Annotated in this window: 119 protein-coding genes and 1 pseudogene (2 of these 120 cut by a window edge); 70 read left to right on the top strand and 50 right to left on the bottom strand. The window is 64.5% G+C overall.

Going from position 1 to position 110,722, the window contains the following annotated elements; translation table 11 throughout:
- From argB to rplL, 8 genes are all read left to right on the top strand, one after another.
- Positions 1-335, top strand: the final stretch of a protein-coding gene (argB, locus tag GRI68_RS12995) for an acetylglutamate kinase (RefSeq protein ID WP_160617670.1). 556 nt of this gene lie to the left of the window's left edge; only the last 335 of its 891 coding nucleotides appear in the window; the start codon falls outside the window, past its left edge; its stop codon occupies positions 333-335.
- 6 nt (positions 336-341) lie between these two features.
- Positions 342-884, top strand: a complete 543-nt coding sequence (locus tag GRI68_RS12990; RefSeq protein WP_160617669.1) for a hypothetical protein — start codon at positions 342-344, stop codon at positions 882-884.
- 96 nt (positions 885-980) lie between these two features.
- Positions 981-1,268 (top strand): YggT family protein, encoded by a 288-nt coding sequence (locus GRI68_RS12985; RefSeq protein WP_160617668.1) that lies wholly within the window; start codon positions 981-983, stop codon positions 1,266-1,268.
- Positions 1,269-1,282: 14 nt separating this feature from the next.
- Positions 1,283-2,176 (top strand): bifunctional methylenetetrahydrofolate dehydrogenase/methenyltetrahydrofolate cyclohydrolase FolD, encoded by an 894-nt coding sequence (folD, locus tag GRI68_RS12980; RefSeq protein ID WP_160617667.1) that lies wholly within the window; start codon positions 1,283-1,285, stop codon positions 2,174-2,176.
- Positions 2,173-2,985 carry a Cif family virulence factor gene (locus GRI68_RS12975; protein WP_160617666.1) on the top strand — a complete coding sequence of 271 codons (813 nt, stop codon included), beginning with the start codon at positions 2,173-2,175 and terminating at the stop codon, positions 2,983-2,985. Before folD ends, GRI68_RS12975 begins: the two co-directional genes overlap by 4 nt.
- Positions 2,982-3,605: a MarC family protein gene (locus GRI68_RS12970; RefSeq protein ID WP_160617665.1), complete on the top strand. Its 624-nt coding sequence runs from the start codon at positions 2,982-2,984 to the stop codon at positions 3,603-3,605. Before GRI68_RS12975 ends, GRI68_RS12970 begins: the two co-directional genes overlap by 4 nt.
- Before the next feature lie 285 nt (positions 3,606-3,890).
- Complete coding sequence (rplJ, locus tag GRI68_RS12965; protein WP_160617664.1) at positions 3,891-4,406, top strand: 50S ribosomal protein L10; 516 nt, start codon at positions 3,891-3,893, stop codon at positions 4,404-4,406.
- A gap of 70 nt (positions 4,407-4,476) precedes the next feature.
- Positions 4,477-4,851 carry a 50S ribosomal protein L7/L12 gene (gene rplL, locus GRI68_RS12960; protein ID WP_160617663.1) on the top strand — a complete coding sequence of 125 codons (375 nt, stop codon included), beginning with the start codon at positions 4,477-4,479 and terminating at the stop codon, positions 4,849-4,851.
- Positions 4,852-4,925: 74 nt separating this feature from the next.
- On the opposite strand, the gene GRI68_RS12955 is transcribed toward rplL, so the two are convergent.
- Entirely contained in the window at positions 4,926-6,665 is a 1,740-nt protein-coding gene (locus tag GRI68_RS12955) for a cation:proton antiporter domain-containing protein (protein WP_234028808.1), read from the bottom strand.
- Between the two features lie 217 nt (positions 6,666-6,882).
- Here GRI68_RS12955 and GRI68_RS12950 point away from each other — a divergent pair, with 217 nt between their 5' ends.
- Positions 6,883-8,283 (top strand): MATE family efflux transporter, encoded by a 1,401-nt coding sequence (locus tag GRI68_RS12950; protein ID WP_407643355.1) that lies wholly within the window; start codon positions 6,883-6,885, stop codon positions 8,281-8,283.
- Between the two features lie 22 nt (positions 8,284-8,305).
- On the opposite strand, the gene GRI68_RS12945 is transcribed toward GRI68_RS12950, so the two are convergent.
- Positions 8,306-9,139 carry a mechanosensitive ion channel family protein gene (locus tag GRI68_RS12945; protein ID WP_325063811.1) on the bottom strand — a complete coding sequence of 278 codons (834 nt, stop codon included), beginning with the start codon at positions 9,137-9,139 and terminating at the stop codon, positions 8,306-8,308.
- A gap of 239 nt (positions 9,140-9,378) precedes the next feature.
- Between GRI68_RS12945 and groES the strand changes: the two genes are divergently transcribed.
- The 4 genes from groES (at position 9,379) to GRI68_RS12925 (ending at position 12,973) form a co-directional block, all read left to right on the top strand.
- A complete protein-coding gene (gene groES / locus GRI68_RS12940) occupies positions 9,379-9,666 on the top strand; it encodes a co-chaperone GroES (RefSeq protein WP_160617660.1) in 288 nt (95 codons plus the stop codon).
- Between the two features lie 50 nt (positions 9,667-9,716).
- Positions 9,717-11,360: a chaperonin GroEL gene (gene groL / locus GRI68_RS12935; RefSeq protein ID WP_160617659.1), complete on the top strand. Its 1,644-nt coding sequence runs from the start codon at positions 9,717-9,719 to the stop codon at positions 11,358-11,360.
- Positions 11,361-11,517: 157 nt separating this feature from the next.
- A complete protein-coding gene (locus GRI68_RS12930; protein ID WP_160617658.1) occupies positions 11,518-12,498 on the top strand; it encodes a serine hydrolase in 981 nt (326 codons plus the stop codon).
- 67 nt (positions 12,499-12,565) lie between these two features.
- A complete protein-coding gene (locus GRI68_RS12925; RefSeq protein ID WP_160617657.1) occupies positions 12,566-12,973 on the top strand; it encodes a baeRF12 domain-containing protein in 408 nt (135 codons plus the stop codon).
- Between the two features lie 89 nt (positions 12,974-13,062).
- Here the strand turns inward: GRI68_RS12925 and GRI68_RS12920 are convergent, their stop codons facing one another.
- A complete protein-coding gene (locus GRI68_RS12920) occupies positions 13,063-13,311 on the bottom strand; it encodes a hypothetical protein (RefSeq protein ID WP_160617656.1) in 249 nt (82 codons plus the stop codon).
- A gap of 278 nt (positions 13,312-13,589) precedes the next feature.
- Between GRI68_RS12920 and polA the strand changes: the two genes are divergently transcribed.
- The 4 genes and pseudogenes from polA (at position 13,590) to GRI68_RS13815 (ending at position 18,616) form a co-directional block, all read left to right on the top strand.
- The gene (gene polA, locus GRI68_RS12915; protein ID WP_160617655.1) at positions 13,590-16,397 is read left to right on the top strand and encodes a DNA polymerase I; all 2,808 of its coding nucleotides are present in this window, start codon (positions 13,590-13,592) and stop codon (positions 16,395-16,397) included.
- Between the two features lie 64 nt (positions 16,398-16,461).
- A complete protein-coding gene (locus GRI68_RS12910) occupies positions 16,462-17,550 on the top strand; it encodes a mechanosensitive ion channel family protein (protein WP_234028807.1) in 1,089 nt (362 codons plus the stop codon).
- Between the two features lie 21 nt (positions 17,551-17,571).
- Positions 17,572-18,072 (top strand): annotated as a pseudogene (locus GRI68_RS14040) (tetratricopeptide repeat protein); the annotation flags it as partial.
- 25 nt (positions 18,073-18,097) lie between these two features.
- Positions 18,098-18,616: a hypothetical protein gene (locus GRI68_RS13815; RefSeq protein WP_234028806.1), complete on the top strand. Its 519-nt coding sequence runs from the start codon at positions 18,098-18,100 to the stop codon at positions 18,614-18,616.
- 3 nt (positions 18,617-18,619) lie between these two features.
- On the opposite strand, the gene GRI68_RS12895 is transcribed toward GRI68_RS13815, so the two are convergent.
- Positions 18,620-20,956 carry a CDC48 family AAA ATPase gene (locus tag GRI68_RS12895; RefSeq protein WP_160617652.1) on the bottom strand — a complete coding sequence of 779 codons (2,337 nt, stop codon included), beginning with the start codon at positions 20,954-20,956 and terminating at the stop codon, positions 18,620-18,622.
- A 317-nt stretch (positions 20,957-21,273) separates the two neighbouring features.
- On the opposite strand from GRI68_RS12895, the gene GRI68_RS12890 reads away from it, so the two are divergent.
- From GRI68_RS12890 to GRI68_RS12865, 6 genes are all read left to right on the top strand, one after another.
- Positions 21,274-21,981 carry a CoA transferase subunit A gene (locus tag GRI68_RS12890; RefSeq protein WP_160617651.1) on the top strand — a complete coding sequence of 236 codons (708 nt, stop codon included), beginning with the start codon at positions 21,274-21,276 and terminating at the stop codon, positions 21,979-21,981.
- Positions 21,978-22,778, top strand: a complete 801-nt coding sequence (locus GRI68_RS12885; protein ID WP_160617650.1) for a hypothetical protein — start codon at positions 21,978-21,980, stop codon at positions 22,776-22,778. Before GRI68_RS12890 ends, GRI68_RS12885 begins: the two co-directional genes overlap by 4 nt.
- An 88-nt stretch (positions 22,779-22,866) precedes the next feature.
- On the top strand, positions 22,867-23,511 hold the full coding sequence (locus tag GRI68_RS12880; protein ID WP_160617649.1) for a CoA transferase subunit B: 645 nt from the start codon (positions 22,867-22,869) through the stop codon (positions 23,509-23,511).
- 9 nt (positions 23,512-23,520) lie between these two features.
- Positions 23,521-24,663 (top strand): CaiB/BaiF CoA transferase family protein, encoded by a 1,143-nt coding sequence (locus tag GRI68_RS12875; RefSeq protein ID WP_160617648.1) that lies wholly within the window; start codon positions 23,521-23,523, stop codon positions 24,661-24,663.
- An 81-nt stretch (positions 24,664-24,744) separates the two neighbouring features.
- On the top strand, positions 24,745-25,293 hold the full coding sequence (locus GRI68_RS12870) for a GbsR/MarR family transcriptional regulator (protein ID WP_407643354.1): 549 nt from the start codon (positions 24,745-24,747) through the stop codon (positions 25,291-25,293).
- A gap of 80 nt (positions 25,294-25,373) precedes the next feature.
- Positions 25,374-25,745, top strand: coding sequence for a hypothetical protein (locus GRI68_RS12865; protein WP_234028805.1), 372 nt, complete (start codon positions 25,374-25,376; stop codon positions 25,743-25,745).
- Positions 25,746-25,815: 70 nt separating this feature from the next.
- Here the strand turns inward: GRI68_RS12865 and metK are convergent, their stop codons facing one another.
- From metK to hisS, 6 genes are all read right to left on the bottom strand, one after another.
- On the bottom strand, positions 25,816-27,048 hold the full coding sequence (gene metK, locus GRI68_RS12860) for a methionine adenosyltransferase (RefSeq protein ID WP_160617646.1): 1,233 nt from the start codon (positions 27,046-27,048) through the stop codon (positions 25,816-25,818).
- Between the two features lie 39 nt (positions 27,049-27,087).
- Positions 27,088-28,695, bottom strand: a complete 1,608-nt coding sequence (gene lnt / locus GRI68_RS12855; RefSeq protein WP_160617645.1) for an apolipoprotein N-acyltransferase — start codon at positions 28,693-28,695, stop codon at positions 27,088-27,090.
- A gap of 9 nt (positions 28,696-28,704) precedes the next feature.
- Positions 28,705-29,403 carry a DUF4167 domain-containing protein gene (locus tag GRI68_RS12850; RefSeq protein WP_234028804.1) on the bottom strand — a complete coding sequence of 233 codons (699 nt, stop codon included), beginning with the start codon at positions 29,401-29,403 and terminating at the stop codon, positions 28,705-28,707.
- A 210-nt stretch (positions 29,404-29,613) separates the two neighbouring features.
- The gene (gene prmC / locus GRI68_RS12845; RefSeq protein WP_160617643.1) at positions 29,614-30,444 is read right to left on the bottom strand and encodes a peptide chain release factor N(5)-glutamine methyltransferase; all 831 of its coding nucleotides are present in this window, start codon (positions 30,442-30,444) and stop codon (positions 29,614-29,616) included.
- A complete protein-coding gene (gene prfA / locus GRI68_RS12840) occupies positions 30,441-31,508 on the bottom strand; it encodes a peptide chain release factor 1 (protein WP_160617642.1) in 1,068 nt (355 codons plus the stop codon). Before prfA ends, prmC begins: the two co-directional genes overlap by 4 nt.
- Before the next feature lie 112 nt (positions 31,509-31,620).
- Positions 31,621-32,862: a histidine--tRNA ligase gene (gene hisS, locus GRI68_RS12835; protein WP_160617641.1), complete on the bottom strand. Its 1,242-nt coding sequence runs from the start codon at positions 32,860-32,862 to the stop codon at positions 31,621-31,623.
- Positions 32,863-32,964: 102 nt separating this feature from the next.
- Here hisS and GRI68_RS12830 point away from each other — a divergent pair, with 102 nt between their 5' ends.
- From GRI68_RS12830 to GRI68_RS12820, 3 genes are all read left to right on the top strand, one after another.
- On the top strand, positions 32,965-34,917 hold the full coding sequence (locus tag GRI68_RS12830) for a M61 family metallopeptidase (RefSeq protein ID WP_160617640.1): 1,953 nt from the start codon (positions 32,965-32,967) through the stop codon (positions 34,915-34,917).
- On the top strand, positions 34,917-35,444 hold the full coding sequence (gene ppa / locus GRI68_RS12825; RefSeq protein WP_160617639.1) for an inorganic diphosphatase: 528 nt from the start codon (positions 34,917-34,919) through the stop codon (positions 35,442-35,444). Before GRI68_RS12830 ends, ppa begins: the two co-directional genes overlap by 1 nt.
- A gap of 235 nt (positions 35,445-35,679) precedes the next feature.
- The gene (locus tag GRI68_RS12820) at positions 35,680-35,943 is read left to right on the top strand and encodes a hypothetical protein (RefSeq protein WP_160617638.1); all 264 of its coding nucleotides are present in this window, start codon (positions 35,680-35,682) and stop codon (positions 35,941-35,943) included.
- Between the two features lie 43 nt (positions 35,944-35,986).
- Here the strand turns inward: GRI68_RS12820 and GRI68_RS12815 are convergent, their stop codons facing one another.
- Positions 35,987-37,348, bottom strand: a complete 1,362-nt coding sequence (locus GRI68_RS12815) for a mechanosensitive ion channel family protein (protein WP_234028803.1) — start codon at positions 37,346-37,348, stop codon at positions 35,987-35,989.
- Positions 37,349-37,380: 32 nt separating this feature from the next.
- Complete coding sequence (locus GRI68_RS12810) at positions 37,381-37,758, bottom strand: hypothetical protein (protein ID WP_160617637.1); 378 nt, start codon at positions 37,756-37,758, stop codon at positions 37,381-37,383.
- A gap of 209 nt (positions 37,759-37,967) precedes the next feature.
- On the opposite strand from GRI68_RS12810, the gene lptB reads away from it, so the two are divergent.
- Positions 37,968-38,744 (top strand): LPS export ABC transporter ATP-binding protein, encoded by a 777-nt coding sequence (gene lptB, locus GRI68_RS12805; RefSeq protein WP_160617636.1) that lies wholly within the window; start codon positions 37,968-37,970, stop codon positions 38,742-38,744.
- Positions 38,745-38,751: 7 nt separating this feature from the next.
- A complete protein-coding gene (rpoN, locus tag GRI68_RS12800; protein WP_160617635.1) occupies positions 38,752-40,197 on the top strand; it encodes an RNA polymerase factor sigma-54 in 1,446 nt (481 codons plus the stop codon).
- A 3-nt stretch (positions 40,198-40,200) separates the two neighbouring features.
- Here rpoN and GRI68_RS13920 read toward each other — a convergent pair whose 3' ends face one another.
- Together GRI68_RS13920 and GRI68_RS12795 are read right to left on the bottom strand one after the other, a co-directional pair.
- Positions 40,201-40,329 (bottom strand): hypothetical protein, encoded by a 129-nt coding sequence (locus GRI68_RS13920; protein ID WP_267902108.1) that lies wholly within the window; start codon positions 40,327-40,329, stop codon positions 40,201-40,203.
- Between the two features lie 136 nt (positions 40,330-40,465).
- Positions 40,466-41,074 carry an HNH endonuclease gene (locus GRI68_RS12795; RefSeq protein WP_160617634.1) on the bottom strand — a complete coding sequence of 203 codons (609 nt, stop codon included), beginning with the start codon at positions 41,072-41,074 and terminating at the stop codon, positions 40,466-40,468.
- A gap of 109 nt (positions 41,075-41,183) precedes the next feature.
- Between GRI68_RS12795 and gluQRS the strand changes: the two genes are divergently transcribed.
- The 5 genes from gluQRS to GRI68_RS12770 are packed head-to-tail and all read left to right on the top strand — an operon-like array spanning position 41,184 to position 44,175.
- Positions 41,184-42,053 carry a tRNA glutamyl-Q(34) synthetase GluQRS gene (gluQRS, locus tag GRI68_RS12790; RefSeq protein WP_160617633.1) on the top strand — a complete coding sequence of 290 codons (870 nt, stop codon included), beginning with the start codon at positions 41,184-41,186 and terminating at the stop codon, positions 42,051-42,053.
- Positions 42,050-42,277: an HIG1 domain-containing protein gene (locus tag GRI68_RS12785; protein WP_160617632.1), complete on the top strand. Its 228-nt coding sequence runs from the start codon at positions 42,050-42,052 to the stop codon at positions 42,275-42,277. The genes gluQRS and GRI68_RS12785 overlap by 4 nt, the downstream gene beginning before the upstream one ends.
- Before the next feature lie 20 nt (positions 42,278-42,297).
- Positions 42,298-42,873 carry a cob(I)yrinic acid a,c-diamide adenosyltransferase gene (locus tag GRI68_RS12780; protein WP_160617631.1) on the top strand — a complete coding sequence of 192 codons (576 nt, stop codon included), beginning with the start codon at positions 42,298-42,300 and terminating at the stop codon, positions 42,871-42,873.
- A gap of 34 nt (positions 42,874-42,907) precedes the next feature.
- A complete protein-coding gene (locus GRI68_RS12775; RefSeq protein ID WP_160617630.1) occupies positions 42,908-43,777 on the top strand; it encodes a 3-hydroxyacyl-CoA dehydrogenase NAD-binding domain-containing protein in 870 nt (289 codons plus the stop codon).
- 47 nt (positions 43,778-43,824) lie between these two features.
- Positions 43,825-44,175: a hypothetical protein gene (locus GRI68_RS12770; protein WP_160617629.1), complete on the top strand. Its 351-nt coding sequence runs from the start codon at positions 43,825-43,827 to the stop codon at positions 44,173-44,175.
- Positions 44,176-44,196: 21 nt separating this feature from the next.
- On the opposite strand, the gene GRI68_RS12765 is transcribed toward GRI68_RS12770, so the two are convergent.
- Together GRI68_RS12765 and mutS are read right to left on the bottom strand one after the other, a co-directional pair.
- The gene (locus GRI68_RS12765; protein WP_160617628.1) at positions 44,197-44,610 is read right to left on the bottom strand and encodes a YidH family protein; all 414 of its coding nucleotides are present in this window, start codon (positions 44,608-44,610) and stop codon (positions 44,197-44,199) included.
- Between the two features lie 46 nt (positions 44,611-44,656).
- Complete coding sequence (gene mutS / locus GRI68_RS12760; protein WP_456107183.1) at positions 44,657-47,287, bottom strand: DNA mismatch repair protein MutS; 2,631 nt, start codon at positions 47,285-47,287, stop codon at positions 44,657-44,659.
- A gap of 116 nt (positions 47,288-47,403) precedes the next feature.
- On the opposite strand from mutS, the gene GRI68_RS12755 reads away from it, so the two are divergent.
- Positions 47,404-49,677, top strand: a complete 2,274-nt coding sequence (locus tag GRI68_RS12755) for an NADP-dependent malic enzyme (protein ID WP_199799764.1) — start codon at positions 47,404-47,406, stop codon at positions 49,675-49,677.
- An 87-nt stretch (positions 49,678-49,764) separates the two neighbouring features.
- On the opposite strand, the gene GRI68_RS12750 is transcribed toward GRI68_RS12755, so the two are convergent.
- Both GRI68_RS12750 and GRI68_RS12745 read right to left on the bottom strand, forming a co-directional pair.
- The gene (locus tag GRI68_RS12750) at positions 49,765-50,460 is read right to left on the bottom strand and encodes an SDR family NAD(P)-dependent oxidoreductase (RefSeq protein ID WP_160617627.1); all 696 of its coding nucleotides are present in this window, start codon (positions 50,458-50,460) and stop codon (positions 49,765-49,767) included.
- 5 nt (positions 50,461-50,465) lie between these two features.
- Positions 50,466-51,836 (bottom strand): NAD-dependent succinate-semialdehyde dehydrogenase, encoded by a 1,371-nt coding sequence (locus tag GRI68_RS12745; RefSeq protein ID WP_160617626.1) that lies wholly within the window; start codon positions 51,834-51,836, stop codon positions 50,466-50,468.
- A 179-nt stretch (positions 51,837-52,015) separates the two neighbouring features.
- On the opposite strand from GRI68_RS12745, the gene GRI68_RS12740 reads away from it, so the two are divergent.
- Both GRI68_RS12740 and GRI68_RS12735 read left to right on the top strand, forming a co-directional pair.
- The gene (locus GRI68_RS12740) at positions 52,016-52,615 is read left to right on the top strand and encodes an outer membrane protein (RefSeq protein WP_160617625.1); all 600 of its coding nucleotides are present in this window, start codon (positions 52,016-52,018) and stop codon (positions 52,613-52,615) included.
- A gap of 117 nt (positions 52,616-52,732) precedes the next feature.
- Positions 52,733-53,002 (top strand): hypothetical protein, encoded by a 270-nt coding sequence (locus tag GRI68_RS12735; RefSeq protein WP_160617624.1) that lies wholly within the window; start codon positions 52,733-52,735, stop codon positions 53,000-53,002.
- Between the two features lie 9 nt (positions 53,003-53,011).
- On the opposite strand, the gene trmB is transcribed toward GRI68_RS12735, so the two are convergent.
- Together trmB and ctrA are read right to left on the bottom strand one after the other, a co-directional pair.
- Positions 53,012-53,719 carry a tRNA (guanine(46)-N(7))-methyltransferase TrmB gene (gene trmB / locus GRI68_RS12730; RefSeq protein WP_160617623.1) on the bottom strand — a complete coding sequence of 236 codons (708 nt, stop codon included), beginning with the start codon at positions 53,717-53,719 and terminating at the stop codon, positions 53,012-53,014.
- 107 nt (positions 53,720-53,826) lie between these two features.
- Positions 53,827-54,528 carry a response regulator transcription factor CtrA gene (ctrA, locus tag GRI68_RS12725; protein WP_160617622.1) on the bottom strand — a complete coding sequence of 234 codons (702 nt, stop codon included), beginning with the start codon at positions 54,526-54,528 and terminating at the stop codon, positions 53,827-53,829.
- A 505-nt stretch (positions 54,529-55,033) separates the two neighbouring features.
- Here ctrA and GRI68_RS12720 point away from each other — a divergent pair.
- Complete coding sequence (locus tag GRI68_RS12720; RefSeq protein WP_160617621.1) at positions 55,034-55,753, top strand: chorismate mutase; 720 nt, start codon at positions 55,034-55,036, stop codon at positions 55,751-55,753.
- The gene (locus GRI68_RS12715) at positions 55,753-56,310 is read left to right on the top strand and encodes a prephenate dehydratase domain-containing protein (RefSeq protein WP_160617620.1); all 558 of its coding nucleotides are present in this window, start codon (positions 55,753-55,755) and stop codon (positions 56,308-56,310) included. Before GRI68_RS12720 ends, GRI68_RS12715 begins: the two co-directional genes overlap by 1 nt.
- On the opposite strand, the gene GRI68_RS12710 is transcribed toward GRI68_RS12715, so the two are convergent.
- From GRI68_RS12710 to dksA, 5 genes are all read right to left on the bottom strand, one after another.
- Positions 56,307-57,095 carry a tryptophan 2,3-dioxygenase gene (locus GRI68_RS12710; protein WP_160617619.1) on the bottom strand — a complete coding sequence of 263 codons (789 nt, stop codon included), beginning with the start codon at positions 57,093-57,095 and terminating at the stop codon, positions 56,307-56,309. The genes GRI68_RS12715 and GRI68_RS12710 overlap by 4 nt on opposite strands.
- A gap of 33 nt (positions 57,096-57,128) precedes the next feature.
- Positions 57,129-57,542: a DUF4112 domain-containing protein gene (locus GRI68_RS12705; protein WP_234028802.1), complete on the bottom strand. Its 414-nt coding sequence runs from the start codon at positions 57,540-57,542 to the stop codon at positions 57,129-57,131.
- Between the two features lie 5 nt (positions 57,543-57,547).
- Positions 57,548-59,005 (bottom strand): ABC transporter substrate-binding protein, encoded by a 1,458-nt coding sequence (locus tag GRI68_RS12700; RefSeq protein ID WP_160617618.1) that lies wholly within the window; start codon positions 59,003-59,005, stop codon positions 57,548-57,550.
- Between the two features lie 48 nt (positions 59,006-59,053).
- Entirely contained in the window at positions 59,054-59,416 is a 363-nt protein-coding gene (locus GRI68_RS12695) for a PilZ domain-containing protein (protein WP_325063810.1), read from the bottom strand.
- Between the two features lie 170 nt (positions 59,417-59,586).
- Positions 59,587-60,045: an RNA polymerase-binding protein DksA gene (gene dksA, locus GRI68_RS12690; RefSeq protein ID WP_160617617.1), complete on the bottom strand. Its 459-nt coding sequence runs from the start codon at positions 60,043-60,045 to the stop codon at positions 59,587-59,589.
- 287 nt (positions 60,046-60,332) lie between these two features.
- Between dksA and GRI68_RS12685 the strand changes: the two genes are divergently transcribed.
- A complete protein-coding gene (locus GRI68_RS12685; RefSeq protein ID WP_234028801.1) occupies positions 60,333-60,671 on the top strand; it encodes an SEL1-like repeat protein in 339 nt (112 codons plus the stop codon).
- 3 nt (positions 60,672-60,674) lie between these two features.
- Here the strand turns inward: GRI68_RS12685 and GRI68_RS12680 are convergent, their stop codons facing one another.
- The 5 genes from GRI68_RS12680 to GRI68_RS12660 are packed head-to-tail and all read right to left on the bottom strand — an operon-like array spanning position 60,675 to position 63,929.
- A complete protein-coding gene (locus tag GRI68_RS12680) occupies positions 60,675-61,811 on the bottom strand; it encodes a GNAT family N-acetyltransferase (protein ID WP_160617616.1) in 1,137 nt (378 codons plus the stop codon).
- Complete coding sequence (locus tag GRI68_RS12675) at positions 61,798-62,538, bottom strand: glycerophosphodiester phosphodiesterase family protein (protein WP_160617615.1); 741 nt, start codon at positions 62,536-62,538, stop codon at positions 61,798-61,800. The genes GRI68_RS12680 and GRI68_RS12675 overlap by 14 nt, the downstream gene beginning before the upstream one ends.
- A gap of 7 nt (positions 62,539-62,545) precedes the next feature.
- Positions 62,546-63,007, bottom strand: a complete 462-nt coding sequence (locus tag GRI68_RS12670) for a RidA family protein (protein ID WP_160617614.1) — start codon at positions 63,005-63,007, stop codon at positions 62,546-62,548.
- Between the two features lie 11 nt (positions 63,008-63,018).
- Positions 63,019-63,654 (bottom strand): HAD family hydrolase, encoded by a 636-nt coding sequence (locus GRI68_RS12665; RefSeq protein ID WP_160617613.1) that lies wholly within the window; start codon positions 63,652-63,654, stop codon positions 63,019-63,021.
- Positions 63,651-63,929, bottom strand: a complete 279-nt coding sequence (locus tag GRI68_RS12660; RefSeq protein ID WP_199799763.1) for a DUF3572 family protein — start codon at positions 63,927-63,929, stop codon at positions 63,651-63,653. The genes GRI68_RS12665 and GRI68_RS12660 overlap by 4 nt, the downstream gene beginning before the upstream one ends.
- A gap of 98 nt (positions 63,930-64,027) precedes the next feature.
- On the opposite strand from GRI68_RS12660, the gene GRI68_RS12655 reads away from it, so the two are divergent.
- The 4 genes from GRI68_RS12655 to GRI68_RS12640 all read left to right on the top strand — a co-directional run bounded on the left by GRI68_RS12655 (position 64,028) and on the right by GRI68_RS12640 (position 67,057).
- Entirely contained in the window at positions 64,028-64,393 is a 366-nt protein-coding gene (locus tag GRI68_RS12655) for a response regulator (protein WP_160617612.1), read from the top strand.
- 207 nt (positions 64,394-64,600) lie between these two features.
- Positions 64,601-64,843 (top strand): acyl carrier protein, encoded by a 243-nt coding sequence (locus GRI68_RS12650; RefSeq protein WP_160617611.1) that lies wholly within the window; start codon positions 64,601-64,603, stop codon positions 64,841-64,843.
- Between the two features lie 20 nt (positions 64,844-64,863).
- A complete protein-coding gene (gene spt / locus GRI68_RS12645) occupies positions 64,864-66,114 on the top strand; it encodes a serine palmitoyltransferase (protein ID WP_160617610.1) in 1,251 nt (416 codons plus the stop codon).
- An 85-nt stretch (positions 66,115-66,199) separates the two neighbouring features.
- Positions 66,200-67,057, top strand: coding sequence for an AraC family transcriptional regulator (locus GRI68_RS12640; RefSeq protein WP_160617609.1), 858 nt, complete (start codon positions 66,200-66,202; stop codon positions 67,055-67,057).
- Between the two features lie 24 nt (positions 67,058-67,081).
- Here the strand turns inward: GRI68_RS12640 and GRI68_RS12635 are convergent, their stop codons facing one another.
- Positions 67,082-67,936, bottom strand: a complete 855-nt coding sequence (locus GRI68_RS12635; RefSeq protein WP_160617608.1) for a sterol desaturase family protein — start codon at positions 67,934-67,936, stop codon at positions 67,082-67,084.
- A 68-nt stretch (positions 67,937-68,004) separates the two neighbouring features.
- Between GRI68_RS12635 and GRI68_RS12630 the strand changes: the two genes are divergently transcribed.
- Positions 68,005-68,691 carry a Crp/Fnr family transcriptional regulator gene (locus GRI68_RS12630; RefSeq protein ID WP_160617607.1) on the top strand — a complete coding sequence of 229 codons (687 nt, stop codon included), beginning with the start codon at positions 68,005-68,007 and terminating at the stop codon, positions 68,689-68,691.
- An 83-nt stretch (positions 68,692-68,774) separates the two neighbouring features.
- Entirely contained in the window at positions 68,775-69,203 is a 429-nt protein-coding gene (locus GRI68_RS12625) for an OsmC family protein (RefSeq protein ID WP_160617606.1), read from the top strand.
- Positions 69,204-69,239: 36 nt separating this feature from the next.
- Here the strand turns inward: GRI68_RS12625 and GRI68_RS12620 are convergent, their stop codons facing one another.
- The gene (locus GRI68_RS12620) at positions 69,240-69,911 is read right to left on the bottom strand and encodes a YqaA family protein (protein WP_234028800.1); all 672 of its coding nucleotides are present in this window, start codon (positions 69,909-69,911) and stop codon (positions 69,240-69,242) included.
- Positions 69,912-70,169: 258 nt separating this feature from the next.
- Between GRI68_RS12620 and GRI68_RS12615 the strand changes: the two genes are divergently transcribed.
- Both GRI68_RS12615 and GRI68_RS12610 read left to right on the top strand, forming a co-directional pair.
- Entirely contained in the window at positions 70,170-70,886 is a 717-nt protein-coding gene (locus GRI68_RS12615) for a hypothetical protein (protein ID WP_160617605.1), read from the top strand.
- The gene (locus GRI68_RS12610) at positions 70,873-72,387 is read left to right on the top strand and encodes a DNA-packaging protein (RefSeq protein WP_160617604.1); all 1,515 of its coding nucleotides are present in this window, start codon (positions 70,873-70,875) and stop codon (positions 72,385-72,387) included. The genes GRI68_RS12615 and GRI68_RS12610 overlap by 14 nt, the downstream gene beginning before the upstream one ends.
- Before the next feature lie 48 nt (positions 72,388-72,435).
- Here GRI68_RS12610 and GRI68_RS12605 read toward each other — a convergent pair whose 3' ends face one another.
- Positions 72,436-72,750 (bottom strand): GIY-YIG nuclease family protein, encoded by a 315-nt coding sequence (locus GRI68_RS12605; protein ID WP_160617603.1) that lies wholly within the window; start codon positions 72,748-72,750, stop codon positions 72,436-72,438.
- 125 nt (positions 72,751-72,875) lie between these two features.
- Here GRI68_RS12605 and GRI68_RS12600 point away from each other — a divergent pair, with 125 nt between their 5' ends.
- From GRI68_RS12600 to GRI68_RS12515, 18 genes are all read left to right on the top strand, one after another.
- Positions 72,876-74,039 (top strand): phage portal protein, encoded by a 1,164-nt coding sequence (locus GRI68_RS12600; RefSeq protein WP_160617602.1) that lies wholly within the window; start codon positions 72,876-72,878, stop codon positions 74,037-74,039.
- Entirely contained in the window at positions 74,029-74,337 is a 309-nt protein-coding gene (locus GRI68_RS12595; protein ID WP_160617984.1) for a DUF6127 family protein, read from the top strand. Before GRI68_RS12600 ends, GRI68_RS12595 begins: the two co-directional genes overlap by 11 nt.
- Complete coding sequence (locus tag GRI68_RS12590) at positions 74,334-74,747, top strand: HK97 family phage prohead protease (protein WP_160617601.1); 414 nt, start codon at positions 74,334-74,336, stop codon at positions 74,745-74,747. The genes GRI68_RS12595 and GRI68_RS12590 overlap by 4 nt, the downstream gene beginning before the upstream one ends.
- 72 nt (positions 74,748-74,819) lie before the next feature.
- Positions 74,820-75,980 (top strand): phage major capsid protein, encoded by a 1,161-nt coding sequence (locus GRI68_RS12585; protein WP_160617600.1) that lies wholly within the window; start codon positions 74,820-74,822, stop codon positions 75,978-75,980.
- Positions 75,981-76,281: 301 nt separating this feature from the next.
- Positions 76,282-76,836, top strand: coding sequence for a head-tail connector protein (locus GRI68_RS12580; protein ID WP_160617599.1), 555 nt, complete (start codon positions 76,282-76,284; stop codon positions 76,834-76,836).
- Complete coding sequence (locus GRI68_RS12575) at positions 76,833-76,979, top strand: hypothetical protein (protein WP_160617598.1); 147 nt, start codon at positions 76,833-76,835, stop codon at positions 76,977-76,979. Before GRI68_RS12580 ends, GRI68_RS12575 begins: the two co-directional genes overlap by 4 nt.
- A complete protein-coding gene (gene gp17, locus GRI68_RS12570) occupies positions 76,979-77,371 on the top strand; it encodes a tail completion protein gp17 (protein WP_160617597.1) in 393 nt (130 codons plus the stop codon). Before GRI68_RS12575 ends, gp17 begins: the two co-directional genes overlap by 1 nt.
- A gap of 273 nt (positions 77,372-77,644) precedes the next feature.
- Positions 77,645-78,052, top strand: coding sequence for a phage major tail protein, TP901-1 family (locus GRI68_RS12565; RefSeq protein WP_160617596.1), 408 nt, complete (start codon positions 77,645-77,647; stop codon positions 78,050-78,052).
- A complete protein-coding gene (locus GRI68_RS12560) occupies positions 78,052-78,357 on the top strand; it encodes a gene transfer agent family protein (protein WP_160617595.1) in 306 nt (101 codons plus the stop codon). Before GRI68_RS12565 ends, GRI68_RS12560 begins: the two co-directional genes overlap by 1 nt.
- Positions 78,357-78,662, top strand: coding sequence for a phage tail assembly chaperone (locus tag GRI68_RS12555; protein ID WP_160617594.1), 306 nt, complete (start codon positions 78,357-78,359; stop codon positions 78,660-78,662). The genes GRI68_RS12560 and GRI68_RS12555 overlap by 1 nt, the downstream gene beginning before the upstream one ends.
- Positions 78,655-79,233, top strand: coding sequence for a tail tape measure protein (locus tag GRI68_RS12550; RefSeq protein ID WP_160617593.1), 579 nt, complete (start codon positions 78,655-78,657; stop codon positions 79,231-79,233). Before GRI68_RS12555 ends, GRI68_RS12550 begins: the two co-directional genes overlap by 8 nt.
- Positions 79,234-79,505: 272 nt before the next feature.
- Positions 79,506-81,833 (top strand): DUF2460 domain-containing protein, encoded by a 2,328-nt coding sequence (locus tag GRI68_RS12545; RefSeq protein WP_160617592.1) that lies wholly within the window; start codon positions 79,506-79,508, stop codon positions 81,831-81,833.
- Positions 81,830-82,648 carry a DUF2163 domain-containing protein gene (locus GRI68_RS12540; protein WP_160617591.1) on the top strand — a complete coding sequence of 273 codons (819 nt, stop codon included), beginning with the start codon at positions 81,830-81,832 and terminating at the stop codon, positions 82,646-82,648. Before GRI68_RS12545 ends, GRI68_RS12540 begins: the two co-directional genes overlap by 4 nt.
- Positions 82,645-83,055 carry a peptidoglycan endopeptidase gene (locus GRI68_RS12535; RefSeq protein ID WP_160617590.1) on the top strand — a complete coding sequence of 137 codons (411 nt, stop codon included), beginning with the start codon at positions 82,645-82,647 and terminating at the stop codon, positions 83,053-83,055. Before GRI68_RS12540 ends, GRI68_RS12535 begins: the two co-directional genes overlap by 4 nt.
- Positions 83,056-83,085: 30 nt before the next feature.
- Positions 83,086-85,260 carry a phage tail protein gene (locus tag GRI68_RS12530; protein WP_160617589.1) on the top strand — a complete coding sequence of 725 codons (2,175 nt, stop codon included), beginning with the start codon at positions 83,086-83,088 and terminating at the stop codon, positions 85,258-85,260.
- A gap of 59 nt (positions 85,261-85,319) precedes the next feature.
- The gene (locus GRI68_RS12525; RefSeq protein WP_160617588.1) at positions 85,320-85,778 is read left to right on the top strand and encodes a DUF2793 domain-containing protein; all 459 of its coding nucleotides are present in this window, start codon (positions 85,320-85,322) and stop codon (positions 85,776-85,778) included.
- A 188-nt stretch (positions 85,779-85,966) separates the two neighbouring features.
- On the top strand, positions 85,967-87,115 hold the full coding sequence (locus GRI68_RS12520; protein ID WP_160617587.1) for an OmpA family protein: 1,149 nt from the start codon (positions 85,967-85,969) through the stop codon (positions 87,113-87,115).
- 118 nt (positions 87,116-87,233) lie between these two features.
- Positions 87,234-87,764, top strand: coding sequence for a superoxide dismutase family protein (locus tag GRI68_RS12515; protein ID WP_160617586.1), 531 nt, complete (start codon positions 87,234-87,236; stop codon positions 87,762-87,764).
- Between the two features lie 27 nt (positions 87,765-87,791).
- Here the strand turns inward: GRI68_RS12515 and GRI68_RS12510 are convergent, their stop codons facing one another.
- From GRI68_RS12510 to GRI68_RS13980, 6 genes are all read right to left on the bottom strand, one after another.
- Positions 87,792-89,408, bottom strand: coding sequence for an MFS transporter (locus tag GRI68_RS12510; RefSeq protein WP_160617983.1), 1,617 nt, complete (start codon positions 89,406-89,408; stop codon positions 87,792-87,794).
- Positions 89,409-89,460: 52 nt separating this feature from the next.
- On the bottom strand, positions 89,461-90,159 hold the full coding sequence (queC, locus tag GRI68_RS12505) for a 7-cyano-7-deazaguanine synthase QueC (protein ID WP_160617585.1): 699 nt from the start codon (positions 90,157-90,159) through the stop codon (positions 89,461-89,463).
- 36 nt (positions 90,160-90,195) lie between these two features.
- Positions 90,196-91,104, bottom strand: coding sequence for an Hsp33 family molecular chaperone HslO (gene hslO / locus GRI68_RS12500; protein ID WP_160617584.1), 909 nt, complete (start codon positions 91,102-91,104; stop codon positions 90,196-90,198).
- Positions 91,105-91,120: 16 nt separating this feature from the next.
- Positions 91,121-92,077, bottom strand: a complete 957-nt coding sequence (gene argF, locus GRI68_RS12495; RefSeq protein WP_199799762.1) for an ornithine carbamoyltransferase — start codon at positions 92,075-92,077, stop codon at positions 91,121-91,123.
- A complete protein-coding gene (locus GRI68_RS12490) occupies positions 92,077-93,264 on the bottom strand; it encodes an aspartate aminotransferase family protein (RefSeq protein WP_160617583.1) in 1,188 nt (395 codons plus the stop codon). Before GRI68_RS12490 ends, argF begins: the two co-directional genes overlap by 1 nt.
- Positions 93,265-93,382: 118 nt before the next feature.
- A complete protein-coding gene (locus GRI68_RS13980) occupies positions 93,383-94,210 on the bottom strand; it encodes a cold-shock protein (protein ID WP_160617582.1) in 828 nt (275 codons plus the stop codon).
- Positions 94,211-94,496: 286 nt separating this feature from the next.
- Between GRI68_RS13980 and GRI68_RS12480 the strand changes: the two genes are divergently transcribed.
- Positions 94,497-94,919, top strand: coding sequence for a TIGR01244 family sulfur transferase (locus GRI68_RS12480; RefSeq protein WP_160617581.1), 423 nt, complete (start codon positions 94,497-94,499; stop codon positions 94,917-94,919).
- Here the strand turns inward: GRI68_RS12480 and GRI68_RS12475 are convergent, their stop codons facing one another.
- Positions 94,920-96,311: an amidohydrolase gene (locus tag GRI68_RS12475; RefSeq protein ID WP_234028799.1), complete on the bottom strand. Its 1,392-nt coding sequence runs from the start codon at positions 96,309-96,311 to the stop codon at positions 94,920-94,922.
- Here GRI68_RS12475 and GRI68_RS12470 point away from each other — a divergent pair.
- The 3 genes from GRI68_RS12470 to GRI68_RS12460 are packed head-to-tail and all read left to right on the top strand — an operon-like array spanning position 96,310 to position 99,395.
- Positions 96,310-96,837: a hypothetical protein gene (locus GRI68_RS12470; RefSeq protein WP_234028798.1), complete on the top strand. Its 528-nt coding sequence runs from the start codon at positions 96,310-96,312 to the stop codon at positions 96,835-96,837. The two genes, GRI68_RS12475 and GRI68_RS12470, sit on opposite strands and share 2 nt — an antisense overlap.
- A gap of 11 nt (positions 96,838-96,848) precedes the next feature.
- A complete protein-coding gene (locus tag GRI68_RS12465) occupies positions 96,849-97,772 on the top strand; it encodes a sterol desaturase family protein (protein ID WP_160617578.1) in 924 nt (307 codons plus the stop codon).
- A 36-nt stretch (positions 97,773-97,808) separates the two neighbouring features.
- Positions 97,809-99,395, top strand: coding sequence for a GMC family oxidoreductase (locus GRI68_RS12460; RefSeq protein WP_160617577.1), 1,587 nt, complete (start codon positions 97,809-97,811; stop codon positions 99,393-99,395).
- A 28-nt stretch (positions 99,396-99,423) separates the two neighbouring features.
- Here GRI68_RS12460 and GRI68_RS12455 read toward each other — a convergent pair whose 3' ends face one another.
- From GRI68_RS12455 to GRI68_RS12445, 3 genes are all read right to left on the bottom strand, one after another.
- A complete protein-coding gene (locus GRI68_RS12455; RefSeq protein WP_160617576.1) occupies positions 99,424-100,119 on the bottom strand; it encodes an endonuclease/exonuclease/phosphatase family protein in 696 nt (231 codons plus the stop codon).
- A 34-nt stretch (positions 100,120-100,153) separates the two neighbouring features.
- The gene (locus tag GRI68_RS12450; RefSeq protein ID WP_160617575.1) at positions 100,154-101,674 is read right to left on the bottom strand and encodes a peptide chain release factor 3; all 1,521 of its coding nucleotides are present in this window, start codon (positions 101,672-101,674) and stop codon (positions 100,154-100,156) included.
- Positions 101,675-101,737: 63 nt separating this feature from the next.
- Positions 101,738-102,349 (bottom strand): TetR/AcrR family transcriptional regulator, encoded by a 612-nt coding sequence (locus GRI68_RS12445; protein WP_160617574.1) that lies wholly within the window; start codon positions 102,347-102,349, stop codon positions 101,738-101,740.
- A gap of 114 nt (positions 102,350-102,463) precedes the next feature.
- On the opposite strand from GRI68_RS12445, the gene GRI68_RS12440 reads away from it, so the two are divergent.
- Complete coding sequence (locus GRI68_RS12440) at positions 102,464-104,839, top strand: TonB-dependent receptor (RefSeq protein ID WP_160617573.1); 2,376 nt, start codon at positions 102,464-102,466, stop codon at positions 104,837-104,839.
- 73 nt (positions 104,840-104,912) lie between these two features.
- Here the strand turns inward: GRI68_RS12440 and GRI68_RS12435 are convergent, their stop codons facing one another.
- The 7 genes from GRI68_RS12435 to GRI68_RS12405 form a co-directional block, all read right to left on the bottom strand.
- Positions 104,913-105,662 carry an SDR family NAD(P)-dependent oxidoreductase gene (locus GRI68_RS12435; protein WP_160617572.1) on the bottom strand — a complete coding sequence of 250 codons (750 nt, stop codon included), beginning with the start codon at positions 105,660-105,662 and terminating at the stop codon, positions 104,913-104,915.
- Positions 105,659-108,058, bottom strand: a complete 2,400-nt coding sequence (pheT, locus tag GRI68_RS12430) for a phenylalanine--tRNA ligase subunit beta (RefSeq protein ID WP_160617571.1) — start codon at positions 108,056-108,058, stop codon at positions 105,659-105,661. The genes GRI68_RS12435 and pheT overlap by 4 nt, the downstream gene beginning before the upstream one ends.
- A complete protein-coding gene (gene pheS, locus GRI68_RS12425; protein WP_160617570.1) occupies positions 108,055-109,152 on the bottom strand; it encodes a phenylalanine--tRNA ligase subunit alpha in 1,098 nt (365 codons plus the stop codon). Before pheS ends, pheT begins: the two co-directional genes overlap by 4 nt.
- 79 nt (positions 109,153-109,231) lie before the next feature.
- A complete protein-coding gene (gene rplT, locus GRI68_RS12420; protein ID WP_160617569.1) occupies positions 109,232-109,591 on the bottom strand; it encodes a 50S ribosomal protein L20 in 360 nt (119 codons plus the stop codon).
- A 53-nt stretch (positions 109,592-109,644) separates the two neighbouring features.
- Positions 109,645-109,848, bottom strand: coding sequence for a 50S ribosomal protein L35 (rpmI, locus tag GRI68_RS12415; RefSeq protein WP_160617568.1), 204 nt, complete (start codon positions 109,846-109,848; stop codon positions 109,645-109,647).
- A 119-nt stretch (positions 109,849-109,967) separates the two neighbouring features.
- Positions 109,968-110,711 (bottom strand): SDR family oxidoreductase, encoded by a 744-nt coding sequence (locus GRI68_RS12410; protein WP_160617567.1) that lies wholly within the window; start codon positions 110,709-110,711, stop codon positions 109,968-109,970.
- A gap of 1 nt (position 110,712) precedes the next feature.
- Positions 110,713-110,722, bottom strand: the final stretch of a protein-coding gene (locus GRI68_RS12405; protein ID WP_160617566.1) for an SDR family NAD(P)-dependent oxidoreductase. The gene runs 755 nt beyond the window's last position; the window shows 10 of its 765 coding nt (coding positions 756-765); the start codon falls outside the window, past its right edge; the stop codon is at positions 110,713-110,715.

The following is a 110,722-nucleotide window of genomic DNA, read 5'->3' as shown; positions in this document are numbered from 1 at the left end:
CCGATGGCAAGACCTACAATATCAACGCCGATACGATGGCCGGTGCGATCGCCGGAGCGCTCGGAGCGGCGCGACTGCTGCTGTTGACCGATGTCGCGGGCGTGCAGGACAAATCGGGCACGCTGATCCCCGAGCTCTCGGCGGATGACATCGCGCGGCTCACCGAAGACGGTACGATTTCCGGCGGAATGATCCCGAAGCTCGAAACCTGCGTTTCCGCAGTAGAGGCCGGATGCGAGGCGGCGGTCGTGCTTGACGGGCGGGTGCAGCATGCCATGTTGCTCGAGTTCTTTACCGAGACCGGCGTCGGAACACTTGTCCGCGCCGAACGCTAGGCGGCCATGAAACAGCTTCATCTCGTCGCTCCCGTCCTCCTACTGGCTGCTTGTTCGCAGGCGCAGGACGAGGCCGACACTGTTTCGACCGACGATGCCACTGCGGCCGCTCAGCTCGCCGAAACACCCACGCCCGGCTCATCGGGACGCACCGCTGAAACAACCCCCTCGGGCAAGCTGACCGCAGAACAGGCCAAGGGCGAAATGGGTGCGCGCAAGCTCTTGTTCGATTTCGGGGCGGCGATGAAGAGCCGCGATTTCGATCGCGCGTATCGCATGTTCGGCGAGAATGGACCTATGAGCGGCCAGACCGCGGCTCGGTGGAGCAAGCCTTACGCCGACTATAGCGATATCGCCGTCGAATTCGCCGATGGGCGGGTCGAAGGTGCAGCAGGTTCGCTCTACTATCAGGTTCCGATAACGCTCACCGCGACTTCGCCCGACGGCCCCGTCAGCAAGGACGGAACGATTACGCTACGCCGGGTCAACGACGTTCCCGGGGCCACGGTGGAGCAACTGCGCTGGCACATCGAAAATCTCGTTTGGTAACCGCAAGCGTATTACACGCTTGATACGCCCTGTAGCCCTGCTGTAGGCTTCGCAGCGAATTTCCCCTTCTTACAAGACGCCATTTCAAGGATCTTCATGAACGCCCTCTTCGACATCCTCTTTGTCGCGCTCAACATGATCAACATGCTGGTGCTGATCTGGGTCGTGCTGAGCCTGCTGTTCGCTTTCAACATCATCGGCCATTCGAACCAGTTCCTGTGGTCGGTCTATGACAGCCTCTCGCGCCTGTTCGAACCGGTACTGCGGCCCATTCGGCGGATCATGCCCGATACCGGACAGATGGACTTCTCGCCGATGGTGTTCCTGTTCCTGCTGTTCATCATCGGGCGCGTCCTTTCTGGCGTCGCCGCAGGTTACGCCTGATTGCGGAAATGGGCATGACCGAGAAACGGATCGACGGAAAAGCCTTCGCTGCGCGTCTGCGCGAGCGGATCGGAGAACGCGCGGGCGAATTCGCCGCCAAGGCAGGGCGCCAGCCCGGGCTCGCCGTGGTGCAGGTGGGCGAAGACCCTGCCAGCCAGGTGTATGTCCGCAACAAGCACAAGGCGACCGTGGATGCCGGCATGGAGAGCTTCGAGTACAAGCTTCCCGCCGACACCTCGCAGGACGCGCTGCTCGACCTCGTCGAACAGCTCAATCTCGACAATGCGGTCGACGGCATTCTGGTGCAGCTTCCGCTGCCCAATCATCTCGACGAACAATCGGTGATCGCTGCGATTGCGCCCGACAAGGATGTCGACGGCTTCCACGTGGTCAATGCCGGGCGCCTTGCGACCGGCGGCGAAGGCTTCGTCCCCTGCACCCCCTATGGCTGCATCATGCTGCTGAAGGATCGCCTCGGCGATCTTTCGGGCAAGGACGCGGTGGTGATCGGGCGCAGCAACATCGTCGGCAAGCCTATGGCCCAGCTGCTGCTCAACGAGAACGCCACCGTCACCATCGCCCATAGCCGGACGAAGGATCTACCCGACGTCGTGCGCCGCGCCGATATCGTCGTCGCCGCCGTCGGCCGGGCCGAAATGGTCAAGGGCGACTGGGTCAAGCCGGGCGCGGTGGTGATCGACGTCGGCATCAACCGGATCGAGCGCGGTGAAGGGCAAAAGGCCAAGCTGGTCGGCGATGTCGATTATGCCGGGGCCGAGGAACGCGCGGCCGCAATCACCCCGGTGCCGGGCGGCGTCGGGCCGATGACGATCGCGGTGCTGCTTCGCAACACGCTGGTCGCCGCGCATCGACGCGAAGGTATCACGCTGGCCGGGGACGGCTTGTGAAACCGACCACGGCCGCGCTCCTCATTGTCGCGATGGCCGGATCGGTCGCCCTGGGCGGGTGTACGCAACGAACGCTCAAGAACACACCAGGCTATGGTCAGGGCTCGGGTCAGCGGCTAGGCGGTCGCGCGCTCGAAGCCGTCGCCAATCCGAGCGAGGTCGCGGCCACCGATATCGCCTTTTCCCGCGCTGCTCGCGACGAAGGCCAATGGACCGCCTTCCGCCGCTTTGCGGCCGATGGCGCAAAGATCCACGGCAAGAACGGCGTCATTGCCGCCGAGCCATGGCTCGCGGCACAGACCGACCCCAAGGCTCCAGTTCAGTGGACCCCCGTCGGTGTGTGGTCGAGCTGCGATGGCTCCACTGCGGTTACGCAGGGCAAGTTCGCCGATCCCGACGGAAGCTGGGGTTATTACGTCACCGTCTGGCAGCGCCAGCGCGACGGTCGCTATCGCTGGGTTTACGACATGGGTGCGCCCGACGATGAACTGACCGCGCTCGAGAACGAAAGACGCGATCGGGACGCTGCGCCGCGCGATGACAATGTGGTGGTGATCCAGGCCATTCCGGCCGTGGAAGGCCGTGTGGCGGATTGCGGCGTCGCCCCCGCCACGGTCAGCGGCCTCGATGACGAGGGCGCTACTGCACAAGGCGGCGGCTCCTCGCGCGATTCGGGGCTGAAATGGCAGTGGGCCCAATTTGCTGACGGCTCCCGCAGATTTGCGGTCGCGCTGGTGCGCGAAGGAGACTGGAAAACCATGCTGACCTTCCGTATCGGCTCCGACGGCAAGCATATTCCGGATCAATGACCCAGCTTTTCATCTCTGCCTTCATCACGCTGTTCGTCGTGATCGACCCTCCCGGTTGCGCCCCGATCTATGCCGGGCTGACCAAGGGCGCGACCTCGGCGCAGGCGCGCGCCATGGCGATCCGCGCCTGCGTGATCGCCGCAACGATCCTGGTGGTGTTCGCGATGTTCGGCGAACAATTGCTGGGCGCGCTGCATATCGAGCTCGACAGTTTTCGCATCGCCGGCGGCATGATGCTGTTCTGGATCGCATTCGAAATGGTGTTCGAAAAGCGCACGCAGCGGCGCGAGGAACGGGCCGAGAAAGTCGCCGCCACGCCGGAAGTCGAGGACGTTTCGGTCTTCCCGATGGCGATGCCGATGCTGGCCGGCCCGGGCGCAATCGCGGCAATCATGCTTCTGATGAACGAAGCGAACACCACCGAACAGACGCTTGTCGTGCTCGGCGCGATGTTCTCGGTGCTGGTTCTGACCATGATCGCATTGATCGCGGCGCGGCCGCTGATCCGCCTGCTGGGCGATCGGGTCGAAGCCGTCGTCACCCGCCTGCTCGGCGTTCTGCTTGCCGCATTGGCCGCGCAATATGTGATCGACGGGCTGCGGGGCGCATTCGGCGTCTGATACCTGCCCTTCGTCCTTGACGAATCGCACCGATCCGCTATTTGCCCGCCCGTCCGCTTAGGCGGACAATCCGTCCGAGACAGCAGGTGGGGCCCAGGCCCCTTAATTTCCAGCCGAGATGGGAAACGAGATTTTCGGCAACCCCCAACGTTGCCCGCGATGCTCAGGCATCACCCTCCTTCCCTTCGACAAACGGACTCGTCCCGCGAGCGCTTTGGCGTGCGTGGAACTTTTGAGCCGGTCGCACGGGCCATAACCCGCGCGGCCATTTGTGAAGGAGTAAGCATGGATCGTTCGCAAAAAACCGATGCGGTCGCTCAGCTGAACGAAGTCTTCAACGAGGCGGGCGTGGTGGTTGTCACCCGCAACCTCGGCCTGTCGGTGGCTGAATCCACCGATCTGCGCGCGAAGATGCGTGAAGCCGGCGCGACCTACCAGGTTGCGAAGAACCGTCTTGCCAAGATCGCCCTCAAGGACACCGACTATGCAGGTATCGACGAATACCTGACCGGTCCGACCGCTCTCGCTTACAGCGAAGATCCGGTCGCCGCGGCCAAGGCCGTGGTGGAGTTCGCCAAGAGCAACGACCGCATCGAAGTGGTCGGTGGCTCGATGGGCTCGCAGGTGCTCGACGAAGCCGGTGTGAGGTCTCTCGCCTCCATGCCGAGCCTCGACGAACTGCGTGGCACGCTTATTGGCCTGGTCAACGCCCCCGCGACGAAAATCGCGCAGGTCGTCAATGCCCCGGCGAACAAGCTCGCTCGCGTCTTCGGTGCCTACGGCGCCAAGGAAGCTGCGTAAGACGTTTTTCCGCACGACATTTCCGGCCGCGGCATGAGCCCGGCCACGCTATCATTTGGAGTGAAATATCATGGCTGACATCGCCAAGCTTGTTGAAGAACTTTCGAAACTGACGGTCCTCGAGGCCGCCGAACTCGCCACCGCTCTCGAAGAAGAGTGGGGCGTGAGCGCCGCTGCCGCCGTCGCGGTTGCCGGTCCGGCTGCCGGTGGCGACGCCCCGGCCGCTGAAGAAAAGGACGAATTCGACGTGATCCTCACCGGCGACGGTGGCAAGAAGATCCAGGTCATCAAGGAAGTCCGTGGCATCACCGGCCTGGGCCTGGGCGAAGCCAAGGCGCTCGTCGAAGGCGCGCCGAAGCCGATCAAGGAAGGCGTCAACAAGGCCGAAGCCGAAGAAATCAAGGGCAAGATCGAAGCTGCCGGCGGTACCGTCGAGCTCAAGTAAGCCTCACGATTTTTGCGGGTGTCTTGAAGCGCTCGCAGATAGGAAGGGCGGTGCCGCAAGGTGCCGCCCTTTTTCTATGTCGCTCGAGAGGGGTTGCTCGCGCCCTGATTGAAGATCGTTTCCTTGCGTGCGCCCAGGTCACCGCTTTCGGTCTGGGCTGCCAGGCGCTTGCTGTCCCGGCCCCGGTATTCCTCTTCCACCTCGTCGACGAATTCGGGGTCCATTCCGATCCGGTCGAGCGCTTCGCGGCCCATCGCGACGGCGCTCTCGAACAGTTCGCGGACGATGTAGTCGACCTTAGTCTCACCCAGCCGCATGACCGTGCGCCGATCGAAGGCGCGAACGAGTATCCTGGCTTCGGGGAAAGCCCTGCGAACGCTTTCGATCAGTTCGGCCGACACCTTGTCTCCATCCAGGCAAAAGGCGATCAGGGACACCTTGTCGGCCCCGGCCTGGCGCAGGATGTCCATTCGCGTGCCATCGCCATAATAGACCTTCGATCCGAACCGTTCGGCGACGTCGATCTGGTCGACCTTCTGGTCGACCAGCGTCACCTTGACCTGCGCCGCGATCAGCATCTGCGCCACCGTTTGGCCGAAGCGACCGTATCCGATCACCAGCGCCCGGCTTCCCTCGTCGTGCGGCTCTTCCCGCTCGCGATCGTCGGCGCTCGGGCGCAGCGTCTGCTCAACTCGCATCAGGAACGGCGTCGCAACCATCGACAGCGTAACGATCGCGCCGAACAGGCTCGCCGTATCGACATCGATCAGGTTCGATGCACGCGCCTGGTTGTAGAGCACGAAGGCGAACTCGCCGCCCTGGCTGAGCAGCAGGCCAAGCGCGAGCGCGCTGCGCCAGCCCACACCGATCAGCCGTGCGATGCCGAAAATCAGCGCGGCCTTGGTGACGATCAGCGCCAAGGCCATTCCGCCGACGAAGAGCGGACGATCTGCAATCGCTCCGAGATCGAGCTGCATACCCACGCCGAGGAAGAACAGACCGAGCAGGATCGATCGGAACGGCTCGATGTCGGCCTCGAGTTCATGCCGATAAGGCGTGTCGGCCAGCATTACGCCCGCAATGAAGGCGCCCAGCGCCGTCGACAGGCCGAGCCATTCCATCAGCGCGGCGGCCCCCGTCACCACCGCCAGTCCCGCGACCACGAACATCTCGCGTTCCTGCAATCCGCCAATCAGCCCGAACAGCGGCCGCAGCACGAAGCGTCCCGCCAGCACGAGTCCCGCGCTAGCCGCCAGCGTGAGCCCGGCCAGCGCCCAGCCCGAGGGGCCGGTATCCGGTGCCCCGCCCGCGCTGACGCCGAGCGCCGCGATAATCGTGATGAGAGCGATGATCGAGAGATCCTGGAAGAGCAGAATCGAGAAAGCGCGTTCTCCGAAGGGCGTGTTCAGATTGCCGCCCGATTGCAGCATCGGCAGCACCTGCGCGGTCGATGAAAGCGCGAGCGGCAGGCCGAGCGCGAGGATCGCGGCATGTGGATAATCGGTCGCGAGGTAGATCACCCCGCTGACCGCCAGCCCGCAGACCACAACCTGGAGCAAGCCGACGCCGAAGATCGCCTTGCGCAACCGCCAAAGTCGATCGGGGTTGAGCTCCAGCCCGACGATGAACAGCAGCAGGATGATGCCGATCTCGGCAAAACCGATGAACTCGTCTGCGTCGCCCGCGAGGCCGAGCACATGCGGCCCTACCACCGCACCGGCCACGAGATAGCCAAGCGTGGCACCCAGCCCCAGGCGGCGGAACAGCAGCACGAAAACCAGCGCGAAGCCGATCAGCACGATGCCGTCGCGCATCAGATGGGATTCGTGCAAAGCCATTTCTCCAGGGTCAGTCCGGAGGCGGTTCTAGCCGTGCTGTTCAAGGCTGCCTAGCGCCGCCGGATTACGCGCCGCCATCCCGCCCGATGCGCACCTCGCTGTTGCCGCCTTGCCGCAAGCTGAAGGCATTCGGCGCGGCTTGAGTGCGATCGGTGTTGATCGAACGCCTACCGGAGCTATCCGGGCCGGCTGCATGGATGACATGACACGCCTTTCCGCCGGGCCGAGGCCCTGGCGCACCGAGCTGCGCGAGACTTTCGCTCTCGCATGGCCGCTGGCGCTCGCCAATCTGTTGCAGATGCTGACTTATGCGATTGACGTCGTGTTCATCGCGCGACTTGGCGAAGCGCAGCTTGCCGCCTCCTCGCTTGCGGTCTCCCTGTTCGGCCTCGTCATGTGGGGGTTGATGGGCCTCACCACCGCCTGCGCGCCGCTGATCGCCGAGGAACTCGGCGCGCGCGCCCCTGCCCTGCGCCCGGTCCGCCGTGCCACCCGTATGGCGCTGTGGCTATGCGTGATCGTGGGCGTCGTCGGCATGGGTGTATGCGCCGCTCTGGTGCCGATCATGCAGGCTACCGGACAGGAGCCGGCCATCATCGCGCTCGCCGACAGCTATATGACGGTGCTGCTGTGGTCGCTGGTGCCGATGCTGTTTGCGCAGGTGTTGCGCGCCTATGTCTCGGCGCTCGGGCGGCCGATTTTCGCAACCGCGATCACCGGCGCCGGGATCGGGGTCAACGCCCTCGCCAACTACGCCTTCGTGTTCGGCAATCTGGGCGCGCCCGCGCTCGGCCTGCAAGGGGCGGCGATCGCGACCATCATCACCTCGCTTGTGGTGCTGGCAACCTATGTGATCGCCATTCGGCTTGATCCCAGGCTCCATCGCTATCACGTGTTCGGCTTCGTCTGGCGGCCCGACTGGCAACGGCTGAAGCAGATCGTCGCGATCGGCACGCCGATAATGTTCACGATCTTTGCCGAAGCGGGTATTTTCGGCGCCGCCGCCTTCCTGATGGGCCGGATCGACGCGACCCAGCTGGCCGCGCATACGATCGCTTTGCAGATCGCCGCGCTCGCCTTCCAGGTACCCTACGGCGTGGGGCAGGCTGCCACGATCCGGGTCGGCTATTTCTACGGCGCGCGCGATCCGGGCGGGATGGGACGCGCTGGCTGGACCGGGATCGGCATGGCGGCCGCCTTCATGGCCACGACCGCGCTAGCGATGGTGTTCGTGCCCGAATATCTGATCGCGATCTATCTCGACCCGTGGGACCCGGCCAATGCCGCGCTGGTCGCCTTCGCCATTCCGTTCCTGACGATCGCTGCCGCCTTCCAGCTGGTCGACGGGGTGCAGGCGGTGGCAGCCGGCGCGCTGCGCGGATTGCAGGACACCCGCGTGCCGATGTGGATCGCGATCTTCGCCTATTGGGTGCCAGGCTTCGGGCTCGCCGCGGGCCTCGGGCTCCGCACCGATCTCGAGGGCGTGGGGGTATGGATCGGGCTCGCCACCGGGCTGCTGATCGCCGCCTTCCTGCTTGGCTGGCGCTGGCACCGGCGCGAGCGCCTGGGCCTTGTGCGAAAAGGCGTAGTCTAGGGGCGTGGTTTAAGCGCGGAGCCTAGGCCGCGCGCTGGATCACTTCGCGCTGCGGGAACGGGATCGAGATGCCGACATCGTCGAAGCGCGCCTTGGCCTTTTCGGTCAGGTCCCACGACAGAGCGAGATAGTCGGGCGTCGCGCACCAAACGCGCAGGCCGATCCCGACCGAACTGTCGTCGAGCGAGTTGACGAAGGTCACCGGTTCCGGATCGGCGAGCACGCGCTCGTCGGCTTTGGCCAGCGAGAGCAATTCTCCGCGCGCCTGCTCCATGCTGTCGCCATAGGCGATGCCGACTACCAGTTCGAAACGGCGCGTAGGGTGGCGGGTGAAGTTGATGATCGCCTGGTTCCACAATTCCGAATTGGGGACCATCACGAACAGCCCGTCGAACTGCTTGAGCTGGGTGGTGAACAGGCCGATCTCCTCGACCGTGCCCGTCACCGGGCCCGCGCTGATCGATTCGCCCACCTTGAACGGCTTCTGCACCAGGATCATCACGCCAGAGGCGACATTGCTGAGTGTGCCCTGGAGGGCGAGCCCCACCGCAAGCGCCATACCACCGAGCGCGGCGAGAATGCTGGTCGTCTCGACGCCGAACTGCGCGAGCACGGTCACGAGCACCAGCGCCCACATCGCATATTTGACCAGGCTCGACAGGAAATCGGCCACTGTCGGATCGAACTTGGAGGAGTTTTTGAGCGCGCGTTCGACGGCGCGCGAAACCGCGCCCGCGACAATCAAGCCTATGATCAGAACGGCGAAAGCACCGGCGATCGAAATGACGTTGAGCTTCAGCCAGAGCAGCGCCTGCTCAAGGATGCCGATTTGCGCGATTTGGTCCTGTCCAGCCACGTGATATTCTCCGTTCGTCGTTGGCGCGCCGCTAGAGGGCGACGCCGGGTTGCCGCGGCCCATACGGATCATATATCGCCTTGGCCAGTCTGCGCCCCGGCTCATCGAACCGCGCGGAAAGAATCTCCCTCCCGCCCCGTTGACTCTGGTGAAGCGCGCACCCAAATGCGCCGTGCTGGCACTCTCCGCAAGGGAGTGCCAACGTCAATTTCACTCTGATTTCACGAGAGGTAAAAGCAATGGCATTTCGTCCGCTGCATGACCGCGTGCTGGTCCGTCGCATCGAAGCCGACGAGAAGACCGCTGGCGGCATCATCATCCCCGATAGCGCCCAGGAAAAGCCGAGCGAAGGCGAAGTCGTCGCCATCGGTGCCGGGGCCAAGGCCGAAGACGGCAAGGTGACCCCGCTGGACGTCAAGGAAGGCGACCGCATTCTGTTCGGCAAATGGTCGGGCACCGAAGTCAAGGTCGACGGCGAAGACCTGCTCATCATGAAGGAAAGCGACATCCTCGGCATCGTCTCCTGACGATCCCGACCCGCTTCCTCACCTAAACATCAAATCCAGGAGACAATCTCATGGCAGCCAAGGACGTTAAATTCGGGCGCAACGCGCGCGAAGGCATCCTCAAGGGCGTCGACACGCTCGCGAACGCCGTCAAGGTCACGCTCGGCCCCAAGGGCCGCAACGTCGTGATCGACAAGAGCTTCGGCGCACCCCGCATCACCAAGGACGGCGTCACCGTCGCCAAGGAAATCGAACTTAAGGACAAGTTCGAGAACATGGGCGCGCAGATGATCAAGGAAGTCGCGTCGAAATCGAACGACGCGGCCGGCGACGGCACCACCACCGCTACGGTGCTGGCGCAGTCGATCGTCACCGAAGGCATGAAGTCGGTTGCGGCCGGCATGAACCCGATGGACCTCAAGCGCGGCATCGACCTCGCCGTCACCAAGGTCGTCGAAGACCTGAAGGGCCGTTCGAAGGACGTGTCCGGTTCGCAGGAAATCGCCCAGGTCGGCATCATTTCGGCCAATGGCGACAAGGAAGTCGGTGAGAAGATCGCCGAAGCGATGGAAAAGGTCGGCAAGGAAGGCGTGATCACCGTCGACGAGAGCAAGGGTCTCGAATTCGAGCTCGAAACCGTCGAAGGCATGCAGTTCGATCGTGGCTATCTCTCGCCGTACTTCGTCACCAACCCGGACAAGATGACGGTCGAACTCGAAAACCCGTACATCTTGATCCACGAGAAGAAGCTCAGCAATCTGCAGTCGATGCTGCCGGTGCTCGAAGCGGCCGTCCAGTCGGGCCGTCCGCTGCTGATCATCGCCGAAGACATCGAAGGCGAAGCGCTGGCCACCCTCGTGGTGAACAAGCTGCGCGGCGGCCTCAAGGTCGCAGCGGTCAAGGCGCCGGGCTTCGGCGATCGCCGCAAGGCGATGCTGCAGGACATCTCGATCCTGACCAAGGGCGAGATGATCTCCGAAGACCTCGGCATCAAGCTCGAAAACGTCACGCTGGGCATGCTCGGCGAAGCCAAGCGCGTCACCATCGACAAGGACAACACGACCATCGTCGACGGTGCCGGTAGCGAGGAAGAGATCAAGTCGCGCGTCGAACAGATCCGCGCCCAGATCGAAACCACCTCGTCGGACTACGACAAGGAAAAGCTGCAGGAACGCCTGGCCAAGCTGGCCGGCGGCGTAGCCGTGATCAAGGTTGGCGGTGCCACCGAAGTCGAGGTGAAGGAACGCAAGGACCGTGTCGACGACGCGCTCCACGCCACCCGCGCCGCGGTCGAAGAAGGCATCGTCCCGGGCGGCGGCACCGCGCTGCTTTATGCCGCGCAGTCGCTAGAAGGCATGACCGGCGAGAATGAAGACCAGACCCGCGGCATCGACATCGTGCGTCGCGGCCTTCAGGCTCCCGTCCGTCAGATTGCCGCCAATGCGGGCCATGACGGTGCCGTGGTTGCCGGCAAGCTGATCGACGGCGGCGACCAGTCGCTGGGCTTCAACGCTGCGACTGACACTTACGAGAATCTCGTCAACGCCGGCGTGATCGACCCGACCAAGGTCGTGCGCACCGCGCTGCAGAACGCAGCTTCGGTTGCCGGTCTGCTGATCACCACCGAAGCGGCGGTGAGCGAGATCCCGGAAGAGAAGGGTTCGGCTCCGGCCATGCCCGACATGGGCGGCATGGGAGGCATGGGCGGCTTCTAAGCCCTCACGCTTTACAACGCACACGAGAGGCCCGGCGGGAGCGATCCCGCCGGGCCTTTCTCGTTTCGTCGCAGGAATGAATCCATTCGTCGCGCACAGGCTGTTCAGGCTCATTTCGTTAAGCATTTTCCCATGTTGGATGAACTAGGGAGCGAACATGACTTGGGGTAAAACGCTTTCGACCATCGCCGCCGCATTCGCGGCCATCGTTTCACTGCCGTCGGCGGCCCAGGAGGCCGCGGTCGACCAGCAATTCGACGCCGTTTTCGGCACCGAAGCGCAGGCGCCGATCGATTTCGACAAGAACCTGGCTGCGCGGATCGAGGCGGTCGCCGATGGATCGCGCGGACGGATAGGCGTCGCCGCGATGGATCTTTCGACGGGACAGACGCTCGGCGTGCTCGACCGGCAGTTCTTCCCCATGGCCTCGACCAGCAAGATCGCGGTCGCGGCGACCTTCATGGAAGGTGTTGAGCAGGGCCGATGGAGCCTGACCAGCGAATTTCCGCTGCTCTGGCCGCTACGTTCCAAGCCCTTCTCTAGCCGCGCCGCACCGGTGCGCGAAGGCAAGCATCTTCCGGCCATCGAACTCATCGAACTGATGCTCACCCGCTCGAGCAATCCGTCCACCGATGCGCTGTTGCGCGTGGTCGGAGGACCCGAAGCGGTCAACGACTGGATGCGCCGCAACGGGATCGAGGACTTCTCGCTCGATCGCGACATCGCCACGCTGGTGCGCGACGATGGCGAATACGACCCCGCAACCAAGATCGACACCCGCGATGCAGCCACCCCGCGAGCGATGTTGCAATTGCTTGCAGGCCTGCACAATGGCGACTTCCTGAGTGCCAAGAGCCGCGCCGTGATCCTCAGCGCGATGAGCCGCTGCCGCACGGGCAAGCGTCGGATTCCGGCGCTGATGCCGTCGGGCGCCAAGGTTGCGCACAAGACCGGATCGCTGAACAATACATCGAGCGATGTCGGCTTCATCACTGCGCCGAGCGGACGCACTTATGCCGTGGCGATCTACGTCACCGGGCAAGGCAGCCGTTCGAACCGCGAAGCCCGGATTGCACGGATCGCGCGTGAACTCCTCGATGGATACGAAGAGCTGCGCCAGTCCAATTACGGCGGCTGATTTTCGCCCCGAAACCATGAACTCTTCGCCCGTTCGTCCGTTGGTTGGATGAACAAAGGAGAGATTCATGAGATTAGCAAAAAATGGTCATGTCGCAGTGGTGGACGGAGAACGGTTCGTCCTGCTCCGCAACGAAGGCGCGCCGCTTGAACCCAAGCTTGGAAGCGCCGAAGAAATCGATCTCGATGCGACCAATTTCAGCGCCGGCGTAAAGCATCAGGACGAGGCTGGACAGCGCCTCGGACGCACCGACCTCGACGAGCTGGCCCATGGTGCGGCAGTGGCCGAATGCCTCAACCAGAAGGCGATCGGCAACGAAATCGACGAGCTGGTCGTGATCGCCGACCCCAAGACGTTGGGGGAAATGCGCCGACACTATCACACCGAGCTGGAGAAGCGTCTCGTCGGCGAAATCGCCAAGACGATGACCAGCGAACCGGCCGATCGCATCGCCCAGGCTATCTCGAACGCCTGACCGCCCTACCCACGGGCTGGTACAAACAAAAAGGGCGCGCCGCAATGTCGCGCCCTTTCCGTTTTTCCGTAACCGGAAAGAAGCGTGGCTTAGTCAGCCTGGGCTTCTTCTTCGGTTTCGTTCTGAGCGGCAGCTTCGACGTCCGCAGCGGTTTCGTCTGCAGCTGCGGCGGTGTCTTCGGCAGCCTGGTCGACGGCTTCGCCGGCTTCGTCCAGGTTTTCGGCGGTGTCTTCGGCAGCCGAGTCAGCGGTGGTGGCCGCAGCGTCTTCGGTCTGTTCCGAGCAAGCGGCCAGCGACAGGGCGGCACCGGCGGCGGCGACGAGAACGATCTTACGCATAAAATAAATCCTTAGCAGTCTGTGGACTTCCGCCGGGGATCAGCCCCCGGCGCAAAATCTCGCCCGTGACCGGGCTCGACTTCGGATACAGAAATAGTGGCCGGAATATGGCAGCGCAAGCCCTATTTTCGTCACAATTGGCCATTTTGTCGCGAAATGACTGGGGCGGCGTGGAAAATTGCGCAGCTTCGCATCAGCGACGCAATCATCGCAAAGTGTCGACGGCAGCGACACATTTCACGCGCGACGCGCGCCGTGTGGCTTGCTAGCAGATGCGCATGCCAGATTCTCAGCAGCACCTCTACCTCGTCGACGGTTCGGCCTATATTTTCCGCGCCTACCACCGTCTACCCCCGCTCACCAATCCCGAGGGCACGCCGGTTGGCGCGGTATACGGCTATACGACCATGCTGTGGAAGCTTGCCGACCAGCTCGATCAGGAAGATGGGCCAACCCATCTGGCGGTGATTCTCGACAAGGATTCGAAGAGTTTCCGCAACGATATCTATCCCGAATACAAGGCCAACCGGCCCGAACCGCCCGAGGATCTGCGCCCGCAATTCCCGCTGATTCGCGATGCGACGCGCGCCTTTTCGCTGCCTTGCATCGAGGAGCAGGGCCTCGAAGCCGACGATCTGATCGCAACCTACGCGGTCGAGGCGGCGAAGCAGGGCTGGAACGTCACGATCGTATCGTCGGACAAAGACCTGATGCAGCTTGTCGGCGACACTTGGGGCGGCACGATCGACATGCTCGACACGATGAAGAACGTCCGGCTCGGACCGGCAGAGGTCGAGGAGAAATTCGGCGTCCCGCCCGAACAGGTCGGCGATGTGCTGGCGCTGATGGGCGACAGCGTGGACAACATACCCGGCATTTACGGCATCGGCCCGAAAACGGCATCGAAGCTGATTGTCGATCACGGCTCGCTGGAAGGCGCGCTCGACGCGGCGCCGGAGATGAAGAAGTCCAAGCTGAAGGAGCGCCTGCTCGAAGGGCGCGACATGGCCGAACTCAGCCGCGTGCTGGTCGAGCTGAAAAAGGATTGCGATCTGCCGCAACCACTCGACGAGATGAAGCTGGACGGCATTCCGCCCGAACCGCTCGCGGCCTTCCTCGAACAGCACGGCTTCCACTCGCTACGCAAACGGCTCGAAACAGCGCCCGCGACGCAGGATGACGTCGCGCAGGCGGCGGAAGCGAGCGAAGGCGATCGCCAGCCCCTCCCGGAACTTCCGCCGGTCGATCGCTCGACATACGAGACGGTGCAGGACGTCCAAGCGCTCGAAAAATGGGTCGCGCGGGCACACAAGGCACGGCTTGTCGCCTTCGATACCGAAACCTCGTCTCTCGACGCAATGCGCGCCGAGCTCGTCGGGGTAAGCCTTGCGACGGGCCCGAACGAGGCCTGCTATATCCCGTTGGCTCATGGCGGCTCGGACATGTTCGACGAGAAACCTCCGCAGGTCGCGTTCGGCGACGCGCTCGCGCTGTTGAAGCCGCTGCTCGAGGACGATGCGGTCCTCAAGGTTGCGCATAACGGCAAATACGATCTCAACGTGCTGGCCCGGCACGGCACCCATGTCGCTCCGCTCGACGATACGATGGTAATCAGCTTCGATCTCGATGCAGGACGCTCGAGCGAAGGCATTGGCGGCGGCCACGGGATGGACGAGCTCGCCAAGCGACACTTCGACCATGAGTGCATTCCCTACAAACAGGTGTGCGGAACGGGAAAGAAGGCAATCCCCTTCGGCGAAGTCGCGCTCGACAAGGCAACCGAATACGCTGCCGAGGATGCCGACATTACCTGGCGCCTGCACAGCGTCCTCAAGCCGCGCCTGTCCGAAGAAGCCGGCACGCGGATCTACGAGCGAGTCGATCGCCCGCTGATCCCGGTGGTCGCGGCGATGGAGCGCGAGGGCATCAAGGTCGATCGCGCGCGCCTCGCCGATTTGTCCAAGAGCTTTGCCGAAACGGTCGCCGGGCTCGAAGGCGAGATTTTCGAACTGGCGGGCGAGGAATTCACCGTCGGAAGCCCCAAGCAGCTGGGCGATATCCTGTTCGACAAGCTGGGCCACAAGGGCGGGCGCAAGGGCAAGAGCGGGCAGTATTCGACCGACCAGACCGTGCTCGAACGGCTCTCGAACGATGGTGCCGAGATTGCCGACAAAGTGCTCGAATGGCGCCAGCTGACCAAGCTCAAATCGACCTATACCGACGCGCTGCAGGAAGCGATCAATCCCGACACCGGCCGCGTCCACACCAGCTACAGCCTGGCCGGCGCGCAGACCGGGCGGCTTTCCTCGACCGATCCGAACCTCCAGAACATCCCGATCCGCACCGCGATCGGTCGCCAGATCCGCGGGGCCTTCGTGCCTGAAGAGGGCAATGTTCTGCTCGCCGCCGACTATTCGCAGATCGAACTGCGCCTAGCCGCGCACATGGCTGATGTCGGCCCGCTGAAGGAGGCTTTCCGCGAAGGCGAGGACATCCACAACCGCACGGCGGAAGAGATGTTCGGCGACGCCACGCGAGACAATCGCGCCAAGGCCAAGACGATCAACTTCGCGATCCTCTACGGCATTTCGCGCTGGGGGTTGGCGGGGCGGCTCAAGATCGAGCCGGATGAAGCACAGGCGCTGATCGACACCTATTTCGCGCGTTTCCCCGGCATCCAGCGCTTCATCGCCCATACGCTCGAGAGCGTGCGCGAGCAGGGCTATTCGGAGACGCTGTTCGGCCGCAAGACGTGGTTTCCCCGGATCAACGCCAAGAACCCCAATGAACGTGCCGGGTCCGAGCGCGCGGCGGTCAATGCGCCGATCCAGGGCACCAGTGCCGATATCATCAAACGCGCGATGGTGCGGATGATCCCCGCTCTGCGCGCCGAGGGTCTGAACGACACCCGCATGCTGTTACAGGTCCACGACGAACTCGTGTTCGAATGCCCGGCCGCCGCAGCCGAAGCAGCAAGCGAGGTCATTCGCCGGGTAATGTCCGGCGCGGCCGGGCCTTCGGTCACGCTCGACGTGCCGCTCGATATCGAAGTCGGCACCGGGCCGAGCTGGGACGACGCGCATTGATCCGCCCGCTGCATACCACATGGGCGACTATTGCATTGGACGCCGTGCCCATTAGGTCGCCCGAATGATGGACGCTCTGCTCGAACCGCTCAATCGATTGCCCGACCACACGCAGGACTGGCTGACTGCCGCGCTTGCCGCAGGGATTGCCGTCGTCGTGGCGCTGCTACTGCATCGCCTGCTGTTCAAGGCGCTCGAACGGATCGTCAAGCAAAGCGACAGCGACAGCGACGACGTGCTGGTGCGCAACATCGCTCGGCCCTCACGCTATGCACTGGTGGCGCTGGCACTGGTCCTCGTCGCGCGCGAAGTGCCGATGCTCGAAACCGTGTGGGACAAGGTCGCCGGCTTCGTCATGCCGCTGATCGTCGGCTGGATGGTGCTGGCGGTTTTCCGCGCGCTCATCCACGCCGCCGAGGAAAACGCGGGCAGCGATTTCATGGAAGATTTCGTCGCCCGGCGGAAACGCACGCGGCTGACAATCATTTCGCGGCTCGTTTCGGCGATCATTATTTTCATCACCGTGGGCCTGATGCTGCTCTCGATTCCGGGTGTGCGCGATATCGGCCTGACGCTGATGGCGTCCGCCGGTCTCGCCGCCTTGGCCGTCGGTGCGGCGGCGCAGCCCGCACTCAAGTCGCTGATCGCCGGCATCCAGATGGTGCTGACCGAACCGATCCGGATCGGCGACATGGTCAATGTCGGCGGGCATGTCGGCCGCGTCGAGGAAATCCGCATGAATTTCGTATTCATCCGGACCTGGGACGAACGCCTTGTCGTCATCCCGACCGCGAACTTTTTCGACGAGACGTTCGAGAACTGGTCGCGCGGTAGCGAGCGCTTGACCGGGCCGGTGTTCCTCCACCTCGATCCGGCGAGCGACATCGATCCGATTCGTGCCGAGTTCGAACGCTATGTCGAGGACCACACGTTATGGGACGGTCGCACCGCCGCTATGCTGATGACCGACGCCTATCCCGAAAGCGTCGAACTGCGCGTTGCGGTGAGCGCAGCGACCATCGGCAATCTCTGGAACCTGCGCGCCGATGTGCGCGAGCACATGCTGGCCTGGCTGCGCGAGAACCAGCCGGACGCGCTGATCCGGCATCGTCTCGAAGTGCCGCACGGTCATCCCAAGGCGGGCGAACCCTGATCGAGGGAGGAGTGTAACGATATGCTAGGCATTCTTCTGCTGACTTCCATGGCAGCGCCGATGGTGTCGCAAGCCCCCAACAGCAATAGCGCATGCCGCGCGAACTGTATCAGCAGATCAATCGCACGAGCGCCAATCCATCGATCGCGGATTGGCAAAAACTTCACCCCAAGTCGTCCTTCAGCTGGAAGCTTGCAGCTCGGGCAATCCGGACCTCGTTCCGGCGAAGAAGTGGTGCGGCTTGCCGCCTATATCGCCGACGAAACGCGCCGCCCCCAGCAAGAACTGTTGAGCCGTTTTCACGCGGCACTCGACTTGCGCGAGCGAATGAAGGGCGTGGACCACCCCGAAACGCTCTACATCCTCCGCAGCATCGGTTGGCTCCATAACAATGCAGCGCAGCTCGACGAGGCAGAGCGCATCATGCGCGAAGTTCTTGTGCGTAGCGAAGGCTCGGCCCCACAGATCTACGGATCGGCGCTGACCGATCTCGCCACCGTGCTGATGTCGCGCGCAAAATTCACCGAAGCACGGACATTGCTGCGACGTGCGCTCGATCTATCGCTCGCAAGATCTCACGCCTCAGGAAGACGACCTGACCACTCGTCAGAATCTCGCGCTGATCGACTTGCGCACCAGTTGTTTCGCAATCGCAGAGCCTGTGTTCGCCGAGGTCTGTCCGCGAATCGAGGCGCTGGCCAACGGCCAGTCGATTGCGCCGGCGTTCTGCCTGATGAACCACGGAGCCACGCTGATCGCGCTCGAACGCTATGGCGAGGCGAAGGACCGATTGGTGCGCGCATACGGCATCCTATCGAACGTGAACGGCCCGGACACAGGACAAGCGGTGACCGCCGCTACATTCGCCGCGAAAGCCGCCAGCCTCGACGGTGATGTCGCCTTCGCCGAGCGCGCCTTTGGAGTAGCGATCAAGGCCCTTGCGTCAGGTGGCAAGAGCCTGAACGCGATCGGAGAATTCTCCGCTCCGGCGAAGCGCACCCTCGAATTCGCGCGCCCCCTCTATGTCACCCGCGTCGCAGTTTCTTGGGAACTGGCCCGGCACTGACGATCACTTCTCGTCCATCTCCGGAGCGGGAAGTTCGGGGTGCTTCTCCTCACGATCCGATTCCAGCGTATCGGGCCAGACGAAGCCGATCGGACGCACGGCGGCGGCGCGTTTCTTCAGCTCGCCTTTCATCTTGGCGTATTCCTTCTCCATGTCGCGCGTCACGGTGGCGCGCGAATCGTCGAGTGCCGCGGCGAAATCCTGGCCGGTCACCTCGCTGACATCCGACCCGTTCTTGCGGATCGCGATCAGGCCGGCGCGGCGAACCACGTCTTCGAGATCGGCGCCGGTAAAGCGTGCGGTCTTCTTTGCCACCGAAGCGAGATCGACATCGTCGGCCAATGGCATCTTTTCAGTGTGGATCTTGAGGATATGCGCGCGGCCTTCCTCGTCGGGCGCGCCGACATAGACCAGCTCGTCAAAACGGCCGGGGCGCAGCAGCGCCGGATCGACCAGCGTTGGACGGTTCGTGGCGCCGACCACCACGACCGATTGCAATTCTTCCATGCCGTCCATCTCGGCCAAAAGCGTGTTGACCACGCGGGCGGTGACTTGCGGCTCGCTGCCGCCGCTACCGCGCGCGGGGACGAGGCTGTCGATCTCGTCGATGAACACGATGCACGGCGCAACCGCGCGCGCACGGGCGAACATGCGGGCGATCTGTTGCTCGCTCTCGCCATACCACTTGCTCAACAGGTCGGAGCTTTTCATCGAAATGAAATTGGCTTCGGCCTCGCGCGCGGCGGCTTTGGCCAGCAGCGTCTTGCCGGTGCCGGGCGGGCCATACAGCAACACGCCCTTGGCCGGACGGATACCGAGCCGGTGGAAGCTCTCGGGCTCCTTGAGCGGCAGTTCGACCGTTTCGCGCAGGCGATCGGTGGCGTCGTCGAGCCCGCCGATATCGGACCAGCCGACCTGCGGGACCTGCACCATCACTTCGCGCATCGCCGACGGGCTGACGCGCTTCAGGGCCTCGAGAAAATCCTCGCGGGTGACTTCGAGGCTTTCGAGCACGTCTTCGGGGATCGACTGCGCCTCGAGATCGAGCTCGGGCATGATCCGGCGGACGGCTTCGATCGCGGCTTCGCGCGCCAGTGCGGCGATATCCGCACCCACGAACCCGTGAGTGGAGCGCGCCAGTTCGTCGAGATTGACCTTCTCGCCCAAGGGCATGCCGCGCGTGTGGATCGAGAGGATTTCGCGGCGACCCTTTTCGTCGGGCACCCCGATCACGATTTCGCGATCGAACCGGCCGGGACGTCGCAAGGCTTCATCGACGGCATCGGGGCGGTTGGTCGCCGCGATCACCACGATATTAGCCCGGCTCGAAAGCCCGTCCATCAAGGTCAGCAATTGCGCCACGAGCCGCTTTTCGGCCTCGCCCTGGACACGGTCGCGCTTGGGCGCGATCGAATCGATCTCGTCGATAAAGACGATCGCGGGTTGGGACCGTGCCGCCTCCTCGAACACATCGCGCAGCCGCTTCTCGCTCTCGCCATAGGCCGAACCCATGATTTCCGGGCCGTTGATGGTGAAGAAGGCCGCTTCGCTTTCGTTCGCGACCGCCTGCGCAAGGCGCGTCTTGCCGGTGCCCGGCGGGCCATGCAGCAGCACGCCCTTGGGCGGATCGACCCCGAGACGGGTGAACAATTCGGGATAGCGCAGCGGCAGTTCGACCATCTCGCGCAATTGCTGGATCGTGTCTTCCATCCCGCCGACATCGTCGTAATTGATGGCCGCACCGGGCGTATGCGCCTCGGCGAATTCCGCCTTGAGTTCGACCTCGGTGTTCTCGTCGATATGGACGATCCCGCGCGGGGTGGTCGACACGACCGAAAGCCTGATTTCGGTGAGCGCGAAGGCCGGGGCATTGACCATGCGTGCCAGTTCCGGCGGCATGTTGCTGACCGGTTGACGCCCACGCGTGGCGACCAGGTCTCCGGCGACGAGCGGTCGCTGGAAGAAATTGCGTTTGAGCGCTTCGGCCGGGCCCTGCAGCTTCATCTCGCGCTGCGCGGGGGCGAACACCACCCGCGTGGCGGGCCGCGATTCGACCTTGCGCACGATCACATGGTCGCCCGAGCGCGCTTCGGCGTTCGAGCGCTGGAGGCCGTCGAGCCGGATGACTTCGAGGCCTTCATCGTCGGGATAGGGTGCGCGCACGCGGGCCGGCGTGGTTGCCTTGCCCGAAATCTCGATCACATCGCCTTCGGTAACACCGAGCGCGCGCATCGCGGATTTGGAAATCCGCGCCATGCCGCTGCCACTCTCTTCCTGCTTGGCGTTTGCGACCTGTAGTTTGACAGTGTCGTTTTCGACCGCCGTATCCGCGTCCGCCATCGGCAACCCGCTCCCTTGATGTTTCTGTCGTTCCGGAGCGAGCTAGGAAGCACGCCTCTCCATTTCAAATGGGCGACGCGCCAAAACGTGCCGCGCGGCCCGGAATGCGGACCGATGCCAGACAAGAAAAAACCCGGGGACCGAAGCCCCCGGGTGGGAAGTTTTGGGAGAGGATGCCTGTAAAGGCAGGGTCTTTATGTGCGGCGCAGCATTTTTGTGCAAGTGCGAAATACTAATGGTGTGTTGCATCTCATGCAACTTACGTAACGTCGCCGTCGGTGGTGACAGGCCGGACGAGCAAGGCTAAAGGCTCGGCCATGCAGAAACTCTATCCCGATGCCGCCGCTGCCCTCGATGGATTGCTCGAGGACGGCTTGCTGATTGCTGCCGGGGGCTTCGGCCTTTGCGGCATTCCCGAACGCCTGCTCGACGCGGTGCGCGATAGCGGGGTCAAGGACCTCACCTTCGTCAGCAACAATGCGGGGATCGACAATGAGGGCATCGGCAAGCTGCTGCGGACCAAGCAGGTATCTAAGATGATCTCGTCCTATGTCGGCGAGAACAAGGAGTTCGAGCGCCAGTTCCTCTCGGGAGAGCTCGACGTCGAATTCTGTCCGCAAGGCACGCTGGCCGAACGGACGCGCGCCGGCGGCGCAGGCATCCCCGCCTTCTACACCAAGACCGGCGTCGGCACACAGGTGGCCGAAGGCAAGGAAGTCCGCGATTTCGACGGCCAAGATTACGTGATGGAACGCGGGATCTTCGCCGATCTCGCGCTGGTCAAGGCGTGGAAGGCCGATGAGACCGGCAATCTGGTGTTCCGCAAGACCGCGCGCAATTTCAACCAGCCTGCCGCCACCTGCGGCAAGGTCTGCATCGTCGAGGTCGAGGAAGTCGTCCCTGCTGGCGAACTAGACCCCGATCACATTCACCTTCCGGGCGTCTACGTCCAGCGCATGATCGTGGGCGCGCCTTACGACAAGAAGATCGAGTTCCGCACCACGCGCGAGCGCAGCGAGGCTTGATCCGCGCGCTGCGCCTCCTGGCGGTTGCTGGCGCTGCCGCTGCCCTTCCCGGTTGCGTCGCAGCCGCGCTCCCGGTGCTGGCAGGCGGCGCGATCGCAACGTCGGGTCTGCGTGGCGACAACGAGGCGCGAACAGCCCCCGTCGGACCGCCCGACACGCCGAGGGCGTCGATCCCGAACCCGCCACCCGGTCCGATCGCACCTCCCGCATCGCGGGAGGCGGCAAGTCCGGCCCTCGCAGAGTCGCCCTATGGCGGTTTCGTCGCTTACGCCCTTGCCGAAGCGCGACCCTATCTGCCCGACGAAACGCGTCGCTCGGTCGTGCTGGCCGATCCGGGCGCGACCCGACCCGATACGCGCGAATGCGATACGCAACCGCCAGCGGTGCTGATCGATCTCGACGATGGCGATAGATCGATCGATCCGCGTGCCGTGGCGACGATCCCCACCGCGCTGGTCCCCGGCCTTGCGCAGTTGCGCGCGCGTGGCTTGCGGATCATCTGGCTGAGCGGTGCGCCGAGCACGCAGGCCGCCAATCTGCGCGAACTGCTCGAACGATCGATGCTCGACCCCGCCAGCCGCGACCTGATCGCCCTGCCTATCGGCGGAGAGCGAAAGCAGGTGCTGCGCGAACGGCTCGGGCGTGAGTTCTGCATCGAGGCGATGCTCGGCGACCGGCGCGCCGATTTCGATGAATTATACGATTATCTGCGGGACGAAAGCGCCGCCGCCTCGCTCGAGCCGCTTATCGGGAACGGATGGTTCCTGGTGCCCGCGCCGTTCGGCGGAGGCAGCTGATATGCTTTCGGCCGTTTCACATGCCCTTTTCACGCGCGCGCCGAATGATCGCGCGCGATCGACCGACCCTGTTACCGGAGAATAAGTCATGCCCTGGGATCGCAACCAAATGGCCGCGCGTGCCGCGCAGGAACTGCAAGACGGCTATTACGTCAATCTCGGCATCGGCATCCCGACGCTGGTGGCGAACCACATTCCCGAAGGCATGCACGTAACGCTGCAAAGCGAGAACGGCATGCTCGGCATCGGCCCCTTCCCTTACGAAGGGGAGGAGGACGCCGATCTCATCAATGCCGGCAAGCAGACGATCAGCGAGCTGCCGCATTCGGCCTATTTCGACAGCGCCCAGAGCTTTGCGATGATTCGCGGCGGGCATATCGACCTGACCGTGCTCGGCGCGATGGAAGTGGCGCAGAACGGAGACATCGCCAACTGGATGATCCCGGGCAAGATGATCAAGGGCATGGGCGGCGCGATGGACCTTGTCGCCGGTGTGAAGAAGATCATCGTGGTGATGGATCACACCGCCAAGGACGGCTCGCCGAAGTTCGTCCCCGAATGCACGCTCCCGCTGACCGGGGCCGATGTCGTCGACATGGTCATCACCAATCTGGGCGTGTTCCGTCGCCCCGATCACGACAGCAAGTTCCAGCTTGTCGAGCTCGCGCCCGATGTGACCGAAGCGCAGGTCGCCGAGAGCACGACCGCCGACTACGAGGTCGCGCTAGGGTAGCCACTCGCCATGTGGCTCGACGCACCCCGCAATCCCCATTCGCCGCTCGCAGGTGTGAAGGTACTCGACCTGTCACGCGTGCTGGCGGGACCCTTTGCCGGGCAGATCTTCGCCGATCTTGGCGCGGACGTGATCAAGGTCGAGAGCCCCGACGGCGATAGCACCCGCCAGTGGGGACCGCCTTTCCTGGCCCGCCATGGCGAGACCACGGCCGCCTATTACCACGCCTGCAATCGCGGGAAGCGCGGGATCGTCGCCGATTTCGGCGACACGCAGGATCTTGAACGGATCAAGGCGCTGGCAAGCGGGGCCGATATCGTGCTCGAGAATTTCAAGCCGGGCGGGCTGGCCAAGTTCGGCCTCGACTACACCGCGCTCTCTGCGACCAACTCGGCGCTGGTCTATTGCTCGATCACGGGTTTCGGTCAGGACGGGCCGCGACGCGACGAGCCGGGCTACGACTTCATGATCCAGGCGATGAGCGGTTTCATGGGCCTGACCGGGGAGCCGGATGGCGAGCCGATGAAGGCTGGAGTCTCGATCTCGGACCTGTCCTGCGCCCTATGGTCGGTGATCGCGATCCAGTCGGCGCTGGTCATGCGCGCACGCACCGGACGCGGCCAGCATATCGACATGGCTCTGCTCGATTGTTCGGTTTCGCTGCTCGCCAATCAGGCATTGAGCTTCTTCGCCACCGGCGCAAACCCGCCGCGCATGGGCAACAGCCACGCCCAGGTCAGCGCCTATGGCGTGTTTCCGACGAAGGACGGTCCGGTGGTGCTGGCGCCGGCCAACGACCGGCTGTTCCGCAAGCTGCTCGGCCTGCTTGGCCGTGACGATCTGCTCGACGAACCGCGCTTTGCAACCAATGCCGATCGCCTCGCCAATCGGGCGGAGATCGACGCAATCATCGCAGATGAAACCTCCAAGCGCGATCGCGCTGATCTGCTGAAGGCGTGCGCCGCAGCTGGCGTCCCAGCGGGACCAATCAACGATCTGGACGAGGTCTTTGCCGACCCCCAGGTTGTTGCGCGCGGCATGAAGCTCGATTGCGATGGAACGCCCTCGCTGCGCAGCCCTTTCCGCTTTTCCGACGCGGAGCTTACGCTCGACGCCCCGTCCCCGACCCAAGGCGAACACACTCGAGACTGACTGCCAGAGTACATTACGTCACTTGACGAACATGTGGTTTTCGCTATTTCTGTTTTTACAGAAATAAGGATTGGCTGAGTCGTGACCGGTATTCTGGATATCCCTGAAGCCCGTAGCTTCATACTCCACTGGGGAGAAATGGGCACTGAATGGGGGGTCAACCGCTCGGTCGCTCAGATCCATGCGCTGCTCTATCTTTCGGACCGGCCAGTGCATGCAGAGATCATCTCGGAAACGCTCGGGCTGGCCCGCTCCAACGTCTCGAACGGACTCAAGGAATTGCAGGGCTACGGCATTGTTCGGCGGGTCCATGTTGAAGGAGACCGGCGCGATCACTTCGTTGCCGGAACCGATCTGTGGGAACTGCTCACACGAATCGTGACCGAGCGGAAGAAGCGCGAAATCGATCCGACGATCGCGTTCATGTCCGACCTTTCCACTTCGCTCGACGGGCGTGACGATGTGCCGCCGCATATCCGCGAGCGGATCGGCAATATGCACACTTTCATCGGCACGCTTGCCAATTGGTACGATGATGTGCGTGGCCTGCCGAAATCAACCCTCGTAACTCTTATGAAATTGGGCGGCCGTGTAGCGCGCCTCCTGCCCGGCTCACGCAAGATTTCCTGACAGTCCATTAAAAGGATCTCCCCATGCCGCCTCACCACGCCCACTGATTTCTCTATTTACAGAACTAACAGGAGGAAATGATGGAAACTGTTGCACTCGGCCTTTATCTGGCAATCAGCATCGCACTCACGGTGTGGGTCGCGCATATCTTGTCGGCCAACGGCATCGTGTTCCTGAAGGAATGCTTCGGTCACGACGACACGCTTGCGCGCTCAACCAACCACTTGCTCGTGGTCGGATTCTACCTCGTCAATTTGGGCTGGATACTGCTCACTTTGCGCTTCGGCCGCCCTCCTGAAACGGTCGCGGACACGATCCGCTTTCTTTCGAGCAAAATCGGCATCGTTGTCGTCGTCTTGGGCGCCATGCACTTCTTCAATATGAATGCGATCGCCAAGTTCGGCCGGAAGGTCGGCGAATGGCTCCGCGAAGATCAAGTCCGCTCGGCCTGATCGTCTTCGCCAAAGAAAAAGGGCGGCTCCCGCGTGGGGGCCGCCCTTTTCGTTTCCAGTATCGATGCGATCAGGCCAAGGCGGCTTTCAGATCGTCCACCAAATCGGTACGTTCCCACGGGAAGTGGTCGCCATCGACGTCGCGACCGAAATGGCCGTAGGCGGCGCTTTTGCGATAGATCGGCTTGTTGAGGCCGAGATGCATGCGGATGCCGCGCGGGGTCAGGCCGCCGAGTTTCTCGATTCCGCGGATCGCATCCTCGATCGCCGCGTCGTCGACCGTCCCCGTGCCGTGGGTATCGACATAAAGCGACAGCGGCTTGGACACCCCGATCGCATAAGCCAGCTGGATCGTGCAGCGCGATGCCAGACCGGCCGCGACGATGTTCTTGGCGAGATAACGCGTGATATACGCCGCGCTGCGATCGACCTTGGTCGGGTCCTTGCCGCTGAACGCGCCGCCGCCATGCGGGGCTGCCCCGCCATAGGTATCGACGATGATCTTGCGGCCGGTAAGCCCGGCATCGCCATCGGGACCGCCGATTTCGAACGCCCCGGTCGGATTGATGTGCCACTCGGTCGTCTCGGTGATCCAGCCTGCGGGCAGGATCTCGCCGACGACTTTCTTCACATAGGCCTTGAGTTCGGCTTCCTTTTCGCCCTCGTCATATCCCTTGGCGTGCTGGGTGGAGACCACGACTGCGGTGCATTCCACCGGTTTGCCGTTCTCATAGCGAAGGGTGAGCTGACTCTTGGCATCGGGCTCGAGGAACGGCGCGGCGCCGCTCTTGCGATCCTTGGCGAGGCGGTGGAGGATCTTGTGGCTGTAATCGAGCGTCGCCGGCATGAGGTCGGGCGTCTCGTCGCAGGCAAAGCCGAACATGATGCCCTGGTCGCCAGCGCCTTCATCCTTGTTGCCGCTCGCATCCACGCCTTGCGCGATCTCGCTCGACTGTCCGTGGAGGTGATTCTCGAAGGTCAGCGTTTCCCAGTGAAAGCCTTCCTGCTCGTAACCGATATCGCGTACAATGCGCCGCACGGCCTGTTCGATCTCGTCGCGCGCGCCCGGGGCCCAGCCGCCATTCTCGGCCCAATCAGCATTGTTTTCGTCATACATCGGTGCACAGCGAATCTCGCCCGACAGGATCACGAGTTGCGTGGTGGTCATGGTTTCGCACGCGACCCGCGATTCGGGGTCTTTCGACAGCATCAGGTCGACGATCGCATCGGAAATCTGGTCGGATACCTTGTCCGGGTGGCCTTCGGAAACGCTTTCGGACGTGAACAGGTAGTCGGAGCGCATTACAACCTCATATAAAGAAAGCTTTATGTGCGACCTGTCCTAGACCCGCCCGCGGCGACTGGCAACAAGCGCGATTACGCAAAATACGAGCGCCCATCCGAGCGCCAGCCAATTGCCCAAACGCGCGAACCAGGTAGGCGCTCCCGCAGGCGGCACCAGCCCGTCCAGCCGCGCGGCCCGATGGCGGGGTATGGACTTGCGGACGATGCCGTGCGCATCGATGACGGCACTGACCCCGGTGGTGGTCGAGCGCAGTACCGGCAGCCCCTCTTCGATCGCGCGCATTCGCGCCTGAGCGAGGTGCTGCGGCGGGCCGGTGGGGCCGAACCAGCCATCGTTGGACGGGTTGAAGATGTAGTCGGGCCGGTCCGATCGATCGACGACCTCGCCACTGAACACGATCTCGTAGCAAACCTGCACCCCGGCCCTGCCATATTGGCCGAGATCGAGCGTACGAGGCCCGGGGCCCGGGAAGAAATCGACCGCGCCCGGCACCAGCCGCGACAGGCCCAGCGGCTCGAGCACCGGACGCATTGGCAGGTATTCGCCATAGGGCACGAGGTGCGACTTGTCGTAGCTCGCGCGGATCTGTCCGCTTCCGTCGAGCGCGGTCACCGAATTGCGCGCGCCGACCAGCGTGCCATCGTCGATCTCGAGATCCTGCGTGCCCGAAAGCAGCATCGAATTGCCGCCGATCACCCGCGCGATGCGCCGCTTCGAGGCGAGGGGATCCGCGAGATAGTTGAAGCGCAGGTAAAAGCGGTACGGATAGCCTTCACGCAGGAAATCCATGATCCCCGATTCGGGCCACAGGACCAGCCTCGGTTCCATGTTCTCGGGCAGCGACAACGATGCCGTCTTGGCAAAATTCTCTTCGAAAAACGCGCGCTCGTTGAGCACCTCTTGCCGGATGTCGGGCTGAACCAGCGTGTAGCGCAGTGTCCCTTCGTGTTGTTCGGGGGCCGGGAATGCCCAGACCAGTACAACGATAGGCACCACCGCAAGCATGACCATCGCGAGGCGACGGTCCGCCTTACGCGTCGCCAGCCACCAGCATCCGCCGAGCGCCAGAACCACGCCTGACAGCGCGTACGTTCCGGTGAATGACGACAGACCGGCAAGACCCGGTCGATCGAACGGGCCAAGCGCGATCATCGCCAGCGGGTTCCAGGCATAGCCCGAAAACGCCCAGCTGCGGATCCATTCGGCAACGATCCAGCTTCCCGCCAGCGCGGGGACCATCGGCCAGGCGCGCCGCCTCTTCCCTGCCAGCCACCAGCCGCCGAGCGCGGCCAATGCCGGGAACACGGCGAGATAGACCGCAAGCAGCAAGACCGCGACGACGCCGAGCCAGGTCGGCATATTGCCCTGGTATGTGAAGGCGATGGCGATCCAGCTGTTGCCTAGCGCGAAATGCGACCAGCCGAAGCACCAGCCGCGTGCCAGCGCCGAGCGCCAGGTCGGCGCAGCGGAAACGACCGCGACGAAAATTGCCAGCCCGACGAGGGCGAGCGGCCATAATCCGTAAGGCTGGAAACCGAGCGCGGCGAGCGCGCCCGAGGCCAGCGATGCGAGCCGCGGATAGGCCGCCGGCAAACCCGCCAGCCTGCCGGCGCCGGTCCGGGCGCGCTGCTGCAGCGAGCCCATCCTGCGTGCTTAGCCTACCGCTTCGGCGGCATCGTCGCCCGCGGCGCGACGCGTACGGCGGCGCGGCTTGGGTGCATCCTCGCCCGCATCGTCGCCAATCGACGGCGGCAGCGCGCTCGGATCGAGACCGTTGGTGTCGTTGTCCGAAGACTTGGCCTTGGCACTCGTCTTGCGCGGCGCACGCGGCTTGGCCGGAGCCTTCGCGGCAGCCTTGCTCTGGCGCTTTCGGGTGAAGGGATTTTCCTCTTCGCCGCTGTCCTTGCCTTCGGCCGCCTCGCGCCCCTGGGTCGCTTCCTCGCCCTCGCTCTTGCGCGGGCGACGGGTGCGCTTGGGACGATTGTCCTGACCATCGTCATCGTCGTCATTATCGTCGCGCTGCTGCTGGTTCTGCTGCTTCGCGTCACGATTGTCGTCGCGCTGGTTCTGCGGTTTCGAATCGCGATCGTCGTCGCGCTTGGAGCGCTGCTCGTCCTGACGCGCCTTGTTGTCGGCGATGACACGGAAATAGTGATCGGCGAATTGCAGGTGGTATTCCGCCTGCACGCGATCGCCGTTCATCTGCGCGTCGTTGGCCAGTTTCTTATGCTTGTCGAGCAGCTGGGCGGCATTGCCGCGCGCCCGGCTGTCGATGCGGTTCGGAAACTGGTTGTTCTGCGACCGATTGCCGCCGCGACCGCGACGACGATTGTTACCACGATTATTGCTCAAGGATTCGTGTTCCCTAATGGCGTCGGCATTGCCGACCATGCCTCCCGCGCGACCTTCGCGCGGGCCCGTCCCGTTGACTTTCTTGACCTGTGCACGAGCCCGAGCGGGCGCGAGAGATGCAATTCTGGTCAGGGGCATTGTCCGGCCAACCCGTGGGTCTCTGCCGAAACGACTATCGGGGTAGCGTGCCTTACCCTCCTTGCCAAGCCCTTATGGTATTCGGCGCAGGATAAGTGCACGCGGCCGATCGGCGAGATCGCGCCGCAACTCGGTCTCGAAGCCATTTCCCGCGGCGATCTGGGAAACTGCATCGGCCTGCCGATAGCCGATTTCGAACACCGCCACGCCGCTGTCGTCCAGCAACCAGGCGAGCTGCGGCAGCAGCAGGCGATAATCGTCGAGCCCCTCGCGTCCGGCAAACAGCGCTTCGCCCGGTTCGAAATCGCGCACATCGGGATCGAGCGCGGCGTCGTCCTCGACATAGGGCGGATTGCACAGGACGAGGTCGAACCGGCCGAGCGCGTCGCGCCATCCGATGTTTCGCCAGCTTGCCCGAAGAAAATCGACCCGATCGCCCAGCCCTAGCGATTGTGCATTGCCTGTCGCGACGTCGATGGCGACCGGCGAAGCATCGACTCCCACCCCTTCCGCTTTCGGCATTTCGGACAGCGTCGCCAGCAAGAGCGCCCCGCTGCCGACGCCGAGATCGAGTACGCGGCGAGCACGCGGCGCTCGATCGAGCGCTGCCCGAACGATCGTCTCGCTATCGCCGCGCGGGATCAGCACGCCGGGGCGCACGGTGAAATCGAGACCGTAAAATTCCTTCTGCCCGACGATGTAGGCGACCGGCTCATGGCTTGCGCGCCGCTCGACCATGTCGGCGAAATCGGCAGGGGTGGGATCGCGCATCGCCTTGAGCAACATGTCCGACCGCGACATGCCCAGGGCGTGCGCCATCAGCATTTCGGCATCGATCCGCGCGGTGTCGCCATTGTCGGCGAGACGCGCGGTCGCATCGCGCAACGCCTCGGCGACAGTCACTCTTCCATCGCAGCGAGGCGCTTCGCCTCGTCCTCGGCGATCAGGGTGTCGATCACCTCGGCCAGACCCGGCCCTTCGAGGATCTGCGGCAATTTCTGCAAGGTCAGCCCGATGCGGTGATCGGTCACGCGGCCTTGCGGGAAATTGTAGGTCCGGATCCGTTCGGAACGATCCCCCGAACCGACCATCGCCTTACGCGCCTCGGCCTCTGCCCCTTCGAGCGCATCGCGCTGCTTTTCGAACAGGCGTGCGCGGAGGACCTGCATCGCCTTTTCGCGATTCTTGTGCTGGCTGCGTCCGTCCTGGCAGGTCACGACCGTGTCGGTCGGCAGATGGGTGATGCGGATCGCGCTGTCGGTGGTGTTGACGTGCTGGCCACCCGCACCGCTGGCGCGATAGGTATCGATCTTGAGGTCGGTCGGGTCGATCTGGATGTCGACCTCGTCGGCCTCTGGCAGCACCGCCACCGTCGCAGCAGAAGTGTGGATGCGCCCACCGCTTTCGGTCACCGGCACACGCTGCACTCGGTGAACGCCGCTTTCAAACTTGAGCTTGGCGAACACGCCGGTGCCCTTCACATTCGCCACGATTTCCTTGAACCCGCCGACATCCGACGCGCTCATCGAGACCGGCTCGACCTTCCATCCACGCTCGGCGGCATAGCCTTCATACATGCGGTAGAGATCGCCCGCGAACAGCGCGGCCTCGTCTCCGCCCGTTCCGGCGCGGATTTCGAGCATGGCAGGCTTGGCATCGGCGCTGTCGCGCGGCAGCATCGCGGCGGCGAGGCGGCGCTCGGCATCGGGCAGTTTCGCCTTCAGTTCGGCAAGCTCTTCCTCGGCCAGCGCTTTCATTTCCGGGTCGGAAACGAGCTCGCTCAAATCTGCCATTTCAGCCCGCATCGCTTTCACTTCGGAGGCGATTTTCGCAACTGGCTCGAGCTCGGCATAGTCGCGGCTCGCGGAAACGAACTCTTCACCCTCCAGCGTGCCACTCGCCATCCGCGCTTCGAGCTCTGCGAAACGGTTGGCGATCTGGTCGAGGCGTTCGGCGGGAATGGTCAAAGGCAATAATCTCTCATTCGTCATCCCGGACTTGATCCGGGACGATGCTTTTCTTGCAGCGCGGCGTCAAAGAAAGCACCGGCCCCGGATCAAGGCCGGGGCGATAAGAATGCTACGCGCGGAAATGCTCCACCAGGCGGCCCAGCGCGACACGCTGTTGCTCGCCGCTCTGGAGGTTTTTCACCGTGGCTTCGTTTTCGGCCAGCTCGTCGTCCCCGATGATGATCGCATAGCCCGCCCCGCTTTCGTCGGCGCGCTTCATGCGCTTCTTCATATTGCCGCGATAGGCAAGCTCGACCGTGTGGCCCGCGCGGCGCAAATCGGCCGAGATCGAGGTCGCCGCGAGATCAGCGTCGCTGCCCATCGGCACCAGCGCGAAATCGGCGTGCGGTTCGTCGCGTTCGGCCACCAGCATCGCCAGCCGCTCGATGCCTGCTGCCCAGCCGACCGCCGGGGTCGCATTGCCGCCCAATTGCTCGACCAGCCCGTCATAGCGGCCACCGCCCAGCACGGTGCCTTGCGCGCCGAGCCGGTCGGTGACGAATTCGAACGCGGTGTGGCGGTAGTAATCCATGCCACGGACAAGGCGCGGGGCGCGCGTCCATTCGACGCCCGCGGCATTCAGCCCGGTTGTGACCGCGCCGAAGAAATCTTCCGCCTCGTCCGACAGGTAATCGTCGATCACCGGCGCAGTCTCGACATGCTTGCGATCGCGCGGGTCCTTGCTGTCGAGAATGCGCAGCGGGTTGCGGCTCAGGCGATCCTGGCTGTCTTCGGACAATTCGTCCTTCACGCGTTCGAAATGCCCGACCAGCGCATCTCGCCAGGCGTCCCGGCTTGCGGCATCGCCCAGCGTGTTGAGCTGGAGCGTGATTCCGTCGGCAATACCCAGTTCCTTGAGCAATTGATCGGCCATCGCCAGCAGCTCGACATCGGCCTGCGGCTCGCCCGCGCCGATGATTTCCGCGTCGATCTGGTGGAACTGGCGATAGCGCCCCTTTTGCGGGCGCTCGTAGCGGAACAGCGGCCCATGCGTCGCCAGCTTCAGCGGGGCATGCTGCTGCCAGCCGTTGGTGACGAAAGCGCGCACCAGCCCGGCGGTGAATTCGGGCCGCAGGGTGATCGATTCGTCGCTGCGATCGTCGAACGTGTACATCTCTTTCGAGACCACGTCGGTCGTCTCGCCGAGCGAGCGCGCGAACACGCCGGTTTTTTCGATGACCGGCATTTCCACGCGGCGGAAGCGATAGAGCCGCCGCACGCGTTCGAAGGTTTCGACGACGAATCCGAAGGCCTCGGCATCGGCGCCGAAAATATCCTGGGTTCCGCGAATGGGCTGGGGTGTGTCTGCCATGATGGCGCGCGATTAGCCGGATTGGGAGGGCAATGAAAGTCCGGCAACCAGAGGCGTGGCTAACCACTGGACCCTATCGGCGAAACCCGCCAAGGAAGCGCCATGCGTAAATCCTCATCCTTCATCGCCGCCCTCCTCCCCGCCCTCCTCCTTACAACCAGTCCCGCCATCGCGCAGGACGCAGCGACCGCCCAGCCAACAGCTGTTGCCCTCGACGATTCTACCCCGCTGCCGCGCGACGAAGCCTATCCGGGCACGATGACACTGCATGTCGATGCGACCGATGTGGGGCGGCGGATCTTCCGCGTTCAACAGACGATCCCGGTAACGGGTGCAGGGCCGATGACGCTCCTCTACCCCGAATGGCTGCCGGGCAAGCACTCTCCGCGCGGCGCCGTTTCGGAGCTTGCCGGACTGGTGATCCGCGCCAGTGGCGAAAAGCTGGAATGGGTGCGCGACCCGCTCGATGTCTATGCCTTCGCCGTCGACGTGCCGGCGGGCGTGTCGCAGCTCGACGTGGAATTCCAGTTCGTCTCGCCGCTCGAGGGGAATGAGGGCCGGATCGTCATCACGCCGGCGATGATGAATGTGCAGTGGGAACAGGTCTCGCTCTACCCGGCGGGCTATTACACCCGCCGCATCCCGGTGCAGCCGACGATCGACCTGCCCGCGGGATGGACCGGCGTGGCCGCGCTCGATGGCGGTACCACCGCCCGGAACGACGACGCCACCACGATCACCTATGGCGTCACCGATTATGAAACGCTGGTCGACAGCCCGATGTTCGCCGGTCCTTATTACAAGCGCTTCGATCTCGGTCAGGACGTGGCGCTCAACGTCTGGGCCGACGAGCCCAAATATCTCGAAGCCACGCCCGAACAGATCGAACAGCACCGCCGCCTGGTGGACGAAGCGATCGCGCTGTTCGGATCGAAACACTTCGATCGTTACGAATTCCTGCTTGGTTTGACCGACGAATTGGGCGGGATCGGGCTGGAGCACCATCGCAGCTCGGAGAATACAAGGGCCAGGGATTACTTCACCGATTACGAGAACAATGGCTGGGAACGCGGCCTGCTGCCGCACGAGATGACGCATAGCTGGAACGGCAAGTTCCGCCGTCCTGCTCTCCTCTGGACGCCCGACTACCGCACGCCGATGCAGGACAATCTGCTGTGGGTCTATGAAGGTCAGACCAGCTATTGGGATACGATCCTGGCGGTCCGTTCTGGCCTGCAATCGAAGGATCTTGCGCTCGGCAGCTGGGCGCGTTCGGCCGCCGGCTATGCGCTGGAGCCGGGTCGCGAATGGCGTTCGGTCGAGGACACGACCCACGATCCGATCATCGCCGCGCGCAAGGCCAAGCCGTTCGACAGCTGGCAGCGCTCGGAAGACTATTACGTCGAAGGATCGCTGGTCTGGCTCGAAGCCGACATGACCATCCGCGAGCTGACCGACGGGCGCAAATCGCTGAACGATTTCGCACGCGGCTTCTTCGGGATCGAGGATGGCGACTGGGGCACGGTAACCTACACGTTCGACGACGTGGTCGCGGCGCTCAACGCCGTCGCGCCCTATGACTGGGCCGGTTTCCTCACCACCCGCCTGCGCCGTTCAGGCCAGCCCGCGCCGGTCGCAGGGATCGAGAAGGGCGGCTACCAGATCGTCTACCGCGAAGAACCCAACGCGTATGAAAAGCAGGTCGAAGGCGCGAGCCAGAGCATCGATCTGCGCCACTCGCTCGGCATGGGCGTCGACGGAACCGGCGAGGTCTCGAACATCATCTGGAACGGGATCGCCTTCCGGAACGATATCGTCGACGGCTCGCGTATCGTCGCGGTCAACGGGCTCGAATATTCGCGCGACCGGATCAAGGACGCGATCACCGCCGCCAAGGACGCCGGAAAAATCACACTTTTGCTCGAGCGCGGCGGACGCTATCGGACCGTCGACATCGCCTATGACGGCGGTCTGAAATACCCCCATCTCGAAAAAACCCAGAGCGGCGAAACCTCCATCGACCGCCTCCTCGAACCTCTGACGGAAACGAAATAATGCGCATCGACAAGATCCCGACCGGCGACAATCCGCCCGAAAGCCTCAACGTCATCATCGAAGTGCCGACCGGCGGCGAACCCGTGAAGTACGAGTTCGACAAGGAATCGGGCGCGTTGTTCGTCGATCGCATCCTCCACACGCCGATGCGCTACCCCGCGAACTACGGCTTCGTGCCGCACACACTGTCGCCCGATGGCGACCCGCTCGACGCGCTGGTGATCGCACGAAGCCCCTTCATCGCGGGCTGCGTGGTGCGTGCGCGCCCCATCGGCGTGCTCAACCTCGAAGACGAGCATGGCGGCGACGAAAAGCTAATCTGCGTGCCGGTCGACACGACCTTCCCCTATTACTCGGACGTGGGCGAAACGAAGGACCTTCCCTCGATCATCTTCCAGCAGATCGAGCACTTCTTCACCCACTACAAGGATCTGGAAGCCGAAAAATGGGTCCGCGTCGGCGAATGGGGCGATGCCGCGGAAGCCAAGCGGATCGTGCTGGAAAGCATCGAGCGCGCCAAGCAATAATACCACATCAAACGATCCGATTCGCTGTAACAAAACATACAGCGGATCGATGATTGTTCGAAATGACGGGATGCGAATGCGTGGAGGAAACTTCACGGCAGCCGCATCCCGTTTCATTTCACGTCACGACAACTTCATGCCATTTTCTGGTCTATTCCGGTTCTATTCGACTCCTGCCGTCTTCAGCCTATGATTTCACCGGCTTCGAACGAAGTCGCAGCAGCAGGAGGATCAAATGTCGAAGAAGCTTATGCTTGCCGTGGCAGCCGCTGCCACATTGTTGGCCGCACCAAGTGCAATGGCCGATCCAAGCGACCCGCCCTATCCCACCGAACCCTACCTGATGATCGTGCGCTATTACGACACGACCAACTGGCTCCAGCCCCGGCAGCTGGCAGGCTGGGATATCACCTATTGCGATTTCACCACCGAATCCGCCCGCTATCCGGGACGGAACCTGATGGCAATCGAGATCGAAGAACGCTCCTGCCTGATCTAGGCTTGGCCTGATCGCTCACCCGCCGCCGGGTGAGCGATCGACCTCACTCGACCGGGCGCCCGTCATCGAGCAGGTCCTTGTCCGGCTCGGTGTCGGTGCGCCGTTCCTTTTCCACCAGTTCGGCAATCTCGTTTTGCGGAGTGACGTCCTCGTCTTCGGCGGTCGGCGCCGGTGTGGCTGGCTTTCGAGCGGCAGGCTGGGGCGCAGGTTTGCCCTCGCCAACCTGCGACATCGGCAGTGGATCAGTGCGCGAATCGAAGCGCAGACGGTAGATCGGCTCGGGGATCGCGAACCCGGCGTCCTCGACCGCCTTCTTGACCGCGCCGATCGCCCGGCTCTTGGCCTTGTGCCAGTCGGTATCGGACTGATCGACCCAAGCGAGGAAGGCGAGCAGGATGTTCGAATCGCCGACCTCGACCGTCCGTACCTCGGGAGCCGGATCGGCCAGCACGAAGGGAAGCGCCGCCAACGCCTCGCGCCCCACCCTCCGTGCGGCATCGGGATCGTCGTCAGCATCGATCCCGAGCTGGAATTCGAACCGCCGCTGCGGGTTGCGCGTGTAATTGACGATCACCGCCTTGAAGACCTGCCCGTTGGGAATGCGCAAATGGTTGCCCTCGAGCGTCATCAGCACCGTCGCACGACTGGTCAGCCGGATCACGCGGCCTTCGAGATCGTCGATCACCACATGGTCGTTGGCTCGGAAGGGCTGGCGCAGGCTGAGCATCAGCGAAGCAACGTAATTCTCGATCGTGTCGCGCATCGCGAAACCGAGCGCGATCCCGATCACGCCCGCTCCGCCCAGCACCGCGCCGAGCAAGGCGCCGGCACCGAGCATGTCGAGCGCGATCACCAGCCCGAGGATCACGAACACGAAGCGCAGCGCGGATGCGATCAGATCGGCGAGAAACGGATTGGGCGCGATCCGCCGCCACAAGCCGGTCAGCCCGGCCAGCAAATATCCGAACGCGGCGATCGCGATCGCCACCAGCAGCGCGACTCCCGCCAGCGGCGCCATCGCGCGCAGACCATCGAGCTTCGAGGCCAGCGAATCGATCGCCCCGCCGGCCTGATCGACCGACAGATCGCGCTCCAGCTGGTTCTCGATCGTCACCACGCCGGAGATGCGCGCCGCGATCTCCTCCGCGCGGGCCTTGTCCGCCTCGTCGGGCACGGTGCCCGAAAGGACGACGACGCCCTCGCTGACATCGATCAACACGTCTTCGAAAGCCGGCAGTTGGGCGAGGATGCCACGCAGGCGGCGAGCGATCGCCGCATCGTTCTCCGCGCCGGCCTCTGCATCGATTTCCTGCGTGGTGGCAGGCGTTGCAGCAGGGGTACTCTCGGTCGCGGAACCGGCACTCGGGACGAGCGCAGCCGCCGGCGCCGTCCACAGGGCGAGCAATCCGGCCAGTAATGTCAGGATATAGCGAATGGTCAGATCAGCGTGTCGAGCGCCTTGAAGACGCCTGCCAGAACCAGCGGCAAACCGATCGCGAGCACCCACAAACCGATCACCGACTTGCGATAGCGCGGTTCGTAAGCCGGGTCTGCCGCCTGCGCATCGTTCATTTTCATCCAGCACGATTCGTAAGCCTTACAGGCGGGAATGACGAGCGCGACGAGCACGGCCAGCGCCAGATAGGGCGCGATCGACGCGCCCGGCGCGGTCATGGCTTCGACGGTCACGAAGATCTGCAGGGCGGTGTAAACCAGCAGCGCGTAAGCGATATGATCGCTCATCTTCTTGCGCCAATCGAGCGGACGGCTCCGCTGTTGCTCGCCTTCATGCTCTTCGTGCAGCGCTTGCGCCATGTCGGTCTCTCCCCAGTGCCGAAGCGCGCAGTAAACCACCAACCGGGGCCGACCGCAACCACATTGCGACCGCAGCCGTGCGCATTTCTGCACGCATGGCCACGCGCCTGTCCCGGCGCGCCGTCTCGACGGGCCATGCACGAAGCCTGCCAAACGGTTTCGACGGGGGTGGAACAGCGCGCGCAGAATGCTATGGCACAGCGATGGAAATGCCTGCCACATCAGAAGACGTATCGCCTGCCAAGGCTGCCGAGCCGATCCCGCAAGGGGGGCTCGAAGTGGTCTCGATCGCCAAGAGCTACGACAAGAAGCAGGTCCTCTCGGACATCTCCCTGACCGTCGGCAAAGGCGAAGTGCTCGGCCTGCTCGGCCCCAATGGCGCGGGCAAGACGACCTGTTTCTATTCGGTGATGGGCCTCGTCAAACCCGATGCCGGGCGCATCCTGATGGACGGCATCGATGTGACGGGCCTGCCGATGTATCGCCGCGCGATCCTTGGTCTCGGTTACCTGCCGCAGGAAACCTCGATCTTTCGCGGGCTCACGGTCGAACAAAACATCGCCGCCGTGCTCGAGCTGGTCGAGCCCGACAAGGAAGTACGCGCCAGCGAGCTCGAACGCCTGCTCGACGAATTCGGCCTCACCCGCCTGCGCGAAAGCCCGGCCATGGCGCTCTCGGGCGGCGAACGCCGCCGCTGCGAAATCGCTCGCGCACTGGCGGCCAAGCCCTCGATCATGCTGCTCGACGAACCCTTCGCCGGGATCGACCCGCTCTCGATCAGCGACATTCGCGATCTCGTCGCCGATCTGAAGACCCGCGGGATCGGCGTGCTGATCACCGATCACAACGTGCGCGAAACGCTCGAAATTGTCGATCGCGCCTGCATCATCTATGGCGGACAGGTGCTGTTCGCCGGAAGCCCGGAAGAGCTCGTCGCCGACGAAAACGTGCGCCGCCTCTATCTCGGCGAGAACTTCGAGTTGTGACGTAACGATGTCTCTCGGGCCGCGCCTGGACCTTCGCCAGTCGCAATCGCTGGTGATGACGCCGCAGCTGCAGCAGGCGATCAAGCTGCTGGCGCTGTCCAATCTCGAAATCGAGACCTTCGTCGGCGATGCGCTGGAGAGCAATCCGCTGCTCGATGTCGGCGACCAGCGGCGCGAAGCCGATTCCGGCGAGGACGCGCCCGCCCCCGAAGAACACCATGCCGATGCGATGGATGGCGATAGCGGTGCGCTCGACATCGACGAGAGCGCGCTCGACCGCGATCACGATACCGGCGACTGGTCGGCAGCATCGGGCAGCGCGGCCGGTGCCGACGATCTGCCGGGCCTCGAAAACGAAAGCGGTGACGGGCCGACGCTGGCCGAACATCTCCACGCGCAAATCGGCCCGGTCGCAGCCGACGAGCGACAAGCCCTGCTCGCGCACGCGATCGTCGATGCGATCGACGAGGCTGGATACCTTTCGATCAAGCTGCGCGAAGTGGCGGAACTGCTCGGCGTCGGCGAAAGCGAGGCCGAACAGGCGCTGGAACTGGTGCAGACGCTCGATCCGACCGGGGTCGGGGCGCGCTCGCTGTCCGAATGCCTGGCGCTGCAGGCCAGGGAAGCCGATCGCTACGATCCGTGCATGGCGCGGTTGATCGATCACCTCGACTGGCTCGCGCGCGGCGATTTCACGCGGTTGCGCAAGCTCTGCAATGTCGATGAGGACGATTTCTCCGACATGCTGGCCGAATTGCGCCGCTACGACCCCAAACCCGGCCTGCAATATGGCGGCGGGGCGAGCGCGCCGGTGGTGCCCGACGTGCTGCTCGCGCCGAGCGACGAGGGTGGCTGGAAAATCCGCATCAATCGCGACACGCTGCCGCGCCTGGTGGTCAATCGCGACTATTTCCTCGAACTGAAACAGGATTGCTCGGACAAACATTCTCGCGGGTGGCTTTCGGAAAAGCTGGCCGATGCGAAATGGCTGATCAAGGCGCTCGACCAGCGCCAGAAGACGATCCTGAAGGTCGCGCGCGCCATCGTGAAAGCGCAGGACGGCTTTTTCCGCCGCGGCGTGTCCGAACTGAAGCCGCTGACCCTGCGCACGGTAGCCGAAGAGATCGAGATGCACGAAAGCACGGTCAGCCGCGTGACCTCGAACAAATACCTCCATTGCCCACGCGGAACGTTCGAACTCAAGTATTTCTTCTCCAGCGGGGTGTCGTCATCGGACGGCGAAGGCGCCAGCGCCGAGGCGGTCAAGGCCGCGATCAGGGGGCTGACCGATGCCGAGGACCCGAAGAAGATCCTCTCCGACGATGCGCTGGTGGCGCTGCTGAAAGAGCGCGGCTTCGATGTCGCGCGCCGCACGGTCGCGAAATATCGCGAGGCCGCGGGGATCGGCAGCTCGGTGCAGCGGCGCCGCGCGAAGAAACTGGCGGGTCGATAGCGCTCAGGGCTTGTTGTCGATGTGCTCGCGCGTCGCGAGCTCCTGTTTGAGCTGGCCGTAAGCCGTTCGCCAAGCTTCCTGTTCCTTGAACAGAATCTTGCCATCGACAGACTGAATCTCGGCGTCGGTCAAATCGGAATGCTCCCGACCGTCCTCTCACCAGCGCAGTCTTTTCAGCCGTGCGAGAAGTGCCCCTGTCGGCAGCTGCGCCAGTTCTTCCTTGGATATGACAGGCTGGGCGCGCGCGAGCCCGCTTCCCTTCTTCACCTCACGCCTCCAGTTCGATGTCCCAGTAGAGCCAGTCGCGCCAGGTTTCATGGAGGTAGTTGGGCGGGAACATCTTGCCGTGCTGTTGCAACTGCCAGTGTGTCGGCCGGATCGGCTCGGCATAGAGCTGCATGCCCGCCTGCTTGGGCGTGCGGCCGCCCTTCTTCATGTTGCACGGCGCGCAGGCGGTGGCGATGTTCTCCCACGTGGTCTTGCCGCCGAGCCGGCGCGGGACGACGTGGTCGAAGGTCAGATTGTGCATGCTGCCGCAGAACTGGCAGGCGAAGCGATCGCGCAGGAACAGGTTGAAACGGGTGAAGGCCGGAAATTCGGACGGCTTCACATATTGCTTCAACGCAATCACGCTCGGGATCTGCATGTCAAGATTGGGCGAATGGACCTCGCGGTCGTAGCTCGCGATCACGTCCACCCGATCGAGGAAGATCGCCTTGATTGCGGTCTGCCACGGCCACAGGCTGAGCGGGTAATAGGAAAGCGGGGTGTAGTCGGCATTGAGGACGAGGGCCGGACAGCTCTCCAGCTTCCGGCAGGGATCCTCGTCCGCACTGCGAAAGCGCGCTGCCCGTTCCAGAAGTTCGGCCTTGAACACGTGCTGCGCCCTCCCCGATCAATTGCGAAGTGAGCAAAAGCGAAAAATTGCGTCAAGTCCATGACAATCGCCGAGTCGCGCTATCCACAGTCATGGCTATAAGAGAGATATGACCACGGTCACCCGCTTCGCCCCCAGCCCCAACGGCCCTTTGCATCTGGGCCACGCCTATGCCGCGCTGGTCGCCCACGATCTCGCGCACGAACGGGACGGGGAATTCCTGATCCGGGTGGAGGACATCGATGGCGAACGCAGCCGCGACGAATGGATCGAGGAGCACCTCGCCGATCTCGCCTGGCTGGGAATCGAAAGCGACCGCCCGGTGGTGCGACAGTCCGAACGGCTCGAAAGCTACGACGCGGCGCTCGACCGGCTCAAGGCCGACGGACTGCTCTATCCGTGCCGCTGCACCCGCGCCGAGATTTCAGCCGCGATGCGCGCGGACGGACCCGAAGGGCCGGTCTATCCGGGCACCTGCAAGAAACACAGGGGTGACATTCCCGACGATCGCCCCTGGGCATGGCGGCTCGACATGGAGCAAGCGACCGCGCGCACAGGTGCGCTGTTCTGGGAAGACGAGATCGCGGGGATCATCGATGCACGGCCCGAACGGTTCGGCGACGTGATCCTTGCGCGCAAGGACGCACCAGCTTCGTACCATCTTGCCGCCACGCTGGACGATGCGGCGCAGGGCGTTACGCTGGTGACGCGCGGTGCCGACCTGTTCGAGGCGACCGACATTCACCGCCTGCTGATCGCGCTGCTCGACCTGCCGGTGCCGCACTGGCACCATCACGGCCTGCTGGTCGAAGAGGACGGCCGAAAGCTCGCAAAACGCCGCGGTTCTGGCGAGGACGGGGCGGGTCTTTCCGACCGCCGTCGCGCCGGAGAGGATGGCATCGCCCTCGCCGATGCGCTGCGGGCACAGCGTTTCCCCGCTGGCATTACGCTGTCGCAATCCCTATCTGGATCGGCATGAACACTTTTCTCATCTTCCTCCTCGTTGTGTTTGTCGGTTTCGTCGTCTTCAGCCTCGTGCGCGGGGTGGTCGCGTTTCTCCAGACAACCAAGCTCGACCTTGAAAGCGATGGAGACCACGTGGCCCGGATGCAGAAGCGCCAGAACGAAATGATGTTCGCACGCATCAAGTGGCAGGCGCTCGCCGTGGTGGTGGTCGCGGTCCTGCTGATGCTGAACAACTGATCGCGCGAGGACGCGCGGCCATGGTCAAGCTCAACAAGATCTACACCAGGACAGGCGATGACGGGACGACGGGTCTGGTCGACGGTTCGCGATGCCCGAAAAGCTCGCTGCGGATCGCGGCAATCGGGTCGGTCGACGAAGCCAACAGCGCGATCGGGCTTGCCGTCTGCGCCGTCGGAAGCGAGGCCGCGACCGATCTGACCCGGATCCAGAACGACCTGTTCGATTGCGGCGCCGATCTCGCCACGCCGGCAGCGGAGGACGACGATTTCGCACCCGGCGAAATGGTGCTGCGGATCGTCCCCGCACAGGTCGAATGGCTCGAACGTGCGATCGACGCGCTCAACGATACGCTTGACCCGCTGACCAGCTTTATCCTCCCGGGCGGAAGCGAGGCTGCGGGGCGCATCCACCTGGCCCGTGCGATCACCCGCCGTGCCGAGCGCGACGTCGCCGCGCTGGCAGCAGAGGATCGCCTCAATCCGGCTGCGCTCCAATATATGAACCGCCTGTCGGACTATCTCTTCACTCTCGCCCGCGCGATCAACGCCGGCGGCCCAGGCGATGTGCTGTGGGTCCCGGGCGCGAACCGCTGAGCGGCGATTAAGACCACTTCAAAGGACTATCTACATGACGACCATCGCGGTTATCGGCGCGGGCCAGATGGGCACCGGCATAGCCCAGACGGTTGCCCAGAACGGCATGAAGGTGCTGCTGGCTGATATCGATCGGGAGCATGCCGAAGCAGGCAAGGCGAAGATTGACGCGGCGCTCGCCAAGCAGGTCGGTCGCGGCAAGATCGAAGCTGCCGATGCAGACGCCGCGCTGGTCCGGATCGAGCCGGTCGCCGATTATAGCCCGATGAGCGAGGCGAGCTTCATCATCGAGGCGGCGACCGAGCGCGAAGAAATCAAGGCCAAGATATTCGAACAAGCCAGCAAGGTTCTGGCCGACGATGCGATCCTGGCCTCGAACACCAGTTCGATCCCGATCACGCGCATGGCCAATCATTCGCCCGACCCGAAGCGCTTCATCGGGCTGCATTTCTTCAATCCGGTGCCCGTCATGGGCCTGATCGAAGTAATCCCCGGCCTCGCCACCGCGCAGGAGACGACCGATCGGACGATCGCCTTCGCCGAAGGCCTGGGCAAGGAAGTGGTGCTGTCGCAGGACGAGCCCGGCTTCGTCGTCAACCGCATTCTGCTGCCGATGATCAACGAGGCGATCTTCGTCCTCGGCCAGTCGACCGCCAATATCGCCGATATCGACAAGGGTTGCCGCCTCGGTCTCAACCATCCGATGGGCCCGCTCGAACTCGCCGATTTCGTCGGTCTCGATACCTGCTTCGAGATCATCAAGGTGCTTTACGACACCACTGGAGACAGCAAGTACCGCCCTGCCCCGCTGCTGGTGAAATATGTCGAAGCGGGTTGGCTCGGGCGCAAAGCGGGTCGCGGATTCTACGATTACAGCGGCGAGAGCCCGGTGCCCACGCGCTAGGGAACGCGCGCCATGGTCTGCCCGTTACTCCTGCAAAGGAGAACACCATGACCGACAAGACCACCGACAAGCCCGAGAGCCAGGAACAGCGCCAGGCCGAACTTGCTCCCGAAACCCATAATGACGAGCAGGACGATCACCTGAGCCAGGCGCAGGAAGTAAGCGAAGACGCGCAGGCGCGCGGTACCGGCGTCGACAGCGCTCCCACCGAAAGCGAGAAGGGCCCGAACAAATCCGGTCTGATGGGCGATTCGACGCAGGACACGATCGACCACATGCGCGACATGGAAAGCTCGGGCCGGATCGACAACAGCGCCTACACCGGCGAGCCCAATCATGACGACAATGTCGACAAGTACGGCAAAGCCCGCAAGCCGGGCGACATTCCGCAGAAGTAAACTCGACAGCCCGTATCGGGCTTAGGCTCCGATCGATCCGTCGTTGAGGATCCAGAAGCCCGCGATCAAGACGACCGCTCCGGCAACGACCGACCATGCCATCCAGCGTATGTTCGGCGTGTCGGGGCGGTCGATTTCATGTGGGTCGAGGCGCGAGAACGTTCGGCACGCGCGCCGCTCTGCCGTGAAGGCGATGATCGCGCCCATGACCACGAACATCGTCGCGATCGCCTTGGCCAGCCAGGGCGGATCGAACTGGCCGAACACGGCGCGAAACGCGAGGCCGATACCGATCGCGGCAAATGCGGTGCGCATCCAACCGGCAAATGTCCGCTCGGTCGCCTGGATCGTGCGGTCCTCGGCCAGATCGGTGCGGAACTCCGCCCAATGGGTGCTCTTGTCGTCGCCGTCGACCGGGGGATCGTCCTGTGCCATGGACAACGATGCTAGCGCACGCGCGTGGAAAGGCAATTAGCGTAGGTTAGTCCTCACCCACCTCGCGCTTCAATTCATAAAGCTTTTCCAATGCATCGCGAGGGCTCAGTGCATCGATATCGAGCGCGCGCAGGCTTTCGCGCAAGGTATCGCACTGCTCTTCCTCGGCCTCCGCCGCCGCGGCGAAGAGCGGCAGATCGCCCAGACCTGCGGCAATTCCGCCGGTTTCGGCACGGCCCTTCTCGAGCTTGTCAAGCACCGCGCGCGCACGTTTGACCACCGGAGCCGGAACACCGGCGAGCTTGGCGACGGCGAGCCCGTAGGACCGATCGGCCGAGCCTTCGGCGACTTCGTGGAGCAGAACGAGGTCGCCCTTCCATTCGCGTGCGCGGACGTAATGCAGGGAAAGCGCGTCGCAGCGATCCGCCATCAGCGAGAGCTCGTGATAATGCGTGGCGAACAGGCAGCGACAGCGGATCGTGTCATGAACCGCCTCCACCACCGCCCAGGCGAGCGCGAGCCCGTCATAAGTCGAAGTGCCGCGCCCGACTTCGTCGAGGATTACGAAACTGCGTTCGGTGGCCTGCGACAGGATCGCGGCGGTTTCGACCATCTCAACCATGAAGGTTGAGCGCCCGCGCGCCAGATTGTCAGCCGCGCCGACCCGGCTGAACAGTCGATCGACCAGCCCGATCTTCGCCGCATCGGCTGGCACGAAAGATCCGGCCTGCGCGAGCAGCACGATCAGCGCGTTCTGGCGCAGGAAGGTCGATTTACCGCCCATGTTCGGGCCGCCGACCAGCCACAGCCGATCGTCGTGGGCGAGCCCGCAATCATTTGCCACGAAGCGCTCCCCGCTTGCCGACAGCGCGGCTTCGACTACCGGGTGCCGCCCGCCCTCGATCGCGAGGCTGGGCGCATCGACGATTTCAGGGCGCGCCCAGCCGCCTTCGGCCGCCCGTTCGGCTGCGCCTGCGGCAACATCGATCCGGGCGAGCGCAGCGGCAGTGCGAGCGATGGCCTCGCGTGATGCGATCGCCTCGCCCACCAGTTCCTCGAAATGCGCTTCCTCGGCTGCCAGCGCGTGCGCGCCCGCTTCAGCGATCCGGCTCGCTTCCTCGTGAAGGCCGAGCGAATTGAACCGCACTGCATTGGCGAGTGTCTGCCGATGGGTGAACCCGCTATCGGGTGCCATCAGCGCATCGCCGTGCTTGGCGGGCACTTCGATGAAATAGCCGAGCACGCCGTTGTGCTTGATCTTGAGCGAGCCGATCCCGGTTTCGTCGCGATATTTGGCTTCGAGCGCGGCGATCGCACGGCGGGCATTGCCCGAGGTCTGGCGCAGATCGTCTAGGGCATGGTCGTAGCCTTCGGCGATGAAACCGCCTTTGGCCCGCTCTGTCGGCGGCGACGGGACGAGCGCGCGACCGAACAGATCGACCAGCGCGCCATGGCCGGCGAGATCGGGGAGCAACGCATCTAGCAGTGCGGGACGATCGTTTTCTGCGCCCAGCCGGTCATGAACCCTCCGCGCCATATCGAGCCCGTCGCGCAATTGCCCGAGATCACGCGGACTGCCGCGCCCGGCGACCACCCGCCCCAGCGCGCGCCCGACATCGGGCAGCGATTTGAGTGCGGTCCGCAATTCCTCGCGCAGCAGCGGCGCCGCATGGAGCCATCCGACCAGCGCTAGCCGCTCGCCGATCGCCGTGCGATTTGTCAACGGCGCGGCCAGATCCTCGGCCAGTTGACGCGCGCCCGCGCCGGTTACGCAGCGATCGATCACCGCGATCAGGCTGCCCTTGCGACCACCGCCATGTGCTTCGAGGATTTCGAGGCTCGCTCGAGTTGCGGCATCCATCGCCAGCGCGCCGGCACCGTCGCGCACGACCGGCGGCAGCAATAGCGGCAAAGCGCCGCGCCCGACATGGTCCAGATAGGCGATCAGCCCGCCCGCTGCGGCAAGCATGGCACGGGTGAAGTGACCGAAGCCGTCGAGCGTGGCGACGCCGTGAATGGTGCGCAGCCGCTTCGCCCCGGCTTCGCTGGCGAATTCGCGGCCATCCCGATGGATCGCATCGTCGAGTGGAAACGCCGCGTCTTCGGGCGCGATCACTTCGCTCGCACCGATCCGCGCGAGCACCGCGCCGAGCGCGCCTTCCTCGCATTCCTCAAGCTCCATCCGACCGGTCGAGATATCGACTGCGGCAATACCGACGCTGCCCCGCACCGGTGCGATCGCGGCGAGCATGTTCGCCCGGCGCGGTTCGAGCAGCGCTTCCTCGGTCAGCGTTCCCGCGGTGACGAAGCGAACGATGTCGCGCGCCACCAATGCCTTGGATACCGGCGATCCCTCGCGCTTCGCCCGAGCCTTGGCTTCGTCGGGGGTTTCGGTCTGCTCGGCGATTGCGACACGACACCCGCCCTTGATCAACCGCGCGAGATAGCTCTCCGCCGCGTGAACCGGCACCCCGCACATCGGCACGGGCTCTCCGCCATGCTCGCCGCGCGTCGTCAGCGCGATGTCGAGCACACCGGCGGCCGTTTTTGCATCGTCGAAGAACAGCTCGAAGAAATCGCCCATGCGATAGAACAGCAGGCAATCGCCCGCCTGCTCCTTCAGCGCGAGATATTGCGCCATCATGGGCGTGGGAGCGGGTGAAGCATTCTTGGCCATCGAGCGCGCGACGCTAGCGATGGCGCGGGCGATTCGCCAAACCTGAAACCGCGCTATCCCCTATCGCCGTAGCGTCGTCACTGTTAGGGGGCAGAGATCGATTGGAGACCCTTACATTGGCCGACAGCATTTCCGATAAAGAAACCGACGATTTCACGCGCCGCGAGGCGCTGTTCTACCACTCGGCCGGACGTCCCGGCAAAATCGAGGTGGTCGCAACCAAACCGATGACCACGCAGCGTGACCTCGCGCTGGCCTATTCGCCCGGCGTGGCTGCCCCGGTCGAGGCGATTGCAGAAAATCCCTCCTGCGCCAGCGATTACACCGCGCGCAGCAATCTCGTCGCCGTGATCTCCAACGGCACGGCAATCCTCGGCCTCGGCAATCTCGGCGCGCTCGCGTCCAAGCCAGTGATGGAAGGCAAGGCCGTCCTCTTCAAACGCTTCGCCGATGTCGATGCGATCGACCTCGAACTCGACACCGAAGACCCGCAAAGGATCATCGATGCCGTCTCGTTGCTTGAACCCAGCTTCGGCGGGATCAATCTCGAAGACATCGCCGCACCCGAGTGCTTTATCATCGAGCAGGCACTGCGCGAAAAGATGAACATCCCGGTGATGCATGACGATCAGCATGGCACCGCGATCATCGCCGCTGCGGGGCTGATCAATGCCTGCCTGCTGACCAACCGCAAGCTCGAAGACGTCAAGATGGTCGTCAACGGCGCGGGCGCCTCGGCGATCGCCTGCACCGCGCTGATCAAGGCGATGGGCGTGCGGCACGAAAACGTGATCATGTGCGACCGCTCGGGCCCGATCTATCCCGGTCGCGACGATGTCGACCAGTGGAAGAGCGCGCATGCGGTGGAGACCGAGGCCCGCTCGCTCCACGAAGCGTTGAAGGGTGCGGACATCTTCCTCGGCCTGTCGGCCGCCGGTGCGCTGAAGCCCGAATGGGTCGCCGAGATGAAGGACCAGCCGATCATCTTCGCAATGGCCAACCCGGTGCCCGAGATCATGCCCGAAGACGCCAAGGCGGTGCGGCCCGATGCGATCATCGCGACCGGGCGTTCGGACTATCCGAACCAGGTCAACAATGTGCTCGGCTTCCCCTTCATCTTCCGCGGCGCGCTCGACGTGCGGGCAACCGCGATCAACGAGGAAATGAAGATCGCCGCCGCCAATGCGATCGCCGAGCTGGCGCGCGAGCGCGTGCCCGAGGAAGTCGCCGCCGCCTATGGCAAGCACCAGCAGTTCGGCAACGATTACATAATACCCGCCCCATTCGATCCCCGCCTGCTCGAAGTGGTATCGACCGCCGTCGCCAAGGCTGCGATGGACAGTGGCGTCGCGTGCAAGCCGATCGAGGATTTCGACGCCTATCGCGTGTTCCTCAAAGGTCGCCTCAACCCGACCACCGCCGTCCTCACCCGCGTCTACGAAGACGCGAAGAAGGATCCCAAGCGCGTGGTCTTCGCCGAGGCAGAGGAAGAAGTGGTGCTGCGCGCCGCGATCCAATTGCGCGATTTCGGCTATGGCCACCCGGTGCTGGTGGGACGCACGGAAAAGGTACGCGAAGCGCTCGAACGTCTGGCGGTCGACGACATCGACAGCTTCGAGATCGAGAATTCCGCCGACAGCGAACACATCCCGGCGATGGTCGATTACCTTTACGAACGGCTCCAGCGTCGCGGCTATACCGAGCGCGACGTGCGCCGCATGGTCAACCAGGAGCGCAACGTGTTTGCCGCGCTGCTGGTCGCGCTGGGCCATGGCGATGCGGTGATCTCTGGTTTGACGCGGACGTTCTCGCAGACCGCGCGCGAGATCAATCGCGTGCTCGATCCAAAGGCCGGCGAAATCCCGTTCGGCATCCACATGATGATCGGCCAGAACCACACGACTTTCCTCGCCGATACCACGATCAACGAGCGGCCTTCGTCGGCCGACCTCGCGCATATCGCCAAGGAAACCGCGCGGGTCGCGCGCCGCATGGGCCACGAACCGCGGGTTGCATTCCTGTCCTATTCGACCTTCGGCAATCCCGAAGGCCAGTGGCTCGAGAACATCCGTAATGCCGTCCACATCCTCGACGATGAAGGCGTGGACTTCGAATATGAAGGCGAAATGGCGCCTGATGCCGCGCTCAACGAAAAGGTGATGGAACTCTATCCGTTCAGCCGCCTCTCGGGCCCGGCCAATGTCCTGATCATGCCCGGCCTGCAGTCGGCCAACCTTTCGGCCAAGCTGCTGCGCGAACTGGCTGGCAATGCCACGATCGGCCCGATGATGGTCGGTATGGAAAAGCCGGTCCAGATCGCACCCATGACGGCCACCGCGCCCGATGTGCTGACGCTGGCCGTGCTGGCGAGTGCGGGCGTGGTCGGCTGATCGCCGCCTAGCGCGCCTCGTTCCGATCGCTTCGCGCGACCTTGAGGGTTCACTCCCCACGTCGCGCGAAGCTGACGGGCAAGGCCCTCAGAAAGGGATTTCTTCTCCGCTGTAGTCGACGAAACGATAGCCACACTGCCCGCTGGCTTCGATCACATCGGCCATGCCGGTAACGCTTTCTTCGACCGTCAGCTTGGCATTGGGGCCGCCCATATCGGTCTTCACCCAGCCGGGGTGGAGAGAGAGCACTTCGATATCGCGCGAGCCTGCATCCTGCTCCGCCACGCCCTTCGCCAGCATGTTCTGCGCGGCCTTGCTGGTGCGATAGAGTTCGTAGCCACCCGAACTGTCCGCGATCGAGCCCATCAGCGACGACATGAAGGCCAGCGTCCCGCCATCCTTCAGCTTGGGCAACAGCTTTTTGCCGAGATGGATCGGGCCATAGGCATTGGTCATCATCACATGCGCGACCTCGTCCGCCGTGGCTTCGACGCTCGACTGGTGTTTCGCGCCGCTGATTCCGGCATTGACGATCACGGCATCGACGCTGCCGTCGTCCAATCGCCCGCAGACATTGTCGAACGTTGTAGGATCGGTGACGTCGACCATGGCGATTTCGATGGCTTCCTGCTCGTCCGCGAGCGCGTGGAGGTCGTCGCCTTCACTGCGTTCGGTCGCCAGCACGCTCCAGCCTCGCTCCGCGAATTCCTTCGCAAGGCCGAGGCCCAAGCCGCGCGAAGCGCCGATGATGGCGATCGTCTTGGGCTGATTACGTTTGGGCATACGGGTTATCCTTCCGGGTAGACCACGGTCTTGAGGTTCATGAATTCGTGCAGGCCGAAGCGCGACAATTCGCGGCCATGGCCCGAGCGCTTGATCCCGCCGAACGGTGCTTCGATCTTCGATCCGTTGACCGCGTTGAATGTGGTCATGCCAGCTTCGATCTCGTTGGCGAAGCGCTCGCGCTCGCTATCGTCATGGGTCCATGCAGCCGAGCCGAGGCCATAGGGAATCGCATTTGCGATGCGGATTGCTTCGTCGATGTCGGCGGCACGGTAGAGCTGCCCGACAGGGCCGAAGATTTCGTCCGTCCCGGTTTCGCTGCCCACTTCGACATCGGTCAGAAGACCTGCTGTCATCCACGCGCCGGGGCGATCGATATTTTCGCCGCCGAACAGCAGGGTTGCGCCTTCTTCCTTCGCTTTGGACACCTGGTCGAGCACCGTATCGCGCTGGCTCTCGCTCGATAGCGGACCGAGTTCGGTGTCCTCATCCATCGGATCGCCGGGCTCGATGTCCTTCAAGGCGGCGATGAAACGGTCGGCGAAATCGTCGTAGATATCGGCATGCACAATGGTGCGCTTGCCGCAGATGCAGGACTGGCCGTTGTTCTGGATCCGCGCCTGGACCGCGTCCTTGACCGCCTGATCGATATCGGCCGAGGGCATGACGATGAAGGGATCCGAGCCGCCGAGTTCGAGCACGACCTTCTTCAAATTCTTGCCCGCCTGCTCGGCCACCGCCGAGCCCGCGCCTTCACTGCCCGTAAGCGTGGCGGCGATTACGCGATCGTCGGCGATGATATCCGCGATCGGATCGGAGCCGATGCAAAGGTTCTGGAACACGCCTTCCGGCGCGCCCGCCTCCAAAGCAAGCTCTTCCATCTTCGCGGCAACGCCCTGCACGATGCTGGCATGCTTCAGCAGTCCCACATTGCCGGCAAGGATCGTCGGGGCGAGAAAGCGTACAACCTGCCAATAGGGAAAGTTCCACGGCATCACCGCCAGAACCGGCCCCTGCGGCAACCAGCGCCCTTCGGCCCGCCCGCCATCGGACAGGTGCCAGGTCTCCGGCTTCAGCATGTCCGGGCCGGCCTTAGCGAAATGATGGAGTAGCGCGGCGCATTTCTCGACCTCGCCGATCGCTTGCGAAATCGGCTTGCCCATTTCGGTCACGGCAAGCCGCGCGAGCTCGTCCTTCCGGCTCTCGTAGAGATCGCCCATCTTCGAAAGCACATCGGTGCGGCGCGACAATTCGCTGGTCCGCCAGTCGCGATAGCTATCATGCGCGCGGGCCAGCTTGCGATCGATCGCCGCTTTGTCGAGCGTTTCGTATTCGGCAATGGTTTCGCCGGTGGCGGGGTTGGTGGTGGTGATCATGGGGAAGCTCCGAAGGTCTTTTCTCTCCAATGGACGCAGCGGCGGGCTGTTCCGCAATCGCGGTCATGATGCCCAGAAGCCACACCGCATCATCCATCGTCTTCCGGTTCATCGCGCAGCAAAACGGCGTGCGTCAGGCCCCGTGATCGCAACAGGCAACGACAAGACAAGGATCGACCATGAGAAAAGGCATTGCCATCGCCGCCCTCGCCGCAGCGTTCGCGACCACGCCCGCGCTGGCGCAATCTGCCCCGGGCGGGCTCTATATCGGAGCACTCGCCGGCTATGAGGGGATCGATGTCGAAGCGCAGGACGGGTCCGCCTCGGCCGATGCCGATTCGGTCGTGTACGGCATTTCCGCAGGCTACGACCTTTCGCTCGGCTCGGCCTTCGTCGGGATCGAGGGTGAGATCTCGACCAGCGACGGCACGACCGAATTTCCTGCCAGTTTCGGCGGCGCGCGCGACGGGCTCGAAGCCAATGGCCAGTATTATGTGGGCGCTCGTGCCGGCTTCGCGCTGACCCCGGGCATTACAGCCTATGGCAAGGCGGGATACACCGCGCTCGATACCAGTGCCTTCACCCAGTCGGGTTCGCTGGACGAATTGAAGGATAATGCCGGTGGCTTCCGTTTCGGCGGCGGAGTGCAGATCGGCCTGCCTGGTCCGCTCGAAGCGCGCGTCGAATATCGTCGCTCGCGCTACGACGATGCGGCTTCGCCCGATTTCGGCGAGACGACCACCGACCAGGTGGTGGTGGGTCTCGGCGTCCGCTTCTGATCGCAGTCATTGGGGCGTGAAAGGGCCGCTCCATCGTGGGGCGGCCCTTTTTGCGTCGCGCCGTATCAAGCCGGCTTAGCTGCTGACGGGCCCGCCAGCAGAGGCTAGAGAGAGGCGATGCAACTCGACGATCTCCTGCAACGCTATTTCGCCACCGACGACCTTTCGCGCGTATCGCCCGATGCTTTGGCAGCGGGAATCGAACACTGTCGGGTCGATCTCGGTCTCGAACGGGATCGCTCGCGGCGCTTCGGCCTGTGGGCGTTGCTCTACATGCTGGGCTCGGCTCCCGATCTCGACGTGGCGTTCGAGAACGAAGAGGATCGCGAGGCCGCGCGCAATTTCATGGATTTATCGGCAGCCTCGGAAGGCACCGCCGACGATTGACAGTTAGCGCTAGCGGCGCCGGTAGCGGAAATACCAGACCTCGTGGCCCTGCTTGCGGGCCTTCGCTTCGTAGCGGGTCTGCGGCCAACCGCCGGGCCGTTTGAGGAAATCCTGCGGACCATCGCAGAGCCATTCGAACGGCCCGTCTTCGGTGCAATAGCGTCGCATCACCATCAGCGCATGGCGCAGATAGACCGGATGATCGGTGCCGAAGCGGAACTCGCCTCCGGGCTTGAGCTTGGCGGCGATCATTTCGACCGGACCGGGATTCATCATCCGTCGCTTGGCATGGCGCGCCTTTGGCCAAGGATCGGGATGCAGCAGGTACACCATAGTCAGTGCACCATCGGGCACACGATCGAGCACTTCGAGCGCATCGCCATGCTGCAGCCGGATATTGGCGAGCCCGCCCTCCTTGATATGCGTCAGCGCGCTGGCGACGCCGTTGAGGAAGGGTTCTGCCCCGATGAAGCCGTGATCGGGCAGCAGGTCCGCCCGGTGCGCGAGATGTTCGCCGCCACCGAAGCCGATCTCGAAATGCAGCGGCCGGTCGGTGCCGAATAGCCGTTCGGCCGTAATCGGGCCGTCGGCAGGCACGGCAAGCTGCGGCAGGAGCGTATCGACGAGTTCCTGCTTTCCCGCGCGCAGAGGTTTGCCGACCGAGCGGCCATAGAGTCGGTTGAGCGTGGTCGGATCGCCGGGCTTGTGCGCTGTCATGCGGCGCCCGCTAGCATGGGTTGGCGCAAAGAAAAACGCCCTCCCGGCCCGATGGCCGGAAAGGCGTGAAAGTAGTCGCTACCCGGGTAGCGAGGGGAAAACTGTCTCTAGGCGGCTTCCTGCTCGCCTTCGTCCTGCGGGTCGCGCAGCACGTAGCCGCGGCCCCAGACGGTTTCGATGTAGTTCTCGCCGCCGCATGCGCTCGAAAGCTTCTTGCGCAGCTTGCAGATGAAGACGTCGATGATCTTGAGTTCGGGTTCGTCCATCCCGCCATACAGGTGGTTGAGGAACATTTCCTTGGTCAGCGTGGTGCCCTTGCGCAGCGAGAGCAGCTCGAGCATCGCGTATTCCTTGCCCGTCAGGTGGACCCGCGCGCCGTCGACTTCGACCGTCTTTGCATCGAGGTTCACCGCCAGTTTGCCGGTGCGGATAACCGACTGGCTGTGCCCTTTCGAGCGACGCACGACAGCGTGGATGCGTGCGACCAGCTCTTCGCGGTGGAACGGCTTGGTTACGTAATCGTCGGCACCGAAACCGAAGCTGCGAACCTTGGAATCCATTTCGGCGACGCCCGAGAGGATCAGCACCGGCGTCTGCACCTTGGCGACGCGGAGCTTCTTGAGCACGTCGTAGCCGTGCATATCCGGCAGGTTCAGATCGAGCAGGATTATATCGTAATCATACAGCTTGCCGAGATCCAAACCCTCTTCGCCGAGATCGGTCGAATAGACATTGAAGCCCTCGGTCGTCAGCATGAGCTCAATTGCCTTGGCGGTTGTCGGCTCGTCTTCGATCAGCAGTACGCGCATCTCGTATCCCCTATTTCCCCGGTAGCCCCAAGCCCCGGTCGCGGTTCGGCGGCGACGCTGGCGCACCGCATTTCCGCGAATTGGTTAACACGAGCAGTTCTGAAGAGAAAAGGTTAATATGCTGTAAAAGGTTAACGCGGGGTATTTTCCACCAGCCGAGTCAGTTATTTACGGGGACGGAACCGGTTACCGTACCTACAGGTGTTGCTCTGGAGCCACAAATCTGACTCACGAGAATCAAACGATTGACCGATGCGGCTTCTCGTGAGAGTTTCCTCTTCGCGCCGATTTGCGCGCTTATAGGAGCAACACCATGACGAAAGATCGGGACAACCACCTGACCGTGTCGGACGTGCGCTTCTATTATTTCGGCTCGTTTACCTGCCGGTACGCCTACGTGGCGTGCCGGTGATCATCCGCGCGGACTGATTTTCCCGCGGACCGTCGAACATTACAGGTAAACTGCGCACGCCATCCGTCGTGCGCCAGCCGAAAGTCCCGAAACATGCATCTTCACACCACCAAACCGTGCTCGCTCGACGCATTGCGCAGCGAGATCGACGCGATCGACAACCAGATTCTCACTCTCGTAGAGCGCCGCACGGCGCTGGCGCGCAAGATCGCGCAAGCCAAGGCGGAACGCGACACGGTCGAGGCCGAGATCCCGCTTCGCCCGATCCGCGAAGAACAGCTTCTCGCCCGCCTCGCCAACCGTTCCGGATCGGTTCCGCCCGCCAGCATACGCACGATCTGGCGCGAGCTTATGTCGCTTTCCCTCCAGGCGCAGCGCCGCACCGAAATCGTGCTTTGCGCCGGGCAGGACAATGCCGCGCTGACCCAGCGGGCTATGCGCCGCTTCGGTAGCGGTGCGCCCCTGCGTCCGCTGAGCGATTCCGACATCGCCCTCGAGGCGGCTCGCGTCGACGGGGCCATTGCGGTGATCGAATTGCGCCCGGGTGAGGATTGGTGGCTCGCGCTGGCCGATGACCCCGACCTTTCGATCATTGCCGAATTGCGCGAGCCGGGCATGCGCCATCCGGCGCTGTGCATCGCCCGCGTCGCCGAATGCCACCTTGCCAAAGAACGGCGCTGGCTGGTGCTCGATGAGGCGCAAGCGCTCGAGCGCATTATGAATGGCGAAACACTGTGTCCGATCGCCAATGCGGGAACCAAGCGACTGTGCGTGGTCGAACAAATCGACGAACCGATGCGCGGCGCCGCCTGATGTCGGGGCACGTCCTGTTCGCGGGCGAAAAAGGTGCCTTCGGCGAGGAATTCTGTCGGACCTATCTGGCCAAACGCACACCGCTCGGCGTCGCCAGTTTTGCGGTTGTGGTAGAAGGCGTAGCCGAAGGCCGCGCCGAGTGCGGCGTGGTGCCGACCCGCAATTCGCGGGCCGGACCAGTCGACGGCGTTTCCGAATTGCTCGAAAATACCGCGATACGGACCGTCGACCACCAATGGCTGGCCGTCCGTATGCATTGTCTCGCCGTGCCCAGCGCAACGCTCGACGATATTGCCGAGGTGCGCAGCCATCCCATGGCATTGCGACAGTCGTTCGATTTCCTGAACCGCCATTGCTGGAACCGGGTCGAAGTGGGCGACACCGCCCTCGCCGCGCGCCAGGTGGCCGAGGAAGGAAACCCCCGCATCGCAGCCTTCGCATCGCGCGCGGCAGCGCAAGCCTACGGCCTCTCGATCCTTGCCGAAAACGTCCATGATGACGCGGCCAATCGCACCGAATTCGCGATCATCGTGCGCCGCGACAGCGCAGCCGCCTAGAGAACGGTCCTGACTGAAAGCAATTCGGGGAAGAACCCTTTGGACAGCACGCTTTCGAGGTAGGCGACCCCCGCGGTGCCGCCCGTGCCACGCTTGAAGCCGATGATCCGTTCGACCGTTTTCAGATGGCCGAAGCGCCAGCGCTGGAAATGGTATTCGAGATCGACCAGCTTTTCGGCCAGCTCGTAAAGCTCCCAATGCTCTTCCGGCGCGGCGTAAATCCTGGCCCAGGCCTGCTCGACCGCTTCGGAGCGTTCGTGGGGGCCGGTGCGATCGCGATCGAGAACCTCGTCGGGAATTGCGAAACCGCGCTCTTTGAGCAGCACCAGCGAAGCATCGTAGAGCGAGGGCTTGTCCAGCTCGGCGCGAAGGTCCGCAGCGACGTCCTGGGTCGCCTCGTGCATCGTGATCATGTTCGGATCGCGCCCGCCCATGATAAACTCCATCAACCGGTACTGGGCCGACTGGAAACCCGACGAATTGCCCAGATGCGGGCGGATCTTCGAATAGTCGGACGGCGTCATCGTTGCCAGCACATCCCAGCTAGAGATCAGCTGGCGCTGGGCCATCGCGACCCGGCTGAGCATCTTGAAAGCGGGACGCAGATGGTCCTGAGCGATCTGATCGCGCGCGCCCTCCAGCTCGTGGAGACACAGCTTGAGCCACAGCTCGCTGGCCTGGTGGATGACGATGAACAGCAGCTCGTCATGCGCGTCGGACGCCGGATGCTGCGCCGACAGGATTTTCTCGAGGTCCAGATAGGACGAATAGGTCACATCGCTCATGACCGCATCCCATAGCCGGACCTTTGCGACAAATCAGCCCTCGATAATGCGGGCAGCGGGATGATGTTTATCGAGGTGAGACTTGACGATGCGCAGGTTGCGGCTGTTCGAGCGATAGAAGAAATCGAATGCGTCGCCCACGATCGGAACCATGCCTAGCGTCGAATCGATACCGACATTCATCGCCATCCGCGCCAGCTTCCATTTGGGCAGGCCGAGATTGCGCGCTTCCCAGACGAGATAGGCGCTAAGCGCCCCTGTAATGATGTCGCCGGCGATCGGGACCAGGCCAGCCAAAGCGTCCACGCCGAACTTGCGGCCCCAGCCGGGCACGGTGAAGCTCCGCTCGAGCACGTATTCGAGCGCCTCGATCCGTTGCCGGATGTGATGCGGCTCGCGCCCCAGCGGCACCTGGGGAATCATGCGGGTCGGGCGTTCGCTTTCCATTGGGTCTATCTGGCCCGCATTGCGATTTCCATCAAGGGATGGACGCCGAACGCGTTGTTCTGGAAGCCTTCGAGCCCGGCAGCGACCAGCGACCATCGCACCGGTTGGCCGAAACTGATGAAAATCTGCTGGGCTTCGACTAGCGCTGCGGCCTCATCGATCAGCACCGAACGCACCGCTCGCGGATCGGCGCTGCGCGCCTCGGCAAGCAGATCGTCGATTTCCTCGATGCAGAGCCGGCGGGCGATCCCGCAGCGAAACCGGTTGAGATACCATTCCGCGCTGTCAGCACTCGCGACCCGGTCTACCAAGACGAGGTCCGCATCGTCGCCCGGGGCGATACGCTCGGATTCGAGTCCAATCGCCGAGAAATCGTTCGATAGCGCTGCGAACAGCGCGGCACCGCCCTCGCCGCGCGGCAAGGCAATCCGGAGCGCTGCAACCCGTTCGCCGCTCGCGCGCCACCTCGCCACGCGCTGCGCTGCCAATGCGCGGCGCTGTTCGAGCGATAGATCGCGCCATTCGGCGACGGGAAGCAGGCGCCCGCTCGGCCCCTCACCGGGGAGCATGCCGAGCCGCACTTGCCAATTGCCGATCCCGAAGGGCTCCATCAGCGCATCGCGATCGACCGCCATCGCCAGTGCGGCGCGGTTCTCGGCCGAAGCCATGAAACCGTCGCGATGGGTGAAGGCGAGCCCGAACAGGCCTTCGACATCGTCGATTCGGAGCGCCCCGCGCGACAGCCCGCGATCGGTCAGCAGGATATCGGCGATCGTGCCACCCAGGACGATCCGCACCTTGCCGTCGGCGAAGGCCTCGATCGCGCGCTTGGCGGGCAAGGCCTGCAATTCGAGATCCCGCGCCTGCTTGTTCCAGCCCTCTTCGGTCGGCAGTCCACGCGCTTCGGGCGGCAGCGGACTGAGTTCGGCGCGCTTTCCCTCGGCCGTGCCGCGCATCGGCCCAGCACCCTCGCCCTTCCGCACCAGGCCGAGCTCGGGCCTGGCCAGCAGCGCAAGCAAATCTGGCGTGGGGTGGGTGAGGCGTATTTCGAGCACGCGCCCGGCCATGGCGCGGACTTCAGATATGCGCCCCAGATCGGCCCCCAGCGCTGTCCCGCGCTGAGCCCGGATCGCCGCACTCAGAGCGCGACGCGCGCCTTGTGCATCGATCCTGCTGCCATCGGGCCACGCGCCGTCGCGCAGGCGGAAGATATAGCTCGCGCCGTCATCGGTAACGATCCAGCGTTCGGCAAGAGCAGGCACGATCCTGCCATAGGCATCGAAAGCGACCAGCCCTTCGCGCGTTGCGGCCCGCCACTCCATCGCTGCCGGACCGATCGCATCCGCAGCGAACGGATCGGATCCCGAATCGATGATCGCGATCGCAACGCGGTCATCATCCCTCGCTCCGCAGGCCGAAGCCAGCAAGGTCAGACAAATCAGGATGAATAAGCGCGCGGTCATCGCGCGGTCCCTAGCGGGAAACCCGGGCAGACGGAACGGGCGAAGCGATCAGAGCTTGCGCAATGCGCCCGTGTCGCCCTTTTCAAGCACCGGCCGGGTATAGCGCGGCGTACCGTCGCCCCCACCAACCGGCGCGCGGGCTTTCTTGGGGTCGATTTCGCGGGCGAAAGCAATTCCGAAACGGCTATCTTGGACCCAAGCCACGGTCCCGTCGGTCCAGCCGACATTGCGCAGATTGACGGACAGCGACTGGCCACGTTCCGGGACGGGATTTCCCTCGGCCATCATGCCCCCCTTGGACAGGTTTCGCACACGTACGCGCTGGAGCTCGGTCTCCCCCCGAAGCCGGATTTCGGCCATCAAGAAAAGGCTGTCCCGCTCGCGGTCCCGCTTGTCGATATCCTGCATCATGCTTCCATCCCCGAGACAGTCGATACGGCCGTCAGCGCGCTTCGTTCCACCTACTTGGCCAAGCGGCGCGCCTTGCAACCTCGTTCACCGAAAATTAAAACCTTGAGGTTAACAAGATTTTAATTCTCTGAGGGAAATCCGTGCCGTAGCGGGACACTGAGTCAACTAAATCAATCGTCTCGCGAGATTTTTTCGCGGCGCTCATGGGCTTCCTGCGCCTCGAGCGACATCGTCGCGATCGGGCGCGCGGTCAGTCGGCCAAGTCCGATCGGATCACCGGTTACTTCGCACCACCCGTATTCGCCTTCGTCGATCCGGCGCAGCGCAGCGTTGATCTTGCCGATCAGCTTGCGTTGGCGATCTCGGGTGCGCAGTTCGATTCCCCAGTCGGTTTCCGAAGAAGCGCGATCATTGAGATCGGGCGAACGGATCGGGCCGTCCTGCAACTGCTGGAGCGTGCCTTCCGCCGCTTCGAGGATCGAGCGTTTCCACTCGATCAGAAGTACGCGGAAATAATCCTGCTGGCGCTCGGACATGTATTCTTCGGAATCAGATGGAGTGTAATCGGCAGGGAGCGTCCGCTTGGCTCGCGCCAGTACGTCCAGGTCGTCTCCTAAGGCGATCGACATCCTCGTCTCCAACGGCGACGCCGGTTGCTCCCCACTCCCAATCGCCCGCTGGCTGCGGCCCGATGGGGCAGACGGCATCGCATGTGGGCGGGCCTATAGAGAGGGCGTACCGGGCATACAAGGCGGTTGTCGTTCAGTGCGGCAAATCGTGCACAACAAGTCACACCGCAGCCAAGCTGCTCAAAAAAGTCGCGGAGGTATTAACCTTTTGCCAACCATGTTCGTAGAGCTTCTTCCTTGTCGGCGGACATTTGGGTTCCGCCTGGAAAACGCAATTGGGGGTAACAATGACTGCTGCTGCACTGCGGGTGATCGAGCCCGAAACAGTCGAAGAGACATCGAAACAGGAAATCGATCCCGTCGTGGCGGGATTCCTCGCCCGGGCATCTGAGGGGGATTGCGATGCCCTGTTCGAACTCGGCGTGGTTTACTCTACCGGCTCCAATGGAGCGCGAGTAGATCTCGTCGAAGCGCATAAATGGTTCAATCTCGCCGCATTGGGTGGAAGCGAAGAAGCCAAACACTGCCGCGCGGACATTTCCGACGAGATGACGGCACGCGAAATCGCCGACGCCCAGCGCGAAGCGCGCGACTGGCTTTCGCTCACCGCCCGCCGCGTTGCTTGATTCTCAACCCTTTTTGAACGGCGTGTGCCGCGCCAGCGCGTCACGCTCGTGCGCGACAGCTTCGCGCTCTGCGGCGAGGAATTGCGCGACCGCTTCGCGAAATCCGTCGTCCGAGATCCAGTGGGCCGATACCGTTTCGACCGGCTCGTAGCCTCGCAGCAGCTTGTGCTGCCCCTGCGCGCCCGCCTCGACCCGGCCCAGGCACCGTTCGAGCGCCTCCTCGATGGCCTGGTAATAGCAGACCTCGAAATGGAGGAACGGTCGATCGACCAGCGCGCCCCAATACCTGCCGTATAGCGCTTCGCTGTCGAACAGATTGAGCGCGCCTGCGACCGGGCGCCCGTCCTCCTCCGCCAATACGAGCACGATCCGGTCCGCCATCGTCTCGCCAATCAGCGAGAAGGCTTCGCGCGTCAGGTAGGGCGAGCCCCATTTGCGGGCGCCGGTATCCTGATAGAACAGCCAGAACGCATCCCAGTGCTCTTCGCGGATATCCGCGCCCTGGAGACGTCGAATGGTGACGCTGTCGATTGCCTGCGCCCGTTCCTTGCGGATATTCTTGCGTTTCCGCGACGAGAGCGCGGCGAGAAACCCGTCGAAATCGCCGTAATCGCGATCGAACCAGTGATACTGGATGTCGCGTCGCATGAGCCAACCGGCTTCTTCGAACAAGGCACGCTGACGAGGTGCGATGAAGGTCGCGTGGGCCGATGAAATCCCATGCTGTTCACAAAAGGTCTCGGCCGCTCGCAACAGCGCCAGCGCAATGGCGGGGTCATCGCTGAACACGCGCGGGCCATTCACCGGAGTGAATGGCGCGGCGATCTGGAGCTTGGGATAGAAGCGTCCACCGGCGCGCTCCCATGCGTCGGCCCATTGATGGTCGAACACGTACTCGCCCTGGCTGTGGCCCTTGAGGTAGGATGGAAGCGCGCCGAGCAATGCGCCCTTGGCATCCTCAGCTATGATCGGGAGCGATTGCCACCCGCTCCCCTCGCCCACGCTGCCAGATTGTTCGAGCGCGGAGAGAAACGCGTAAGAGGTGAACGGATTGTCGCCCGCCAGCGCGTCCCAGCGCGCCGGATCGAGCGCGGTCACGCCGTCCTGTGTGCGGATAGTCACTGATTCAGCCGAAACCATTTCCTTCCGCAATCGGTGCGTCGGCATATCGTTCCGCGGTGGCGCGCTGCTCGGGTTCGCGCACGGTCCATGTCGTCAGCGGAATCCCCTTGCGGCGCTGCGCTGCCGCGAGCCGGCTCGGCAGGTCGCGAATGTCCCAGGCGAGAAAATCGGGTTTGGCATGACGGATCGCCAACCGTCGCCGGATCCGCCCCGGCAGCGCGGTATCGTCCTGCTCGGTTACCACCAGGCCGCGCGGCGTTTCGGGGGAATGGACCGCGAACCAACACGCGATGCGCGGATCGAAGCTCATCACGCCATGGGGGCCGCGATACCCCTCGAGCGTGCGCCGGATCGCAAGGCAGACGGCCGAGACGCGATGATCGCGCTTGGACTTCACCTCGATCAGCAGGGGGACGCGACCCGCCACCAGTTTCAGCACGTCTGCCAGTCGCGGGATGGTCTGCCCCGCACCGCCACGCAATTCGATCGCCCCGAGGCTCTGCGCGTCCCGCTTGGCGACCGGACCGGTCTCTCCGGTCAGCCGCTCGAGCTCCCAATCGTGGAACACCATCGCCGTGCCGTCGCGCGCGCGCTGGATGTCGCATTCGATGCCGTATCCCGCCTCGATCGCAGCTTCGAAAGCGGCCATCGAGTTCTCGGGCACACCGGAATTGTGCAAGCCGCGATGGGCGAAGACGGTGCCATTCAACCAGCCGAGATCGATCGGATAGCTACGCGCCGCCATCGCGCGATCAACCTTGCGAAACGGCGACGATCGCGTCGACTTCGACGGCGGCGTTAAGCGGAAGCACCGGCACCCCGACCGCGCTGCGCGCATGGCGACCGATCTCGCCGAACACGTCGAACATCAGGTCGGATGCGCCATTGATCACCTTGGGCTGGTCGGCGAAATCGCCGGTCGAATTGACGAAGCCGCCGAGCTTTACGAACCGCTCGACCCGATCGAGCGAACCGAGCGCATTTTCGAGCTGGGCGAGAATCATCAGTCCGCAGGCGCGCGCCGCCTCGATCCCGCGTTCGAGCCCGACATCCTCGCCGAGCCGACCGGTCACGAGTTCGCCATCGATAAACGGCAGCTGACCCGACACATGGGCGAAGCCGCCGTGGATCACCACGGCCTGATAGGATGCGACCGGAGCCGCGGGCTGGGGGAGCGTGATCCCCCGGGCGTGCAGATTTTCGGAAATGCTCATGGCGCTCGTTCCTACAGCCGCTCGAGCAGCCAGGGAAGGGCTTCGTCCCAGTTGTCGATCCTCGCATGGGCGTGCCCCGCCTCGTAGGCGCAGTCGATATGCGGCGACAATTCGGGCTCGCCGCACATGTGCAGCCGGATGCTGTCGGGATAATCCTGCGCCGCCGAGGCGTGGTGTTGCGGTAGATCGTCGATGAAGGCGACCTTGCCCGGCGCATGTTCCTCGACGATCCGGCGGATCGCCGGGCCTTTCGGGCCCTGATTGGTGTAGACTTCTATATCGAGCCCGTGCCCAGCCAGCTGGGCCTTTCGCGCCTGAGCGCGTTCATCGAGCAAATTGGTGAGGATCACCACGTCCGCCGTTTCGGCAAGGGTGTTGAGCGCCTCGATCGCGCCAGGGAACGGATCCTGCCGGTCCATCTCGGTGTCGAAGAACGCGGCCAGCAGGCGCCAGACATCCTGCCGCTCTACCGGCTCGCCTTTAGCGCGATAACGGAGTGCATCCGAAAAATCGTTTTTCAACGTGAAATCGATGTCGTGCTCGCTCGCCAGCCAGTCGCGAAACGGGCCGACCATACGCAGGAGGACTTCATCGCAATCGCAGATGACGAGCGGACGGTTCGCTTCGGGCTTTGCCGCGCCGCTCATCGGGCCAGCTCCGCGCGCGCCGCGGCGAGCCGTTCGGGCGCCAGATCGAGCGCGCCGGCTGCAGCCAGCAGATCGGCTTCATGCGCAGCGAGAAAATCGAGCACGGCCAGTTGCACCGCCCGATCTTCGAGACCGCCGCGCAGCTGCTCGGGCGTGAGCCCGGTCAACGACAGCAGGCGTTCCGCCCGCCGATCGTCGGATAAGGTCCAGGCGAGCGCGCGGATCGCGATGGCTTCGGGCTCTGCGGAGCGGGATTGTGTCTCTGAGTTGGACAAGATTTTTACGCCGTTTGAAAATGGTTAAAATGTGGTTTACCAAAATCGCGTCGCCCGGATAGAAAGAACCTCCCGGCGGCGCAAAGGGCCAGCCACCAGTGTCAAAGCGTATCCTGATTGTCGAGGACAACGACCTCAACCGTCGCCTTTTTTGCGACGTTCTGAAATCACGCCAATACGAGGTCGAGCCATGCGCCGACGGCGAACAGGCGTTGATGAAGGCGCGCGAGTTCCGCCCCGACCTGATCATCATGGACATCCAACTGCCCAATGTCTCAGGCCTCGACCTGATCGAAGAAGCGCAGCGCGACGAAGGTTTGCGCGACACGCCGGTGCTGGCCGTTACCGCCTATGCCGGGTCGGGTGACGAGGACCGCATCCGCCAGGCCGGTGCCAAGGGCTATCTGTCGAAGCCGGTGTCGATCCGCCCTTTCATGGAAGCGGTCAGCAAATTGGTCGATTGATAGCCGAGGCCCTGCGACTGCCCGGCGCCGTTGCGAGCCGCGCTGTCAAGTAATCAGGCTAAGGGTGATCGTCGAAGCCGCCGCATAAGCCGTTTTCTGAATGATTGCGCGCTCTGCTCCACTGCGCCCGGCAACCGCCGGTTACTTGACAGCGTGGCGCGAAACCCGTCTTGCGCATCCATTGTCATTTCCCAACGAGGATCCCGCATGGACCGCGCCGACGTCGACCAACGCATTCGCTCGCTGATCGAGCCGTTCAACAAGAAAGGCGTGACGATCACCGACGACACGACCTTCGCCGGAGACCTCGAATTCGACAGCCTCACGGTGATGGATTTCGTCGCCGCGATCGAAGACGAGTTCGACATTATCATCTCGATGAACCAGCAGGCCGAGATCGAGAAATACGGCCAGCTGGTCGACGCGGTGTGCAAGCTCGCGAACGACTGAACGCGACCCGGGAGAGAAGCATGAGCGAAGGTATCAGCCAGCCGGATCAGCCTGCCGCCCGCCCGGGTGAGGGACAGGACCTGTTTTCGAAGTTCGACGATCTGATCGGACAGCGCGAGGCGCTGCTCGAAAGCGGGCTGACCGACCCGTTCAACCTGGTGATGGAAAAGGTGCTCTCGCCCACCCAGGCGGTCTGCAACGGGCGCGAGACGATCCTGCTCGGTACCTACAATTACATGGGCATGACCTTCGATCCCGAAGTCGTTTCCGCCGGGCAGCAGGCCCTGGCCGATTTCGGTTCGGGCACCACCGGCAGCCGCGTGCTCAACGGGACGTATCAGGGCCACCGCGAGTGCGAAGATGCACTGCGCGAATTCTATGCGATGGACCACGCGATGGTCTTCTCCACCGGTTACCAGGCCAATCTGGGCATCATCTCCACGATCGCGGGCAAGGGCGATTACGTCGTGCTGGACATCGATAGCCACGCCTCGATCTGGGACGGCTGCGCGATGGGCAATGCCGAAGTCGTGCCGTTCAAGCACAACGATATCGAGGCAATGGAAAAGCGCCTCAAGCGCATTCCGGAAGGGGCCGGCAAGCTGGTCGTCCTCGAGGGAGTCTATTCGATGCTCGGCGACGTCGCGCCGCTGAAGGAGATGGTGAAAGTCGCGAAGGACGCCGGCGCGATGGTATTGGTCGACGAGGCGCATTCGATGGGCTTCATCGGCAAGCATGGGCGCGGCGTGTGCGAAGCCGCCGGCGTGATCGACGATGTCGATTTCATCATCGGCACCTTCTCCAAGAGCGTCGGCACGGTCGGAGGTTTCTGCGTCTCGAACCATCCCAAGTTCGAGATCATGCGGCTGGTCTGCCGCCCGTACGTCTTCACCGCCAGCCTCCCGCCCAGCGTCGTCGCCACCGCCGCGACCTCGATCCGCAAGCTGATGCATGGCGCGGACAAGCGCGCGCATCTGTGGGAGAATTCCAAGACGCTGCATGCCGGCCTCAAAGAACGCGGCTTCACACTCGGCACCGACGAGCCCGAAAGCGCGATCATCGCGGTGATCATGCCCGATCTCGAACGCGGCGCGGCGATGTGGGAAGCGCTGTTGAAGGAAGGGCTCTACGTCAATCTCGCGCGTCCGCCTGCCACCCCGGCGAACATGACGCTGCTGCGCTGCTCGCTCTGCGCCGAGCATTCGAGCGAACAGGTCGAGACCATCCTCGGCATGTTCGAACGCGCCGGCAAGGCGGTGGGGATCATCTGATACGGGCGTCGGCAATTCCGCAAGAGCGGGAACGCCGCGCGCGAGACATCGCTGCATAGGTCGCACTCCATTCAAGGAGGACACGATGCCGCATGACCTTGTTACAGACCATGCCGACCGGATCGGTCGCGCACTCGCACGGATCGAGACCGGCGATCCCGATAGCCCGCCCGATCTCGCCGAGCTGGCAGAGATCGCGGCGTTCTCACCGTTCCATTTCCACCGGGTGTTCCGCCTGATGACAGGCGAGACGGTGGGCGCCGCGATGCGCCGGATCCGCCTGGCGCGCAGCCTGAACGATCTCACCGACGGTACACGCACCGTTACCGAGGCGATGGCCGGATCGGGCTACGCTTCGAGCCAGGCCTTCGCGCGGGCGATGAAACAGGCGACCGGAGCGAGCGCGACAAGCTATCGCGCCGATCCCGAACTCGCGAAAGCAATGGCGGCAAGGCTGCGAGAGGCGCCCGACCCTATCAGCCCGCTGGGCATCGAAGTGGTTTCGCTCGATCCGTTTCGCGTTGTAGCCCTGCGTCGAGAGGGCCCGTACGAAGCGCTCAACGATGGCTACGATGCCTTGTTCGAGAAAGTCTTCGCCCAGACGCCGATGGACGCGCTGGCAGGCATTTGGGGCGTACCACTCGACGATCCGGCGAGCGTGCGACCCGAGGCACGTGCCTTCGATTGCGCGCTGGATATCGGTGCGCAGGCGGTCGCGGACAACGAACTGGCGGACTTCGAAGTCGGAGGGGGCAATGCGCTGGCGATGGACCACATCGGATCCTACGACAATGTGCCCGCTGCTTTCGATGCGCTTTATTTGAAAGCCCTGCGCGATGGCCATGCGCTCTCCAAAGCGCCGCCGATTATCGCCTATCACGACCAGCCCGAAGACAAGCCCGAGCACGCCTTGCGCGCGACGCTCTATCTTCCGGTGGCATAGGCTCGAAACGAGGGTGCGGCCCGATCAGACGGCGCGCGCGGGCACCTCCTCATCACCCCGCTCGACGATCGCCCCTTCGCGCGGGATGCGACCGAGCAGCGGCCAGGCGAGCTGTTCGCCCAGACTGGTCTCGGGCAGGTTCTCGACTCCGAAGCTCTGCGGGTAGCTGCGGGTGATCTTCGCGGTGCCGAACAGCACGTCCCAGAAGAACAGCAGGTTCCCGTAATTGCCCTTGTAGTGCACCGCCGGGTCGCTCGCATGGCGGCCATGATGGGCGTGATGCGTTGCGGGGGTCGAGATGGTGCGTTCGACCAACCACATCAGCGGGGAAAGCCAGGCGATCCGGTAGAGCGGCTTGTCCCAGGCCACGTCCGAATGCGCGCCGGTGATGACCAGCAGCTTGACCACGATGTACCCGGCATAGACCCAGCCCAGACCGAGATAGATGAGCACGCCCGACAGCCAGATCCCCGGCATCATCATGTAATAGAACAGGTTGTTCCGGTAGACGAGCCGGACACTCATATAGCGCGCATTGTGGTGCGGCCGGTGGAGGTTGTAGAGCCACGGGAAGCTGTGCGCGGCGCGGTGCCACCAGTACTGCATCATGTCGTCGAGCACGAGGAACAGCGCGATCGCAGCGAACACGTTGAGTCCGGCCAGCGCCCCGGCATATTGCGTTGCGACGATGCCCGCCAGCCCAGCCGACAGTAACAGGATCGCGGGCTGCGTGATCCCCAACAGCGCGATAATGCTGACCGCCTCGACGATCCCGTCGTCGCGGGTCTGATCGGGTTTCGAGAACAGGTTCGATCGCCACAATTCGAGCAGCGCGAAGCCGAGATAGATGGCGAGAATGGCGATGGTCGATGCGTTCATGGGCGGGTTCCTCTCTCCGCGGCAATGCTCTTGTCGGTTTCCGGGATAGGCCGTAGCGAGAGTCGAGAATGTCGAGAGTTTTACAATTCGAGGCGACCCAGCGCTCGCTGGCCACGCCGATGCTCTTTGCATCGCTCGATCCTGCGCTGCGGGCGGAACTCGTCGCTGGCTCTCGCCAACGGGTCTTCGCCGACGAACAGATTATCCAGCAGCGCGGGGATCCGGGCGACAGCTTCTGGCTGATCGAAGAGGGTGCGGTGCGGATCGGGCAATTCCTCCCCGATGGCGATTTCCGCGCAGTCGCTCTGCTGGGTGGGGGCGATTCCTATGGCGAGCTTGCGGTCTTCGCCGGCAAGCCGCGGATCGTCGATGCGATTGCGCGCGGCGAAAGCCGTCTGCGCTTGATTACGGCGGGTGCATTTCTCGAGGCACTTGCGCGCTACCCCGCATCGAACCGGGCGCTGCTGGGTGCCCTGTCCGCGCAATTGCAGGATGCGCTTTCGCTTCTGTCCGGCCTGAGACGCGGGACCAATCCGCAAAGGCTGGCAGGGCTGCTTGCGACATTGGCGGGGGATGGCGTGGGCGGGGCCACTGTAACGATCACCCAGCAGGAACTGGCCGATCTCCTCGGCGTCACGCGCGCCACCGCCAACGCGGCGCTGGGCGAGCTTGAGCGCCGCAAACTGGTGGAGCGCGGCTACGGCACGATCGAGGTTCCGGAGCGCGAGCGCCTCGCTGTCTTTGCGCTAGGCTAACCGAATGGCGGGAAACGCAAGGCGGTCTCGTGCGTCCTTCGGGCAATGGCGGATTCTCGCCGACAACCCGAAGGATTGATACGATGACCAAGAACACTGGCAGCGCAAAATACGAAGGCCTGGGCAAAGACGGCAAGGGCCACGTCTCGACCGGTTCGGGCGCGCTCGACGACCAGCCCTATGGCTTCCAGACCCGGTTCGAAGATGCCCCCGGCACCAACCCCGAAGAGCTGGTCGCGGCGGCCCATGCCAGCTGCTTCACCATGGCGCTTTCGTTCAAGCTCGCCGAAGCGGGGCATGAGGATGGCACGGTCGAAACGAGTGCCGAGGTCACGCTGAGCAAGGATGGCGACGGCTTTGCGGTCACCAAATCGGCGCTTTCCACCAAGGGCAAGGTGCCTGGATTGAGCGAAGAGAAATTCGTCGAACTGGCGAAGGACGCCAAGGCCAACTGCCCGATTTCCAAGTTGCTCGATACCGAGATCACGCTCGAGACCAGCTTCGAAGGCTAACCGGTTCTGGCGCGCCGCGGGTTTCGGCCCGCGGCGTCAGATCGTGCGGACCTCGGTCGCGGCGTCGCATTTGTCGGCGATTTCTTCGTCGGTGCTGCGGAACTGGGTGAGGACGACGAACCCGCCCACCACCAGGATCACGAACACCGTGGTGACGGTGCCGAGATACTTGTCGATCACCCGCTTGATCGGCGCGCCGAACAGACGGAACAGGATTCCGATCGTCATGAAGATCAGCGCGCGCGCCGCGAGGCTTGCGAGAACGAAGGTGACGAGGTTCATCGCGACGAAGCCGGCCGTGATCGTCAGCAGCTTGAACGGCACCGGGGTCGCCCCCGCGACCACGATCGCCTGCCAATCATATTCGCGCAGGTAGCAGGCCGCGACCGGGAAGCTGTCGTCCAGCCCCAATGCCCCGATCAACCAGACGCCGACAGAATCGTAGAGCCCCCAACCGATCGCATAGCCCAGCAGCGCCCCGGCCACCGAAGCCAGCGTCGCGACCAGCGCAAAGCGGATCGCCTTCTTCGGTTCGGCGAGACACATCAGCCCCAGCAGCGGGTGCGGCGGGATCGGAAAGAAGCTCGCCTCGAGGAAGCAGAAGAACGCCAGCCACCACACCGCCGCAGGGTGCGCGGCCTTTTCCATCGTCCAGTTGTAGAGGCTGCGGAGCCAGGTCATATCGTCATGCCACCCTTGGTTCGTCATTGCTGGCGTAATGAAGCAATCCACGGATCTGCCCATGGGTTGCCGCGGCGCCTGCGGCTCCTCGCAATAACGAGGCTCGCGCAGCGTTTAGAGCGAGCATGCAACCTTGGCAATCCAATCGCAACGAACCTATCTGGTTTTTCTGGTTGACATCGTCACGCTCTTTGGGTACATAAGACGAACATCGCGATAAACCGATTCGGGCCGCCGGCATCTGCCGCAGCGGCCCTTTTTCGTGTCGCAAAGAGGATCGCCTTCATGACCACCAAGACTCACAATGCCCCGCCCGTCTGGGTGGGGCGGTTTCTCGATGCCCTGCGCGCCGGGCGCTGCGTACGCGAAGCAGCGCGCGATGCCGGCGTAACCAGTTCGACCCCCTATAGCCGTCGCCAGGCCCATGCCGATTTCCGCGCCGAATGGGATGCGATCCAGCCGGTCAACGGCGCAACCCGGCGCAAGAGGAGCAAGCCCGCCCGCCGCGACGCCGCCCGGTTCGAACGCTTTCTCGAGGAACTTGCCGAGACATCCAATGTCGCGCGTGCTGCCGCGGTGGCCGACGTCACGCCGAGCCAGGTCTACCGTCGGCGCCGCGACGATCCCGATTTCGCGCGCGAATGGTACGCCGCGCTCGCCGAGGGATACGACAATCTGGAAATGGAACTACTGCTTCACCTGCGCGGCGGCGAACCATCTGCTTCGCCCGCGGCGGGCAAGGACGGCGAGAAACGCAAATTCGACACCGCCACCGCGCTGCGCTGCCTGATCGCCCATCGCGAGAGCGTGGCGCGCGAAAAGGGCCGCCGCACGCTGGCCGACGAAGTCACCACGATCGCCACGATCAATGCCAAGATCGACATGCTGCGCGCCCGCGCCAAGGAAGGCGAGAAGGCCATCCGCCGCGCACGCCGAGACACGACGCCGCGCAGTCCGGTGAAGAAAGCTCCGGCTCGAAAGACCCAAGATGGCGAGGCGTAAGCACAGGGATTCGCATGGCGGCTCGCGCGGGAGCTGGCTGCGGCGCAACAGCGAGGAAGGCGAAAGCGATCGCGAGGAACTGGCCCGCCTGCTCGCCCCGCACGAACTGGCCGCGCTCGGCTCCTATTACTGGGAGGGCTGGGCGCGCGACGCGCAATTGCCCCCGCGCGAAGCGTGGCGCACCTGGCTGATCGGCGCCGGTCGCGGCTTCGGCAAGACCCGCGCCGGGTCGGAATGGGTCCGCGATGTCGCGCGCCACGATGGCAATGCGCGGATCGCGCTGGTCGGCGCCAACCTTGCGGAGGTGCGCAATGTCATGGTGGAAGGCGATGCCGGGGTGCTCGCCGCTGCACCGGGGGCCCTGCCCCCGATCTACGAACCGAGCCTGCGCAAGCTGACCTGGGAGAACGGCGCGGTCGCCTTCTTATATTCTGCAGGCGAACCGGAAAGCCTGCGCGGCCCGCAGCACAGCCATGCCTGGTGCGATGAAATCGCCAAATGGGATAATTCCAACGAACGCGCCATGTCAGCCTGGAACAATCTGCAATTGACCATGCGGCTGGGCGAGCAACCCCGCGTGCTCGCCACCACCACCCCGCGCGCCAACCCGCTGATGCGGCGCCCGATGGAAGGCGCGAAGGCGGGCAAGGTGGTGGTGGCGCGCGGACGGACGACCGACAACCGCTCGGTCCTGCCCGCCGATTACCTCGCCGCGATGATCGAGCAGTTCCAGGCCAGCGGCTTCGGCCGGCAGGAGCTGGACGGCGAATTGCTCGACACGATCGACGGCGCATTGTGGACCCGGGCGCTGCTGGAGCGGTGCCGCATCGCTCCCCCTCCCACAATAAGCGGAATGGGCGCCATATTCGAGACTCCCCCTCCCGCAAGCGGGAGGAGGCTGGGGGGTGGGCCCGGTGTCGAACCCGAACCCGAGCCGATCTCTCAGGACAATGCCCACCCCCTGCCCCCCTCCCGCTTGCGGGAGGGGGAATGGTATCGCCGCATCGTCGTCGCCGTCGATCCGCCCACCTCGGCGCGGGGCGATGCGTGCGGGATCGTGGTCGCCGGATTGCTGACAGACGGCACCGCGCATGTCCTTGCCGATGCTAGCGTCGAGAAAGCCTCGCCCGAACGCTGGGCCCGCGCGGTGGCCGGAGCGGCAGCCGCGTGGGAGGCCGATCGCGTGGTGGCCGAAGCCAATCAGGGCGGCGCGATGGTCGAAAGCGTGCTGCGCGCGGCGGATATCCACCTGCCGCTCAAGCTGGTCCATGCCAGCCGCGGCAAGGTGGCCCGCGCCGAACCGATCGCCGCGCTCTACGAAGCGGGCCGCGTGCGCCACGCCGGCCTGTTCGCGGCGCTGGAGGACCAGCTCTGCGGGCTGATGGCGGGTGGCGGATATGAAGGGCCAGGCCGCTCGCCCGACCGCGCCGATGCGCTGGTCTGGGCGCTGACCGAACTGATGCTTAAGGGGCGGGGTGAGCCGAGGGTGCGGAGTACGTGAGCGCTGTACCGCCCAATCAGTCACCCTGGACGTGTTCCGGGGTGGTGCTTACTTTTGCGACAGCGGCGGAAAGCCGAACGCCTCGGCCAGATCGCGCCACTCGGGATTCTCCGCTTCGATAACGTTGAACTTCCACTGGCGCGGCCAGCGTTTGATCGTTTTCTCGCGGCGGATTGCGATCTCGATCTCGTCGTGACGTTCGAACCACACCAAACGCTTGATTTCGCGATCCCTAGTGTAGCCGTCGAACAGCTCGTCGCGATGGCGATGCAGCCGCGCCAACAGGTCGGAGGTCACACCGGTGTAGAGCCGCCCGCGATCGTGGCTCGCAAGGATGTACACCGTCGGCTCGAAGGTCCGCATTCATTGTTCTTGGAAGAAGCACTGCCCCGGAACAAGTCCGGGGTGACAGGTAAAGCGCAAGTCGTCGCCCCGGACTTGGTCCGGGGCCGGGGCCAGGGTGACCGCCCCCCTATCAGGAGAATCAAATGTCCTTCCTTTCCAGCGTCACCGCCGCCTTCAAGGGTGGCGGGGCCAGCCGCGTGCCTATTGCGCGCCATTTCACCTCGCCGTGGTTCTTCGCCGATGGCGGGCCAAATGACTCAGGCACGCCGCCGACCTATGAATACACCCGCTCGGTGCGCCGCGCGTGGTGCGACAATCCGGTGGCGCAGCGCGCGGTGCGGCTGGTGTCCGAGAGCGTAGGCGGCGCGCCGCTCTCTCCCGTCGCCGACGAGCTTGCCAGCCTCGTCACCGCGACCAGCGCGGGGCAATCGCTGCTCGAAACGCTGGCTGCGCAGTTGCTGCTCCACGGCGATGCCTATGCGCAGATCCTGAAGGACGCCGATGGCCGCCCGGTCGAGCTGTTCGCGCTGCGGCCCGAGCGGATGACGCCCGTGGCGGGCGAGGATGGCTGGCCGACGGGCTATACCTATCGCGTGGGCGAGAAGACGGTCCACATTGCGTTGGAGGACGAAAGCGGCGCGCCGAATTTGGTCCATATCCGCGGCTTCTCGCCGCTCGACGATCATCACGGCACCGGTTGCCTGTCCGCCGCCGATGCCGCGGTGGCGCTGCACGATGCGGCGACCCGCTGGAACCGCGCGCTGCTCGACAATGCGGCGCGGCCCTCGGGCGCGCTGGTCTGTGATTCGAAGGATGGCGACACGCTGACGGCGGAGCAGTTCGAACGATTGAAGGCCGAACTGGCGGCGGCCTATCAGGGCATGGCCAATGCGGGGCGGCCGATGCTGCTCGAGGGCGGGCTGCGCTGGCAGGGCCTCGCGCTGACGCCCGCCGAGATGGATTTCGCCGAGCTGAAGGCCGGAGCCGCGCGCGACATCGCGCTCGCCTTCGGGGTGCCGCCGATGCTGCTCGGCCTGCCGGGCGACAACACCTATGCCAATTACCGCGAGGCCAATCGCGCCTTGTGGCGGCTCACCCTGCTGCCGCTCGGCGCGAAGATCCTGGGTGCACTGGCCGAGGGGCTCGACCCGTGGTTCCACGGCGAAACGCTCGCCATCGATATCGACCGCGTGCCCGAACTGGCGGAGGACCGCGAGAAATTATGGGCACGGGTGACCGCGGCCGATTTCCTTTCCGATGGCGAGAAACGCCGCCTGCTTGGGCTGGAGACTGATGATGATGCGTAAAGACATGCTCGCGCGCCTGCTGTCGCAGGCCGCGACCGAAGGATCGGACCTCGTGACCCTGCGCGCGGTGGTCGAGGAAGCGAGCGAGCTGGGCGCGAACCGCGTGCTGCTGCGTATGGGTCTCGACGATCCCGACGCGCGCGAGGACTTGTCCGAACTGCGCGAACTGCTGGGCGCCTGGCGCGATGCCAAGAAATCGGCCTGGAAAGCGGTGATCGACTGGACCGTGCGCGCCGCGCTCGCGCTATTGCTGATCGGCCTCGCGGTGCGGATGGGCGCGTGGGAGCTCCTGAAGTGAGCGCCGCCCTCCCCGGCCTTCGCTTCGCCGGATACGCCGCGCTGTTCGATCGTCCCGATGCGGGGCGCGACACGATCAGGCGCGGAGCCTTTGCCGCCTCGCTTGCCGGCCGCCGCGACAAGCTGCCGCTCTACTGGCAGCATCGCCCCGAACAGCGGATCGGCTGGGTCGAGCATGCGAGCGAGGATGCGCGCGGGCTGCGCGTGATCGCGTGCGTCGACAACCCGCAAGGCGGCGCCGGCCTCGCGCTGGCCCGCGGCGCGACCACGGGGCTCAGCTTCGGCTTCCGCACGCGCGAGGCGGAACACTCGCAGGCGGGCCGCACATTGCGCCGGGTCGACATTTTCGAAGTCAGCCTCGTCACCCATCCGATGCAACAGGCTGCGCGGGTCCATCTCGTCCGCCGCTGAGCCCCTCCGACATTCCCCACCGGCCGCCTGCGGAGCGGCCTTTTTTGTGCCCGAGAGAAAGGTAACTGCCCCATGGATTCCCCCACCACGACCACCACGCCCGATACCGCGCTCGAACAGAGCTTCGATCTCGTCGCGCGGACCGAGAAGGCCGAAGGCGCCATCGCCACTTTGCGCAGCGACGTCGACGAGGTGAAGGCCCGCGTCGACAGGATTGGCAAGGCCGCGCAACGCCCCGTGCTCCAGTCCGGCGACAGCGCCGCACCCGAAGTGAAGGGCTTCGTCGACCACTATCTGCGTCGCGGCAGCACCGAACATTTTGGGGCCGAGCTGAAGTCGATCTCGGGTGTCGCGCCGTCCGATGGCGGCTATGCGGTGCCGCGGCAGATCGACGCTGCGATCGCCCACACGCTCACCGCGCTCTCCCCGATCCGCGCCATCGCACAGGTCGTGCAGACCGGCAGCGCGGGCTATCGCAAGCTCGTGACCACCGGCGGCACCGCCAGCGGCTGGGTCTCCGAGACCGCCGGGCGACCCGAGACCGACACCCCCGATTTCGCCGAGATCGCCCCGCCGACGGGTGAGCTCTACGCCAATCCCGCCGCCAGCCAGGCGATGCTCGACGATGCCGGTTTCGACCTCGAAAGCTGGCTCGCCAGCGAGATCGCGAGCGAGTTCGCCCGCGCCGAAGGGGCTGCATTCGTCAACGGATCGGGCGCTGACCAGCCGCGCGGCTTCCTCCAGGCCCCGACCAGCACGGCGGCCGACGACGCCCGCGCTTTCGGCACGCTGCAACACGTGCCGAGCGGCGCGGCGGCGGGCTTCGACGCCGAGCCCGATATCGCGCTGATCGATCTCGTCCATGCGCTCAAAGCGGGCCATCGCCAGGGCGCGAGCTGGGTGATGAACTCGGCCACGCTGGCCGAAGTGCGCAAGTTCAAGACCGCCGACGGCGCCTTCCTGTGGCAGCCCTCGCTCGCCGACGGCCAGCCCGATCGCCTGCTCGGCTACCCGGTGGTCGAGGCCGAGGCCATGCCCGACATCGCGGCCGACAGCACCCCGATCGCGTTCGGCAATTTCCGCAACGGCTACCTCATCGCCGAACGCAGCGCGACGCGGATCCTGCGCGATCCCTTCACCAACAAGCCCTTTGTCCACTTCTACGCCACCAAGCGCGTGGGCGGACAGGTGCTCGACAGCGAAGCGATCAAGCTGCTGCGGATCGGAGAGTAAGCGGAGTAGCGCGGGGTGGAGGGACGGAGTTTTCGTGGTTACGGACCCGCATCCGCGGGTCCATCCTCGGTGCTGTTCCCTCCGCTTCGCTGCGGGGCACCTGCGGGCGCGCAGTCGCGCTTGCCTCCGCCTGGTCGGCGTCGGGCGACCGCCTTGGTCGTTTCCGCCTCGCGCTTCATCTCGATATCCGTCCAGGAGTTGCACGCGATAGCGTGCACGCGGACGACCGTCCGCCGCGGCTTATGCCGCGAAGCCAAGCGGGCCGGATGGCCCGCGCCCGGCGTTTGAGGGACCAAATAAAATGACTCACCGAACCATCATCACCCCCGCGCCGCCGGGGCCGGTTGCGCTGGCCGAAACCAAGGACTGGCTCGGCCTCGCCACGACGGGCGAGGACGCGCTGGTCGAGCGGTTGCTCGCGAGCGCGATCGAGGCGTGCGAGGGCTTTACCGGGCAGATGCCGCTGGTGCAGGCCTGCGAGGAAGTGCTGCCCGTCTCGGGCGGATTTCGCACGCTTGCGACCTGCCCGGTCACCGCCCTGCTGGGGGTCGAGGCCATCGCGGCCGACGGCACGCGCAGCCCTCTGGCGCCTGACGATTACGCCTTCGAACTGGGCACCGATGGCAGCGCGCGTTTCCGCACGATCCGCCCCGGCAGCGCGAGCCGGGTGGCCGTCCGCTTCACCGCCGACATGGCGCTCGACTGGGCCGGGCTGCCCTCGGCGATCCGCCACGGGATCGAGCGGCTTGCGGCGCATGGCTATCGCACCCGCGCGGGCGAGGAGAGCGAGGCGAACCTGCCGCCCACCGCCGTCGCGGCGCTGTGGCGACCCTGGCGGCGGATGCGCGTCGCATGAGCCGCTCGTTGCTTTCCGCCCGGCGGAGCGATCCCGCACTGGTCGCCCGTCTCACGCGCAAGGCTCGCGCCATCGCCCAAGCCCGCCGCGCCAGCCACGGTTCGCCCCGCGCGCTCTGGCCCCTGTTTACCGGAGACACCTGATGCTCGAAGCCGCCTTGCGCGCTGCGCTGCTCGACTGGCTGCGCACCGATCCCATGCTCACCGCCCGCATCGGCACCTTTCGTGAAGAAGCGACCGGGCCGATCACCCGGCCCATGCTCGCCATCGCCGCCAGCGCCAGCCGCGACTGGTCGACCAAGACCGAAAGCGGTCGCGAGGTCCGGATCGCGATCGAACACCGCAGCCGCGGAGACGCGCCCGATGGCGACCTCGAAATCCTCGCCGCGATCGAGGCCCGCGTCCTCGCCCTCCCGCGGGAACACGACACCTTCACACTCGTGACCAGCCAGTTCCTCCGCGCCCGCAACGAGAAGCGCAGCCACAATCTGCGTTCGAGCCTGCTGGAGTTCCGGTTTCTGGTTTTGGCGGGTTGAGTTTTGTGCTGCTCACGCTGGTGCGGTCAGGCATCCGCCTGACCTCGGTGCCGGCCCGACTCCCCCTCCCAACCACCCGATGATTTTCCGATACGGTATCGGGTGGTTGGGAGGGGGAGTCGGGCTGGAGCCGCAAGCCTTCGACGGATGTCGGAGGCGCACCCGACAAAGAATCAAGCAACTGAGAGCTCTTGCAACCTTCGCCCACCCCCGGCCCCTCCCGCCTGCGGGAGGGGAGTGCACCGTTTCGCCCAAGTTACTAGGAGAACGCCCATGACCGCCCAGAAAGGCAGTGCCTTCCTATTGAAGATTTCCGACGGCGCGGTGTCGCCCGATTACCAGACTGTCGCCGGGCTCCGGACCACGCAGATGTCGATCACCGGCGACACCGTAGTGGTGACGAACAAGGCCAGCGGCGGGTGGCGCGAGCTGCTGTCGGGCGCGGGAGTGCGGCAGGTGTCGGTGAGCGCGGCGGGGATCTTCCTCGGCAGCGCAGCCGAAGCGCAGATCCGCGCCAATGCCTTTGCCGGGACGCTCGACGATTATGAATTGTCGTTCGAGGATGGCGAGAAATTGCGCGGCCGCTTCCTGATCCAGCGGCTCGATTACGCGGGCGATTTCAACGGCGAGCGCAATTACACCGTCCAGCTCGAAAGCTCGGGTGCGGTGGAGGCCGCCTGATGGCCAATCCCGAGAGAGGCGAAGCCACGCTGCGGATCGGCGCCCGCGATTGCATCCTGCGCCCGAGCTATGCTGCGCTGCTCGCTGCCGAGGAAGACCTCGGCCCTCTGTTCGGGCTGGTCGAGCGCGCATCGCAAGGGCAGCTCCGGCTGGCCGAGACGAGCGCGCTGTTCTGGCATTGCCTGGTCGAGCGCGAAGAGGTTTCGCGCGAGCGGGTCGGCGAAGCGATCGCGGCGATGGGGCTGGCGAAAGCCTCGCAGCCGCTGCGCGCACTGCTCGCGCAAATCCTCAAGGGCGGCGGGTGATGTGGGACCACCCCCTCCCCCCGTGCGGGGGGAGGTCGGGAGGGGGGCATGTCGCGTCCGATAGTCGGCGTCGAGCCCCCACCCCCAACCCCTCCCTGAAGGGAGGGGAGACTGGCGGCGAAAGCTGGGCCACGGTCACCCGCATCGCCTGGCCCGTCGCCGCGCGGGTGCTCCACTGGAGCCCCGACCAGTTCTGGACCGCCACGCCTGCCGAACTGCTCGGCGCGCTGACGCCTACCGAGTCCCATGGCGCCCCGCTGGGCCGCGACGAATTCGACCAATTAATGGAGCGCGACAATGGATGACGAGGTGGACACGCTGGCGATCGACGTGCGCGCCAACACGCAAGGCTTCGCGCAGGATATCGCGGCGATGAAGCAGTCGATGGACGCGACGCTGGTCGATGGCTTCGCCAAGGCCGGCGAAACGCTCGAGCGCGGTCTTCTGGGCGCAATCCAGCGCGGCTCGATCGGGTTCGAGGATTTGCGGCGGATCGCAATGAAGGTGCTCGACGACATCGCCAGACAGGCGATCGGTGCGCTGGGGCAATCCCTGGGCTTCGGCGGTGCCACCGGCACATCGGGCGGTCTGTTCGATTTCGCGGGCCTGTTGGGGCCATTGATCGGTCTGCCCGGCCGCGCGACCGGCGGCAACGTGTCCCCTGGCCACGGCTATGTGGTGGGCGAGCGCGGGCCGGAGCTGTTCGTGCCGACCAGCGCGGGGCGGGTGGAACCCGGTGTTGCGCCCTCTTCGCCGCGCAACGTCAACGTCGCGATCCGCCTCGACACCCCGCGCGGCGCCGACCGCCCGCAGGCCTTGCAGCGCTCCGGCCGACAGGTCGCCGCGGCGGTGCGCAGGGCGTTTGATTCTCTTTAGTCCCTCAAACGCCGGGCGCGAGCCATCCGGCTCGCTTGTTGCCTTCGCCGCGTAAGCGGCGGCGTGCAGTCGCACGCGCGCACGCTACCGCGTGCAAATTTGGGACGGATATCGATAGCGAGCAAGAGGCGAACACGACCAAGGCGGTCGCCTGAGCACGATCAGTGCGAAGCAAGGGCGACCGCCCGCCCGCAGGTGCCTCGAAGCGCAGCGGAGGGAACCGCACCTAGGATGGCCCGCGGATGCGGGGCCTCAACCATGAAGGATTCCACATGTCTCACTATCTCGCCACGAAGCGCGAGGGGCAGGCGACCGACTGGATCGCCCGCTTCGATCCGCGCTTCTGGACCGTCAACTTCCCGCGCCCGATGCTCGCCTGCATCGTTACCCCCGCGCCCGACACGCTGCGCGTCGAGGCGACGTTTCGCCGCGAGGGCGATCTCGCCGGGATCGTCTGGGCGAGCGAGGATACGATCGACCATCCGCTCCTCGCCTACGATACGGCGCGCGATTACGCCTATTCGACGCTGTCGTTCCGCTGGCGTTCGGGCGGAGTGATCGCGCTCGATGGGCGCAACGGACCGACGCTGACGATCGAGGGACGCGATGCCGCGGGCCAGCCGCGCAGCTGGTTTGTCCGGCTGTGGAACTACGCTTCCGGCTCGCCCGAGGATGCGCAGGTCGCGCTGCCCTTTTCGCAGCTGGCGGGCGGATGGGACGGAGACGATCTGGTCTACCCGCATGACATCGACCGGATGTTCGTCTCGCTCGTACCACCGGACTATCTAGAAGGCAGCGAGACCCCGCTTGCCGCACCGGCCGACGGCTGGGCGGAGATGAGCGGGATCGCGGTCGACGGCGCGCATGCCTGCCTGCGCATCGGCGATGTCCATCTGCCGCCGCACGATACCGGCTGCGCGACCGGCTATGACGATGCGGCGGGCCAGGCCCCGGCGCGGCTGGTGCGGCAGATCGAGGCCTTGGGCTATCGCGGCAAGGTGATCCACTATGTGGGGATGAGCCATTATCCGCGGCTCGCGCATGATGGCTCGCGCTTCCTGGCAGGCGATGTGGCGGAACCGGTCGCGGGCCCTGCGCAAAGCTGGCACCGCGAATATTTCGAAGCGCTTCGCGCCGCCGGGCTGACGCCGATCGTCTCGCTGTCATACGAATTGCTCGACGATTACTGTCCGGTCGCCTGGCGGCAGCGCAGCTATTACGGGTCTCCCGCGCTGACGGGTTGGGATCCGCCATCGACCCTGCTGCGGCCGACCAGCGAGCCCGCGATGGGATGGCTGCAAAGCGTGGCCGCGCGGTTCGTGGCCTTGATCGAAGGAGCGGGCCACCCGGTGCATTTCCAGATCGGAGAACCGTGGTGGTGGGTGATGCCCGACGGCACGCCGTGTTTCTACGATGACTGGATCAAGGCGAATGCGGTGCCATTTGCCCCGCATATCCCCGACATGACGATCCCGCTTTACCCAAACCATCGCGATTTTCTCGACTGGCTCGGCACCTTGCTGGCGGATTCGACCGCCGCGCTGGCGCAGGCCGTGCGGGACGCAGCCGATGGACCGGCGGAGCTCTCGCTTCTGGTGTTCACACCGACCGTGCTCGACCCCGCCATGCCAGAACTGAAACGTTGCAACCTGCCGACCGGCTGGGCGTGGCCCGCTTTCGACCGTTTGCAGCTCGAGGATTACGACTGGCTGACGGCGCGCGCCGATGGCCTGCGCCGCAAGGGCTATGCCGAGGTCGATGCGCGGCTGGGCTATCCGCTCGACCGGCAGGATTACCTTTCCGGCTTCGTGCTGCGCGAAGAGAATGCCGAGGCCCAGTGGCCGCGGATCGATGCCGCGCTGGACCAAGCGGCGGCGCGCGGTGTGCCCAATCGCTTCGTCTGGGCGCTGCCGCAGATTGCCCGCGACGGCTTCGTCCGCCTTCCCCTTTCCGAGGATCCCGACATGCGCGCCTTCGACGACGTTCCCTATCCGCTCAGCCTCGGCCGCGATGCGGCGGTGAGCCCGGAATTCTCGACCAGCATCGCGGTCACGGCATCGGGGCATGAGCGGCGCAATGCCTTGTGGTCCGATGCGCGGCTGCGGTTCGATGTCGGCCCGGGCATCCGGTCCGAAGACGAGCTCGGAGGGTTGCTGGCCTTCTACCGGGCGCGACGCGGCCCGGCCCGCGGTTTCCGCCTGCGCGATCCGAGCGATTTCAGCTCGCGCGGCATGACCGGCGAGCCGTCACCGACCGACCAGCGGCTTGGCACAGGAGATGGCCTCACCACCGATTTCGCGCTCGTCAAACATTACGGCGACCCTGCCGACGAGCCCCAGACCCGGCGCATCACCCGACCCGACCCGACCAGCCTGCGCGTGAGCCTCGACGGGGTCGAGGTGGCAAGCGGCTGGTCGCTGGCGGATGGCGGCCGGATCGTGTTCGAAAGCGCCCCGGAAGACGGCGTGACGCTGGCAGCGGGTTTCCTGTTCGACGTGCCGGTGCGCTTTTCCGAAGACCGGCTCGACTTTTCCGGCGCGGCGTTCAAGGCGGGCGAGGCACCCTCGGTCCCGCTGGTCGAAATCCGCGAGGCGGCATGAGCCGGGTGTGGTTTGCCGGCGCGCTGGAAACCGTCGCGACCTATTGGCAGGTGGCGCGCACAGACGGGGTGACGCTCGGCTTCGTCAGCCACGATCGCGATCTCGCTTTCGATGGAGTTCTCCACCGCAGCGCACCCGGCATGACTCCTTCCGCGATCCGCAAGCAGGCCGGCTTCGCGCCCGATAGCGCCGACGTCGAAGGGGTGCTGGTGCATGATGCGATCCGCTCCATCGATCTCGCGGCCGGACGCTATGACAATGCCCGCATCGCGATCGGGCTGGTCGACTGGGAAAGCCTCGAAACGCAAGCACTCTATTCCGGCACGCTCGGCGAGGTCAGCGAGGATGGCGGACGATTCGCCGCCGAGCTTCGATCGGGCAAGGCCGCGCTCGAGCGCGATCCCGTCCCGCGCACCAGCCCGACCTGCCGGGCCGACTTCTGCAGTGCCGAATGCGGCCTGTCCTCCGCCCGCTTCACCCATCGTGCCGCCATCGCCGCACTAGACCGCGACGCGAACACCGCCACTCTGGACACGGGACCATCGCCCGCCACCCTGGTCGGCGGATGGCTGCGCTGGCGCGACGGCGCATCGGCGGGGCTCGCTAGCGAAATCGTCGCCGCCGATGGCACTGCCCTGATCCTCGCCGATCTGCTTCCGGAAGGCACCGAACCGGGCGCGTTGGTGACGGTGCGCGAGGGATGCGACCGCACGCTCGCCACCTGCCGCACGCGGTTTGCCAACACCCGCAATTTTCGCGGAGAACCTTTCCTGCCGGGCAACGACCTGCTCGCCCGGATGCCGAGGGCCCGATGAGCGAAGCAGGCGGCGACGCGCTGGCCGCAGCGGCGCGAGCCTTGGTCGGCACCCGCTTTCGGCTTGGCGGCCGCGACCCGGCACGCGGGCTCGACTGCTTCGGCGTTCTCGACGCAGCCTTGCGTGCGATCGGCCGCACGTCGTCGCTTCCGTCCGGCTACCGCCAACGCCGGATCGGACTGCCCGATCTCGACCCGTGGTTCGCCGCCAACACGCTCGCGCGCTGCGAGGCGCCCGTGCGCGCCGGCGATGTGATGCTGCTCGATTGCGGCTCCGCCCAACCGCATCTCGCGATCCTCACATCCACCGGCTTCGTCCACGCCCACGCGCGGGTCGGGCGAGTGCTCGAAACCACCGGCCACCCGCCCTGGCCGTCGATCGCCCGCGCCCGGCTCATCGCCGCCTGACCGCCCCACCACGCGCAAGGATTTCGCACCATGGCCACTCTCGTTCTCGGCACTATCGGCACGGTCGTCGGCGGGCCTCTGGGCGGCGCGATCGGATCGCTGCTCGGACGCTCGATCGACGGCGAACTGAGCAAAGGTCCCGACCGCGAAGGTCCGCGCCTGACCGAGCTCACCGTCAGTACATCGAGCTATGGCCGTCCCATCGCGCAGGTTCATGGCACCATGCGGCTGGGCGGCACGATCATGTGGTCGACCGACCTGGTCGAACACAGCGAACGCGAAGGCGGCGGCAAGGGCAAGCCCGGGACCGTCTCCCATTCCTACTCCGCGAGCTTCGCGGTGGCCCTGTCGAGCAGGCCTATCGCGCGGCTCGGGCGGGTCTGGGCCGACGGCAATCTGCTGCGCGGCGCAGCAGGCGATCTCAAGACCGGCGGCACGTTGCGCGTCCATACAGGCACGCCAGACCAGCAGCCCGACCCGGCCATCGTCGCCGACAAGGGCACGCACAGCCCGGCGTTTCGCGGATTGGGATATGTCGTTTTCGAAGACCTCGAACTGGCTGATTTCGGCGACCGTATTCCAGCGCTCTCTTTCGAGATTGTCGGCAACGATGGCAACGTCTCGCTGGTGGAGCTGGCAGGCGGTCTCGCCGATACGCCCGCCGGGTCGAGCGGCACCCTGCCCGGGTTCTCCGGTTATGCGCTCGAAGCCCCGCCGATCGCCGCGCTCGACGCGATCGCGCGTGTCGTGCCGCTCGACTGTCACTCTGCAGGCGGTCGACTGGCACTCGGCGTGTCTGGAAGCGACCAGCCCGTTGAGTTGACCGAACCTGCCATCGCCGAAGGGGAGGACCGCTTCGGCGGCATTACCGGCCGCAGCCGCAAGCGCGCGCGCACCGACGCCGCGCCCCCGTCTGCGATCCGCTATTACGATCCGGCGCGCGACTATCAGCCCGGCCAGCAGCGCCATACCGGCCCGGTTCCCGACGGCCAGCCAACCATGATCGAACTGCCTGCCGCGATGAGCGCCGCCACCGCGCGCAGCCTGATCGGCGCAACCGCGCTGCGCCGTCGCGCGTCGCGCGAGACGGTTCTGTGGCGCGACGCCGCGCTCGATGCGCAGCTGCAACCGGGAATGTCGGTGCGACTGCCGCAGGAGGCCGGGACGTGGCGCATTACGGGATGGGAATGGCGCGCGGAGGGCGTGGAACTCGAGCTGGAGCGCCTTGCGGCGACCCGAGCGGTAGACGTCGCCGCCGATGCAGGCGCCAATCTCCCGCTGCCCGACCTGCTCTTGCCGCCGACCCGTATTCGCGCGTTCGAATTGCCGTGGGACGGCTATGGCGATGCTGCTGCGCCTGCGATCCGCGCGGCGCTATCGGCTCCGAACGAGGCCTGGACCGGTGCAGCCCTGTATGCCGTCGAACCCGATGGGGGCCTGCGGCCGATCGGTCCCGCAGGGCGCACACGTGCCATTACCGGGACGATCGAGGCGGCGCTCGGCGAAGGCTCCCCTTTCCATTTCGACCGCACGAACCAGATCGAGGTGCAATTGCTCGATCCCGCCTTCACGCTGGCCTCGTCCACACCCGAACGTCTCGCTTTCGGAGACAATCGCGCCTTGGTCGGGGAGGAAATCGTCCAGTTCTCCGATGCCGAGGATCTTGGCGGGGGCCGCTATGCACTGACGGGCCTGCTGCGCGGTCGTGGGGGAACCGAGCACCGGATCGCAGGCCATGCTGCAGGCGAAAGCTTCGTTCTGCTCGATGGTCGGTCCGCCGCCGTCGATCCAGCGAAGTTGGCGGGCGCTGGCGATCTCGCTGCGATTGGCCACGCCGACAATGCGCCTGCGACCTCTCCAATCGCCAATAAGGGGATCGCAACCCGCCCGCTCTGTCCGGTTCATCCGCGGGTCGAGATACAAGCCGATGGCGCACTCGCCTGGCGATGGACGCGGCGCGCACGCGGGGCGTGGGCCTGGCGCGATGAAGTCGATGTCGCGCTAGCCGAAGAGGCGGAACGCTATGACATCGGCTTCGGCCGTCCCGACGCCGTGGTCGCCCGATGGCAGACCGATGCGCCCGCCTTCGGGCTTGCTGCCGACACGCTGGCCGCGCTGGTCACCGCACATCCCGACGGGTGCTTTTTCGTGCGCCAGCGCGGCGATCACGGGCTGTCGCTACCCATTTTGCTTCCGCTCGGCTGACACTGGCCGTGGCGCAGGCCGGGCAATTTGTTCCAACTCGATCCGCTGGAGACCTACCAATGTCCGATTCCCTCTCGTTCGACGATACCAGCCCGCGCTGGGCGCTGCCGTTTCTCTTTGCAGGGCAGGCGCAGAAGGAAATCTTCGTCAACGAAGCCCTCTCCCGCCTCGACATGTTGTTGCATCCGCTGGTCGAAGGCCGCCGCAGCAATCCTCCTGCGTCGCCGCAGGAGGGAGAGGCCTGGATCGTCGATAGCGGCGCGAGCGGCACTTGGGCCGGGCACGACGCCGAAATCGCCTGCCGGCAATCTGGCAATTGGGTCTTCGCTGCACCCCAAGTCGGCATGACGGTGCATGACCGGAGCACCGGCGAGCGCTGGATTTACGTCGAAGCCTGGGAAGCTGCTCCGGCAGCCGTGACCGTGTCGGGCGGCTCCACGGTCGACGTCGAAGCGCGCGCTGCGATCGGCGCGATTGTTGCCGCATTGTCACACTATGGCCTAATGTGCCAAAGCTGAGGAACGCATCCCCTTCCGGCCTGTTTCCCCAAAGTCCGCCCGAGCAATCGGCGACAAGATATGACGAATTGGCTTTGAAACCGCGTGGTTTCTGCAACGGTCGGGTCGTTTGTCTGCTTGCGTCGGCAATTTTATGCCGGTAGGTAGGCCGCTGCTCGGTGGCAATAATCGCTAAAGGGGAATTCTAAATGCGTAAATTGGTAATAGGGATGGCGCTGGCTTCCACCGCCCTCGCTACGCCTTCGATGGCGCGTGACGGTCAATGGTATGTCGCCGTTGACGGTGGCGTGACGCTGGTCGAAGATCTCGACATTGTCGGTACCGAACCCGCTGTTGCGGGTGGTCGTACCTACACCGGTAGTCTCGACTCCGACTACGGTTACGACTTCGGTGGTCGCGTTGGTTACGATTTCGGGGCCTTCCGTCTCGAAGCCGAAGCCAGCTACCGCGAAGCTGATCCCGAATCTCTTCGGGTCGGTGGTATCACCTACAACGAAACGAGCCCGATCACGACTGGCGCTCCGCCGGCCGGTGACACCAGCGCCCTGAGCTTCATGCTCAACGGCCTGCTCGACTTCGGCGCTGACGACGGCCTTCAGGCCTATGTCGGTGGTGGTGCAGGCATCTCGCGGACCAAGGTCGCACTCGCGATCTGCTGTGGCGAAGGTTCGTTGGTTGACGATAGCGACTCCGGCTTTGCCTGGCAGGTTCTTGCGGGCGTTCAGGCTCCGCTGACCGACAGCATCGATGTCGGCCTGCGTTATCGCATGTTCACCCAGGACGATGTGCAGCTGGTTGCTAACGGTGCCGACGTCTCGCCGGTCGGCGCTGGCGACGTGCTCGACACCCGTCTGCGTACGCACAGCCTGATGGGCACGCTGACCTTCAACTTCGGTGGCGCTACCCCGCCGCCGCCGCCGCCGCCGCCGCCGCCGCCGCCGCCTCCCCCGCCGCCGCCGCCGCCGCCGCCGCCGCCGCCGGCAGCTGCACCGGTGACGTGCAACACGGGTCCGTACATCGTGTTCTTCGAATGGGATAAGTCGGACCTGACCATGGACGCACAGGGCGTGCTCAACCAGGCGATCAGCCAGTACCGCAATTGCGGCACGGCCTCGGTCATGCTGGCGGGTCACACCGACACTTCGGGTTCCAAGTCCTACAACATGGGTCTTGCCGAACGTCGTAACGACTCGGTCCGTGCCTACCTGACTGCCAATGGCATTCCGGGTGGCCGCATCACGAGCCAAGCCTTCGGTGAATCGCAGCTGCGTGTGCCGACTGCTGACGGTGTGCGTGAGCTTCAGAACCGTCGCGTGGAAATCAAGTACGCGCCGTAAGCGCTACGTGATTTTGCGAAAGATCGAGGGGCCGGAGCAATCCGGCCCCTTTTTCGTTGTCCCTGTGATAGCCGCGTCCGGATCGACGCGCTCACACCGAAAAAGGGACCGAACCTCCATGATAATCGCACGAACAATCGCCGCCGCATCGCTGCTCGCTCTCCTGCCCGGCTGCATGAACATGGGCGACGCACCCACTGCGCGCGCCGGCCAGGGGACGCTGACCTATGCCGACGGAGCGCCTGCCGGCACCGTACAACTGATCGAAAGCGGGAACCGGTTGCGGATCGCGGCCACGGTTACCGGCGCCCCAGAAGGCGTCCACGGTTTCCACCTCCACCAGACCGGCAGCTGCGAACGTCCCGATTTCAAGAGCGCGGGTGGGCACCTGAACCCCGAAGGCAGGGATCACGGCACGCTCGACCCCGACGGTCCGCATCTTGGCGACCTGCCCAACATGGTCGTTGCGGCCGACGGAACCGGCTCCATCGACGCGATGATCTCGGCCGACCGCGAGGAAGCCTTGCGCGCCATCTTCGACACCGACGGTACGGCCGTGGTGCTCCATGCCGGGCCCGACGATTACAAGACCGATCCCAGCGGCGCCGCCGGCGCGCGGATCGCATGCGGTGTGCTTTCCCCGGCCTGAACTCGATCAGGCTTCTATGATCGGCGGCTAGCCCTGCGGCTGGTCGCCGATTTTTTCGCCCGCAGCGCGCGCACGTTCGACGACACTCGCGCCGGCCGCCGGGACAAGCTTCAGCGCCGCGAAGAGCAATGCGAGCCCGAACGGTACCGCGATGAGCGTCGACAGGACGCCCAGCGACAGATCGTCGCCATTCACCGCCGACACATACCCCGCCATGAACGGGCCGAGCCCCAGCCCCAACAGCGTGGTAGAGAGGAAGAACGTCGCCGTTGCCAGTCCGCGCATCCGCGGCAGAACCAGCGCTTGACTCGAGGCCGCAGCCGCTCCAAGCGCCGCGGCGCTGAGCATCTGGGCAAAGAAGCTCGCGATGTAGAACACCGGCAGGCTGTCGGTCGTATAGGCGATCCAGATCGCGGGGATCGGGAAGATCAGGCCGAACAGGACGACCCAGATGCGTCCGTCGGCGCGGCGTTCGAGCAGGTAGTCGGCGATACGGCCGCCGAGGATCACGCCAAGAAAGCCCGCCACCGCCGACGGCGCGCCGAGGAACCAGCCGAGGGACGACTTGTCCGCGCCAAGGGCACGCTCGGCATAGGGCGCGCCCCAATAGCTCGCCGAATAGGCCATGAACGCGACCATCCCGTAGCCCAGCACCACGCACAGGAAAGCGGGCGAGCCCCAGGTCAGTCGGAAGGTCGGCAGATCGCGGGCCTTGAGGCCCATCGCCCAGCTGAACACCGCGTAGTAGCCGACGCCGAGGAACAGCCACTGGTCCGAGAACCACTGCGAAAGGAACGGGAAATTGGCGCTCGCGGGCACGACCTTGCTAAGCACGAAAGCGAGCAGGGCGAAGCCGACAAGGCCCGCCAGATTGATCGCGAGCGCGCCCATGCCGCGACCGGCGGCGCCGAAGATCGTGAATGGCGGAATGACCTGGAACAATTCGCGCAGGAAGCCCCGGAAAGGTTCGGGATCCTCGGGCGTCGGAAGGCCGTCGATCTCCCCGCGTACGGGTTCCCTGAGCGTCAGCACCCAGATCGCCAGCAACAGGCCCGGAAGCCCTACGCCCACGAATGCCGCCTGCCATCCGGCAAGGCCCAGCGGCCCGCCATCGGGATAGGCCGCATTCCAGTTTTCGACGATCAGCCCGCCGATCAGCAGCGAGATACCGCCGCCGATATAGAGGCCGGACGAATAGATCGACAGCGCGGTGGCGCGCAGGCGGGCCGGAAACCAGTCCGAAATCAGCGAATAGGCGGCCGGGCTGGCAGTCGCTTCGCCCACCCCCACGCCGATCCGCGCGACGGTCAGCGTCGCGGCATTCTTGGCGAAGCCCGAAAGCGCGGTCATGGTCGACCACAGCGCGAGGCCCAGCGCCATCAATCTGGTGCGCTTCCAGCTGTCGGCCAGCTTGCCGAGCGGAATGCCGAACAGCGCGTAGAACACCGCAAATGCGGTGCCGTAGAGGAAGCCGAGATAATCGTCTTCGACCTGCAGGTCGGCCTTGATGTCGTTGGCAAGGATCGAGAGGATCTGCCGGTCGATGAAGTTCAGCACATAGACCAGAACCAGCACGCCGAGCGCATACCAGCTATAGGCCGGAACCTTGGTCGGCGCCGTGGCAGGCGTGGTCGCCTCTGCCATGGCAGGGTCGCGAATTTCATCGGCCAATCTGTCTCTCCCCGTCCGTCGCCCTTCAGGCGGCGTAGTCGGTTGTATCGATTACACCGGCTTCGTCCATCCCCGCTTTGCGCAATCGGCAGGAATCGCATTCGCCGCAAGCGCTGCCATCGGGCTGCGGATCGTAGCACGACCAGCTCATCGCCGGGTCGAGGCCGAGCCGCGCAGCCTCGGCGGCGATCTGCGCCTTGGTGAGGTCCTGCAGCGGCGCGTGGATGGTGAATTGGTTGCCCTGGTCACCCGCCTTGGTGGCGATTTGCGCGAGGTTCTGGAATCCGGCGATGAATTCGGGGCGGCAATCGGGATAGCCCGAGTAATCGAGCGCATTGACGCCGATATAGATATCGCGCGCGCCCAGTGCCTCGGCCCAGCTCAGCGCCAACGAGAGAAACAGCAGGTTGCGCGCGGGCACATAGGTGACCGGAATGTCGTCGCCGACCCCGGTCTTGGGCACATCGATATCGGCGGTCAGCGCCGATCCGCCGAACAGGCGCATATCGAGCGGCACCACCTGGTGATCCTCGATGGCAAGATTGGCCGCGATCGCGCGCGCCGATTCGATCTCGATCCGGTGTCGCTGGCCGTAATCGACCGTCAACGCGTGGACGGTACGGTCGGCTTCGCGCGCGAGCCCGGCGCAGACCATCGAATCGAGGCCGCCCGAAAGCAGGACGACGGCGTGATCTCCGGAAGTTTGTTCGGCCTGTTCGCTCATGCGGTCAGCGCTAATGCGCGACACGCCGCTTTGCAATCAGCCCAGCGTCGCCGGATCGATCGCAAAACGTTTCGCGCAGAAAGCGCAATCGACCCCGATCGCTCCGTCATCGTCGACCATTTCGGCCCGCTCCGCTTCGGGGAAACGCACAAGCACGCTGCGATAATGCTCCACCGTGCAGCGGCATCCACGCGTCAGCCGGGCGCCTTGTTCGACGCGCACCTCGTCTTCTTCGTGGAACAGGCGCCACAGCAGCGCTTCCTGCGAGATCGCCTGATCGAGCAGTTCGCCATGGCTCAGGCTGCCCGCCATCACGGCGACATGTTCCCATTCGGGATGATCGAGGCGGACATGCAGGCGTTCGCGTCCTTCCTCGCCTTCGGGCAGATGCTGGACGAGGAACCCGCCCGCCACGCAGCCCACCGCGCCTGACCGGATCGCCACGCGAACCAGTGTCGGCAATTGCTCCGACTGGCGGAAATAGGCTTGGCAGGCTTCGGCAAGCGAATCACCCTCCAGCGGGACGATCCCTTGGTAGCGTTTCTTGGGCTTGCCGACTTCGAAGGTGATCGCGAGATAACCTTCGCCGAACAGCGCTCCGAGCGAGGGATTGGCGCCCAGCGCCGCGACACGATCGCCATCGTGATCGACATAGCCCCGCAATTCGCCATCGCGATAGTCGCAGACCAGCAAGCCGACGGGACCGCCGCGCGTCTGCGCCTGCATCGTCAGCTGGTCGCCCTCGTCCTTGAGCAGCGAACCCATCAGCGCGGTCAGCGTCAGCGCTTCGGCGAGCAGATGGGTGATCGGTGCGGGATAGGCATGCGCGGCAAGGATTTCGTCAAGCACAGGGCCAAGCCGCACCATGCGCCCTCGCGCGTGGCGGTCGGGAATGGTGAAGGAGAGGACTTGATCGTAACCGGTTTCGTCGTCGTGTTCTGGCATGGCCCCGATATAGGGATCAGATCTGGCCAAAGCACCAGCGCAAGACGGATTTTTGCGCGTGGATGCGGTTCTCGGCCTCGTCGAATACCACCGATTGCGAACCCTCGAACACCTCTTCGCTGACTTCGTCGCCGACATGGGCCGGAAGGCAATGAAGGAACACGGCATCGGATTTCGCATGCCGCATCAGCGCAGCATCGACCCGATATGGTTCCATCGCCGCGAGCTTTGCCTCGGCATGCTCCTGCCCCATCGAGATCCAGGTGTCGGTCACCAGCACATCGGCGCCCTTGGCCGCTTGAGCGGCGTCCTGGGTCAGCGTGACAGTCGATCCGCCCTGACGCGCGAGTTCGACGAATTCAGCCTCGGGCTCGTATCCCTTGGGCGTCGCAATGCGCACGTTGAACTTCATCAGCCCGGCCGCTTCAAGCACCGAGTGAAGCACATTGTTGCCATCGCCGAACCATGCGAGTTCGAGCCCCGGCAACGCCTTGCCGTGCTCGACCAGCGTCAGCAGATCGGCGACGATCTGGCACGGATGCGAACGGTCGGTGAGACCGTTGATGACCGGTACATGGGCGTAATGCGCCATTTCCTCGATCTTCGCGTGATCGTCGGTCCGCAGCATGATCGCGTCTGCCATCCGGCTGAGCACGCGCGCCGTGTCGGCAATCGATTCGCCGCGCCCAAGCTGGCTCGATGCGTTGTCGAGCACGAAGGCGCTGCCTCCGAGCTGGCGCATCGCGACATCGAAACTGACTCGGGTCCGGGTCGAGTTCTTCTCGAACACCATGGCGAGCACATGCCCGTCGAGCGGGGCGTCGCGATCAGGCTTGGCCTTGGGCCAGCCCTGCCGCTCGGCCTTGCGATCCACCGCATCGCCGATCATCGCGGCGATCGCATCGCCGCCGGCATCCGACAGATCGAGGAACGAGCGGACCACGGGAGCGAGATCGAGCGGTTTGTCGGCCATCAGTCTGTCGGAATCTCGTAGCTCGCCGCGCCGGCCGAGAGCTTGTCGAAAAACTCGTCGATCTCCGTATCACCCACGACCAGCGGCGGCAGCACGCGCAGCGTCTGATCGCCCGCGGCCACGGTCAGCAACTGGTGATTGTCGCGCAGGTGCTGGAAGAACGGACGGCTTTCGACCTTCATGCGCACGCCCAGCATCAGCCCGCGCCCGCGAACGAAATCGAACAGTTCGGGATAATTGCCGATGAACTGTTCGAGCCGGCTGCGAATCCGCTCGCCCTTCTCGCGCACGCTCGCGAGGAATTCGTCATTGGCGACCGCTTCCATCACCGCCATGCCCGCAGCCATCGCCAGCGGGTTGCCGCCATAGGTCGAGCCATGGGTGCCGAAAGTCATGCCGCGCGCAGCCTTTTCGGTCGCGAGGCAGGCGCCGAGCGGGAAACCGCCGCCGATGCCCTTGGCCGTGGCGAGCACGTCGGGTTCTATCCCGTACTGCTCATAGGCATAGAGCGTGCCGGTGCGGGCGACCCCGCACTGCACTTCGTCGAGCACCAACATGAGGTCGTGCTCGTCGCACAGCGCGCGAAGGCCCTGCAGGAATTCGTCCGACGCGGGGCGGATGCCGCCTTCGCCCTGGATCGGCTCGACGAGGAAGCCCGCCGTGTGCGGCCCGATCTGCGCCTTGGCGCTTTCGAGATCGTCGAACTCGGCATATTTGAACCCGCCGAGCAGCGGCATGAAGCCCTTGTGCATCTTCTCCTGATTCGACGCGCTGATCGTCGCCATCGTGCGCCCGTGGAAGGCGTTCTTGAAGGTGATGAGTTCGTAACGCTCTTCGTTCCCGGCATGCTGGTGATAGGCGCGCGCGGTCTTGATCGCGGTTTCGACCGCTTCGGCGCCCGAATTGGTGAAGAAAACCGTATCGGCAAAAGTGTGGTCGATCAGTTCCTGCGCCAGCGCTTCGCCCTGCGGGCTGCCATACAGGTTCGAAACGTGCATCAGCTTGGCCGCCTGGCGCTGGATCGCGCCGATCAGGCCTTCATGGCTGTGGCCGAGCAGGTTCACCGCGATGCCGCTGGCGAAATCGAGGTAGCGGGTGCCGTCCTCGTCGATCAGGTGGCAATTGTCGCCTTCGACAGGGCGCACGCCGCAGCGGGGATAGACGGGCATCAGCGGGGTGATCGACATGGCGGAACCTCAATATTTGGAAACAGCGAAACGACAAATGGCGGCCCCGAAGAGCCGCCATTTGCCGCGTTAGATTGTCATTCCCGCCCGGTCAAACGAGCGGAGAAGGAGCGTTCGGTCAGTCCTGAACGGGCACCAGATTGACTGCCGAGTACTTGCCTCGTCGGTCGACCTCGATGTCGAACTCGTAACGCTCGCCTTCGTCGATGCCCGAAAGGCCCGAACGCTCGACCGCGCTGATATGCACGAAAGCATCGGGCTGGCCGTCATCGCGCGTGAGGAAGCCAAAGCCCTTCATCGAATTGAAGAACTTGACCGTACCGGTCGCCTTCTCACCCGTCAGCTGGCGACGCGGCGCTTCGTCACGTCCACCCCCTTCAGGGGCGCCGCGCGATTCGACCGGGATCACATCGCCGACGATCTGGAGATCGGCCGCCGATACTTTCCCGCCGCGATCGACGAGGTTGAATTCGAGTTCCTGCCCTTCGGCCAGGCCTTCGAGGCCGGCACGCTCGACCGCGCTGATGTGCACGAACACATCGTCGCCGCCTTCGTCCCGCTGGATGAAGCCGAAGCCCTTTTGCGAGTTGAAGAACTTGACCGTGCCTTTGCCGGTGCCAACGACTTGGGCGGGCATGCCGCCGCCACGCGGGCCACCGCCACCGCCACCGCCGCGGAAACCACCGCCGCCACCGCCGCCGCCGAAGCCGCCGCGATCACCGCCACGGTCGTTGAAACCGCCGCCACCGCCGCGATCCTGCCAGCCGCCACCGCCGCCGCCGTAGCCGCCGCGATCGCCACCGCCGCGATAGCCACCGCCACCGCCGCCACCGCCGCCGCCGCCACCGCCGAAATCTCCGCCGCCGCCGAAGGGATCGAAACCTTCTTCGCCGATGTTGTCTCGTTTGTCGCGACCCCGTCCGCGACGACCTTTATCGTAACCCATTAAATTATCACGCCTTCGTTCTGCCCGGAAACTCACGACGCCGCCCCCGGGCAAGACGCGGCGCGTATCGGGCAAAGTCACCTAGTCAGCGTAACCTTCCCCCCAATCACCTTGTGCATAACTTATCGCAGACGAGAATCCCACAGGAATTCGCAGATTGCCTCCTGAGAGGCGTAAACGTTGCAAATCTGCCGATCCAGCGCAGCAATCTTGCGGGAATGGTTGATGGCTCGCGCCCGCGCTATAGCGATCGGCACCATCTACGATTCGCACCATCGAGGCACCTATGAGCAAGTTCCGCCCCCTGTCCGCCACCGTGTTCGTCAGCCCGCAGATTGCCCCCGCCGATATAGCAGAGGCGAAGGCGCAAGGCGTGACGCTGGTGATCAACAACCGCCCCGATGGCGAAGAAGCGGGCCAGGTGCCCGGCGCCGAGATCGAGGCAGCGGCGAAAACCTTGGGCCTCGACTGCGTCGCGATCCCGATCGCCAGCTCCTTCGACGCGGCGAGCGTAGATGCCATGCGAAACGCGCTGGCAGACAATGCGGGCAAAACGCTCGCCTATTGTCGCAGCGGCACCCGCTCGGCCCATCTGTGGGCGCTGGCCCAGGCACGCGATGGCGTGCCACTCGATACGGTCAAGCAGGCCGGGGCCGATGCCGGTTACGACCTCTCGCGGGTCGATGGCCTGCTTGGCCAGCTCGGCTGATCAGCGACGGTAATCGAGCGGCGGATCGCGATCGCCCAGCAGCGACCGGTATTCATAGCCCTCGCCGCGCGCGGCATCGAACTCGGCCCGTGCGGCGGCGCGCAGTTCGGGGTCGGTGAACAGCTCGGCGGCCATCAGCGCCAGCGTCTTGGCCGCGACCTGCGCACCTTTCACGCCGATCGACGAGCCCGACGCCGCGACCGCCTGCCAGCTATGCGCACTGGTGCCCGGCACCCAGGTCGCCGTGCGCAGACCGACCGTCGGGGTGGCCCAGGACACATCGCCGACATCAGTCGATCCGTAGCCGAGCGACTTTTCGTAGGGCTGAATCTCGTCCGCCGTTTCGAGCGGCGGCGCCGCGTCACCGAAGCTTTCCTGGATGGTCGCCGCCCAGGCGCGTTCCTCGGGCGTGTACTCCACCCCGCCGACTTGGCGCAGCTTGGCATCCATGGCCTTCGCCAGCGTTTCATTGACGAGCAGCGGGTTGTTGCCGTGGATGATTTCCCATTCGACTTCGGTGCCGGTGCCGAGCGCCGCGCCACGCGCCACATCCTCCAACCGCGACCACAGCGCGCGCACCTCGTCCGCATCCGAATGGCGGACATAGTAGAACACTTCGGCTGCATCGGGGACGACATTGGGCGCCGATCCACCCTCCGTGATCACGTAGTGGATGCGCGTATCCATGCTGGTGTGCTCGCGCATCATATTCACCATCATATTCATCGCCTCGACCCCGTCGAGCGCGCTGCGCCCGCGCTCGGGTGCGGCAGCGGCGTGGGCCGAGACACCGCGGAACCGGAACTTGGCCGAACGATTGGCAAGGCTGGTGCTGGCTGCCGCGCTGTTTTCATCCCCGGCATGCCAGTGCAGCGCGATGTCGACATCGTCGAACAGACCGGCGCGCGCCATATAGACCTTGCCCGATCCGCCTTCCTCGGCCGGCGTGCCATAGAGCCGGATCCGGCCCGGCGTGCCGGTCGCCTCGAGCCATTGCGCAGTCGCGATCGCGGCGGTCAGCGAACCGGCCCCGAAAAGATTGTGGCCGCAGGCATGCCCGGCGGCGAGACCGGACGGGTCGCGCGTGGGCGCAGCGGTCTGACTGATGCCGGGTAGCGCGTCGTATTCGGCCAGGATAGCGATCACCGGGCCATCCGAGCCCCATTCGGCGACGAACGCGGTGGGAATTCCTGCGACGCCCACCTCGACGCGGAATCCTGCATCGCGCAGTTCGGCCTTGAGCAGATCGGACGAGCGCTCTTCCTGATACCCGACCTCGGCCCATTCCCAGATCCGGGTCGCGACATCCTCGGTCCGGTCGTATTGCGCCGCAACCAGTGCAGCCGGATCGGGGGCGGCTTCCTGCGCCACTGCGGTAGCAGGAAGGGTCATGGCGGCGGCCGCGAGGGCAAGCAGTCTCATCGATCGTTTCTCCCGTTTCCATCCCTACCTGCCCGACCGGCGGGCACTTGGAAAGAGCCCGCGAATGCGGCATTACGGCGGTGTGGAGATCCCTGCCGCCCTGTTTCAATTCCTCGGTTCGCTCGCCGCGATCATCGCGGTGGCCTGGCTCGTGCGCAAAATGAAGCTCGGCCCTCCGGTGCGGATCGCGGATGAAGACCATGCGCGCGAATTGGCGGAGGAACAGCTCGACGGGTATGAACCGGTGAAGATTGCTGTCGATCGGGCGGGCTATGGCGCGATCATGCGTGATGGCGACGGACGGATCATGGTGCTGAAACCGCATGGCGCGCATGTCGCGGGCCGCATCCTCACCAGCCATGCAAGCTGCCGGTTGGACCGCAACCAGCTTACCCTCGGCACGGCGGACAAGCGCTTCGGCTCGGTCACGCTCGATCTGGGCAACGATCGTGAAAACGGCGCCGCGCACTGGGCCGCTAGCCTGCGTCGGCTATAATATCGATAGAGATGGCGCCCGATATAAACCCGACCGAACTCGCCGTGCCAGGCTTCGTCGCGCTGGTGCTGTTCGAGATGGTGTGGGCGTGGAAGAAGCACCCCGAAAGCTACGAGCCTCGCGACACGCTCACCAGCCTGTCATTCGGGCTCGGTAGCACGGTCGCCGGACTGCTGACGGGCGGTATTTTCCTCGCGCTGTATCTCGCTCTGTGGGAATTCCGGCTGTTCGATATCGGCTGGGCCTGGTGGGCGTGGATCGCATGCTTCGTGCTCGACGACCTGGCCTATTACTGGATCCATCGCACCGGCCATCGCGTGCGTTGGTTCTGGGCCAGCCACGTGAACCACCATTCCTCGCAGCATTACAACCTGTCGACCGCGCTGCGGCAGACCTGGACGGGGTTCCTCACGCTGGGCTTCGCGTTCAAGCTGCCGCTCGTCCTGATCGGTTTCCATCCGGCGATGATCGTTGTCTGCGCCGGGTTCAACCTGATCTACCAGTTCTGGATCCACACCGAAGCGATCGGCAGGATGCCGCGCTGGTTCGAGGCGGTGATGAACACGCCGAGCCACCACCGGGTCCACCACGCGACCAATCCGCGCTATCTCGATCGCAATTATGCCGGTGTCTTCATCGTGTGGGACAAGATGTTCGGCACGTTCGAGGAGGAGCGGCCCGACGAAGAGAAAATCCGCTACGGCATCGTCAAGCAGCTGGGCAGCTTCAACCTGCTATGGGCGGTGTTCCACGAATGGTCGGGTATGATCGACGACATTCGCCGCGCGCCTTGGAAATACAAACTGTCCTACCTGCTGCGCCCGCCCGGCTGGACGCATGATAGCACCCGCGAGACCAGCGAGCAGATCCGCGCGCGCTGGGAAGATCGGCGCAATTCGCGCCCCGATGCCGACAAGGCCGTTGCCGACTCTTAATCGCGCGCTTAACTCTCTTCTCCGGGAGAAGAGAACATGGATGCATTTGATATCGTCGTCGTGGGCGGCGGGAGCGGCGGGAGCGCGGTTGCCGGGAGGCTGGCAGAAGATCGCACCCGCACCGTCTGCCTGCTCGAAGCGGGCCCTCGAAACAATGACTGGCGCGTGCGCACACCGGGGATGATGCCGTTTCTGCGCGGCAGCCAGAACTATCGCTATGAGACCGTACCGCAGAAGGGCCTGAACGGACGCAGCGGCTACCAGCCGCGCGGTCGCGGACTCGGCGGGTCCTCGGCGATCAACGCGATGATCTATATCCGCGGCAACCGGTGGGACTACGACAATTGGGCCGCGCTCGGTTGCGACGGGTGGAGTTATGACGATGTCCTGCCCTGGTTCAAACGCAGCGAGCACAATGTTCGCGGCGCCGACGAATTCCACGGTGGCAGCGGCCCGTTATGGGTATCGGACCAGCTTTGGCCCAACCCCGCGAGCCGGCATTTCGTCGAAGCTGCGGAATCGCTGCAATTGCCCACCACACGCGATTTCAACGATGATCGGCAGGCCGGTTTCGGCATCTACCAGGTCACCCAGAAACATGGCGAGCGCTGGTCGGCGAGCCGCGCCTATATCGAACCCAAGCGCGGGCAGGACAATCTGGATATTCGCAGCGGCGTGCTGGTTGAAAAGCTCGTGATCGAAGACGGCCGCGTCACCGGCGTGCAGATCAAGCGCGGATTCAGGCGCGAGGTGATCAAGGCCCGCGGCGGTGTGGTGCTGAGCGCGGGTGCGTTCAATTCGCCGCAGATCCTGATGCTGTCGGGTATCGGCCCGGCCGACCATTTGCGTGAACACGGGATCGATGTGGTCGACGATCGTCCTGCGGTCGGCTCCGACTTGCAGGACCATATCGATTACGTGTCGAGCTGGGAGACCGACAGCCGCATCCCGATTGGCGATTCACGCGAAGGCAGCATGCGCATGCTCAAGGGCATGCTCGAACATCGCCGCCACCAGACCGGGGTGATGACCACGCCCTATGCCGAAAGCGGCGGGTTCTGGACGGTGATGGACGGTGCGCCCGCACCCGATGTCCAATGGCATTTCGTACCCGCTATGCTGGAAGATCACGGGCGCGAGAAGGTGAAGGGCCACGGATTTTCGCTCCATGCGTGTGTGCTGCGCCCCGAAAGCCGGGGCACGGTGCGCCTCGCGTCCAATCGCGCGAAGGACGCGCCGGCGATCGACCCCAATTTCCTCGCCGAAGAACGTGACATGGAAACACTGCGCGCGGGTGTGCGACTGTCGCACCGGATCGTCGAAGGCGAAGCGCTGCAACGCTATCGCCCGCGTAATCGTCACCCGGTCGATTTGAACGACGATGCTGCGCTGGACGAGATGATCCGCAGCCGCGCGGACACGGTCTATCACCCGGTCGGCACCTGCCGAATGGGCGCGGATGCTGACAGTGTGGTCGATCCGAAATTGAAGGCGCGCGGGGTCGACGGGCTCTGGATTGCCGACGCATCGATCATGCCGCGCCTGATCTCGGGCAACACCAACGCGCCGTGCATGATGATTGGCGAGCGCTGCGCGGAGTTTGTGGCGCTAGCGCTCAATTGATCACCCGCCCACTCACTCGAGGGACGGGTTATCGCAATTCGATTTCGGCCACGATCGGCAGGTGATCGGAAGCTTTCGCCGACAGCTCGCTCAGGTGGACATGGGTCGAGCGGCAAGCCCATTCGTGCGAAACCACGATTCGGTCGAGGCAGGCGATCGGGCGGCGGGTGGGAAAGCTCGGCCCGGTCTGGCAGACATGCCATGGGCCTTCGAATTCCTGCATCGCGCCCGAGCGATCGCCCCACTGGTTGAAATCGCCCATCAGCACGGCGGGCGGATCGCCATCGCTATCGGCGAGGTGGTTGAGCACGGTGCGGATCTGCTTGCGACGCCGCAGTCCCGACAAGTCGAGATGCATGCCGATCACGCGCATGACATGCCCCCGGATCACGCAATCGACCCTCACCGCGCCGCGCGGTTCGAGCGTCGGCAGTTCGACATTATGGACATTGGCGGTGGGGCAGTGCGTGCGCACCAGGATCGCATTGCCGTGCCAGCCCATGCTGGGCGAATCGGGATTGCAATCGACGGGCTTCCACCCGGCCTCTTCGAGTGCCGCTTCGGACAGGATCGCCTCGCGCCGTCCGAAACGCTTGTCGACCTCCTGCAACGCGAAGACATCGGCATCGATTTCTTTAAGCACTGCGAGGATGCGCGCCGTATCGCGGCGGCGGTCGATCCCCACCCCCTTGTGAATGTTCCAGCTCGCAACGCGCAGCGTCATGCCCGACCGTCTAGCGCAGAGTGGCGCATGCTGCCTAGCGCTCCTTCGTCGCCGAGAAGGTCAGTTCGGGATGCTTTTCCTGCTGGTAGTTCACGTCCCACGCGCTCTTGGCCATGAAGACGAGATCGCCATCGCGGTCACGCGCGAGATTGGCGCGGTTGAAGCCTTCGAAGGTTTCGATCTCCGCTTGGGGGCCCTTGATCCAGCGCGCGGTATCGAACGGCGCGGCTTCCAGTCCAGCATCGACCTTGTACTCCGCCGCCAGCCTTGAAACGAGCACGTCGAGCTGGAGCTGGCCGACCACGCCGACGATATGCTGCGCGCCAAGTTCGGGATAGAATACTTGGATCACGCCTTCTTCGGAAAGATCGTCGAGCGCTTTGCGAAGCTGCTTGGTCTTGGTCGGGTCCTTCAGCTGGACGCGGCGCAGGATTTCGGGCGCGAAATTGGGCAGGCCGGTGAAGCGGACCTTGTCCTTCTCGCTCAGCGTATCGCCAACCCGAAGCGTTCCGTGGTTGGGAATGCCGATGATGTCCCCCGCCTCGGCGGTATCGGCGATCTCGCGATCCTGGGCGAAGAACATGATCGGCGAATGCACCGCGATCGGTTTGCCCAGCCCGGAAGGGGTCAGCTTCATCCCGCGTTTGAAGGTACCGCTGGCCATGCGCATGAAAGCGATCCGGTCGCGGTGGTTGGGGTCCATATTGGCCTGGACCTTGAAGATGAAGCCGGTGACTTCGTCCTGCTCGGGATCGACCTTGTCGTCGCCCGCCGGCTGGGGCCGCGGCGGCGGGGCATGTTTCGCCAGCGCCTCGATCAGCTCGGTGACACCGAAATTCTTGAGCGCCGATCCGAAATAGACCGGCGTCAGATCGCCATTGCGATAGGCGTCGAGATCGAATTCGGGATAGCCGATCTGCGCCAGCTCGATCTCCTCGGCAAAACGGTCGGGGATTGACGGATCGCAATCGCGCGTGCCGAGAAATTCCTTCGACGGGCCTTCGGGCCGCGCGACGCACCCGGTCGCGAAATCCAGCACCCCTTCGAATTCCCCGCCCATGCCGACCGGATAGGCTTGCGGGCTCACATCGAGCGCGAGCATGTCGGCAATCTCGTCGAGCAATTCGAACACCGGCCGTCCTTCGCGATCGACCTTGTTGACGAAGGTGATAATCGGAACCGAACGCAACCGGCAGACTTCGAACAGCTTGCGGGTCTGCGGCTCGATGCCTTTCGCGGCGTCGATCACCATCACCGCCGAATCGACCGCGGTCAGCGTGCGATAGGTATCTTCGGAGAAATCCTCGTGCCCCGGCGTGTCGAGCAGGTTGAACGTCACCCCGTCCCGCTCGAAGGTCATCACGCTCGAGGTAACCGAGATCCCGCGCTGCTGCTCGATCTTCATCCAGTCCGATCGGGCGCGGCGCGCCTGCCCGCGGGCCTTGACCTCGCCGGCAAGGTGGATCGCCCCGCCTTGCAGCAGGAGCTTTTCCGTCAGCGTAGTCTTACCCGCGTCGGGGTGGGAAATGATCGCGAAGGTACGGCGGTTGGACATGCCGCGCCGCCTAGCGGTCGCGGGCCGTCAAGACCAGAGTGAATGGGCGCGGCGGCAACGCGTTCAACGCGAAAGACCCCGCGCAATCAGCGAATTGGCGATCCGCGCGACGTCCGCGACCGAACGGGTTTCGTCCATCACGCCGTATTTGAGGCCCAGGAAAACATTCATCCCCATCATCGCCCAGGCATGCACCTCGTCGATCGGTCCCGCCAGTTTACCCTCGGCTTCGGCCGCCTCGAGACGCTCGAAAATGCGCGACGCGGTGCGTTCGTAATGCTCGCGCCAGGTGTCGGGGGCGACGAATTCCGCCTCGTCGATGATGCGGTAGATTTCCTTGTGGTCACGCGCAAAGCCGAGGAACGCCTCAAGCGCGGCGCCTTCGCGCGCGACCGGCTCTGCGACATCGGTGATCGCCGGAGCGACCGCCTGCTTCACCCGCCCCGACATGTCGCGCACCAGCGCGCGGAACAGCGCATCCTTGCTGTCGAAATAGGTGTAGAACGACCCGAGAGCGACGCCCGCGCGCTTGGTGATCGAGACGATCGAGCTTTCGTGAAAGCCCTTCTCGCCGAATTCCGCTTCGGCAGCATCGAGCAGCGCCCGCTGCGTCTTGCGGCCGCGAGCGGTGCGCGGCGTCTTCGGTTTCGGCACGGTTCGAGCCGTTTCGTCCATCGCAATCCCTCTCCCGCGAACCCGGTTCGCACATAGAACTTGAAACCCGGTTCAACTTTCAGCATAAAGACGGTCGAGCGGTGGTCAAGCCGCCATGATCGAGGGAGAGGATCAATGAATTTTGCCAGCAAGTCGCTGCGCCGTGCCCTGCTGTCCGGGATAGCTTTCGCGCCCATGGCGCTCGTCGCAGCCCCCGCCCATGCGCAGGACGCAAACGAGGACGAACAGGCCTCCGCAGAGGTCGACGAAGTCCCCGAAGGCAACGTGGTGATCGTGACCGCGCGCCGCCGCGAAGAGCAATTGGTCGACGTGCCGATCGCCATCACGGCCTATTCGGCCGAACAGCTCCAGCTTTCGGGCGCGCAGGACATCACCGAAATCAGCCAGACGACGCCGAATGTCACGCTCGAAGCCTCGCGCGGGACCAACTCGACGCTCACCGCCTTCATCCGCGGTGTCGGCCAGCAGGATCCGGTCGCCGGTTTCGAGCAGGGCGTCGGGATCTATCTCGACGACGTCTATCTCAACCGCCCGCAGGCTGCAGTGCTCGACATCTACGATATCGAGCGGATCGAAGTGCTGCGCGGCCCGCAGGGCACGCTTTACGGTCGCAACACGGTCGGCGGCGCGGTAAAATATGTCAGCCGCAAGATCGATGACGAGCTCTCGGTTCGCGGTCGCGTCACCTATGGCGAGTACAACCAGCTCGACGGCGTGGTCTCGATCAGCGGCCCGTTGACCGAAGACGGCACCCTGCGCCTGGGCGCTGCTGCCGCGCGCCTCACCCGCGACGGTTTCGGCACCAATCTCACCACCGGTGAGGACAATTACGACAAGGACATCTGGGCGCTGCGCGTCTCGGGTGAAGTGCACACCGACGGTTACTTCGCACGGCTTTCGGTCGATACGACCGACGACGATTCGAATGCCCGCGGCGGCACCCGCCTGATTCCGGGCCTCGTCAGCGGCGCGCCAGTGCTCGACAATGTCTACGATACCCGCGGCGGGCTGACCGACCCCGAACAGGAAGTCTCCTCGCTCGGCGTGTCGCTGTCGATGGAAGGCTATCTCAACGACACACTCACGCTGCGGTCGATCAGCTCCTATCGCAAGGACGACAGCGATTCGCCGATCGATTTCGACGCACTGCCCGCGGTCGACCTCGACGTACCGGCGATCTACACCAACGACCAGATCAGCCAGGAAATCCAGCTGCTGTACGAAGGCGATCGCCTGACCGCGCTGGGCGGGTTCTATTTCCTCGATGCAAATGCCGTCACCACGTTCGACACGCGCATCTTTACGACCTTCGCCGGGCTGACCGCATTCACCAATGCGAATATCGACACCGAAACCTTCGCCGGCTTCGTCGACCTGACCTACGATCTGACCGAACAGCTCAGCCTGTCGGTCGGCGGTCGCTACACCTGGGACAAGCGCACGGCGCAGATCCTTCGGCAGAACTATCTTGGCGGCGGCTCCCCCGATTTCGGCGGGGCGGGCATCCCCTTCGGCGCTCCGGGGACCGATTTCCGCGGCAGCTCGACTTTCGAGAAATTCACGCCGCGCGCCAATATTGCCTACCAGCCGACCCCGGACATGACGCTCTACGCGTCCTATTCGAAGGGCTTCAAGGGTGGCGGGTTCGATCCGCGCGGTGCCGGCAGCAACGCGCCCGATCTCGATGAGAACGGCACGGTCGAGGAGAGCGAAGTCGCCGACTTCCTGAGCTTCGCGCCCGAAAGCGTCGACAGCTACGAGATCGGCTACAAGGCCGCGCTGATGGACGGCAATCTTAACCTCGCCGTCGCCGCTTTCCGCGCCGACTATACCGACGTCCAGATCCCTGGTTCGGTCGCTTGTACCGTCGGCGGACTGCCGAATTTCTGCGGCATCGTCTCCAACGCAGGCAAGGCACGCTTCCAGGGCTTCGAAGGCGAGTTCAACGCCAATTTCGGGCAAGGCTGGTTCAACGATGGAAGCCGCATGATCGCATCGGGGTCGGTCGGCTATATCGATGCCGAATATCTCGAATACATCACCGATATCGGCGGCGTGCCGACCGACGTTGCCGAGTTCCGCGAAGTGCAGAACACGCCCGAATGGACCGCGAGCGGCACGCTGGCGGCAGAGGCGCCGGTCGGGTCGGGCGATCTCTATGCGGGCGTCACCGTCAGCTATCGCAGCAAGACCTACCAGTTCGAGATTCCCAACCCCTATCTCGACCAGGACGGCTATACGCTGATGGATGCCAGCATCGTCTATCGCGGTGAAGGCAATCGCTGGTCGATCGGCGTCTACGGGAAGAACCTGACCGACAAGCGCTACAAGACCTCGGGCTATACCTTCGTGGCGGCCGATCCGGTCACTGGCGAGATCCCGCTGGGCCCGAACGGCTACCCCGTGCCCACGCTTGGACCGGAAGGCACGCTCACGGCATTCTATGGCGCCCCGCGCCAGGTATTCGTGACGTTGACCTTCGACTACTGATCGACAGACACACGCACAAAAAAGGGGCGGCGCAGCGATGCGTCGCCCCTTTTCGTATCAGTCCGGTTTGTTGTCAGCCTTCGTCGCGGGCGACGCGGAAGCCTGCGAAATCCTGCGTTACCGGCATGATCTCCAGCCGGTTGATATTGAGGTGCGGCGGCAATTCGGCGATCCAGCGGATCGTTGCCGCGATATCCTCGCCCGTCATCGGATTCGTGCCGGCGTAGAACTCGTCGGACTTTTGCTTGCTACCCGTGCGAACGGTAGTGAATTCGGTTTCGACCATGCCCGGCTCGATCGAGGTCACGCGCACCCCTGTGCCGTGCAGATCGGCGCGCAGCGCCAGGGTGAAGTGGTTAGCGAACGCCTTCGACCCGGCATAGACATTGCCGCCCGGATAGACGTAGCTGCCCGCCACCGAGCCGATCGTGACGATCGCGCCCTTGTGCTCCACCAGCCCGGGCAGAAGCTTGCGCGTCAGCCGGACCATGGCAGAGACATTGGTATCGATCATCGTCTGCCAATCGTCGAGATCGGCTTCCTGCGCGGGTGCGAGGCCCTGCGCGAGCCCGGCATTGTTCACCAGCAGGTCGATGCCCGCGAAGTCATCGGGCAGCGCCGCGATCGCAGCATCCATCGCCGCCTCGTCGCGCACGTCGAACACGCAAGGGTGGACCTTGTCCGACCCGAGCTGCTCGACCAGCGTATCGAGGCGTTCCTGGCGGCGACCGGTGGCAACGCAGCGCCAGCCGGCCTCGACCAGCGCCTCTACCGTGGCCTTGCCGATGCCGGCGGTCGCGCCGGTGACGAATGCGGTCTTCATGCTCTCAGCTCCCCGCCCTGCTTGGCGGCCGCAGCGGTGATCGCGTCCGACATCGCCTTGAGTTCGTCCTCGGTGAAGCTCTTCTCACCGGGCTGCAGCGTGACTTCGATCGCCAGCGAGCGCTTTCCTTCGGGCACGCCCGCACCGCGGAAGTCGTCGAAAATCTGCGCATCGACGATGTGCTTCTTGTCTGCGCCTTTCACCGCCCGCAGCAGGTCGGACGCGGGCTTGTCGGCATCGAACAGGAAGGCGAAATCGCGAGTGACCGCCTGGAGCGCGGGCGGCGTATAGGCCGGGCGCGCGAAATCGGATTTCCGACCCTTGGGCAGCGCATCGAGATAGATCTCCACCGCCGCGACCGGACGATCGATATCGAAGCTATCGGTCAGTCGCGGATGGAGCATGCCGAAGCGCGCGAGGACATTCTTCGGCCCCAGCCGCAGCGTGCCCGACTGGCCGGGATGCCATTGCCCCCCAGCCTCGCCCATCACCATCAGATTGTCGACCGGCGCGCCAGCCGCCGCGAGCAGCGCCATTGCTTCGGCCTTGGCATCGTAGGCATCGAAGCCCTGCGCCTTGCCGGTGGCCCAGCCGCGCGGCGTCTTGTCGCCTGCCAGCACCGCGCCCAGCGTCAGCCGCTCGTCGCTCGCGCCGTTCTTACCCCGGCCATAGCGGCGGCCCAGCTCGAACAGGCGCAGCGCGCTCGCACCGCGATCGAGATTGCGCTGCACCGCCATCAGCAGCCCGGGCAACAGCGACGGCCGCATCGTCTTCATGTCTTCCGAAATCGGATTGGCGAGCGACCAGAGCTGCGTCGAATCTTCGGCGAAACGCTCGGCCACGTCGGTCGGCAGGAACGACCAGGTGACCGCCTCGTGCAGCCCTCGCGCGGCAGCGGCGCGGCGCACCTTGCGCTCGAGCTTCTGCTCGGCGATTGCAGTTGGTCGGGCAACGCCATCGGCGCGCGGGAGCGCCACACTCTCGACCTTGTCGAGCCCATGGATGCGGATGACTTCCTCGACCAGGTCCGGCAGGTTGTCGATGTCGTGTCGACGCGGCGGCACCCATACGTCCCATGCACGCTTGTTGGTGCCGACCCGAAAATCGAGCGCTTCGAGGATACGGCGCTGCTCGTCCTCGGCGATATCGATACCGCCCAACGTGCGGGTGAGATCGGGATCGAAGCCGAGCACCTGCCATTCGGTATCGGTCTCGCCCACGCGAACCGCCTCGCTCGGCTCGCCGCCGCAAGACTTCACGATCAGGTCGGTCAACAGGGCCAGGCCGTCGTCGAGGAATTCGGGATCGACTCCGCGCTCGAACCGGGTGCGGGCATCGGTGGCGAGGCCGAGCTTGCGCCCGGTCACCCCGATCGCTTCGGGTTCGAAATAGGCGATTTCGAGCAGCACGTCAGTGGTCCCATCACTCACCGAGCTGTGCTCGCCGCCCATGATCCCGCCGATATCGTGCACGCCCTCATCGTCGGCGATCACGGTCATGCTGTCGTCGAGCGTGTAGGTCTTGCCTTTGAGCGCCTCGACGGTTTCGCCGTCGTTGGCCCTGCGGGCCACCACCGGGCCCGAGAGCTTGGCGAGATCGTAGACATGCGCCGGACGCCCGCAGGCGAGCATCAGGTAATTGGTGCAATCAACCAGCGCCGAAATCGGGCGCTGGCCCGCATCGATCAGCCGCTTCTGCATCCATTCGGGCGAGGCCCCATCGGTCACGCCGCGGATGACGCGGGCGTGGAAGGCGGGACAACCCTCGCTATCCTCGATCCGCACCTCGACCGGGCACGCGCCTTCACCCTCGATCGCTGGCACCTCGACCGGTTTGAACGTGCCGATGCCCGCCGCGGCGAGATCGCGCGCGATGCCCATCACGCCCATGCAATCGGGGCGGTTTGGCGTGATCGCGACATCGAAGATCGGAGACGAGTCGCTGTAATCGGCGAAGCTCTCACCCACCGGCGCATCGCCGGGAAGCTCGATGATCCCGTCATGCTCGTCGCCGAGTTCGAGTTCGCGCACCGAACACATCATGCCGTTCGATTCGACCCCGCGGATCGCGCTCTTGCGCAATTCCATCCCGTTGGCGGGCACGACCGCACCGGGCAGGCCGAGCACGCCTTTCATCCCCGCACGCGCATTGGGTGCGCCGCAGACCACCTGCAACGGATCGCCTTCACCGGTATCGACGGTGAGGACCTGCAGCTTGTCGGCATCGGGGTGTTTCTCGGCCGTCAGCACCTCGGCCACGCGGAAGCCCGCGAGCCGTTCGGCGGGGTCTTCCACCCCTTCGACTTCAAGGCCGATGGCGTTGAGCGTGTCGGCGATTTCGGCGGCACTCGTCTCGGTGTCGAGGTAGTATTTCAGCCATTCGAGCGAGAATTTCATGCCTGTTCTCCCACACCGGCGGAAAGGGTTGGCACGGCCAGCGGATCGAACCCGTAATGGTCGAGCCAGCGCACATCGCCGTCGAAGAAGGCGCGCAGATCGTCCATCCCGTATTTGAGCATGGCGAGGCGATCGACGCCGACGCCGAAGGCGAAGCCCTGCCATTCGGATGCGTCGAGCCCGGCGAATTGGAGCACGCGCGCATTCACCATGCCGCTGCCCAGCAATTCCATCCAGTCATGCCCGTCGTCGTCGCCATTGCCGCCGACCACACGGCGCCCCTTCTCGTTGCGATAGCCGACATCGACCTCCACCGAAGGCTCGGTGAAGGGGAAATAGGACGGGCGCAGGCGCAGCACGATATCCTCGGTTTCGAAGAACGCCTTGAGGAAGGTCTCGAGGGTCCATTTGAGATGGCCGAGATGGATGTCCTTATCGATCACCAGGCCTTCGATCTGGTGGAACATCGGCGTGTGCGTGGCGTCGCTGTCGCTGCGATAGACGCGGCCCGGCGCGATCAGCCGCACCGGCGCGCCGCCTTCGACCATCGAGCGGATCTGCACCGGCGAGGTATGCGTGCGCAGCAGCATCGCGCGCTCTTCAGCATCCTTGTCCGGGAAATAGAACGTATCGTGCATGGCGCGCGCAGGGTGCGTCTCCGCCATGTTGAGCGCGGTGAAATTGTGCCAGTCGTCCTCGATCTCCGGCCCGGTCGCCACCGTGAAGCCGAGATCGGCGAAGATCTCCGCCAGCTCTTCCATCACCCGGCTGACCGGGTGGATCGAGCCCTTGGGCGCGACCGGTGCGGGGAGCGACAAATCGAGCGTTTCGGCGGCCAGCCGAGCTTCGAGCTCGGCATCGTCCAATGCCTGTTTCTTCGCCGCGATCGCATCGGCCACCGCCGCACGGGTGCCCTGGATCTTGGGGCCTTCGACCTTGCGCTCGTCAGGGCTCATCCCGCCCAGCGTCTTGAGCAGGGCCGAAACCCAGCCCTTCTTGCCCAGGGCAGACACACGGATCGCCTCCAGCGCATCGGCATCGGCGGCGGCGTCGATCGACGCCAGCGTTTCGTTCAATTGGGTATCGTCGCTCATGGCGGGCCTCTTAGCGGGACAAGAAAAAAGCGCCACCCCGGCGGGGCAGCGCTTCCTTCGATTTCAAGACATCGATCAATCAGGCCGGAAGCGCATCCTTGGCCTGCTTGATGATGTGCGTAAAGGCGGCGCCCTCGTTCATGGCGAGGTCGGCCATCACCTTGCGGTCGAGCTCGATGCCGGCGAGCTTCACGCCGTGCATGAACTGCGAATAGGTGAGACCTTCGGCGCGGACCGCAGCGTTGATGCGCTGGATCCACAGAGCGCGGAAGCTGCGCTTCTTAACCTTACGGTCGCGATAGGCGTACTGGCCGGCCTTTTCGACGGCCTGGCGCGCAACGCGGATGGTGTTCTTGCGACGACCGCGATAGCCCTTGGCCTGGTCGAGCAGCCGCTTGTGCTTCTGGCGCGTGGTAACGCCACGTTTGATGCGAGGCATAGTATATCCTTCTCTAAAAAAGCGCGGTCAGGCACTCGCCCGACCCGGCTGAATCAATCGAGTCCGTAGGGGGCCCATTTCTTCACCGCGGCCCAATCGGCCTTGGCAAGAACCTTGGTCCCGCGCTGCTGGCGGATATACTTCGCGTTATGGCTGGTCAGGCGGTGGCGCTTACCGGCGACACCGTGCTTGACCTTGCCGGAAGCGGTGAGCTTGAAGCGCTTTTTGACGCCGCTCTTGGTCTTCAGCTTGGGCATTTTCATCTCCTGTCAGAGACACGTTCACACCAGCCCTGGCAGCCCTAACGGCCAGGCCGGCATCCGATTCACGTGTCGGTGAAGGCCGCGCAGATAGCGTTTCGGGCGCGAAATGCAAGTCAGAAGTGGCTGAGATAGCCCCCGTCGACCGCCAGCGTCTGACCGGTGATGTAGCTCGCTTGCGGCGACGCGAGGAAGGCGACCGCGCCAGCGATCTCGTGCGGCTCGCCCCAGCGGCCCAGCGAAGTCCGGCGGGCCAGATGCGCGGCGATCTCCGGATCGGCGACCATCTCCTCATTGGCGTCGGTGGCGAAATAGCCAGGTGCGACCGCATTGGCGGTGATCGCGCTGCCCCCCAGTTCGGCGGCCAGTGCGCGGGTCAGCGCAGCGAGCCCGCCCTTGCTCGCGGTGTAGAGCACATCGCCGCGCGCGATGTCGGCGGCGATCGAGGTGATGTTGACGATCCGTCCGTATCCGCGACGTTCCATCAGCGGCACCGCACGCCGCGCGAGATCGAACGGTGCGACGAGATTGACCGCCAGCAGAGCCGACATGTCGCCACGCTCCAGCTCGGCGAGCGGACGGCGATCGCGCATGCCGACATTGTTGACGAGGATATCGAGCCCGCCTTCATCGGCGAGCCGCGCAAAGGCATCGCGCGTGGCATCGTCATCCGAAATGTCGAAGGGCAGCGGCGTGGCCCGGCTGCCGATTCGCGAAGCGGCATCGCGCAAGGCGTCCGCATCGCGCCCGTTGATCCACACGCTCGCCCCAGCCTGCGCGAGGCGCGCCGCGATCTCGTAGCCCAGCCCACGCGCCGCGCCGGTTACCAGCGCGATTTTCCCGTCCAGTTCGCTGCTCATCTCAGTCTTCG

The organism is Alteriqipengyuania halimionae (assembly GCF_009827575.1).
GTDB classification, from domain to species: Bacteria; Pseudomonadota; Alphaproteobacteria; order Sphingomonadales; family Sphingomonadaceae; genus Alteriqipengyuania_A; species Alteriqipengyuania_A halimionae.
Note: the sequence above shows the minus strand (reverse complement) of the source record. Positions and strands in the feature narration are given on the sequence as shown.

Coding starts and splice junctions, on each gene's coding strand:
- GRI68_RS12990 (WP_160617669.1), top strand. CDS start 342: ATGAAACAGCTTCATCTCGTCGCTCCCGTCCTCCTACTGGCTGCTTGT.
- GRI68_RS12985 (WP_160617668.1), top strand. CDS start 981: ATGAACGCCCTCTTCGACATCCTCTTTGTCGCGCTCAACATGATCAAC.
- folD (WP_160617667.1), top strand. CDS start 1,283: ATGACCGAGAAACGGATCGACGGAAAAGCCTTCGCTGCGCGTCTGCGC.
- GRI68_RS12970 (WP_160617665.1), top strand. CDS start 2,982: ATGACCCAGCTTTTCATCTCTGCCTTCATCACGCTGTTCGTCGTGATC.
- rplJ (WP_160617664.1), top strand. CDS start 3,891: ATGGATCGTTCGCAAAAAACCGATGCGGTCGCTCAGCTGAACGAAGTC.
- rplL (WP_160617663.1), top strand. CDS start 4,477: ATGGCTGACATCGCCAAGCTTGTTGAAGAACTTTCGAAACTGACGGTC.
- GRI68_RS12955 (WP_234028808.1), bottom strand. CDS start 6,665: ATGCGCGACGGCATCGTGCTGATCGGCTTCGCGCTGGTTTTCGTGCTG.
- GRI68_RS12950 (WP_407643355.1), top strand. CDS start 6,883: ATGGATGACATGACACGCCTTTCCGCCGGGCCGAGGCCCTGGCGCACC.
- groES (WP_160617660.1), top strand. CDS start 9,379: ATGGCATTTCGTCCGCTGCATGACCGCGTGCTGGTCCGTCGCATCGAA.
- groL (WP_160617659.1), top strand. CDS start 9,717: ATGGCAGCCAAGGACGTTAAATTCGGGCGCAACGCGCGCGAAGGCATC.
- GRI68_RS12930 (WP_160617658.1), top strand. CDS start 11,518: ATGACTTGGGGTAAAACGCTTTCGACCATCGCCGCCGCATTCGCGGCC.
- GRI68_RS12925 (WP_160617657.1), top strand. CDS start 12,566: ATGAGATTAGCAAAAAATGGTCATGTCGCAGTGGTGGACGGAGAACGG.
- GRI68_RS12920 (WP_160617656.1), bottom strand. CDS start 13,311: ATGCGTAAGATCGTTCTCGTCGCCGCCGCCGGTGCCGCCCTGTCGCTG.
- polA (WP_160617655.1), top strand. CDS start 13,590: ATGCCAGATTCTCAGCAGCACCTCTACCTCGTCGACGGTTCGGCCTAT.
- GRI68_RS12910 (WP_234028807.1), top strand. CDS start 16,462: ATGATGGACGCTCTGCTCGAACCGCTCAATCGATTGCCCGACCACACG.
- GRI68_RS12895 (WP_160617652.1), bottom strand. CDS start 20,956: ATGGCGGACGCGGATACGGCGGTCGAAAACGACACTGTCAAACTACAG.
- GRI68_RS12890 (WP_160617651.1), top strand. CDS start 21,274: ATGCAGAAACTCTATCCCGATGCCGCCGCTGCCCTCGATGGATTGCTC.
- GRI68_RS12880 (WP_160617649.1), top strand. CDS start 22,867: ATGCCCTGGGATCGCAACCAAATGGCCGCGCGTGCCGCGCAGGAACTG.
- GRI68_RS12875 (WP_160617648.1), top strand. CDS start 23,521: ATGTGGCTCGACGCACCCCGCAATCCCCATTCGCCGCTCGCAGGTGTG.
- GRI68_RS12865 (WP_234028805.1), top strand. CDS start 25,374: ATGGAAACTGTTGCACTCGGCCTTTATCTGGCAATCAGCATCGCACTC.
- metK (WP_160617646.1), bottom strand. CDS start 27,048: ATGCGCTCCGACTACCTGTTCACGTCCGAAAGCGTTTCCGAAGGCCAC.
- lnt (WP_160617645.1), bottom strand. CDS start 28,695: ATGGGCTCGCTGCAGCAGCGCGCCCGGACCGGCGCCGGCAGGCTGGCG.
- hisS (WP_160617641.1), bottom strand. CDS start 32,862: ATGGCAGACACACCCCAGCCCATTCGCGGAACCCAGGATATTTTCGGC.
- GRI68_RS12830 (WP_160617640.1), top strand. CDS start 32,965: ATGCGTAAATCCTCATCCTTCATCGCCGCCCTCCTCCCCGCCCTCCTC.
- ppa (WP_160617639.1), top strand. CDS start 34,917: ATGCGCATCGACAAGATCCCGACCGGCGACAATCCGCCCGAAAGCCTC.
- GRI68_RS12820 (WP_160617638.1), top strand. CDS start 35,680: ATGTCGAAGAAGCTTATGCTTGCCGTGGCAGCCGCTGCCACATTGTTG.
- GRI68_RS12810 (WP_160617637.1), bottom strand. CDS start 37,758: ATGGCGCAAGCGCTGCACGAAGAGCATGAAGGCGAGCAACAGCGGAGC.
- lptB (WP_160617636.1), top strand. CDS start 37,968: ATGCCTGCCACATCAGAAGACGTATCGCCTGCCAAGGCTGCCGAGCCG.
- rpoN (WP_160617635.1), top strand. CDS start 38,752: ATGTCTCTCGGGCCGCGCCTGGACCTTCGCCAGTCGCAATCGCTGGTG.
- gluQRS (WP_160617633.1), top strand. CDS start 41,184: ATGACCACGGTCACCCGCTTCGCCCCCAGCCCCAACGGCCCTTTGCAT.
- GRI68_RS12785 (WP_160617632.1), top strand. CDS start 42,050: ATGAACACTTTTCTCATCTTCCTCCTCGTTGTGTTTGTCGGTTTCGTC.
- GRI68_RS12780 (WP_160617631.1), top strand. CDS start 42,298: ATGGTCAAGCTCAACAAGATCTACACCAGGACAGGCGATGACGGGACG.
- GRI68_RS12775 (WP_160617630.1), top strand. CDS start 42,908: ATGACGACCATCGCGGTTATCGGCGCGGGCCAGATGGGCACCGGCATA.
- GRI68_RS12770 (WP_160617629.1), top strand. CDS start 43,825: ATGACCGACAAGACCACCGACAAGCCCGAGAGCCAGGAACAGCGCCAG.
- GRI68_RS12765 (WP_160617628.1), bottom strand. CDS start 44,610: ATGGCACAGGACGATCCCCCGGTCGACGGCGACGACAAGAGCACCCAT.
- mutS (WP_456107183.1), bottom strand. CDS start 47,287: ATGGCCAAGAATGCTTCACCCGCTCCCACGCCCATGATGGCGCAATAT.
- GRI68_RS12750 (WP_160617627.1), bottom strand. CDS start 50,460: ATGCCCAAACGTAATCAGCCCAAGACGATCGCCATCATCGGCGCTTCG.
- GRI68_RS12745 (WP_160617626.1), bottom strand. CDS start 51,836: ATGATCACCACCACCAACCCCGCCACCGGCGAAACCATTGCCGAATAC.
- GRI68_RS12740 (WP_160617625.1), top strand. CDS start 52,016: ATGAGAAAAGGCATTGCCATCGCCGCCCTCGCCGCAGCGTTCGCGACC.
- GRI68_RS12735 (WP_160617624.1), top strand. CDS start 52,733: ATGCAACTCGACGATCTCCTGCAACGCTATTTCGCCACCGACGACCTT.
- trmB (WP_160617623.1), bottom strand. CDS start 53,719: ATGACAGCGCACAAGCCCGGCGATCCGACCACGCTCAACCGACTCTAT.
- ctrA (WP_160617622.1), bottom strand. CDS start 54,528: ATGCGCGTACTGCTGATCGAAGACGAGCCGACAACCGCCAAGGCAATT.
- GRI68_RS12720 (WP_160617621.1), top strand. CDS start 55,034: ATGCATCTTCACACCACCAAACCGTGCTCGCTCGACGCATTGCGCAGC.
- GRI68_RS12715 (WP_160617620.1), top strand. CDS start 55,753: ATGTCGGGGCACGTCCTGTTCGCGGGCGAAAAAGGTGCCTTCGGCGAG.
- GRI68_RS12710 (WP_160617619.1), bottom strand. CDS start 57,095: ATGAGCGATGTGACCTATTCGTCCTATCTGGACCTCGAGAAAATCCTG.
- GRI68_RS12705 (WP_234028802.1), bottom strand. CDS start 57,542: ATGGAAAGCGAACGCCCGACCCGCATGATTCCCCAGGTGCCGCTGGGG.
- GRI68_RS12700 (WP_160617618.1), bottom strand. CDS start 59,005: ATGACCGCGCGCTTATTCATCCTGATTTGTCTGACCTTGCTGGCTTCG.
- GRI68_RS12695 (WP_325063810.1), bottom strand. CDS start 59,416: ATGATGCAGGATATCGACAAGCGGGACCGCGAGCGGGACAGCCTTTTC.
- dksA (WP_160617617.1), bottom strand. CDS start 60,045: ATGTCGATCGCCTTAGGAGACGACCTGGACGTACTGGCGCGAGCCAAG.
- GRI68_RS12685 (WP_234028801.1), top strand. CDS start 60,333: ATGACTGCTGCTGCACTGCGGGTGATCGAGCCCGAAACAGTCGAAGAG.
- GRI68_RS12680 (WP_160617616.1), bottom strand. CDS start 61,811: ATGGTTTCGGCTGAATCAGTGACTATCCGCACACAGGACGGCGTGACC.
- GRI68_RS12675 (WP_160617615.1), bottom strand. CDS start 62,538: ATGGCGGCGCGTAGCTATCCGATCGATCTCGGCTGGTTGAATGGCACC.
- GRI68_RS12670 (WP_160617614.1), bottom strand. CDS start 63,007: ATGAGCATTTCCGAAAATCTGCACGCCCGGGGGATCACGCTCCCCCAG.
- GRI68_RS12665 (WP_160617613.1), bottom strand. CDS start 63,654: ATGAGCGGCGCGGCAAAGCCCGAAGCGAACCGTCCGCTCGTCATCTGC.
- GRI68_RS12650 (WP_160617611.1), top strand. CDS start 64,601: ATGGACCGCGCCGACGTCGACCAACGCATTCGCTCGCTGATCGAGCCG.
- spt (WP_160617610.1), top strand. CDS start 64,864: ATGAGCGAAGGTATCAGCCAGCCGGATCAGCCTGCCGCCCGCCCGGGT.
- GRI68_RS12640 (WP_160617609.1), top strand. CDS start 66,200: ATGCCGCATGACCTTGTTACAGACCATGCCGACCGGATCGGTCGCGCA.
- GRI68_RS12635 (WP_160617608.1), bottom strand. CDS start 67,936: ATGAACGCATCGACCATCGCCATTCTCGCCATCTATCTCGGCTTCGCG.
- GRI68_RS12630 (WP_160617607.1), top strand. CDS start 68,005: ATGTCGAGAGTTTTACAATTCGAGGCGACCCAGCGCTCGCTGGCCACG.
- GRI68_RS12625 (WP_160617606.1), top strand. CDS start 68,775: ATGACCAAGAACACTGGCAGCGCAAAATACGAAGGCCTGGGCAAAGAC.
- GRI68_RS12620 (WP_234028800.1), bottom strand. CDS start 69,911: ATGACGAACCAAGGGTGGCATGACGATATGACCTGGCTCCGCAGCCTC.
- GRI68_RS12615 (WP_160617605.1), top strand. CDS start 70,170: ATGACCACCAAGACTCACAATGCCCCGCCCGTCTGGGTGGGGCGGTTT.
- GRI68_RS12610 (WP_160617604.1), top strand. CDS start 70,873: ATGGCGAGGCGTAAGCACAGGGATTCGCATGGCGGCTCGCGCGGGAGC.
- GRI68_RS12605 (WP_160617603.1), bottom strand. CDS start 72,750: ATGCGGACCTTCGAGCCGACGGTGTACATCCTTGCGAGCCACGATCGC.
- GRI68_RS12600 (WP_160617602.1), top strand. CDS start 72,876: ATGTCCTTCCTTTCCAGCGTCACCGCCGCCTTCAAGGGTGGCGGGGCC.
- GRI68_RS12595 (WP_160617984.1), top strand. CDS start 74,029: ATGATGCGTAAAGACATGCTCGCGCGCCTGCTGTCGCAGGCCGCGACC.
- GRI68_RS12585 (WP_160617600.1), top strand. CDS start 74,820: ATGGATTCCCCCACCACGACCACCACGCCCGATACCGCGCTCGAACAG.
- GRI68_RS12580 (WP_160617599.1), top strand. CDS start 76,282: ATGACTCACCGAACCATCATCACCCCCGCGCCGCCGGGGCCGGTTGCG.
- GRI68_RS12575 (WP_160617598.1), top strand. CDS start 76,833: ATGAGCCGCTCGTTGCTTTCCGCCCGGCGGAGCGATCCCGCACTGGTC.
- gp17 (WP_160617597.1), top strand. CDS start 76,979: ATGCTCGAAGCCGCCTTGCGCGCTGCGCTGCTCGACTGGCTGCGCACC.
- GRI68_RS12565 (WP_160617596.1), top strand. CDS start 77,645: ATGACCGCCCAGAAAGGCAGTGCCTTCCTATTGAAGATTTCCGACGGC.
- GRI68_RS12560 (WP_160617595.1), top strand. CDS start 78,052: ATGGCCAATCCCGAGAGAGGCGAAGCCACGCTGCGGATCGGCGCCCGC.
- GRI68_RS12555 (WP_160617594.1), top strand. CDS start 78,357: ATGTGGGACCACCCCCTCCCCCCGTGCGGGGGGAGGTCGGGAGGGGGG.
- GRI68_RS12550 (WP_160617593.1), top strand. CDS start 78,655: ATGGATGACGAGGTGGACACGCTGGCGATCGACGTGCGCGCCAACACG.
- GRI68_RS12545 (WP_160617592.1), top strand. CDS start 79,506: ATGTCTCACTATCTCGCCACGAAGCGCGAGGGGCAGGCGACCGACTGG.
- GRI68_RS12540 (WP_160617591.1), top strand. CDS start 81,830: ATGAGCCGGGTGTGGTTTGCCGGCGCGCTGGAAACCGTCGCGACCTAT.
- GRI68_RS12535 (WP_160617590.1), top strand. CDS start 82,645: ATGAGCGAAGCAGGCGGCGACGCGCTGGCCGCAGCGGCGCGAGCCTTG.
- GRI68_RS12530 (WP_160617589.1), top strand. CDS start 83,086: ATGGCCACTCTCGTTCTCGGCACTATCGGCACGGTCGTCGGCGGGCCT.
- GRI68_RS12525 (WP_160617588.1), top strand. CDS start 85,320: ATGTCCGATTCCCTCTCGTTCGACGATACCAGCCCGCGCTGGGCGCTG.
- GRI68_RS12520 (WP_160617587.1), top strand. CDS start 85,967: ATGCGTAAATTGGTAATAGGGATGGCGCTGGCTTCCACCGCCCTCGCT.
- GRI68_RS12515 (WP_160617586.1), top strand. CDS start 87,234: ATGATAATCGCACGAACAATCGCCGCCGCATCGCTGCTCGCTCTCCTG.
- GRI68_RS12510 (WP_160617983.1), bottom strand. CDS start 89,408: ATGGCAGAGGCGACCACGCCTGCCACGGCGCCGACCAAGGTTCCGGCC.
- queC (WP_160617585.1), bottom strand. CDS start 90,159: ATGAGCGAACAGGCCGAACAAACTTCCGGAGATCACGCCGTCGTCCTG.
- hslO (WP_160617584.1), bottom strand. CDS start 91,104: ATGCCAGAACACGACGACGAAACCGGTTACGATCAAGTCCTCTCCTTC.
- argF (WP_199799762.1), bottom strand. CDS start 92,077: ATGGCCGACAAACCGCTCGATCTCGCTCCCGTGGTCCGCTCGTTCCTC.
- GRI68_RS12490 (WP_160617583.1), bottom strand. CDS start 93,264: ATGTCGATCACCCCGCTGATGCCCGTCTATCCCCGCTGCGGCGTGCGC.
- GRI68_RS13980 (WP_160617582.1), bottom strand. CDS start 94,210: ATGGGTTACGATAAAGGTCGTCGCGGACGGGGTCGCGACAAACGAGAC.
- GRI68_RS12480 (WP_160617581.1), top strand. CDS start 94,497: ATGAGCAAGTTCCGCCCCCTGTCCGCCACCGTGTTCGTCAGCCCGCAG.
- GRI68_RS12470 (WP_234028798.1), top strand. CDS start 96,310: ATGGCGGCGGCCGCGAGGGCAAGCAGTCTCATCGATCGTTTCTCCCGT.
- GRI68_RS12475 (WP_234028799.1), bottom strand. CDS start 96,311: ATGACCCTTCCTGCTACCGCAGTGGCGCAGGAAGCCGCCCCCGATCCG.
- GRI68_RS12465 (WP_160617578.1), top strand. CDS start 96,849: ATGGCGCCCGATATAAACCCGACCGAACTCGCCGTGCCAGGCTTCGTC.
- GRI68_RS12460 (WP_160617577.1), top strand. CDS start 97,809: ATGGATGCATTTGATATCGTCGTCGTGGGCGGCGGGAGCGGCGGGAGC.
- GRI68_RS12455 (WP_160617576.1), bottom strand. CDS start 100,119: ATGACGCTGCGCGTTGCGAGCTGGAACATTCACAAGGGGGTGGGGATC.
- GRI68_RS12450 (WP_160617575.1), bottom strand. CDS start 101,674: ATGTCCAACCGCCGTACCTTCGCGATCATTTCCCACCCCGACGCGGGT.
- GRI68_RS12445 (WP_160617574.1), bottom strand. CDS start 102,349: ATGGACGAAACGGCTCGAACCGTGCCGAAACCGAAGACGCCGCGCACC.
- GRI68_RS12440 (WP_160617573.1), top strand. CDS start 102,464: ATGAATTTTGCCAGCAAGTCGCTGCGCCGTGCCCTGCTGTCCGGGATA.
- GRI68_RS12435 (WP_160617572.1), bottom strand. CDS start 105,662: ATGAAGACCGCATTCGTCACCGGCGCGACCGCCGGCATCGGCAAGGCC.
- pheT (WP_160617571.1), bottom strand. CDS start 108,058: ATGAAATTCTCGCTCGAATGGCTGAAATACTACCTCGACACCGAGACG.
- pheS (WP_160617570.1), bottom strand. CDS start 109,152: ATGAGCGACGATACCCAATTGAACGAAACGCTGGCGTCGATCGACGCC.
- rplT (WP_160617569.1), bottom strand. CDS start 109,591: ATGCCTCGCATCAAACGTGGCGTTACCACGCGCCAGAAGCACAAGCGG.
- rpmI (WP_160617568.1), bottom strand. CDS start 109,848: ATGCCCAAGCTGAAGACCAAGAGCGGCGTCAAAAAGCGCTTCAAGCTC.
- GRI68_RS12410 (WP_160617567.1), bottom strand. CDS start 110,711: ATGAGCAGCGAACTGGACGGGAAAATCGCGCTGGTAACCGGCGCGGCG.